At 42.0% G+C, this 115,343-nt stretch carries 79 protein-coding genes (2 of these 79 running past the window's edge); 38 read left to right on the forward strand and 41 right to left on the reverse strand.

The window, feature by feature from the left end:
- The 4 genes from ACO6S0_RS14545 to ACO6S0_RS14560 all read left to right on the forward strand — a co-directional run.
- Positions 1-177 carry the final stretch of a hypothetical protein gene (locus ACO6S0_RS14545; RefSeq protein WP_422349050.1) on the forward strand. Its footprint begins 1,092 nt before the window's first position, so the window shows 177 of its 1,269 coding nt (coding positions 1,093-1,269); its start codon lies beyond the left edge, outside the window; the stop codon is at positions 175-177.
- Positions 165-497: a hypothetical protein gene (locus ACO6S0_RS14550; RefSeq protein ID WP_422349051.1), complete on the forward strand. Its 333-nt coding sequence runs from the start codon at positions 165-167 to the stop codon at positions 495-497. Before ACO6S0_RS14545 ends, ACO6S0_RS14550 begins: the two co-directional genes overlap by 13 nt.
- Before the next feature lie 112 nt (positions 498-609).
- A complete protein-coding gene (locus tag ACO6S0_RS14555) occupies positions 610-960 on the forward strand; it encodes a hypothetical protein (protein WP_422349052.1) in 351 nt (116 codons plus the stop codon).
- 2 nt (positions 961-962) lie between these two features.
- Positions 963-2,102: a type II secretion system F family protein gene (locus ACO6S0_RS14560; RefSeq protein WP_422349053.1), complete on the forward strand. Its 1,140-nt coding sequence runs from the start codon at positions 963-965 to the stop codon at positions 2,100-2,102.
- A 683-nt stretch (positions 2,103-2,785) separates the two neighbouring features.
- On the opposite strand, the gene ACO6S0_RS14565 is transcribed toward ACO6S0_RS14560, so the two are convergent.
- Complete coding sequence (locus ACO6S0_RS14565; RefSeq protein ID WP_422349054.1) at positions 2,786-3,247, reverse strand: Lrp/AsnC family transcriptional regulator; 462 nt, start codon at positions 3,245-3,247, stop codon at positions 2,786-2,788.
- Between the two features lie 165 nt (positions 3,248-3,412).
- Between ACO6S0_RS14565 and ACO6S0_RS14570 the strand changes: the two genes are divergently transcribed.
- The 3 genes from ACO6S0_RS14570 to ACO6S0_RS14580 all read left to right on the forward strand — a co-directional run bounded on the left by ACO6S0_RS14570 (position 3,413) and on the right by ACO6S0_RS14580 (position 7,546).
- On the forward strand, positions 3,413-4,372 hold the full coding sequence (locus ACO6S0_RS14570; RefSeq protein WP_422349055.1) for an NAD-dependent epimerase/dehydratase family protein: 960 nt from the start codon (positions 3,413-3,415) through the stop codon (positions 4,370-4,372).
- A 9-nt stretch (positions 4,373-4,381) separates the two neighbouring features.
- On the forward strand, positions 4,382-5,578 hold the full coding sequence (gene kbl / locus ACO6S0_RS14575; RefSeq protein ID WP_422349056.1) for a glycine C-acetyltransferase: 1,197 nt from the start codon (positions 4,382-4,384) through the stop codon (positions 5,576-5,578).
- Positions 5,579-5,683: 105 nt separating this feature from the next.
- The gene (locus ACO6S0_RS14580; RefSeq protein ID WP_422349057.1) at positions 5,684-7,546 is read left to right on the forward strand and encodes a helix-turn-helix domain-containing protein; all 1,863 of its coding nucleotides are present in this window, start codon (positions 5,684-5,686) and stop codon (positions 7,544-7,546) included.
- A gap of 20 nt (positions 7,547-7,566) precedes the next feature.
- On the opposite strand, the gene ACO6S0_RS14585 is transcribed toward ACO6S0_RS14580, so the two are convergent.
- The 9 genes from ACO6S0_RS14585 to ACO6S0_RS14625 all read right to left on the reverse strand — a co-directional run bounded on the left by ACO6S0_RS14585 (position 7,567) and on the right by ACO6S0_RS14625 (position 30,160).
- Positions 7,567-9,918 carry a GH92 family glycosyl hydrolase gene (locus ACO6S0_RS14585; protein WP_422351835.1) on the reverse strand — a complete coding sequence of 784 codons (2,352 nt, stop codon included), beginning with the start codon at positions 9,916-9,918 and terminating at the stop codon, positions 7,567-7,569.
- A 319-nt stretch (positions 9,919-10,237) separates the two neighbouring features.
- Positions 10,238-13,579: a VCBS repeat-containing protein gene (locus tag ACO6S0_RS14590; protein WP_422349058.1), complete on the reverse strand. Its 3,342-nt coding sequence runs from the start codon at positions 13,577-13,579 to the stop codon at positions 10,238-10,240.
- 140 nt (positions 13,580-13,719) lie between these two features.
- Positions 13,720-15,477, reverse strand: coding sequence for a RagB/SusD family nutrient uptake outer membrane protein (locus ACO6S0_RS14595; RefSeq protein ID WP_422349059.1), 1,758 nt, complete (start codon positions 15,475-15,477; stop codon positions 13,720-13,722).
- 27 nt (positions 15,478-15,504) lie between these two features.
- Entirely contained in the window at positions 15,505-18,720 is a 3,216-nt protein-coding gene (locus ACO6S0_RS14600; RefSeq protein WP_422349060.1) for a SusC/RagA family TonB-linked outer membrane protein, read from the reverse strand.
- 718 nt (positions 18,721-19,438) lie between these two features.
- Positions 19,439-20,755 carry a DUF3472 domain-containing protein gene (locus ACO6S0_RS14605; RefSeq protein WP_422349061.1) on the reverse strand — a complete coding sequence of 439 codons (1,317 nt, stop codon included), beginning with the start codon at positions 20,753-20,755 and terminating at the stop codon, positions 19,439-19,441.
- Positions 20,756-20,774: 19 nt separating this feature from the next.
- On the reverse strand, positions 20,775-24,020 hold the full coding sequence (locus tag ACO6S0_RS14610; protein ID WP_422349062.1) for a VCBS repeat-containing protein: 3,246 nt from the start codon (positions 24,018-24,020) through the stop codon (positions 20,775-20,777).
- A gap of 117 nt (positions 24,021-24,137) precedes the next feature.
- Complete coding sequence (locus ACO6S0_RS14615) at positions 24,138-25,799, reverse strand: RagB/SusD family nutrient uptake outer membrane protein (RefSeq protein ID WP_422349063.1); 1,662 nt, start codon at positions 25,797-25,799, stop codon at positions 24,138-24,140.
- 18 nt (positions 25,800-25,817) lie between these two features.
- Positions 25,818-28,766: a SusC/RagA family TonB-linked outer membrane protein gene (locus ACO6S0_RS14620; protein ID WP_422349064.1), complete on the reverse strand. Its 2,949-nt coding sequence runs from the start codon at positions 28,764-28,766 to the stop codon at positions 25,818-25,820.
- A gap of 29 nt (positions 28,767-28,795) precedes the next feature.
- Positions 28,796-30,160 (reverse strand): Gfo/Idh/MocA family protein, encoded by a 1,365-nt coding sequence (locus tag ACO6S0_RS14625; protein WP_422349065.1) that lies wholly within the window; start codon positions 30,158-30,160, stop codon positions 28,796-28,798.
- Between the two features lie 466 nt (positions 30,161-30,626).
- Between ACO6S0_RS14625 and ACO6S0_RS14630 the strand changes: the two genes are divergently transcribed.
- The gene (locus ACO6S0_RS14630) at positions 30,627-34,700 is read left to right on the forward strand and encodes an ATP-binding protein (protein ID WP_422349066.1); all 4,074 of its coding nucleotides are present in this window, start codon (positions 30,627-30,629) and stop codon (positions 34,698-34,700) included.
- A gap of 262 nt (positions 34,701-34,962) precedes the next feature.
- On the opposite strand, the gene ACO6S0_RS14635 is transcribed toward ACO6S0_RS14630, so the two are convergent.
- From ACO6S0_RS14635 to ACO6S0_RS14650, 4 genes are all read right to left on the reverse strand, one after another.
- Positions 34,963-39,039: a BspA family leucine-rich repeat surface protein gene (locus tag ACO6S0_RS14635; RefSeq protein WP_422349067.1), complete on the reverse strand. Its 4,077-nt coding sequence runs from the start codon at positions 39,037-39,039 to the stop codon at positions 34,963-34,965.
- Positions 39,040-39,570: 531 nt separating this feature from the next.
- Positions 39,571-42,714 (reverse strand): glycoside hydrolase family 2 TIM barrel-domain containing protein, encoded by a 3,144-nt coding sequence (locus ACO6S0_RS14640; protein WP_422349068.1) that lies wholly within the window; start codon positions 42,712-42,714, stop codon positions 39,571-39,573.
- An 8-nt stretch (positions 42,715-42,722) separates the two neighbouring features.
- The gene (locus ACO6S0_RS14645) at positions 42,723-45,752 is read right to left on the reverse strand and encodes an aminotransferase class III-fold pyridoxal phosphate-dependent enzyme (protein ID WP_422349069.1); all 3,030 of its coding nucleotides are present in this window, start codon (positions 45,750-45,752) and stop codon (positions 42,723-42,725) included.
- Between the two features lie 3 nt (positions 45,753-45,755).
- The gene (locus ACO6S0_RS14650; protein WP_422349070.1) at positions 45,756-47,783 is read right to left on the reverse strand and encodes an MGH1-like glycoside hydrolase domain-containing protein; all 2,028 of its coding nucleotides are present in this window, start codon (positions 47,781-47,783) and stop codon (positions 45,756-45,758) included.
- Positions 47,784-48,101: 318 nt separating this feature from the next.
- Between ACO6S0_RS14650 and ACO6S0_RS14655 the strand changes: the two genes are divergently transcribed.
- The 5 genes from ACO6S0_RS14655 to ACO6S0_RS14675 all read left to right on the forward strand — a co-directional run bounded on the left by ACO6S0_RS14655 (position 48,102) and on the right by ACO6S0_RS14675 (position 58,407).
- The gene (locus tag ACO6S0_RS14655) at positions 48,102-48,662 is read left to right on the forward strand and encodes an RNA polymerase sigma-70 factor (protein ID WP_422349071.1); all 561 of its coding nucleotides are present in this window, start codon (positions 48,102-48,104) and stop codon (positions 48,660-48,662) included.
- Positions 48,663-48,777: 115 nt separating this feature from the next.
- Complete coding sequence (locus tag ACO6S0_RS14660) at positions 48,778-49,905, forward strand: FecR family protein (protein ID WP_422349072.1); 1,128 nt, start codon at positions 48,778-48,780, stop codon at positions 49,903-49,905.
- Positions 49,906-50,086: 181 nt separating this feature from the next.
- Entirely contained in the window at positions 50,087-53,371 is a 3,285-nt protein-coding gene (locus ACO6S0_RS14665; RefSeq protein ID WP_422349073.1) for a SusC/RagA family TonB-linked outer membrane protein, read from the forward strand.
- Positions 53,372-53,390: 19 nt separating this feature from the next.
- Positions 53,391-54,923, forward strand: coding sequence for a RagB/SusD family nutrient uptake outer membrane protein (locus tag ACO6S0_RS14670; RefSeq protein WP_422349074.1), 1,533 nt, complete (start codon positions 53,391-53,393; stop codon positions 54,921-54,923).
- Between the two features lie 160 nt (positions 54,924-55,083).
- Entirely contained in the window at positions 55,084-58,407 is a 3,324-nt protein-coding gene (locus ACO6S0_RS14675; RefSeq protein ID WP_422349075.1) for a VCBS repeat-containing protein, read from the forward strand.
- Between the two features lie 3 nt (positions 58,408-58,410).
- Here the strand turns inward: ACO6S0_RS14675 and ACO6S0_RS14680 are convergent, their stop codons facing one another.
- The 9 genes from ACO6S0_RS14680 to ACO6S0_RS14720 form a co-directional block, all read right to left on the reverse strand.
- Positions 58,411-58,593: a CPXCG motif-containing cysteine-rich protein gene (locus ACO6S0_RS14680; protein ID WP_420400864.1), complete on the reverse strand. Its 183-nt coding sequence runs from the start codon at positions 58,591-58,593 to the stop codon at positions 58,411-58,413.
- Positions 58,594-58,642: 49 nt separating this feature from the next.
- Positions 58,643-59,569, reverse strand: coding sequence for a DUF5777 family beta-barrel protein (locus tag ACO6S0_RS14685; protein WP_422349076.1), 927 nt, complete (start codon positions 59,567-59,569; stop codon positions 58,643-58,645).
- Positions 59,559-60,104, reverse strand: a complete 546-nt coding sequence (locus ACO6S0_RS14690) for a YceI family protein (RefSeq protein ID WP_422349077.1) — start codon at positions 60,102-60,104, stop codon at positions 59,559-59,561. The genes ACO6S0_RS14685 and ACO6S0_RS14690 overlap by 11 nt, the downstream gene beginning before the upstream one ends.
- A gap of 1 nt (position 60,105) precedes the next feature.
- Positions 60,106-60,540 (reverse strand): OB-fold protein, encoded by a 435-nt coding sequence (locus ACO6S0_RS14695; RefSeq protein ID WP_422349078.1) that lies wholly within the window; start codon positions 60,538-60,540, stop codon positions 60,106-60,108.
- A gap of 81 nt (positions 60,541-60,621) precedes the next feature.
- Positions 60,622-60,903, reverse strand: a complete 282-nt coding sequence (locus ACO6S0_RS14700; RefSeq protein ID WP_422349079.1) for a hypothetical protein — start codon at positions 60,901-60,903, stop codon at positions 60,622-60,624.
- Between the two features lie 10 nt (positions 60,904-60,913).
- Positions 60,914-61,759 (reverse strand): DUF5777 family beta-barrel protein, encoded by an 846-nt coding sequence (locus ACO6S0_RS14705; protein WP_422349080.1) that lies wholly within the window; start codon positions 61,757-61,759, stop codon positions 60,914-60,916.
- Between the two features lie 12 nt (positions 61,760-61,771).
- A complete protein-coding gene (locus ACO6S0_RS14710) occupies positions 61,772-62,152 on the reverse strand; it encodes a hypothetical protein (RefSeq protein ID WP_422349081.1) in 381 nt (126 codons plus the stop codon).
- On the reverse strand, positions 62,152-62,700 hold the full coding sequence (locus ACO6S0_RS14715) for a YceI family protein (protein WP_422349082.1): 549 nt from the start codon (positions 62,698-62,700) through the stop codon (positions 62,152-62,154). Before ACO6S0_RS14715 ends, ACO6S0_RS14710 begins: the two co-directional genes overlap by 1 nt.
- An 18-nt stretch (positions 62,701-62,718) precedes the next feature.
- On the reverse strand, positions 62,719-63,075 hold the full coding sequence (locus ACO6S0_RS14720) for a hypothetical protein (protein WP_422349083.1): 357 nt from the start codon (positions 63,073-63,075) through the stop codon (positions 62,719-62,721).
- A 233-nt stretch (positions 63,076-63,308) separates the two neighbouring features.
- On the opposite strand from ACO6S0_RS14720, the gene ACO6S0_RS14725 reads away from it, so the two are divergent.
- Positions 63,309-64,415 (forward strand): LytR/AlgR family response regulator transcription factor, encoded by a 1,107-nt coding sequence (locus tag ACO6S0_RS14725; RefSeq protein WP_422349084.1) that lies wholly within the window; start codon positions 63,309-63,311, stop codon positions 64,413-64,415.
- Between the two features lie 53 nt (positions 64,416-64,468).
- Here ACO6S0_RS14725 and ACO6S0_RS14730 read toward each other — a convergent pair whose 3' ends face one another.
- From ACO6S0_RS14730 to ACO6S0_RS14750, 5 genes are all read right to left on the reverse strand, one after another.
- Positions 64,469-65,794 carry a TolC family protein gene (locus ACO6S0_RS14730; RefSeq protein ID WP_422349085.1) on the reverse strand — a complete coding sequence of 442 codons (1,326 nt, stop codon included), beginning with the start codon at positions 65,792-65,794 and terminating at the stop codon, positions 64,469-64,471.
- Positions 65,791-69,078, reverse strand: coding sequence for an efflux RND transporter permease subunit (locus ACO6S0_RS14735; RefSeq protein WP_422349086.1), 3,288 nt, complete (start codon positions 69,076-69,078; stop codon positions 65,791-65,793). The genes ACO6S0_RS14730 and ACO6S0_RS14735 overlap by 4 nt, the downstream gene beginning before the upstream one ends.
- The gene (locus ACO6S0_RS14740) at positions 69,075-70,211 is read right to left on the reverse strand and encodes an efflux RND transporter periplasmic adaptor subunit (RefSeq protein ID WP_422349087.1); all 1,137 of its coding nucleotides are present in this window, start codon (positions 70,209-70,211) and stop codon (positions 69,075-69,077) included. Before ACO6S0_RS14740 ends, ACO6S0_RS14735 begins: the two co-directional genes overlap by 4 nt.
- Positions 70,212-70,365: 154 nt before the next feature.
- Positions 70,366-71,250, reverse strand: coding sequence for a leucine-rich repeat domain-containing protein (locus ACO6S0_RS14745; RefSeq protein WP_422349088.1), 885 nt, complete (start codon positions 71,248-71,250; stop codon positions 70,366-70,368).
- Between the two features lie 237 nt (positions 71,251-71,487).
- Positions 71,488-73,398, reverse strand: a complete 1,911-nt coding sequence (locus ACO6S0_RS14750) for an ABC-F family ATP-binding cassette domain-containing protein (protein ID WP_422349089.1) — start codon at positions 73,396-73,398, stop codon at positions 71,488-71,490.
- 66 nt (positions 73,399-73,464) lie between these two features.
- On the opposite strand from ACO6S0_RS14750, the gene ACO6S0_RS14755 reads away from it, so the two are divergent.
- Positions 73,465-73,857, forward strand: coding sequence for a DUF983 domain-containing protein (locus tag ACO6S0_RS14755; protein ID WP_422349090.1), 393 nt, complete (start codon positions 73,465-73,467; stop codon positions 73,855-73,857).
- Between the two features lie 174 nt (positions 73,858-74,031).
- Here the strand turns inward: ACO6S0_RS14755 and ACO6S0_RS14760 are convergent, their stop codons facing one another.
- The gene (locus tag ACO6S0_RS14760; RefSeq protein ID WP_422349091.1) at positions 74,032-75,099 is read right to left on the reverse strand and encodes an NAD(P)/FAD-dependent oxidoreductase; all 1,068 of its coding nucleotides are present in this window, start codon (positions 75,097-75,099) and stop codon (positions 74,032-74,034) included.
- Positions 75,100-75,380: 281 nt separating this feature from the next.
- Between ACO6S0_RS14760 and ACO6S0_RS14765 the strand changes: the two genes are divergently transcribed.
- Both ACO6S0_RS14765 and ACO6S0_RS14770 read left to right on the forward strand, forming a co-directional pair.
- On the forward strand, positions 75,381-76,316 hold the full coding sequence (locus ACO6S0_RS14765) for an IPT/TIG domain-containing protein (protein WP_422349092.1): 936 nt from the start codon (positions 75,381-75,383) through the stop codon (positions 76,314-76,316).
- On the forward strand, positions 76,304-77,137 hold the full coding sequence (locus tag ACO6S0_RS14770; RefSeq protein ID WP_422349093.1) for a Kelch repeat-containing protein: 834 nt from the start codon (positions 76,304-76,306) through the stop codon (positions 77,135-77,137). The genes ACO6S0_RS14765 and ACO6S0_RS14770 overlap by 13 nt, the downstream gene beginning before the upstream one ends.
- 209 nt (positions 77,138-77,346) lie before the next feature.
- Here the strand turns inward: ACO6S0_RS14770 and gldN are convergent, their stop codons facing one another.
- From gldN to ACO6S0_RS14805, 7 genes are all read right to left on the reverse strand, one after another.
- The gene (gene gldN, locus ACO6S0_RS14775; protein WP_422349094.1) at positions 77,347-78,249 is read right to left on the reverse strand and encodes a gliding motility protein GldN; all 903 of its coding nucleotides are present in this window, start codon (positions 78,247-78,249) and stop codon (positions 77,347-77,349) included.
- 20 nt (positions 78,250-78,269) lie between these two features.
- Entirely contained in the window at positions 78,270-79,841 is a 1,572-nt protein-coding gene (gene gldM, locus ACO6S0_RS14780; protein WP_422349095.1) for a gliding motility protein GldM, read from the reverse strand.
- 66 nt (positions 79,842-79,907) lie between these two features.
- Complete coding sequence (gene gldL, locus ACO6S0_RS14785) at positions 79,908-80,558, reverse strand: gliding motility protein GldL (RefSeq protein WP_420400883.1); 651 nt, start codon at positions 80,556-80,558, stop codon at positions 79,908-79,910.
- Between the two features lie 71 nt (positions 80,559-80,629).
- Entirely contained in the window at positions 80,630-82,021 is a 1,392-nt protein-coding gene (gene gldK / locus ACO6S0_RS14790) for a gliding motility lipoprotein GldK (protein ID WP_420400884.1), read from the reverse strand.
- A gap of 120 nt (positions 82,022-82,141) precedes the next feature.
- On the reverse strand, positions 82,142-83,299 hold the full coding sequence (locus ACO6S0_RS14795) for a formimidoylglutamase (protein WP_420400885.1): 1,158 nt from the start codon (positions 83,297-83,299) through the stop codon (positions 82,142-82,144).
- Positions 83,300-85,783 carry a type I DNA topoisomerase gene (gene topA / locus ACO6S0_RS14800; protein WP_422349096.1) on the reverse strand — a complete coding sequence of 828 codons (2,484 nt, stop codon included), beginning with the start codon at positions 85,781-85,783 and terminating at the stop codon, positions 83,300-83,302. It abuts the gene before it with no gap.
- 120 nt (positions 85,784-85,903) lie between these two features.
- Positions 85,904-87,157: an LVIVD repeat-containing protein gene (locus tag ACO6S0_RS14805; RefSeq protein WP_422349097.1), complete on the reverse strand. Its 1,254-nt coding sequence runs from the start codon at positions 87,155-87,157 to the stop codon at positions 85,904-85,906.
- 115 nt (positions 87,158-87,272) lie between these two features.
- On the opposite strand from ACO6S0_RS14805, the gene ACO6S0_RS14810 reads away from it, so the two are divergent.
- From ACO6S0_RS14810 to ACO6S0_RS14870, 13 genes are all read left to right on the forward strand, one after another.
- Entirely contained in the window at positions 87,273-88,292 is a 1,020-nt protein-coding gene (locus ACO6S0_RS14810) for a formylglycine-generating enzyme family protein (RefSeq protein WP_422349098.1), read from the forward strand.
- A 4-nt stretch (positions 88,293-88,296) separates the two neighbouring features.
- A complete protein-coding gene (locus ACO6S0_RS14815; RefSeq protein WP_422349099.1) occupies positions 88,297-89,628 on the forward strand; it encodes a Gfo/Idh/MocA family protein in 1,332 nt (443 codons plus the stop codon).
- A gap of 18 nt (positions 89,629-89,646) precedes the next feature.
- Complete coding sequence (locus ACO6S0_RS14820; protein ID WP_422349100.1) at positions 89,647-90,561, forward strand: hydroxypyruvate isomerase family protein; 915 nt, start codon at positions 89,647-89,649, stop codon at positions 90,559-90,561.
- A gap of 84 nt (positions 90,562-90,645) precedes the next feature.
- Positions 90,646-92,109: a tRNA (N6-isopentenyl adenosine(37)-C2)-methylthiotransferase MiaB gene (gene miaB / locus ACO6S0_RS14825; protein WP_422349101.1), complete on the forward strand. Its 1,464-nt coding sequence runs from the start codon at positions 90,646-90,648 to the stop codon at positions 92,107-92,109.
- Positions 92,110-92,175: 66 nt separating this feature from the next.
- A complete protein-coding gene (locus tag ACO6S0_RS14830) occupies positions 92,176-93,447 on the forward strand; it encodes a sigma-54 interaction domain-containing protein (protein ID WP_422349102.1) in 1,272 nt (423 codons plus the stop codon).
- A gap of 47 nt (positions 93,448-93,494) precedes the next feature.
- Positions 93,495-94,013 (forward strand): LptE family protein, encoded by a 519-nt coding sequence (locus tag ACO6S0_RS14835; protein ID WP_422349103.1) that lies wholly within the window; start codon positions 93,495-93,497, stop codon positions 94,011-94,013.
- Positions 94,014-94,017: 4 nt separating this feature from the next.
- Entirely contained in the window at positions 94,018-94,902 is an 885-nt protein-coding gene (locus tag ACO6S0_RS14840) for a hypothetical protein (protein WP_422349104.1), read from the forward strand.
- Between the two features lie 9 nt (positions 94,903-94,911).
- Positions 94,912-95,280, forward strand: a complete 369-nt coding sequence (gene secG, locus ACO6S0_RS14845) for a preprotein translocase subunit SecG (protein ID WP_420400895.1) — start codon at positions 94,912-94,914, stop codon at positions 95,278-95,280.
- 146 nt (positions 95,281-95,426) lie between these two features.
- Positions 95,427-95,705 carry a co-chaperone GroES gene (locus tag ACO6S0_RS14850; protein ID WP_138837935.1) on the forward strand — a complete coding sequence of 93 codons (279 nt, stop codon included), beginning with the start codon at positions 95,427-95,429 and terminating at the stop codon, positions 95,703-95,705.
- A gap of 111 nt (positions 95,706-95,816) precedes the next feature.
- The gene (gene groL / locus ACO6S0_RS14855) at positions 95,817-97,451 is read left to right on the forward strand and encodes a chaperonin GroEL (RefSeq protein WP_422349105.1); all 1,635 of its coding nucleotides are present in this window, start codon (positions 95,817-95,819) and stop codon (positions 97,449-97,451) included.
- A 159-nt stretch (positions 97,452-97,610) separates the two neighbouring features.
- A complete protein-coding gene (locus ACO6S0_RS14860) occupies positions 97,611-98,822 on the forward strand; it encodes a glycoside hydrolase family 18 protein (protein WP_422349106.1) in 1,212 nt (403 codons plus the stop codon).
- A gap of 16 nt (positions 98,823-98,838) precedes the next feature.
- Positions 98,839-101,067 carry a DUF4838 domain-containing protein gene (locus ACO6S0_RS14865; protein WP_422349107.1) on the forward strand — a complete coding sequence of 743 codons (2,229 nt, stop codon included), beginning with the start codon at positions 98,839-98,841 and terminating at the stop codon, positions 101,065-101,067.
- 9 nt (positions 101,068-101,076) lie between these two features.
- Positions 101,077-102,564 carry an alpha-L-fucosidase gene (locus ACO6S0_RS14870; protein ID WP_422349108.1) on the forward strand — a complete coding sequence of 496 codons (1,488 nt, stop codon included), beginning with the start codon at positions 101,077-101,079 and terminating at the stop codon, positions 102,562-102,564.
- A gap of 61 nt (positions 102,565-102,625) precedes the next feature.
- On the opposite strand, the gene ACO6S0_RS14875 is transcribed toward ACO6S0_RS14870, so the two are convergent.
- The 4 genes from ACO6S0_RS14875 to ACO6S0_RS14890 all read right to left on the reverse strand — a co-directional run bounded on the left by ACO6S0_RS14875 (position 102,626) and on the right by ACO6S0_RS14890 (position 106,459).
- On the reverse strand, positions 102,626-103,336 hold the full coding sequence (locus ACO6S0_RS14875; RefSeq protein ID WP_422349109.1) for a heavy-metal-associated domain-containing protein: 711 nt from the start codon (positions 103,334-103,336) through the stop codon (positions 102,626-102,628).
- Complete coding sequence (locus ACO6S0_RS14880) at positions 103,337-103,702, reverse strand: heavy-metal-associated domain-containing protein (RefSeq protein WP_422349110.1); 366 nt, start codon at positions 103,700-103,702, stop codon at positions 103,337-103,339.
- A gap of 19 nt (positions 103,703-103,721) precedes the next feature.
- Positions 103,722-105,956 (reverse strand): TonB-dependent receptor, encoded by a 2,235-nt coding sequence (locus tag ACO6S0_RS14885; RefSeq protein ID WP_422349111.1) that lies wholly within the window; start codon positions 105,954-105,956, stop codon positions 103,722-103,724.
- 86 nt (positions 105,957-106,042) lie between these two features.
- Positions 106,043-106,459, reverse strand: coding sequence for an HYC_CC_PP family protein (locus tag ACO6S0_RS14890; protein ID WP_422349112.1), 417 nt, complete (start codon positions 106,457-106,459; stop codon positions 106,043-106,045).
- Between the two features lie 136 nt (positions 106,460-106,595).
- On the opposite strand from ACO6S0_RS14890, the gene ACO6S0_RS14895 reads away from it, so the two are divergent.
- The 7 genes from ACO6S0_RS14895 to rodA all read left to right on the forward strand — a co-directional run bounded on the left by ACO6S0_RS14895 (position 106,596) and on the right by rodA (position 114,325).
- The gene (locus ACO6S0_RS14895; RefSeq protein WP_422349113.1) at positions 106,596-107,048 is read left to right on the forward strand and encodes a GAF domain-containing protein; all 453 of its coding nucleotides are present in this window, start codon (positions 106,596-106,598) and stop codon (positions 107,046-107,048) included.
- A gap of 92 nt (positions 107,049-107,140) precedes the next feature.
- Positions 107,141-108,667, forward strand: a complete 1,527-nt coding sequence (gene purH / locus ACO6S0_RS14900; protein WP_422349114.1) for a bifunctional phosphoribosylaminoimidazolecarboxamide formyltransferase/IMP cyclohydrolase — start codon at positions 107,141-107,143, stop codon at positions 108,665-108,667.
- Positions 108,668-108,722: 55 nt separating this feature from the next.
- The gene (locus ACO6S0_RS14905; RefSeq protein ID WP_422349115.1) at positions 108,723-109,751 is read left to right on the forward strand and encodes a rod shape-determining protein; all 1,029 of its coding nucleotides are present in this window, start codon (positions 108,723-108,725) and stop codon (positions 109,749-109,751) included.
- A 59-nt stretch (positions 109,752-109,810) separates the two neighbouring features.
- A complete protein-coding gene (gene mreC, locus ACO6S0_RS14910) occupies positions 109,811-110,629 on the forward strand; it encodes a rod shape-determining protein MreC (protein ID WP_422349116.1) in 819 nt (272 codons plus the stop codon).
- A complete protein-coding gene (locus tag ACO6S0_RS14915) occupies positions 110,622-111,128 on the forward strand; it encodes a rod shape-determining protein MreD (RefSeq protein ID WP_420400909.1) in 507 nt (168 codons plus the stop codon). Before mreC ends, ACO6S0_RS14915 begins: the two co-directional genes overlap by 8 nt.
- A 52-nt stretch (positions 111,129-111,180) precedes the next feature.
- Complete coding sequence (locus tag ACO6S0_RS14920) at positions 111,181-113,049, forward strand: peptidoglycan D,D-transpeptidase FtsI family protein (RefSeq protein WP_422349117.1); 1,869 nt, start codon at positions 111,181-111,183, stop codon at positions 113,047-113,049.
- A complete protein-coding gene (gene rodA, locus ACO6S0_RS14925; RefSeq protein ID WP_422349118.1) occupies positions 113,039-114,325 on the forward strand; it encodes a rod shape-determining protein RodA in 1,287 nt (428 codons plus the stop codon). The genes ACO6S0_RS14920 and rodA overlap by 11 nt, the downstream gene beginning before the upstream one ends.
- Here rodA and ACO6S0_RS14930 read toward each other — a convergent pair.
- Entirely contained in the window at positions 114,322-115,122 is an 801-nt protein-coding gene (locus ACO6S0_RS14930; RefSeq protein ID WP_422349119.1) for a DNA/RNA non-specific endonuclease, read from the reverse strand. The two genes, rodA and ACO6S0_RS14930, sit on opposite strands and share 4 nt — an antisense overlap.
- Before the next feature lie 88 nt (positions 115,123-115,210).
- Here ACO6S0_RS14930 and ACO6S0_RS14935 point away from each other — a divergent pair, with 88 nt between their 5' ends.
- Positions 115,211-115,343, forward strand: the start of a protein-coding gene (locus ACO6S0_RS14935; RefSeq protein ID WP_422349120.1) for a hypothetical protein. The gene runs 386 nt beyond the window's last position; the window shows 133 of its 519 coding nt (coding positions 1-133); its start codon is at positions 115,211-115,213; the stop codon falls past the right edge of the window.

The raw sequence follows: 115,343 nt of genomic DNA on the forward strand, positions 1-115,343 counted from the left end.
AAGGGAAGTGTGCTTGGGAGTGTGGCAACCCAAGGATTTATTGCATTGGAAAATGGGAGTGCCTATCAAAATCATTTGTTCAATGGCACCATAGATTTTAGTGCCCTACCCCAGGAATTTGCAGGATTACCCTACCAAAACGAACAACCCAACAATATTGTAAAATGGCTGTATTAAAAAAGTTAAGGGCATCCACCCTCATGGAAACCTTGATGGCCACCATTTTGATTGTGGTAATCTTCATGTTGTCCAGTATGCTCCTGAATTCACTCTTGACCAACACCAATAAACATAATGATGATATGGTGAGGCAAGAGTTGTTGCTTTTACAGTACCAATATAAAAATGGGGTGTTGCACTTGCCGTATTATTCGGATTTGGAGCTTTGGGAAATAGAAGTGGTTAAAGAAGAAAGCAACGCCATGTCAGGGGTTTTGTTTGTCGCTCTTCATCCTGAAACCCAAAAAGAAATTTCTTATCGGATAACAGATGAATAGTGGAAATTACAAAATAAAAGCCTTTACACTAAATGAAATGTTAGTGGTCCTCCTACTTACGAGTATCTTAATTGGCTTGGGGTTTTCAGTTTTGCGTCTTGTACAACAACAAATGCATGGCATCAGTGGAATCTATGAGAAAAACACCGAGGCCAATCTGTTGAGGCAAAGTTTGTGGGTGGATTTTAATCGACATGACGGTGTTTGGTACGATGCGCAAAGGGATGAACTAGTATTTGCCCATGAAATGAAAAGAACCATTTATCAATGGCACGAAAATTTTGTGGTCAAGAAAAGGGATACCTTCTTTCTAAAGATTTATGAAACGCAGTACTATTTCAATGGATTACCAATACAATCCAGTGAGGTGGATGCCCTGGATTTCTCAGTAGGGAACGAGGGCAATAAACAAAGAATTGTGGTTTATAAAACCAATGCGGCCACCACTTATCTAAATCAATAGTTATGGGATTTAAGCTGGACCAAACCATGAATGCCAAAGCTCCAAAAACGTCCAAATCGGATGGGTTGGAGCAATTGCTGAAAAAGGAGATTTCCTTTTTCGGTTCCCTTTTCAATTCCAAAAAAAAGGAATCTTTCTACAGTGAATTGGCTGTGCTGCTCAAAGCTGGAATCCATTTGAGGGAGGCCCTTGACCTGATCAAGGAGAATCAAAAGAAAGAGAAATTGCACCATTTTTATTCCGAGATGTTGCACGAATTAGATGCTGGACACAGTTTTTCCGAGATTCTGAGGTCTAGAAAGGAGTTCACGGAGTATGAGCATTATTCCATTAAAATTGGGGAAGAAAGTGGTAACCTCGCCAAGATTGCCCAAGAACTGGGAGGCTATTTTGCACAAAAAAATGAACAGCGCAGAAACCTTTTGAACGCACTGACCTATCCTATAATCATATTGGCAACGGCCATTCTGGTCGTGGTATTTATGCTCCGAATGGTGGTTCCCATGTTCGAGGATATTTTTAAGCAAAATGGGGTGGAACTGCCAACTATCACCGTATGGATCATTTCTGCATCCAACTTTATCAAAGACTATGGTTTGCTCTTGATTTTTGCCGTTTTGGGTTTTCTTATTTTCAGAAAACCGCTGCTGAAAAACCCCAAAATTAAAAGAAGAAGGGATTTTCTATTACTCAAGATCCCTTTTGTTGGGGAATTTATCAAAATGGTTTACATGTCCCAGTTTGCCCAAACCACGGCTTTATTGACCTCCTCCAAGGTACCCATGTTGAACAGCATTCAAATGGTGAAGAAAATGATCACCTTTACCCCTTTACAGGAAGCGTTGGGCAGTATGGAAAAGAAAATCATGAAAGGCATTAGCCTACATGAGAGCATCAGGGGCAACAAGCTCTTTGATAACCGAATGGCTTCCTTGGTCAAGGTGGCCGAAGAGACCAATCAGACCGAATATATCTTTGATAAATTGAGCCAGCAATATGCCAGGGAGGTTCAACAAAAGTCCAAAATGCTGTCCACGATCATGGAGCCGTTGATCATTGTGGTCATTGGATTTTTTGTGGGGGTTATTTTGGTTTCAATGTATTTACCTATGTTCAGGTTGAGCAGTGTTCTGGGAGGATAAATTTTCATTATTTTTATCATTATTAACCGTACACGATACCGTACACGTTTTTGGACAAAATTGTCGGAAAAAGACAGGGGTTTGAACCCCATTGGTGAGCTCATAACCCGAAGGTCACAGGTTCGAGTCCTGTTCCCGCTACTAGGCCCAAAGGCAACAAAAACAGCGGATTGTGTACCAGCGATCCGTTTTTTTATGGCCTCACTTCCGCTATTTTTGAAAACAGGCGCTACATTACTGCAACCAGCTATAATAGAGACCCTTAACTACAAAGAACACGTCTTAAGCCCTTCCTCCTATTCCAGATTTAAGAACAGAACCCAACAATTTGCACAATGGGCCCACAACAATACAAAGGCGGATTTAAGTTCGTTGTTCCAATTCTTCGAGAATAGCGGGCATATACCCCATAATTTTGTAAAGGGCATCTTGAAAAGAACGACCCCATTTGGGCCTGACGTTCGAGAAAAGGTTATGCCTTTCTATCAATATATTTGAAATAAAATTGAACTGGAAAGTAACCTTAGACAACCTCCTCTTGGTTTTTAAATTTGGGCTTTTTAAGAGCTTTAAAGAAAAAGAGGTTTTTACGAATATTTGAGTTTGGTAAAATGAACCAGATTTTCTACCCAAGAACACTTCCATTTACCATATGTATCGATAAAGATGCCATAGAAAATATTTTAAAAATAATATTGGGTAGTACTTGTAATCTCTTTAAGTACAAAATAACTTTCCAATACACCAATATTATGGATCTTGGAAAGTTTAGCCCGCACAAATTCATGGTAATGGTCAAGACTGGCAACATTAATCTTTAGAAAAAAGTCAACCTTTCCCGCCATGTGGTAGCATTCCTGGATTTCCTTTAATTTTTTTATTTGCGAATCAAACTTGTCAATGAAACCTTCATCATGATACCGAAGGGATACCATGCAAATAGCGGTAATCGGTATCCCTAGATGTTTCTTGTCTAAAAGAGCGACATACTTTCTTATATATCCTTTTTTTTCAAGTTGCCGTATCCTTTCATAGACCGGCGAGGGGGTAAGATTCAACGAGTTTGCTATTTCCCTGGTCGTTTTCTTAGAATCCTCTTGCAAAATCCTGAGAATTTTAAGGTCCACATCATCAATTTTTTCCATTGCCAGATAATATTACTTCAAACTGTAAAATTTAGCATCTTAAAAAGCTAATATACCCTTAATATAGAATAAATACAGATTAAAATACTTAGTTTTTGAATATTTAAAGATAAAAATATCTAGTTATAAGCCATATATCTACTTTTGAGCTTTATAAACCACGCTATGCGAGCAGAAAAAGTACTCATTACGGGCTCTGGAGGACAACTAGGGACTGCCTTACGAAAAGCTCTTATAAATTTATATGGAAGAGAAGCCGTAATCGCAACCGATTTGGTTCCACGTACCGATGAAATTGGACATATCCAATTATTGGATGCCACCAACGAAAGTAAGTTGGGAAAAATGGTCGGGGAACATGCTATAACCCAAATCTATCATTTGGCCGCTATTTTATCTGCAAATGGCGAGACATACCCCATACAAACATGGGACATTAACCTAAAAAGTTGGTTGAATGTATTGGAAGTAGCTAGAAAATACCTTGTGAAAAAGGTGTTTTTCCCTAGCTCTATTGCCGTTTTTGGTGAAAGTGCCAATAAAGTTGAGACAGCCCAGACCGAGTATCTGGACCCTCTCACGGTATATGGAATTAGCAAATCGGCCGGGGAGCAGTGGGGCAACTACTATTTTTCAAAATATGGTGTAGATGTGCGTTCGTTACGCTATCCCGGGGTTATTGGACATGAATCCCTTCCAGGTGGAGGAACCACAGACTATGCAGTGGAAATTTATCACCGGGCCATTCGCAACGAGCGGTTTACCTGCTATCTTTGTGAAGATACCGCCCTCCCCATGATCTTTATGGCAGATGCGGTAAGGGCCACCCTGGAGCTCATGACAGCCCCAAAAGAAAAGATTAGAACCAGAACTTCATACAATATCAATGGATTGAGTTTTTCTCCCAAAGAAATAGTAGCGTCAATCCGAAAATGGTATCCCGATTTTCAGGTTGACTACCAACCCGATTTCAGACAGCAAATAGCCGAGAACTGGCCCTTATCAATAAATGACAACCAAGCCCAAAAAGACTGGAAATGGAGTCCTCATTACCAACTCGACGACATCTCCAATGAAATGATCACCGAACTATTAAAAAAACAGAAGCTGCCCAAAAAAGTTTAAAACATCACCATGTACGCTGATATAAAAAATGATTTAATCGAAGAGCTAGATCAATTAAAAAAAGATGGTCTTTTTAAGGAAGAGCGAATAATTGTTTCTCAGCAAGGCTCTGAAATTGCAACCACAAACGGAAAAACTACACTTAATTTTTGTGCGAACAATTATTTGGGACTTTCGTCCGATATCGAAATAATCAAGGCCGGAACCGAAACAATGAAAAGTCATGGTTTTGGACTTTCATCGGTTAGGTTTATTTGTGGAACCCAGGACATCCATAAAGAACTGGAGAAAAAAACAGCGGAGTTTGTGGGTGCGGAAGACTGCATACTATATGCGGCAGCCTTTGATGCCAATGGAGGCGTGTTTGAGCCTTTATTGACAAAAGACGATGCCGTTATCTCGGATGAACTGAACCATGCCAGTATCATTGACGGAATTCGTCTATGCAAAGCAGAACGGTATAGATATAAGAACAACGATATGGGCTCGCTTGAAGAAAAGCTCCAGGAAGCATCAGACTCAGGAGCCAGACGCAAGCTAATAGTTACTGACGGGGTCTTTTCCATGGACGGGACCATCGCTAAATTAGATGAGATTTGCAATCTGGCAGACGTTTACGGGGCTCTTGTTATGGTGGATGACTGTCATGCTACAGGTTTTATTGGCAAAACTGGCCGTGGGACAGCGGAATATAGAAATGTAATGGGCAGGGTTGACATCATTACTGGCACCTACGGGAAAGCCTTGGGAGGTGCTTCCGGCGGGTTTACTGCGGCCAGGAAAGAAATAGTGGCCATTCTACGCCAAAAATCCAGACCTTATCTTTTTTCAAATACCTTGGCTCCGGCAATTGTGGGGTCGTCCATTGCGGTTTTGGATAAATTGGAAAAAGAAGTGACCCTAGTCAAAAAAATCCAGGACAACACCTTATACTTTAGAGAAGCCCTTACTAATGCCGGTTTTGACATTGTACCAGGCACACATCCGATTGTACCTATTATGCTGTACGATGCTAAATTGGCGGTTGCATTTGCTGAAAAACTATTGCAAAGGGGTATTTACGTAGTGGCGTTTTTCTATCCCGTTGTACCTAAGGATAAGGCAAGAATCAGGATCCAAATATCCGCTTCGCATACCAAAGAGCAAATGGATGAGGCTATCGAAACATTCATCAAAACCGGAAGGGAAATCAGGATATTGGACTAAGATGTGGTATATAAGGCGAATCTTCCCGTGATAACAATTCAGGTGCAATATGTTAGTAGTTCAAGCAAAGAAATACTTTAACTTTAAGGAAATCCTTAAATCATTTTGACAAAAAGAATTGAGACATTATTACTACTGGCCTCCATCCTGCTTTTAAACCAAGGATATGCACAACAAACCTACAAGGATTCCATAAACGTCTATTTTGACCAGATAAAAAACCTTGTAAATGAAAAGGACAAATTCCAAGAAAATTTTCTTGATCCCGAATTTTTACTGGAAAAAAAAGATAGGGTAAGTGGAAGTGAAAAAGTAGACACTTGGCTCCAACTCTACTCTGCTTATGTATATAGGTCCTCAGATACCGCGAGGATTTACAATCTAAAAGCCAAGAAACTTTCAAAGGAAATTGGGTATAAGAAGGGAGAACTATGCGCCATTTTCAATGAGGCGTATCTTTTGTTTGTAGGGGGGGAATTTGACAAGTCAATGGATTTGGCTCAAGGTATCTCAAAAAAAGTAAGTTCAAAAAAATATCCTGAAACGTATGCCGATACCCATACATTAATTTCATACATACATACTGAAAAGGGAGAATTTGACATGGCCCTTGAAACCGGACTTAAATTGCTGGATTCAGCTGAAAAAACTGCTGACGAGTACATGATGATGCGTGCGTACTCCGCACTTTCCCACTACTATTTACGCATTGAAAATTATTCGAAGGCCCTAAACTATTGTTTAAAAGGTCTTCACTTTGTAATTAAACTTAGAAAAGTACAGTACATATTCCCAAAAATTGATGAAATCGCCCGTATGAGTGCAAAGCTGGATGACAAACCAGGGGCCTTGGACGCATATGAATTCTACGTAAATCTTGAAAAAAGAATGTCTCCGCCCGGAAACTATATCCAAAGTATTGTTTACATGAACATGGCCGATATTTTCATATCAAATGAAAAATACGAAAGAGCCCAAAACTATCTGACCCAGGCACTAAAAATGAATTATGACAATAAATTTAGGTTCAGAATACCAAGGGCCTTGATTTTACAGGCGGAATTGGATTTAAAAACCAACGATACTTCAAGTGCAATTCGCAATTATGAGAAAAGCATAGAGGCGGCCAAAGACATAGATGCTTTTGATGTTGTCAAGACCAGCAGTGGGATATTGGCCAAACTCTATGAAAGTACCAATCAACCCTCTATGGCATACGAATACGGCACTTTGAACAGGATTATAAGAGATTCGTTATTCAACAACGAAAAGGAACAAAAGATAGTAATTCTGGAAACTCAGCGAGAAGTCAAGGAGATTACTCAAATAAAGAGAATCCTAGAGCTGGAAAATGCAGCCCAGAAATCCAGATATAACACCATTGTGATTATTCTAGGCTTAGTGGCCATTAGTGGTTTTCTGGCCATTTTTGGCTACTTAAAAGTAAAGGCCAAGAATAAATTGCTGTACAAAAGAACCATGGAATTGGCGGAGATCCAAGTGGTCATGGACGAGAAATTGAAAAAATTGGAAGCTGCCCAAAGTCAGACCAATGCTACTGATAGCGACGAGGATGATGCAAAGTTAAAGAGCATAAGCACCTTGGACGACGATGTTAAGAACATTATTCTCCGAAGGCTTGAGAAATTGGAAATGAAAAAGTTCTTTATTGATCAAAACTGTAGCTTAAGGCAGGTGGCACAGCAGCTAAAGACCAATCCAAAATATCTATCCCAGGTGGTCAACCAAGAGAAAAAAATGAGTTTTACCAATTATATCAATGAGCTTAGAATAAATCATTTATTGTCCAGGTTATTGCAGGACGAGGATTTCAGAAACAGCAAATTAAGCTATATAGCGGTTTCCATAGGGTACAACAATCTAAATACGTTTAATGCCGCCTTTAAGAAAAAACAGGGGATTTTACCCTCCTATTTCATAAAAGAACTTATCCAAGAACAAGGCTAACCCGTTTTTTAAGGGGCTCGCTACAATTTTCCCCATGCGTGATTGGGCACTTTTCCTAAATGAAAAATTAAGACCCCTCCGTTGCTTATATCACTATGCTTCAATACAGAAGTGTTCAATTCCTCACCGTTTAGTTCCACTTTCTGGATATAGACATTCTCTTTCGCTTGATTTCTTGTTTGAACTGAAAATGTTTTTCCATTTTCCAGCCTTAGAGTGGCTTCTTTCACCATTGGACTTCCAATAGCATATTCATCAGACCCTGGTAGTACGGGATAAAAACCTAATGCACTAAAAATGTACCAAGCAGACATTTGACCCGCATCATCATTCCCACAAAGACCATCTTCCTTATTACTATACATGGTATCCATGATCATTCTTACCCTTTGCTGCGTTTTCCAGGGGCTGTCCGTCCAATTGTACAGATAAGGAATATGATGTCCAGGTTCGTTTCCGTGGACATAATTGCCTATAATACCATCCCTGGTGATATCTTCATTTTGTTCTATGTACTTATCCTCTATTTCCGTGGTAAAGATCTTGTCCAAATAATTGGGAAACTCTTTTTTACCGCCCATCATGGAAATCATTTGGTCAATGTCGTGAGGAACATAAAGACCATAGTTCCATGCGTTACCTTCAATAAACCCCTGCCCATGGGTATCTATGGGATCAAATTCTTTACGCCATGTTCCATTGGAAAGCTTAGGTCGCATATAGTTAATCTCTGGGTCGAATACGTTCTTATAGTTTTGGGAACGCTCCATATAATATACATAAGCGTCTTGGTTACCTGCTTTTTTAGCAATTTGGGCTATACTCCAGTCATCATAGGCAAATTCCAAGGTTTTTGAAACCGAAGAGGAACTTTTATCTTCTGGTACGTACCCTACGGCCATATAACTGTCAATCCCATCAAAATAGCCTACGGTCGATGTGTTTTTTGAAGCTTCATAGGCACGTGACACATCAATATCCGTGGTGCCCTTGGCAATGGCATCTGCAATAACGGAAACTGAATGGTACCCAATCATGCACCAATTTTCGTTGGCATAATGACTCCAGATAGGCAGCATTTTGTGTACACTCTCATCGTGATGTGCCAACATAGACTTAATCATATCGTTATTGCGACTTGGCTGAATAATATTAAAGAGTGGATGTAAAGCCCTATAGGTATCCCATAAAGAAAAAATGGTATAGTTGGTAAATCCGTCGGACTCATGAATGTTTTGATCAAGACCTCGATATTTACCATCCACATCCTCATAGACAATAGGACCAAGCATGGTATGATACAATGCTGTATAAAATGTCTTCTTTTCTTCTGGTGTTTGGGTTTCCACGGCTATTTTGGAAAGTTCTTCATTCCATTTTTTCTGAGTTTCCTTTTTGGTCTTTTCAAAGTCCCAATGTGGAATTTCGGCTTCCATATTTTTTAAAGCTCCAGCTGTACTTACCGAAGAAAGAGCCATTTTAACCTTTATCCTTTCGTTGTCATCGGTCTTGAAATTAAAATAGGCCCGAATGTTTTTACCAGCCATTTCGGGAAAGTTTTCTTCTTCGTTGAACCTGCCATAAAAACCACGATAGTTTTGGGAGTCATATTTTTTATGACCATAGGAATGGAAGGGCTTTGAGAATTGCATGGCAAAGAATACCTTTCGGGTTCTTGCCCAGCCATTGGTCTGTCGATATCCTGTAATTAAGGAGTCGTTCTCTACCCGAAGAAACGTCCATACATTTTTATCCTTGTGGTGGTAAATGTTCGATATTAAATCGAGAATAATATGGGAATTATCAGATTTTGGAAATGTATATTGATGAAACCCAACCCTATCACTCGCGGTCAGTTCGGCCTTTATCTTATAGCTGTCCAGAAGTACCCTGTAGTATCCTGGTGTAGCTTCTTCGTTGGTGTGGGAAAATTTGGAATGGTACCCGCTGTTTGGGATTTCCGAGTTTCCAGGTTCAAGTTTTAATTCACCTATAGTGGGGATGACCAAAAGATCACCCAAATCTGAATGTCCCGTTCCGCTGAAATGGGTATGGCTAAAACCAAAAATAGTGGAGTCCCCATATTGGTATCCAGAACAATACTCATAGGTTTTTCCATTGTATGATCCCGATTTAGTATAGGGCTGGTTGTTGGTTTCAGGGCTTAATTGAACCATCCCAAAAGGGGTTGAAGGTCCTGGGTAGGTATGCCCCATATTTTTGGTACCTACCATGGGGTTTACATACTTAATCAGGTCTTCTACCTCATTGATCGCAACGGACTCCTCATCTATGACTTGTTTCTTACAAGCTATATTGGATATCAGTAGGATCAACAAGAAACTTAATACGGAAATTCTGGTAAACAACATATATTTTTGGTTCTGTAAATCAAGATGTATCAACAAATTCAACCGAATCGGGTTTATAAGAAAAGCAGCACCTAGTTAAAGACACTGCCCCTCTATAATCAACTAATTGAAGTAAAATTGGATTACGCAACAATCCTACCTCAGAACTTAAAACTAACTCTAACTTAACTTGCTTTTATACTATAATTTAAAATGATAAAATCACTGGATTTAACTCGAAACTAAGATATGTGAATCACGCTGAAGCGGCGAATCAAAACGGCCTCCAATGGTCAAAATTCATGAATTTTGACCATTGGGATCATCATTAAGGATTCATTCAGTTCATGGTACAGGAATAAACCAAAACCTTACCTCTATTTTGAGTAACTATGAAGAGTGAACCACGTTGCCCATGCTTAACCCGTACCATTGATTTTGCATCTCCAGGAACCAAAAATCCGCTTTTGGACGGATGCATTGCCGAAAAATTGGCCTCCCCATCATTTCTTAACAACAACCCATTGAAAGCATCATAGCGTCCAATAAAGGTTTCGTTGCCATAATCATTGCCTATCAGGAGAACGTCCATGTCTCCATCACTGTCAAAATCAGTGACCTGCAGATCATTTATCGGTGCCAACTGGGCCTGTGACGGAAGAAGATGGATCTTGAAGGTACCGTCACCCAAATTTTCAATATAACTGGATTCATCAAAATTCCCCTTTAATATCATCGCCCCCTTTAACTCAGCTGGGGTGAGCAGTGTTTCCTCAGTAGACCGGGCAAACTCCTTGAAATAATTGTATTTGGAACGGAACATGGTATTCTGCTGTATAATATCTCCCCAAAAATGAGCAGGAACGGATTGGTACTCCCCATGTTCATCTTTTAAATATGTAAAGGTAACGGGGTCTATGCTCCCATTTTCATCAAAATCCTTGGCTTTTATGGTTACAGGTCTTTCAAAAGTTGGGGTATAAAAATTGTTTTGTCCCATATTCCCAGCGATAAAATCCATATCCCCATCTCCGTCAAAATCTTCGGAGACAATACTTCTCCACCACCCATAATAGCTATCCAAACCATTATCTGTCAACTTTCTTAAACTAGAACCTTGGTTTGAAAAAATTGTGATAGGCATTAACTCACCCGTCAATATCAAGTCCGCTTTGCCGTCACCATCAACATCTTGCCAAAGGGCATCGGTCACCATCCCCAACTCCCTTAAGCCGTCGGCCCATTCTTCTGTGACATCTCTCAATGTTCCTCCTTCATTTTTAAGAAGGAAACTTTTTTCAGGATATGGGTATTTTCCAGTTGGTGTTCCTCCACCAACAAAAAGATCCACAAAACCATCACCGTCAAAATCATTGGCAGCTACAACTGCACCGCTGGCGTTCACAGTGGGCATTTCCTTAACTGCCCTGAGAAAATTTGCATTGCCATCGTTCAAGTAAAGCCTGTCATTGTGCAAAGGATGTCCTTGTTCAAATTCATAGCTTCCCGAAACCAAATAAAGGTCAAGGTCTCCGTCATTATCCAAATCGAACAGGGCCATATCTTCTTCTTCGAAAAGCATTTCTTCTTTATTGGTGAACATAGGTTTTTCAGTAAACCTTCCGTCCATTCCCTGCAAGAATATTGACGGAGAAAATTTTGAAGAACTGCCAATTATAAAGTCCTCCAAACCATCTCCATTAAGATCGCCAACTACAAGTGCCGGACCATTTTGAGATAATTTATGGGGCAATGTTCGTTGAACATTAAAATCGACAATATCCGCCTCATTGTGCTGATAATCGATTCCTAGTTGCTTTGATATTTCCGTAAATTGCTTACCTCCATTCTTTTCCAATACCAAGGGAAAAGTTAAGCTGTTAACAGGAGTTGGTTTTGCGTTTAAATGGTCGAACGTGATGGATTGGTTGGCCACTACATTGGTCAGTTTTTCATATTTGCCCCCTGGCCAGGCAATCTCCACCGATTGTATGGAATCTTTGCTTCCCAGTCCAAAATGTACCTTTGGGTCAACTGAGGACATATAGCCCCTAGTAAGGTTTTGTTCATGAATTTGAAAAGTTTTATTGTTCAAACGAAGAACAATTTTAGCTCCGATACCCATAGGATTCTCCTTAGGGCCCTGCAGGTTGATGTTCAGGAAATTGTGCCCGAAGTCACTGGCATTATTTTCAAACAAAAAAGCTCTGTCATTGATATTATTGACAACATAGTCCAAATCGCCATCATTATCCAAATCGGCCAAAACAGCACCATTTGAAAATGATGGAATATTCAATCCCCAGGATTCACCAACATCCTCAAAAGTGGAGTCCCCTGTGTTCTTGTACGCATAGTTGGAAACTTTCACCACTGGAATGGAGTCCAAAATTTTAAAAGGATTTAGGTATTGGTGCACTGTGAGGTTAAAATCAGCAAAATCCTTGTCGGTAATATCCCTTGGGAACCCATTGGTAATCAATAAGTCCTTTAAGCCGTCATTGTCAATATCGGCAAACAGCGGGGACCAACTCCAATCAGTTTTGAAGATTCCGGCCATGAGCCCAATTTCGCTGAAAGGTATGCCCGGGCCATTACCTTTATGCAACATATTTCGCATGTATTGGTACTGATAGTCGTAACGTTCGTTCAGGACATACGTAATGTAATTGTTGCCGCCAACAGTGGTCTTCATTCGGTAGTTGGTCTCACCCAACATATCCAAAGTGATTATATCCATAAAACCATCATTGTTATAATCGGCCACATCCGAACCCATGGAAAATTGACTCTGATGTTTTATATAGTCTTCAATCTTATTTGAAAACGTTCCATCCATGTTGTTGATGTAGAGAATATCGTTTGTGAGGTAATCATTGCTGATATGAATATCTGGCCATCCATCATAATTTATATCTGTTATGGCTATGCCCAGTCCAAAACCCTCATAGACAATTCCGGCCGATATGGTCACATCGGTAAAAGTCCCATCCCCGTTGTTATGGTACAGTCGATCGTTGCTTGCCGCAGAGCCATCGTTGATTTTAGGTCGGTAATTTGTAGGTAGGGTATGCTCTTGCTCATTGTTCAGAACATAAAGATCTAAATACCCATCCTTATCGTAATCAAAAAAGGAAGCTCCCATACTATTGCCAACCTCGGCAATACCAAATTCTTTTGCCATTTCCTCAAATTGAGGCACTCCATTTTGATCAAGGCCCTGATTGACAAACAGCATGTTTGCCCTCTTACTTTCCGCTTTGTGCATTGCGGCACAAACATAGATATCCAACCATCCATCGGCGTTGACATCCACTATAGCTGTACCAGTGCTCCATTTTTCCTGTGCTGTTATACCGGCTTCCATGGAGACATCATTGAACTTTAAATTCCCATTGTTAAGGTAAAGTTTGTTGTCAACTTGATTTCCCGAAAAAAACAAATCTGGCAGTCCGTCATTATTAAAATCACCAACAGCAACTCCACCGCCATTAAAAATGTACTCATCATTAAGGATATTGGAACTATCGGTCTCCACTATTCGATTGTTGAATGCTATTCCTGACCTATTGGCGGAAATTTTGGTCAACAACTTTTTGTTTTTGGTTCCGCAGGCGCTAAAAGCCAGGAACACAACAGAAACATAAATGAAATTTCGAATACACCTTGAGATAGTTGTCATAAGTTGAGATTAATTATTACTGATCTATTCTGAAATGAAATATTTACAATAAGCCTAGTTAAGGAGCCAAATTCAAAAAAGCCCCAAGATCCTTCTGGACCTTGTGACTTTTTATTCATTTACCGATAGACATATCCCGCTTAATAGGCAGGGTCTTGGGTCAAAGTTGCCTCCCCATCTTTTATGGATCGGTCTATTGCCTGTATTGGAATTGGGAAATATTCATGTTTTCCTTTGGTAAAGCTTTTTCCTTGCAAATACGTCCTATGCTGTGATTCACTAGCAATATATGCGTTCAGCACTTCTGCCGCTACGCCCCAACGCACAAGATCCCAGTAGCGATGTCCTTCCATGGCAAACTCCAAACGAGTCTCAAAACGAACCGCCTTACGCGCGGTGGCTTGATCTGTCCATGGATCTGTATATTCAGAGATTTCGTAATTGGCAGCTGCTTCTCCATCCACTATGGTGAAATCGTTACGGTCAGTTCCCTGTATGGCCCTAGGGACAAAACTATCAGGATTGGCCGCTCTGGCCCTTATAAGGTTGACCAATTCCCGCGCTCTTTCCAAATCGCCCAGTTCCACCTCAGCCTCCGCCAACCAAAGGATAATCATATCCAAGCGCATGTAGCGATAATTGTTAGCCGTTAGGTTACCCCAACCTCCAATACCAAAACCTTCCATCTCAGCGACATGCTTTTTGGAAAACCAAGGTCCGGCATATGAAAGATCACGAATAAAATCGGTTTGGTAAATCTTAAAATCCTTGTACAATATACCTGGACGGCCCACTGTATGATCTAATCGCGGATCCAATGGATCGGTATACGTAGACAATGTAGTGGTTTCATCTACCGTTTCCGGTACATCCACATCGTCAAAGTTATCCAATAGTGGCAATCCGTTTTCGGTCTTGTATGCATTTACCAAGTTCTGGGACACCTGATAAAATCCACAGCATCCCCATGGATCAGTATATGGATGCGCAAGCCCCATTCCCCTTGCCGAAGCCTGATCGGCCGCACTGCTCACGGCATATTGAATTTCAAATATAGACTCCGCATTGTTACGGGTGGCCACCAAAAAATTGTCAGCAAAATTGGGCACCAACGAAAAACCGCCGTTATTAAGTATGTCATCCAATATTACTTTGGCCTCTTGCAGTTTTGCGGTATTTGCGGAACCATCTTCATTCCATCCTTGGTACATTTTTGCTTTTGCCAAAAATGCTTTGGCTGCCCAACGTGTAGGTCTACCCACTTGACTTTGGGTCTCTGGCAAAACGGCTATTGCCGCTTCAAAGTCCGCTTCAATCAAAGGCCATATTTCGCGATTGTTCAGTACTTTAGTACTTTCAATATCGTTTACGTCATAAACTTCATCATCAATGTACGGAGGGTTCCGCCACATCTTCCGTGCTTCCATATGGAACAATCCTCTAAGAAATGTTGCCTCTGCTATAATTTGAGCTCTCTTTTCGTCTGGTATTTCCTCAACTGAATTTGCAGCGTCAATAACATCATTGGTCCGGGCCACACCCTTGAACAAAGATCTCCAACGATTGGTAATATGACCATTAAATGGTTGGTAATCATAAGTTTCAATAAAGGTTTGCTCTGGCTGATCACCAGCATCCGTTCCCTTTAGCGCGTCATCAGAAGCCAAATTGAATGCCCAATTCTCAACAGTAACGTTCCAATCCGGTGTACCATCAACACCAGAACCATCAATCATTGCGTATGCACCCAACAGAAGGCCATCCACTCCATCTGGGGTTTGCAAGCTTGGCTGGCCAAACTGACCCAAGGGCTCTCTGGTATTGAATTCTTCACTGCAGGCACTGAGCAGAACAATTAACCCTGTTATTGTGGTTAAGAATATTTTTACCTTTTTCATTATAAATCAATTGTTTAATTATCCAAATTATTTTAAAGTCACGTTCAACCCTAATGTGAACGTACGCATCACAGGTAGATATCCATTATCAAAACCTAAGCTTATATCGTTTTCAGTATCCACTTGAATTTCCGGATTCGTACCTGAGTATTTTGTGAAAGTAGCCAGATTCTGTCCTTGCACATAAATTTGGGCAGACGAAAACACTCCTCCTTTTTTAAGTAAGCTATCTGGAAAGCTGTACGTCAACTGCACATTCTTTAATCTGAAGTAGCTTCCATTTTCAATGAAATAAGAGGAGGGCTGGCTACTAATCTGGTCATTGGCGTCCATAATAGGAACTGTGGCATTTGGATTGGCCGCCACCCACTCACTTACAGGGGCAGTTGGGTTCCTAGGTTGCCATGCGTCATACAAAGCCCTTCTTGATCGGTTACCTTGGAACGTATTGAAATCTGCAAAATATCGCACATAATTGTATATGTCATTTCCGTAAGAACCGTTACCAAAAATATTGAGTGATAGATTTTTATAGCTCAAATCCAAATTGATACCATAAGTAAAATCGGGATGTGGATTACCAATAATGGTACGGTCATCAGCATTAATGACTCCATCTCCGTTAATGTCAGCGACCTTTAGCTTTCCCGGAGCGTTATACGTTCCGTACTCTGGCCAGGCATCCGCTTCTGCTTGGGATTGAAAGATACCAACTGTTTTGAATCCAAAAAAGGATGACAAAGGTGATCCAGCTTCTGTTAAAGTCAAGGAAGGAACTCTGGATACCCTACCCAAGACTCTTGTATCTGGACTATCATCCAACTTATCTACGTTGTTTGTGTAACGCGAAAGATTGCCGCTAATGCTATATCCGAAATCTCCTTTTTTATCGCTCCATGTAAGTCCAATATCAAAACCTTTATTGGTAATCTGGCCAATATTGGTGAATGGCGCCAGAGCATCTCCCGCACCAAAACTTGGCGGTAACCTAAAAAGCATGTCCGTTGTTACCCTGTCATAAACATCCAATTCAAATCGAAGTCTATGATCAAACATCACGGCGTCCAAACCAACGTTATTTGTTGTTGTGGTTTCCCATTTTGCATCTGGGTTTCCGAAGCCGGCGGCATCAAAACCAATGCTTGGTGCGCTAGGAGAACCGTCAATAGGATAGCCAGCATTAAAAATATTGGAGCGGTATGTTGTAAATCCGTTGTAATCCCCAATTTGTTGGTTCCCCGTCTGTCCCCAACCATAACGCAGTTTCAGATCGTTTATAAAGCCCATTTTTTCCATGAACTTCTCATCGGAAACCCTCCATCCCACACTGAATGCAGGGAAGATCGCACTTCTAGATGCACTCAAAAATCTTGAGGAAGAATCATTACGTAAAATGAACTGGGCCAAGTATTTACCATCATAGTCATAGTTGATTTTTCCAAACTGGGACCACAATGTAAAGTCAGAATCCAATAAAACGCCACCATAGTTACTAGCGGTGGTGGCATCACCAAGGCTTAAGTAACTCAATATTTCATTGGTCTGAAAGGCGAATCGGTTTCTACTTGCTCCAAAAACTTCGCCAAAATTTTGGATAGATTCCACAGCAACAAATGCATTGAAGTTATGCACATCGTTGAAAGTTTTGCTATAGTTCAGTTGATTTAACCATGTCCACTGGTACTCGTATTCCTCCCTGGCCGTTGAACCGTTTATGAAGTTACCTTCTACATATTCCGGTTGTGGTCTATTTAGGTCACGTTCCCGCTGCACCCTGGCATCAACACCAAAACTGGTCCTCAATTCAAAATTCTTGTGAAATTTATATCCGGCAAGTACATTGCCCAGAACTCTAAGTCGATACCTTCTATCATCCTTGTTTCTTTCAAGGAAGGCGTAAGGATTGAAGTTGTTCCCCAAATTTTGTCCCCTACTACCCGCATAGTTACCAGCAATATCACGGATTGGCAACAATGGGTGATGTTTATAGGAACCAGAAACGGCATTTTGCTCCCCATCATTCTCATAGCCCCCTTTTTTATTATCAAATGAAACCGTAAAATTTTCGCCTATGGTCAAGCGATCATTTAATGCTTTAAATTCGGTATTCGCCCTAATGGAAACCCTGTTGTAGCTATCGAATTTTACAATGTTCTTTTGTTCAAAATAACCTAGACTAAAGGCATATCGAGCATGTTCAGTGGCTCCAGAAGCTGATATCTGATGGTTTAAAATTGGAGCGGATCGTGTAATCTCTTTCCACCAATTGGTATCGGCAGATCTTGTAATGGCATAGATATTACCAGGTTCCAGTGCATATAGGTTAGGATCCACTCCTGAATCCCCTTCATTTGCACCACTTGGAAAAACATAATCTGGTATGGTTACCTCACCATTTGGCCCAAAAGTATATTGACCATGGCTAGGAGTTTTACCCGCATATAAATCGGCTAGATAAAGGTATTGTCCCAGCTCCTTTGCGTTCAATGCATCTACGCTTTCCGCTGCAGATTGAATTCCATAATATGTACTATAGTTTATTGTTGGTTTTCCGAGTTTCCCTTTTTTCGTGGTGATAATTATGACACCATTTCCAGCCCTAGACCCATAAATGGAAGCAGCAGAGGCGTCTTTAAGGATTTGAATGGTTTCAATGTCATTAGGGTTGATATTGGATTGGGATTTGGAAGGCACACCATCAATAACATATAAAGGATCGTTGTTTCCAATAGTACCGAAACCACGGATTCTTACGGTTGCTTCCCCTCCAGGAGTGGCATCAGTAACAATGCCCACGCCAGCTGCCCTTCCTTGCAACTGTTGAGAGAATGTAGTGGCCGGTATCGCTTGAAGGTCTTTTGCATCTACAGTTGAAACCGCCCCTGTTAAATCCTTTTTAACCTGCGTACCATAACCTGTCACAACTACCTCGTCCAAAGCATTGGCATCCTCCTTAAGAGTAATATCAATTGTGTTGGAATTGGTTACGACTACGGACACTGTCGCCATTCCTACATAAGAGAATGTTAGTGTCTCTCCTTCGGACACAGATATCGTGTAGAGTCCATCAAAATCTGTCTGGGTACCGTTCGTGGTCCCCTGCACAATCACATTGACTCCAGGAAGAGGTGTGCCCTGGTCATCATTCACAGAACCGGAAACGGTTTTGTTTTGCGCCAAAGTCATGTTCATTACAAGCATGAACCCTAGCAATAAAAAATTCTTGCATAAAGAATACTTCATAATCTAAATAGTTTGTTGATTGTTAATTAATCTTAAAAATTGTGGAATTTTCGGGTGCAATCCCTTTCGGAGTCGTAATATTGTACAAGTGGTAAAGCCCCATCAGAACCAATGATTCATGGTTGATTAGACAAGAAGTATTAATGATAGTTTTTTTGATATTGTCCTGTACAATATTGAATTCCGAGCCTAGAAAATGCCACCACATTTCTCTAGGCTTTTTTGGTTTTTTTCTTCATTAAAGGTTGTTTATTGTTAGATAATTAGTTTGAAATTGTCATTCCTCAAGTGCGACTTAAAAAACCAAGTCTTTGAATGACACAATTTTATGACCGACAAGTTATTTATTGATGTGAATGACCCGTATTGCAATAGTTAAAAAAGCTCTAAAATTCATGAATTTTGGAACTTTTCACCTCAAAGCACTGTGTTTTGGTCAATTCCAAGGCAAATACATTTTGGTTCTCCATGGTTTTCGGAACCTTATGTAATCAATGTTAGCTATTAGATTGTAAGGGAAAGTATTTTATAATCGTCCTTTCCCATATTCAAACCTCGGAAATAGGCGCAACCTATTTTTTGGCATTTAGAGAGTAACCATAAAAAATAAGACCTCTGATTTTACCCAGAGGCCTTCTCACTAAAACTAACTCAAACAATATTAATCAACTAAACTTAAACTACTTAGTACTTTATTCGGTTTGAAAGCCTTGATAATTCAGGGCTTTTCCAGTTTTGAAAAATCAATGTTTGGAGCAATATTTGACTTGGTTCTGATAAATTCTGCACCGATCTGTGTGCTTTCATTAAAAAATCCGCAATTCATCAAGAAAAATGTTTCTCCTTCAGCACCTCCTGTATAATCCGCCCTGTGACCTTGTGATGCTGTTGCATCCGCAGTAAAGGTACCTTTGTCCATTTCGGTCCAAACGCCATCTGTGGTATATGCCCATTGATTACCGAACTTTACTTTACGAGAGACGTTGCCAGTGCTCGGCACAAAGTTTTCTAAGAAAGAATGAAGTCGCTCTAAATGTGTAGATGTTTGAGGCCTTCTTAAACTTGCTATCAATTGCCATTGCCCTATTTCGGGCGCATAAAAATAGGCGGTATAATCTGTTGAATTATTGACCGAGGGCTCTCCTTTCAATAAAAACTTATAAGTGGTTCCGGCTTTCCAATTGAAAATCTTGAAGCTTTGCTTTCCTGAACCTTCGTTTCCAAAATCCTGAACCGTGACATCACTACCATTTCCAAGGTTCAATACTTTGTAATCTTCCGGTATCTGATTGGGATCATCGGTATTGAATGCGCTCCATATTGAAAAAAGGATTCGGCGTTCAGACGCTGAGTTCACTTGCATGCCAAAGTAACCCTGCGCATGGCCATTGGCCATAAAAAAGGATCCTATTGCATCTTCCCCCTCAGGAACCGTTACTTCATTATAATACCACTGAACATCTTTTCCCTCAGGTTCTTTATAGCTCATATGTACCGATGGCCCCCTTCTTCCAAAATAAGAGTTTTCAGTTGGTACAAAAGTCACGGAACCTACAGCGGGGCCACCAATCAAAATGTCATTGATGTCCCCAATATAGGTTCCCATTTTTTCCAACCCTTGAACTTCGATATAATGATATCCTGAGGATGATATGTTGAACTTTCCTATTTCCACAATTTCATACTCCTTATTTGAAATTTCCACTTCTTTGGAATCATTTCCCACCGTCACCTTTATTTTGGAGGTGCCCTCGGGAGATTTAATTCTAAACCCTACATGCAATTCTCCTGATGAACTGGTTTTGAAATAGGTCCTGAGTACGTCGGTGAGACTGGTCCAATTGTGTATTCCCCCATCACTTACTACTGTCTCATCTTGCTGGGTACTATTTACGACCCAGCTATTTGCACCAGCAGGTATTGTTACCCTGAGATCAAGTTTATCTACAACTTCTTCTTTGGGGTCATCCACATCAGAGCCACATGCAAAAATTGCTATTGCTAGAAATATAAAAGGTATAAGATTGGTCTTCACTGTTCTTTTAAAGCTATTGTTATCTTTCTATTTTATATAATTGATGCCTACCGTTGTTATTGGCAACGAGTACCGCCTTACTTTGGCCTTGTTCCAATAAAACAATGTTCTTAACATCCCCATTGGCATAAAAACCTGTTTCCAGGTTTGCTTGATATTCAAAAGCATTGTCTTTAATTCCTTTTAAAAAAACTCCTGTGCCGGCATCGGCCCTTGTGGTCTCAACTTCAGAGGCATAGTTGTTTCCTGCCAGCAATAGATCTTTTACTGAATCATTATCAAAGTCATAAAAAATTATACTGTTAATGGGACTAAACTGTGCTTCAACAGTGAAAGGGACAAACTTGAAATGACCGTTGTTGTTCAAAAAATATCCTGACCTAAATTCAATTGCTTGTAAGTGTATGGCCGTACTTATTTCCTCACCAAATATTTCTTTTAAATCACTACTGGCAAATTCTTGATAGGTCTTTATCTTTTCCTTCAAAAAGGGCATTTGCTGTGACGTACAGTTTTTGCCCCTCACCGGAACCAATCTTTCTTGATAATGCTTTGCCAAAACAATATCTTCTATGCCGTTGTCATCAAAATCATTTGTATAAACATGAAATGGTTTTTCTGGAGATGCATGAAACTTGTAGTTGAGCCCTAAGTTTCCTGCAATGATGTCCAGATCGTTATCGTTGTCAATATCCTCCAAGACTAGCTTGTTCCACCATCCGGTTTGTTCTGAAAGGTGTTGGTATTTCTCTTTTTTAGATAGTGTTCCTTGTTCATTGACAAAAACCTCTATGCCCATCCACTCACCTGAAACAATAAGGTCTTGATCCCCATCACTATCAATATCTCCCCAAACGGCAGTGGTCAACATTCCTATTTCATTGATTTTGGGAGCAAGTTCCATGGTGGCATCTATGAAATTGCCCTTGTTGTTAACTAGCAGGGTACTACTGGGGGCGTAAGGGTATTTGCCGGGAATTACCCGACTACCTACAAATAAGTCCTCATCCCCGTCCTGGTCATAATCTGAGGCGATTACAATGCCCGCCGCCGTATTTAATTTTGGAAGCTTTGCCGATGCTCTTTTAAAATTGTTGGATCCATTGTTGATGTAAAGTCTGTCTTGTAATAAATCGGAACCTTCCTCAAACTCATAACTTCCACTTGCAACGTACAAGTCTTGGTCTCCATCTCCGTCTGCATCAAAGAAACATGCTGAGATATCTTCAAACTTTTTGTCCGCCATAAAATCATGAATAACAAGGGATTCATATTTTCCTTCGCTATTGGATATCAAGATTTTAGGGATATTATCATGAGCGGCACCAATAAAAATATCGTCGAACCCATCATTGTTCAGGTCTGTCTTGGCCGTTGCGGGCCCCAATTGGGAAAGTTTATGCGGTAAAAGTAGCTGAACATTAAAGTCGTTGAATTCGTTTTCGGAATGACTATGGTCAAAAGAAGCTTCTACAAACAGCAGCTCCTCATTCGTGTCGTTTCTGTCTTCTACAATCCTGCTATCGGCATAATCCAAATGTAACCATTGATTGGCCTTGACATTACTTATTTTTTGCTCTTTACCATCCAGCCAGATTACCTTCATGGAATCTATTTCGGTATTCTTACCCAATCCGAAGTGCAGTTTGTTTGAAGTGGAGGAGAGGTATCCTCTTGAATTGACAAGCTGTTTGGTGACAAGATTCTTTTTGCAATACAGTATTACCTTTGCTCCTACCCCAAACGGGTTTTTATCCGGTCCTTTAAAAGTTACTTGCAGATAGGAGCCTTTGTTCTGCTCTCTACTGTTATTTTTTAGAATGGTGGCATTCTCATCTAAATTGTTGGTGACAATTTCTAGATCACCATCATTGTCCAAGTCCACATATACGGCTCCATTGGAAAAGGTACTTTTCAAGTCGGCCCATTCATCGGTATTGTTGCTGAAGGTCAGATTTCCTTGGTTCTTGTATAGATAATTGGTCAATTTTTGTTGAGGCAGTTTCTGGGTAAAATTGTAAAAATCCTCTTCTTTGAGTTTGTTTCTGTTTTCGTTGATGTATTTGTTTATTTCATTATTGACATCCCTATCCACCACATCACGATAAATTCCGTTGGTGACATACAGATCGTCATATCCATCAAGATCAAAGTCTGCAAAAAGTGCAGACCAGCTCCAATCCGTTTTGGCTACTCCTGACAATTGTGCTATCTCACTAAAGTTCCCCTTGCCATTGTTCAACTGTAGTACGTTATGCATGTATTGGTAGTGGTGATCGTTGGCCACCATATTGTAAAACCTGTCAACGGACATCATCGACATGGTTGTTTTTGATCTTACATAATCCTCGGGGCTCATATCCAATACCAACATATCCTGTAATCCATCGTTGTTGATGTCCGCAATGTCAGCACCCATGCTGTAGTAGGATATGTGCTTGAAAAGCTCATTTCTTTTATCGGTAAACGTACCGTCGCCATTATTGATATAAGCGAAATCGGGCATTATAAAATCGTTGCTCACGTAAACATCCAGCAGCCCATCATTGTTAAGGTCGCCTACCTGGGCGTTAAGACCGAATCCGACCTCGGGTAAAATTCCAGCTTCTTTGGAAACATCCTTAAAATGGCCCTTTCCATTGTTCTGGTAAAGCTTGTCACTGCTTTTAAACGTTTCGGTCTCTTGGCTCTCCTGAACTCTTTTTAAATCCAGCACCTTTCCAGTATGTCCAATTCCAGATGGTGCGTTTGCAATATATACATCCAAATCCCCATCATTGTCATAGTCAAAAAAAGTTGAAGCGATGGATCGATTTGTTTCCGCCAAGCCAAATTCCTTCGCTTTTTCCGTAAAAGTGAGGTCACCGTTATTAATGTAGAGCATATTGGCCAATTTTTCATCACCATTGTACCATCCTGCCCTATTGATATAGATATCCAAAAAGCCATCATTGTTTACATCAGCCACGGATACACCGGTATCAAAACCAGGTCTTTTTACAATACCGGCCTTTAAAGTGATATCTTCAAACTTAAAGTCGCCCTTATTAAGAAAGAGTTTATTATGATAGATGTTGGAGGTAAAGAAAAGATCTTGTAGGCCATCGTTATTGAAGTCCGCCGCGGCCACACCTCCCCCTATATAAATATAGAGGTACTTGTAATAATGTAACCTTTCAGATTCCAATATCTTGTTTTCGAAGGTCACGCCCGAAATTTCGGCAGGCACTTCTGAAAATAGTTTATGCTGCGGTATATCGTTCACAGATTTGGAACACGACAGTACCAAAGAATAAACCACTAAATAATATGATAGTTTTTTTATCGACATCTGTTAAAATCCATTGGAGATGGTTTTACCCATCCCCAATGGCATTCATTGTTATTGTGGGTTTTGCTCCAAAGATGGCTGCAAAATAATTTGTTGCTCCGGTATGAATTCAACCACTCTTGGATGCGAGGGTGGAATTTCAAAAAACGGATTTGAATTGTTCAAATGCGTTCCTGGATACCTCCTGTTCATGGTCTGTTCATTTCTGTAGACGTCATACCTTCTATGGCCTTCAAAGGCAAGCTCCAACCTTCGCTCATCCAATACTACATCAAGAACGGTCTTGCCGGCAGGAAGGTTTGCCAAGGTATACTCTGGCACACCGGCCCTTTGTCTCAAGACATTGATGTTGTCCAATGCTGCTTGATCCGCGCCACCTTTTGCCAGAGATTCGGCCTTGTTCAGATACATTTCAGCCAATCTAGAAACTGTTGGTGACCACATGTGCAGATCATCTTCTTGTAAAGAAGCTTTAAGTATGAAAAACTTTGGATGACCATTTCTTTTTTCCATATCAAAGTCGAAAATCACATCTTGGCGTCCATTTGGGCCATTGAAAAAGTAAACCGTTTTGCCATCTACTACCTCCGATTGTAGAGTATAGTTGTTTCCATCATAATCAAAGGTAATTGTGCCGCCTGAATCCGTAGTCTGCGCAAACTGATAGACATAGCTTTCATCTACCCAATATACGGCGGGTATCCTATCGCCATTATCATCAGTCAAGTACTGCGGATCAATAAAAGATCTTCTTGCATCTCCATCATTCTGATCAATCAAATCTAAATATGACCTGGAAGCATACATTTCTCCCCAACCTGTGCCTTCAATCGAGGCATAAAATGAACCAATGGTAAACCAATCATCCCATTGTCCCAATAAGTCTGAAGCACTGCTCAAAGTCACCGCAAAAATTGCCTCACTGTTTTGGTCAGGTGTCAATCTGTTCATTTGCGAGAACTCGGAGGTGGGCAATAGTGAATAAACACCAGAGTTTATGACTTTGTCGGCAAACTCTTGAGCTTTGGAATTGTCTCCCATGTACAAATAAACTCTTGACAAAAGAGCTTGCGCCGCCTCTTTTGAGGCAAAAGAGGCTCCCTTGTTTTCTGTCATCAGGGATTCAGCTTTAAGAAGGTCACTGATTACTTGGTCGTAGACTTCCTGTACCGTATGTCTATCAGGCCTATCCTCTGTATCTGAGGTAAGCTTCAAAGGTATAGAAGGATTTGAGCCGCCTTGGTTGAAAGGTCTTCCGAAAACATTTCCCATTTGGAAAAATACCAAGCCCCTTAGATAATAGTTCTCTCCCAATAATTGGTCGCCTTCGGTGGACTCACCTTCCTCAATTTTCTCGATCATCAGGTTTGTTCCCACAACAATTTTATAGGAATTTCTCCAAAACCTATCTACCCTAGAGTTTGTGGCAATGGACTGATAGTTGTATAAAAAGAACAAATGGTCTGTAGTACCTCCACTCAAAGTAATGTTATCTCCAGCATATTCGGAAATTCTATGTAAGTCATCAACCCATCCATCATAACCCACATCTCCCTTTAATAAGGCATAATTTCCTATGGTGGCCGTCTCTATAGAACCGGGATCACTAAAAAGGTCATCTACGGCGATTTGGTCATAAGGATTTCGCTCAATATCACACGAGTGAAAAGTCAATGCCGTAATTGCTAAAATTGTATATATGATTCTTTTCATTATGTTGCAATTTAGTTTTTAGAATGTAACATTTAAGCCCAAAACATATCTTCTAGGTACTGGATAAGTAAGACTTACACTACCTGATAAACCTGGGTTCGCATCATCGGGATTACCACGAACAACAGGATCTACCCCCGTAAAATCAGTTATCGTAAATAGATTGTCTCCCGCTAGATAAATACTTGCGTTTCCTATGCCCAATTTGTTGACAATTTTCTGTGGTAAACTGTATGATAATGTAACATTGTTCAATCTTAAATAACTTCCGTCCTCCAAATATCTTGAGGAGCGTTTGTTGGAATTGTTGTTACCTCCTTCTATGGCCTGTGGGTGGGTGGCAACATCGCCTGGTGCTTCCCATCTAGACCAGCCATCGGCCAAAACCATTTGGTTGAAGGTGGAGTAAAACCCATCTGAATCGAACAGTTCCCTTGATGAGTTATAAAGTGTGCCTCCTTTTGAGAAACTGAAGTTGGAAGTCAACGACAGGTTTTTATACCTAAAGCTCGTATTGAATCCTCCTATATAATCAGGTGACGATGTCCCCAATGGCTGTAGAGTTGCCACGTTCCAATCGTTGGTTTCAGATTTCTCACCGGAATCTGGGTCTACCACCTCCCAAAGTGGCTGTCCATTATCGGGATCAACACCCAACCATTTTCTGATGTACCATGTGTTGGCATCTTCGCCAATCTTAAAGATTTTTCCACCAACCGGAATCTCTTCTTGTTCATCAAAAAGTTCAGTTATTTCGTTTCGGTTGATTCCAATGTTGAACCCAACATTTAGGCCAAAATCTGGTTTTGATATGATGTCGGCGGATATAGCTGCCTCAAAGCCTTTGTTCGTCAATCCTCCAACATTTTCCCAAAATCCTTGGAATCCAGTAAGATCAGGCAAACTAACAAAGTACAATAGGTCTGAAGTATCCTTATTGTAATATTCAAGTGTTAGGCTTATAGCATTCAAAACTCGAGTGTCCAAAGCAAAATTGGCCTCATAAGATTTTTCCCATCGCAGGTCAGGATTTCCAAACTGATTTAAAATAGCGCCGGGAGTTCCTATGTATTGTGTGTTCACTCTATACGTTCCTTGGTACGGATAAAGAGAAGATGGTCTGTTCCCTACTGAGCCATAACTGGCTCTAAGCTTTAACTCGTTAAAAAAATCGCTGGTAAAAAAATCCTCTTTATGGATATTCCAGCCCAGACCCAAAGAAAAGAAATTACCATATTGATTATCCAGTCCAAAATTGGATGCACCGTCCCTCCTGATGGACCCTTTGGCAAAGTATTTGCCCTGGTAGTCATAATCTGCGGCGAGGAAATAGGACTGTAATGCATAGTCATTCTTAAACCCACTCACTTCACCTGATTCACTTGCAGCATTCAATATTTCGCCACCTGCTATAATCCCGTTTCCAGATGCTCCGAAATCTTCATACTCATAGTCATTGTATTCATATCCGGCCAAAACGTTTACGGTATGGTCATCGTTGAAAACATTGTTGTACTTCAACATTTGGGTAGTGAGCCTTGTACGCCTATTGGCTGTAAAATTACGGATGCTGCCTCCGTTGGCCAGACCGGAATTGGATCGGGGGTCAGTATAAGTTTGGGATTTTGATCTAAATAAAGTGAAATTGTTGGTTGAATGAAACGATAGATTAGGAACTATCTGGTATTCAAAGTCAAAATTTCCACTTAGGTTAAAAACATTTCTGGTTGAATAGTTCCACTGTTGATCAAAGAAATAGTTTCGCTGATCTCTTCCCAACCAGTCTTGGGAGTCTTGTGCGTTTACAGGGCTTCCTTCACTATCAAATGGAACATCCCAAGGCAAGTTCAAGTAAAGTTCGTACAACGGTGCCTCCGCAATCCTATCCCTATTGTCAAAACTAAAGGACAATTTGGGCTTGATGGTCAACTTTTCTGAAATCTTATAATCCAAATTGGTTCGGAAAGTATACCTATCCAAGTCATTGCCTTTAACCGTACCTTCTTCGCTGTAGTAACCCATGTTCAAGAACAGGTTCAGGGATTCTGTTGCAGAAGTAAAGGAAACGTTTGCATCCCTTACCAAGGCATCCTTTGTGCCCCCTTCAATCCAATCAGTATCTCGCTCCAAAAGTTCAGATCCAAACCAAGGCTGGGAATTAGCAAATTGCGTATGATAATCAAACAATTGTTGCGAATTCATTACCTCAAATTTGCCGCTGTTGAATTGGTTAACCGCCAATTTGGTACTTACCTGTACCTGCGGTTTAGAACCAATTTTAGCCCGCTTTGTGGTGACGACGATTACTCCGTTTGCTCCCCTTGACCCATACAATGCGGTTGCTGAGGCATCTTTTAAAACCGATATATTGGAAACATCATTAGGATTCAATACGGGAACACCGTGCTGAATAACTCCATCAATAACCCATAATGGGGTGATACTACCATTCAATGAAGCTACCCCTCGAATTAATATGTTGGGTGTTGATCCTGGAGATCCGCTAGAAGCGGCTACCTGAACCCCTGCGGCCTTACCTTGTAACATAGATGATACTTCGGGTGTGGTGAGATCAGTTAGTTCCTCCGCATCCACACTCACCAAGGAAGAAGTAACGGTCTCTTTCTTTTGCGTTCCATAGGCGACCACGACCACTTCATCCAATTGGCTAACATCTTCTTGTAGTATAATGTTCAGATCTGTTTGGGTTCCAACTGGAACCTCTAATGTCACGTATCCGATAGATGAAACAACCAGAATATCTTGGTCAGAAACATTGCTAATAGAAAATCTTCCATCAAAATCCGTAACAGTTCCATTTGTGGTGTTTTTTACAACAATGTTTGCCCCTACAACCGGAGTTTCCGAATTATCGGTAACAACACCAGATATTGATTTCCCTTGAGCCCACGCAATAATGGAAAAGAAATATAAAGGGATTAATAAAATAAATGTTCGTTTTCTCATAAAGTAATTAGTTATTTAGTTAGTAATTGTTAAAACTTGTCCTTCATCCAATTGTAAGGTTTGCGTTTGATCCACATACCCCTGGTGAAATCTGGAAAATCTTGAGGTTCACCATTGTTTTCAATTGAAAGTTCTGAAAGTGGGGTAACGGCACTCCAGGCTGCAGCATCATAGGCATCCATTGGTGGAGCAATATTCTGTTTTGCAGATTCCACAAAGGCATTCATTACAAAAAAATCCATTCCGCCATGGCCAGATCCAGCCGCATATTCTCCATGTTTTTTCCAGAGCGGATGGTCATACTTTTCTAGCCAAGAATCCATTTCTTCCCAACCATGGCCTTTACTCACACCTTCAACAAAAATTCTCTTGGTATGGTAATCAAATTCAGTTATACCTTGTGATCCTTGTACTTGAAATCCCAAGGAATATGGCCTTGGCGAATTGACATCGTGTGTTACTATTATAGACTCTCCATTCGCTGTTTCGATCGTTGAAGTGATAACATCCCCTTGTTTCCATTTTAATTTGGCATTGGGATGATTTGCTCCTCCATTCTCTACTATATATTTATGTAAACCGACAGCTTTGGAAGCATGTGAGGTAAGGGACAGAAATCGATTGCCATAATTTATATCCGCCATTATCGCCATTGGGCCCAAACCATGTGTAGGATATACATCTGCATTTCTCAACAAGGAATGTTGTGTCCTCCATTTGGATTCAGATATTCCCTTATCTCCAAACTCAACACCTTTACCATAAGCAGATTTGCCGTCATTTAACTTAACAAACCTGAGATCATGTTTGTATCCACAGGTAAAGTGCAACAACTCACCAAAGACATTTTGCTTTACCATGTTCAGGACAGCCAAAACATCCCTCCTGTAGCAAACATTCTCCAAAATCATCAGGTGACTGCCCGTCTCCTCATGGGTATTCACCAAATCCCAACATTCCTCAAGTGTGTTTGCCGCCGAAACCTCCAGCCCCGTATATTTTCCAGCCCTCATGGCCGCCACTGCCATTCTGGTGTGCCATAGCCAGGGTGTGGAAATAATCACGGCATCTACCTCCTCCAAGTCAAGTAAGTTCCTATAGTCATTACTGTCTTTATCAAAAACTCTGGGTTTTTTAAACCCTGCATTTTGAATATGCTCCAACGCTATTCCAATACGCTCAGGATCTATATCACAAATGGCCCTTATCTCCACATCTTTTCGCTGAAGCGCATTATTGAGGTGGTTGGTACCCCTAAGCCCAACTCCAATAAAGCCCAGCCCCAGTTTGTTGTCTGAATTTTTTCTTTCCGTGGCGAAAGTGATGTTCGGCATCATTGAAATTCCGGCTGATGCCATGGCCGTAGTTTTGACAAAACTTCTTCTAGAACTCATCCAATTTGATTTAGGTTCCAAATTTGGAGGTTTCGCATCACAAAGTTCCTACACTTTTCAACCAAAAAAGAGGGACAAATCTTTCTCTAAGCCCTAACTGTCAAATATTTGCACCTTTGTGACAAATTTATCATAGCAACCATTGGAAAGCGGGCGAATCAAAGGCTATATCTATTGGCCTCCCTCAATGAAACCTATACCATGCCCTAGTACATCCTTAACAATCAAGACTATAGAAGGTGTTTGCAGCATTAATCTTTCTTTTCTCGAGAAAGCCCCAGACAGAATGATAAGACCAAGGGATTGGTTCAGCATAAGTTTCTGCCATACACAAGGGATCACAATTCTGACTAAATATTCCACCTTTTTAATTGAAATACACCATTGCCTTTGCCGTGGAAATAACAAAATTTGCTATTTATTAGATATCTTGTCCTGACAAATGAAATCTAGTTTTTCACTATCGTTGAAAAGAAAATGTGGTATTCTTCTCTTTGCCATTCTACTAGGGGGAGGAACAGAAGTTATTGGGCAAGATGGAGGAAGCTTCAAATCACTGGTGCCTACACACAATAACAAACCATTATTTGTGACCAGCATAGCCCAAGATTCCCTTGGCAATATATGGATGTCATCTTCATTAGGAGTTCTGATTTACAATGGCTATAGCTATTCCGTGATCAAAAGAAAGAGCATTTTCCCCCAGATGGGCCAAGATGATAGAATTAGAAGTATTTCAAGTGATGAATCCAAAAACATTTGGATCACTACCTCAGGCGGTCTTTTATCCAAATACAATGCCGGCCTTGGTCAGTTTGAGGGTTTTAAGCCTAAACTTGGGGAATCTGTTTGGGAGGTTAAACCCAATGGAAAGCAGGTTTGGATAGCAACCAAAAATGGGACGCTCTACAAATACCACAACAAAGTACTTGATAGCATCACCACAATTCCTAACATCAATATGGCCGACAATATGGTCAATGACTTGGAGTTCGATAAAAATGACAATGTCTATGTAGGGACCACAAAAGGAAAAATCCATAAGTATTCAATCCAATCTGGAAGACAAACGGAAATCATTGGCCCCTTTACAGATTATCCAGGAGGGATCGTGCTGGAAGTGGACAGAAAAAATAGATTATGGATTGGAACAGAGGCCAATGGACTGCATGTATACGATATTGCCAAACAACGGATCATATCAGAAAGTTTTTTTACGGGGGACATCAACGATATCACCTCATCCCTCTTCCTCAATTTATTTTTGGACAGTAATGACAATATTTGGGGCGGAACAGATGGTAGTGGGCTTTATAAGGTTGATTCCGAAACCGGAGTGGTGAGAGTTTTCAAAAAGAGGTACTTTACGGCCTCATCCATTGAAAGTAATACCATATTGGACATTAATGAGGACGACCATAAAAATATTTGGGCAGTTACCAAATACGGCACCCTCAACGTACTTCCCATTGCCAACGACAAGATAAGATATCACCCGGGTTCTGAAAACAATATTCCAATGCGGGTATTGTGCATGTTAAAAACCAGCGACGAAACACTTTGGATAGGCACTGATGGAATGGGGCTCACCAAAATAGCTGCTGATGGAACAAAGGAACAGTTCTTCAATGGCCCCAATAATAGTTTTTACGTACACTCCATTGTTGCAGACGAAAAATCCAACCTTTGGCTGGGCACCTACAGGAACGGGCTATGGCACCATGATCTTACCTCAAGCACCTTTAAGCGTGTAGAGGTAGAAAACAGCAAGGGACAGACTGCAAGCGATATTAGAGTATTGTATAGAGATTCCAAAAAGCGATTATGGGTAGGTTCAAATGTATCACTCAATATTTATACTTCGGACCACAGACTTTTGGCATCTTTTGGGAACAATGAAAACGGCCTATCAGGAACGATTGTGGAAAGTATACTTGAAGATAAAAATGGCGTGGTATGGTTAGGGCAATCTGGAGGAGGTCTATTTAAATTTCAAGAGAACAAGGAAAAGCTGAGTCTCTCCTCTTTTAAAAATTTCAAGACAGGCCCAGACGATATTATTCCAAGGGTATTCTCTCTTTCCAACCTTTCAGATTCGACCCTTTTAATGATAAATGAAAAACGGGAATTACTGGCTTTCAATACAGAAACCGAAAAGTATTGCAACTTTGAACATTTTGGCACCATCAAAGACTTAAGTTTTAGCGCCGTTACCAGCGTTGACCAAGACAACATCTGGGCAAGTACCTACAACTCCATCTTACATCTAGACCTTAAGGGACAGACAACGGAGATGTACTATTCATCAGACGGATTGCCTGATGGGAGCTTTATGACCAGCAGTGTGCACAATGGAAAAGACGGTCAACTGTACTTTGGCAGCACAACAGGGGTCACCTATTTCTATCCGCATGAACTTATCAAAAAACCTTCCAACCCAAAGTTGGTGGTTTATGACATCCAAGTGTTGAACAAGCCTGCCAAAGATCTCTTACCAAATCAAATCAAGTCCGAGGTCTTTAATCTCAGTAATTTGAAACTTGACTACAACCAATCTTCTTTTTCTGTTCGATTTTCTGCAATCGATAACATCTTGAATCCCAACTATTTTTACACCTATAAATTGGTAGGTTTTGACAGTGAATGGAAAAAGACCTATACAGAAGGATTGGCCACATACACTAATGTACCTCCGGGAAAATACACACTGGAGATACGTGTTCATGAAATGAATGATTTGTCCAAGAACTTTGGAAAAACCATTGCCATTTCAATTGCCCAACCTTTTTGGAACAAACCATTGGCCCATGTAATCTACATTACCCTTTTTGTGCTGCTAGCCTTTGGCTGTGTTAAATGGTACCGACTTCGAAAAAAATTGTTGATTCATAGAATCATACGGGCCAAGGAGCAAGATTTGCACAACACCAAGATGGATTTTTTCACTAAAATGTCACACGAGATCCAAACTCCAATAACACTTATCCTTGGGCCTATAGAAGATATGCTAAAACGGGCGGAGCTCAATGGCAACATGCTTTTAAAAGAAAGGTTAAATATAATTTCCAACAATGCCAAAAGGCTAAGCAGAATTGCACGCGAGCTAACTCTTTTAAGGAACAAGGAGACCAATAAATTAAGTTTGCTAGTTAGTAAAAACAATTTGCATTCCGACATCAACCACATCTGCATGTCGTTCAAGGAAATTGCCCGGAATAAGCAAATTGATTTTTCCATTAGTTGCCCAAAAAATCTAAACAACGCTTGGTATGACAAAGAGAAAATAGAACATATTCTCTACAACCTATTATCCAATGCATTTAAGTATACTCCTACGGAGGGAAATGTGCAACTTTCCGTATCCCCAATCAGCAAAAAAAGCTATATAAAGATTTCCGTCTCCGATTCAGGGCAGGGAATTCAGAAAAATGAACTCGACAAAATCTTTAAGCTCTTTTACAGATCGGATTCCAATAAAAAAGCACGTGGAACTGGAATAGGGTTGGCACTTACCAAAGAACTGGTCACCTTACACAGAGGAAAAATCAAGGTGAATAGTGTTGCCAATGAGGGTACCACCTTTACGGTAAAAATCCCAATCCTGGAAGAGTTCTATGTCGACCAGGAAAAAATGGCACTGGAAGATGAAGGCATTGCGCCGAAATTTCAAAAACAACCTCAGCAGCCAAAAAATGGGCCAGTAAACCACAAGGAGAAGAGTATTTTAATTGTGGAAGACAATTTTGAGCTCCAACAGTTTTTAAAGAACCTACTATCGACCCAGTATAACATATTATTGGCGGACAATGGGGAAGAGGGGTTTTACCTTGCAAAAAACAATATTCCAGATCTAATCATCAGTGATATTATGATGCCGCGGATGGATGGAATCCAAATGTGCAGTGAACTCAATAAAAATAACCTGACAAAGCATATCCCCATAGTTTTGTTGACAGCCAAGAATTCCACAAAGGCAAAAATAGAAGGACTCAAAACCGGGGCTGTAGAATTCATCAACAAACCGTTCAACACCAATGAACTAATTCTAAAGGTCAACAACCTTCTATTGTCCAAAGAACATATTATCTCAAAATATCGGAAAGAACTCATTAATCGACCCCAGGTTGCTGAAAATAGGTCGCAGGACGAAATCTTTTTGGCAAGTTTCGTAGATAAAATCAACCATAACATGGACGACCCAGATTTTAAAATTCAACAGTTGGCGGAGTCCCTAAACATGAGCTATTCAAGTTTGTATAGAAAATGTTTGAACATAACTGGATTGACAGTTATTGATTTTATCAGGAGAATACGACTAAATAAAGCAGCCATTCTTTTAACCAAGTTTGGATATCCCATTTCGGAGGTAGCTCATTTGGTAGGTTTTAATGATCCAAAGTATTTTTCCAAGAGTTTTAAAAACCAATTTGGAAAAACACCAAAAGAATTCAAGAAAGCCTCAGATTTGGCGGATGACTTGGAGTCCTATCTTTCAGAGCATAAAATAAACAATATTAGTCTTGAAAGAACTACATACTAGACGGTTCATTCTGTAAAACCGTACACTTTTTTGGATAAAATTGACGGAAAAAGACCGGGTTTTGGATCCCGTTGGGGAGCTCATAACCCGAAGGTCACAGGTTCGAGTCCTGTTCCCGCTACTAGAAAAGTCATGATCTATTGAAGGTTGTAACTTTTTTTATGGGCTAGAAACGGACAGGAGAAGCGTACAGATTTCTCCAAAAGAAAAGTCCTTCAATCTATCTATGATCGAAGGACTTCTACCTTAAGTTGGTATTGGATTAATTTCCAATGACCATTTGCTTACGAAATTGCTTCCCCTTGGTATCTTCCATTAGAATAAAGTAAGTACCAGTTGGTAGTTCATTCACATCCATTGAATAATTCACTTTCGCTTTTTGATCCGCTACCCTATGAACTTTAACTAGGCGACCTGTCATATCAAACACCTTAATGTCTATTAGTTCAACAGCCTCATCAAAAGTGGTGGTTACCTGGGTTGTTGCCGGATTCGGATATAATTTAATCTCAAAAGGACTTCTACTTTTAAGGGTAATACTTTCCGTATTATCACCAATCCGCGCAGTTAAATTTGTTGAAAAACCAGATACTGCTATATTATCGATAAAGTAATTTTCAGGGGAACCACTGACTTTTGACTCAACAATAATCTGAATGGTATTGCCCGAAAGATTTTCTGCTGTGAAGGCTTGTGGGTCTATATCGTCTGAAACCGAACCAAACATTACTGGTGAACCACCATCCAATACATAATAGGCCCGAAGATAGTCCGCCCGCTCTTTCTTCTGGTCCGAATCGTCAACGTCCATGGAAATTGATACTGCACCACTTATTGAAATCACTTCAGAAGTCCAGGTGCCTGGGCCAGAACTCGAACCATTTGTGCGGAACCTGCCATTTAAGACTTCGAATACCCCATTATCGCGTGTGGAGTTCCAAGCCGTTAAGCCATTGTCCACCGTTGCACCATTTACAAGGTCCTCGAAATCCTCTAGCCATATGGTTCCGCCTGAAGGAATGGTGCTATAAGTGGCGGTAATCTCGGCATTAGCGGAGGGCATTGTCAAAGTAGTAGTTGCACTGTTGATATCAGAGACAGCCTCAACGTCCCCGGTCCATGCCTCGAACTGCTGGCCCGAAGGAGCAGCATCCGCCACAATGTTGACTACCTCACCTGCTTCATAGTTACCATCACCACTTCCATTGTTGACAGTTAGCATATAGGGAGTAGCGCCTGCAGATGCTTTTCTTACCGCAATATTGTCGATATAATAATTTTCTGGGTTGCCACTGACCTCAGATTCTATAATAATCTGCAGGGTATTGCCCGCAAGATTGTCTGCGGTGAAGGTCTGTGGATCTATGTCGTCAGAAACAAACCCAAACTCCACAGGGGTCCCACCGTCCAAAATGTAGAGGGCTCGTACGTAATCTGCTCGCTCTTTCTTTTGATCAGAATCGTCGACATCCAATGAGACCGACACAATGCCACTAATCGATATAATCTCAGAAGTCCAGGTACCTGGGCCTGAACCTGCATTGTTGATCCGAAACCTTCCATCCCAAGCCTCAAACACTCCTCCATCACGTACAGCGCTCCAGGCTGTGGAACCATTGTCCACGGTTGTGCCACGGGCAAGGTCATTGAAATCCTCAATCCATAGGGGTGCACCTACTACCATTACTTGTGCATCACAGCTAGCGGTATTCCCATTTTCATGAGTCACTGTTAGGGTAACCGTATTGGGACCAATATTCTCATAGGTAAAACTGGAAGTGTTAACAGATACACTCTCAATACCGCAATAAGTAGTGGATCCATTGTCAATATCGGCAGCCGTTATCGTGGCAATCCCTTCATCATTAAGAACTACAGTAATGTCACGGCAAAGCGCAATTGGGAATTCCGTTTCTGCGCTACCACCATCATTGATAATCCATCCATAGGTATCTATGATACTTTGGCGGGCTTCTTTTGCTTCACAATACTGGTTTTGGGGAGCGTCCAATTGAACACCATTTTGTAAAGAAGGCAATTGGCTCCAGCCTATTAGAATTTGGTCATAATTGTCATCCTTGAGACCAGACCTAAAAAACATATTGATCATCTGAGTTACGCTTTCAACATTCCAACTTCCTAAATTTTGGTTAAAGGAGGTTGCATTACCAAACATAAGAAGCATTCTGCTACAATTTCGTACATCCCAGTTACCAATATTTTGATTAAAGGAGGTTGCATAAAAAAACATAAGAGACATATCCGTAACCTTAGTGACATCCCAACTGCTTAAATCTTGATTAAATGCAAATGCATCTTCGAACATACTGCCCATATTGGTTACGTTAGATACGTTCCAATTCCCAATTGGCTGATTAAATGAGCTTGCTTCACCAAACATTGCAGCCATGCTGCTGCAATTCCCTACATTCCAATCACTAATATTTTGATTAAAATGGTGATTTCTAAAAAACATGCTCGTCATATTGGTAACGCTACTTACATCCCAATTACCAATGGGTTGGTTGAAAGAACTATTGGAAAATGCTCCGTCCATTCTTGTTACATTTTCAACATTCCAAGTATTAAAAGAAGGGTTTCCAATCAAAGTAAAACATCCATTAAACATCGATCCAAGATGGGATGTTTGGGAAAGATCTGGAGCGTCAATAGCCAAAACATCCAATTTTATACAATTTATAAAAGCTTGTTCCATTGATTTCCATTCAAGGTCACCCCATTGATTTACCTCAATTATTTTTTCTTTATCCGTAGAAGTTTGAAAAAATATTCTAGGAAACTGCCCTGTGATTGAAACCGTATAGATACCAGGCACGGCATATGTATGTGTAATATTACCTGTGACATTGGTGTCTGAAGTGCCATCGCCCCAATCCACCGTATAATTATAGGTCTCGGCCGCAAAAGTCGGTATAGTAATTTGGTTGTCATCGGACATTCCAACATTGTCCGTTTTCCATGTGGTAACAAAGGGTCTTTGACAATCAGTTGCTTTACCACCATCATTTATAGTCCAGCCATAGGTGTCAATTATATTTTGACGAGCCTCCTCGGCCAAGCAATATTGTTTGCTTGGAGCATCTAGCACCACATTCCTTTGCATATTTGGGAGCGTTGACCAGTCAAGCAAAGTCTTGTCATAATTTTCATTGGCAAGCGAGGAGTTCTCTAACATCCTGGTCATTTTTGCGACCTTACCTACATCCCAATCGCCCAGGCTCTGATTGAACTCAAGTGTAAAAACAAACATAAACTCCATGTTTTCCACATTTGAAACATCCCATGAGCTTATATCTTGATTGAATTTTCTAGAGTTCCCAAACATAAAACCCATGTCTTTCACACTGGAAACGTCCCAATCTGAAATATCTTGATTAAAAACACCATTCTGGAACATTGCTCTCATAGACTCAACCTTTGATGTATTCCAATTACTGATATCTTGGTCGAAAGCCATGTTACCGCTGAACATAAAGGCCATATTTGTTACGTTTGAAACATTCCACCCACCTATATCTTGGTTAAAAGCAGATGATTCAAACATTTGATACATACTAGTAACCCCACTAACATCCCAATTAGAGAGATCAAAATTGAACTTGGAAGTGCCGCTAAGAAAACCATCCATCTCAGTAATATTACCAATATTCCAACGGCTGATATCTTGATTGAACTTTGATGCCCCTGAAAACATGTTAATTACAGTTCTAGCGCTGCTCAAATCCCAATCGGATACATTGGCATTAAATTCAGAACATTCAGAAAATGTCTGAGTGAAATCTTCTATAGTGCTGACATCCCAGATATTAAAGGTATCATTACCCACTAAAGAACTACAGTTGGAAAATGTTGAAAATAGTGATGTAACATTTGAAAGGTCTGGAGCATCATTGGCAAACACGTCCAGGTTTGAACAACCCGCAAATGCGGCTAACATGGTTTGCCATTCAATATCTCCCCATTGGTTTATTTCAACAAGTTTGGCAGCATCACTATTTGCCTCATTACCAGGGTAACTATTAAATATCATGCCAGGAAAAGTACCTGAAATGGAAACAGTGTATGTGTCAGGAGCATCGTAAGTATGGGATATGTTTCCCGTTACGTTAGTATCCACATCGCCATCTCCCCAATCAATAGCATAGTCATATAGAAAGCCAGGTCTTGTAGGTATAGATATCGTATTATCGTCGGAAACACCAAGGTTATCCGTTTTCCAAGTGGTGATAAAGGGTCGTGGAGTCCCACCTGTTTGCGCAGTTATTGTATTACCTGCTACTAGTATAAAAAATAAAGAGAGTAAAGTAATTTTTTTCAATTGTTAAATAATTTCAGGGGTTAATGATTAGGAAAATATCGGTTTAGGCAAAAACCAAGCAATCCAAGTTGGTTTTGGATAACTAGACCTTTGGAATTAGTACATGTGACTGAAACTCTTTTGCAAGATGTTTTTGGTGCAAAAGGGGTGAAAAAATTCTTATGCATAGACCAAAAAAAGTCTATGAAAAAAGAAACGATCTGGGACGGTTTCATTTTTGTTAACTGGTCGCTTATTCGTAATTGATGACCTAGCTAAGCAAACAAGTTTAAGGTAGTTAAGATTGGGAATCTTGCGATGAAAATAAACAATGCATCACAACAACCAACCTATCCATTTTTAAATTGGGTGAAGTGCTAATTAATTTCGTTCAACTACGAGGATGACCAAATTGAGTGGAAAATTTGAAAATCACCTACATAAATTGTAGTAGGGTCTTACAATTCAACGATCAAGAAATCAAACCCTTTCCGCTATATTGGAAAAGCCAAGTAAATGCTCGTTTTTTTATTGCCAAAAACGTAATGGAAACTACTCCATTTGTTTTGTTGTAAGTGTTATGGAATAGGATCTAGCCAAAGGCTTGATTAAATAAGGATCCTGGACCATTCTACCCCACGAATTCTCACCCCCTACGCCCATCTGAAGTAAATCGATGTTCCATTGAACGGTGTTGCCCAATTTGATCTCGGCACCATGTTTTTTGGTTACCGGTACCAAGCCCGAAGCCGATTCAGCCCCGTCTTCATCAGCGTTAAAATCCAATTCCCGCATCCCAAAGGGCCACGTACTGGCATTAAGCAAGGCATCTCCCTGTACCTTTACCGAAAGCTTGTCAGAGGAAACCGTCATCCAGCGAACATCCGTTTTGTTTCCGGTTTCCTGCGGCCGAGGGTAGCGATGAAACTGATCGGCAATCTTTCCAGCATAAACCCCTGCTTTAACTCCAGTTTTTCTATCCCAATAACTCTCCTCGGGGCCGTTCCCATACCAGGAAACTTCATCAAACTCTTGGGGAAGGGTAAGGTATATCCCCAGTCTGGGAATATTGGGAAGCTCTCCTTTCTTTGGCTCAAAGCTATAGCTGATTTTCAAAACCCCATCCTGGTGAAGCAAGTATTCCATTTCCACTTTGGCCTCTTCATTGGGTAACGCATAACCTACTTTGAACCCGACCTCCCCACTTTTTTCAAGCTTTGGTTGACTCATCAGTTTTGAGCTGTTGTTATACGTGGCGTCTTGCCATATTCTGGCCCACTTGTCCATCCCATTGCCCAAATCGTTATCTGTAGGCGGGCGCCAAAAGTTGGGTTTTATTGGCTGTTGGGTTATGATTTGACCTTGATATTTCCAAGACAATAATTCTCCTGTTTTTTCATCAATATTAAGCTGGGCAATGTCATTTTCCAAGCTGAAAACCCCATCGGTCAAATCAATACTAATTGTATCTCCCATGGGTTGTTTTTCCATTTTAAAACTTCCCTTTTGCAAGATAAATTGACCCCAAGCGATTTCATAGCCTTGCGGAATCATTGCTGTTCCTTCTTTTTGGAACATCCCTATTTCCAAAATATATTCCTTGCCAGCTTCAAAGTTTTGGGGAATTATCCCAACTCTTAATTTTTCAGACTGCTGAGGCTTTATATCCAAAGAAATCTCCTCTTGTACCTCCGCTACCACACCATCAACCAATAGCTTGGCTTTAAATTGCATTTGGGAAAAATCCGTAAAGAAATTCTTGTTGACCACTTCAACAATTCTGTTCCCCAAATAGTTAAAAGCTGCGGGTTGGTATACCTTTTTTACCTCGGTTAGGTGCGGGTGCGGATTTCTATAGGGATCAACCAACCCATTATTTAAAAAATTACCATCTGTGGGCAAGTCGGCATGGTAATCGTGCCCATAAGCCAAATACGGATTTCCTTCCTCATCCTTGTACTCCAGACTTTGATCGACCCAATCCCAGATATACCCTCCCTGAAGGTTGGGATATTTTTCAATGATGTCCCAATAATCCTGAAGGTTTCCAACCGAATTTCCCATGGCATGGGCATATTCAATCATGATGGAAGGTTTGTCCGAATTGGATTCACCATGCGCTATTAGATATTCGGGTTTGGGATACATGGGGCAATATAAATCGGTGTAATCTTCCTTTCCGGCAGGTTCATATTGCACAATGCTATTGTCATCCTCCTCCTTGAGCCATTGGTAAGTAATTCTAAAAATTTCTCCCTCCCCAGCCTCATTCCCTAAAGACCATGAATATATACTGGGATGATTTCTATCCCTATAGTACATGCGCTGGGTGCGGGACATATGTGCAGGAAGCCATTCCATTTCATTCCCAATCTGTGTTTTTTCGTCAATGGCCAAAGGATGGCTCTCAATATTGGCTTCGTCCACCACATAAAGGCCGTATTGGTCGCAGAGATCAAGCCAATAGGGGTCATTGGGATAATGCGAACTTCTGACCGCATTGATGTTGTTCTGTTTCATCAGCTTTATGTCCAACTCCATAGACTCCCTTGAAACCACATGCCCCGTAAACGGATCTGTTTCATGGCGATCTACCCCTTTGATATAAATGGGCCTACCATTGATCAAAACTTGGCTGTTTTTAATCTCCACCCGTTTAAAACCAACATATCCCCTAATGTATTGGTTGTTTTCTGGGTTGATGGAATCTTCCAGTGCAATTTTCAATCTATATAAATTGGGGTTCTCAGCGGACCAATGTTTGACATTTTCAAGTAGATCATTGACATGAATCGATTCAACGGCCTTGGGAGCTAGGTTTATTTTAGAGGTTTTTGAGAAGACCAATTTTTCATTATCCAAAAGTTCTACCGTAATCTTACCTACAACTTGTTCATTTGATTCGTTATCCACATAAACGGTCTCTTCATAAATTCCGTCCGAATACTGATCATCCAAGTTGGTATAGGAATAATGATCAGAGATATACACTTTAGGGCGGGTGTAGAGGTAAACCCCACGTTCAATACCGCTCATCCGAAGCATATCCTGGCTCTCCAAATAGCTGGCATCGCTCCACCGAAACATTTGCAATGCTATCAGGTTTTTTCCTGCAGTAAGGTATGGGGTGATATTAAATTCCGCTGGAGTTTTGCTTCCCTCGGAATATCCCACGTAACTGCCATTGATATACACATACATGGCAGATTTTGCTCCCTCAAAATGAAGGATTACCTGCTCCTTTAAAAAATCTTCAGTCAACTCAATTTCTTTGCGGTAGGTCCCCACAGGATTGTAATCTGTCGGGACATTGGGCCAATGCGTATCAAATGGATATCGCTCATCCAAATAAATGGGAAAATCATACCCTTCCACCTCCCAATTGGCCGGGACAGGGATAGTACCCCAATCACCGTCATTGTATTCCCTGTTTTGAAATGTTATAGGGCGCTCTTTGGGGTCTTTTACAAAATGGAACTCCCATTCGCCATTCAGGCTTAGAAACCTTTTGGAGTTCTCCTTTGAATCGATGTCAAAAGATTCCAGGGCAAAGAACGTAGCTCTCGGCGACAATTTGTTTTCTTCAAAAATATGATGGTTGAAGTGATACGTTTGCTCGGGTACTTCTGGAAGTTGTGGCCTTGAGCACCCAAGTAGGCAAACCAAGGTTATACATCCTATAGAAACTCGTTTCATCTTGTTTGTCATTTAAGTTGCATGAAATCCTCAGCCAGAATTTTGCCCAAATGCAGCACCAATTCTTCAGCATTTTCCATGGAAAAAACCATAGGAGGTTTAATTTTTAGAACGTTGTTGTCCGGGCCATCCGTACTCATGAGAATACCATGGTCTTTCATTCTGTTGGCCAAATAATCCGCTTTATCACCCAAGGGATTCAAGGCTTCGTCAACAAGTTCAATTCCAAGAAAAAGCCCTTGCCCCCTTACATCTCCAATAACAGGATAATCCTGAGCCAATTCTTGCAGCTTTTGTTTAAGGAATTCTCCCACCTCAAAGGCATTCTCCTGAAGTTTTTCGCGCTTTACCGTTCGTAACACCTCGGTTCCAATGGCGCAGGAAACGGGGTTGCCACCAAAGGTGTTGAAGTATTCCATCCCATTGGCAAATTTTTCAGCCACCTCTTGTGTGCAGGCAACCGCCGCCAAGGGATGCCCGTTGCCCAAAGGCTTTCCAATAGTAACAATGTCCGGCACCACATTATGCAGTTGAAAACCCCAAAAGGTCTTTCCAACACGTCCGCAACCCACCTGAACCTCATCCGCAATGCACAAGCCTCCAGCTTTTCGAACATGTTCGTAAGCCCTCGCCAAAAATCCCTCTGGCAGCTCTATTTGACCTCCACAACTGATAATCGACTCCAAAATCAATGCCCCAACGCCTCTTCCTTTGGAGGTTATCCGTTCAATGAGGGGAAGTATCTCATCCGCATATTTTTCACCCGAGTCCTCACCTCTATATTTTCCGCGAAATGCGTCAGGCAATGGGAAGATATGGGTATGTTCTGGTGCTCCAGAACCCCCTTTTCCGTCAAATTTATAAGAGCTGATGTCCACACACATATTGGAATTACCGTGGTATCCAACTTCTGAAGCTATAATATCCCTTTGCCCTGTAGCCGCCTTTACCATGCGAATAGCCAATTCGTTGGCCTCACTTCCCGAATTCACAAAATGCAATACCGAAAGTTCCGGGGGCAAGGTTTCTAGTAGCTCCTCTGCCAAGGTGTTGATATTTTCATGTAAATAGCGGGAATTGGTATTGAGCAAAGCCATTTGTTTCTGCCCAGCCTTGACCACGGCATAGTTCTCATGCCCCACATGAGCCACATTGTTTACAGTATCCAAATACTTTCTCCCGTTTTGATCCATTAAATACTGTCCCGCCCCACGAACCATTTTGATAGGCACCTTATATTGTAGACTCAAACTTTTTCCCAAGTGTTTTTTCCGATAGTCCACCAATGCATTATTGGTCTTGGTTTGGGAAGGTTGCAGTTTTGCATTCTTGAACAAAAGATTAGGGTCTGGGCAAAGACCCTTCCAAACATCCAACTGGTTGTAATAAGCCACTCCAGGGAAGTCATTTTCATAGCCCAGTAAGGACAGCATTAACTGAAAATGGAGATGTGGAGCCCAATTCCCATTTTCTGGATAATTGCCCAAAAGACCAATACAATCTCCTTTTTTTAGCGTGTCCCCTACCTTGTTCTTAGTGGCACTGGCCACGGTCATATGCCCGTATAACGTATAGAACTCTAAGTTGTTTAGTTGGTGCTTTAATATAACCAACCCTCCATATTCCTTGTCTCCAGCGTCATTTACAGCTGTAACTACCTCCCCATCAAACAGGTTATGGACAGGAGTGTTGGCAGGCAGCCAAAAATCCACTCCTAGATGCACGGTTCGGCTCTCACGACCACTATTTCCCATTTTGTCATAAGAGGACGTTCCGTACAAAGCCCGTGGCTCCAAATAACCTCCAGCAATTATCTTATTGGGGTGCTCTTTTTGGAGTTGCCCCAATCTAAACTGCAGAAAATCCAAGTCATTGAATTCTTCCTGATGTCCTACCCACTCGCTGGAGACACTTAAGTCGATGGGAAGCACGTCATCGGCATCAACAGTGGGAAACAACTCCCTTAAAGAAAACTGAAGCCCCTTAGCCCACTGCCCAAACTCATTTTCTTTGGGATGGGAAGTAAATCCACATGCTTTTCTGAATGAGAAGTAAGCGAAGTCAGGATGAATCTGGCACCACTTTTTAAGCACTTCCCATGCAGGTTTTTCACTGACCAGCAAATACGTATTATCCGGTTCCTTGATTTTGTTTAGTGCAGATTTGGTAACGGAAATCACCAAGCGCATGGCAATGGCATGGTACAAATGTTCCAATTCCTCCTCCAAAAGAGGGAAAGATTTATGGTAACCTGCGGCTATGGGTAATGCAGCCTCAAGCGGGTCATTATGATGCATGATGGCATAGGCACTTGCTACGGCCAAATCATTAATGGTTTGGGTGTAAATAGCATCACCATAATCTATAAATGCCCTTACCTGTGGCTCCGCCAATTCCTCGGTTACAATAATGTTGTTGTCGTTCGCGTCGTTGTGCACAACGGACTTCCGCAGTTTGGAATAGGAATCTTGGTTATTTTGGAAGGCATCAATAAAGTGCGAAAGAATCTCTTTTTCGTCATCTTCAAACAGGTTCAAATGGTCCTTTGTCCAAAGCGCTTGGGCCACGTCCCATTCAAATTCCCTATGCGCCATAGGATGGTCAAAGCCTTGCAGGGCGTGTGTCAATCGACCGCATTGCTCTCCCAAACTAAATCGGAGGCTATCGAGTTGTGGGTTTACACCACTCCACAATCGACCAGGAATCCATGTCAGCAATCTTACTTTTCTAAGGTTACCCGAGGAATCCCTGTACTCAGAAACTTCATTTCCATGTACATCTTTGACGACCAAGGGCGAAACAAGATTACTTTCTTGCGCTGCAACGTATTGCAGTAATTTTTGCTGGTACTCCAAGTACCCAACGTCCTCGCCAACTCTTGAAACCTTAAGGATATAACCATCACCATCCGGCACCTTGACCCTAAAGTTGAAATCAATTTCCCCAGGTAACGGGAAGACCTCTCCTTGAACATTAAACAAGCTTAGGGCCAGCTTTCCTGCCTCTTCCGTTGATATCTTCAACTTCTCGTATTCCATGTATTATTCGTGGTTTGTCAGTAGCAAAATTATGTGGGCTGCACTCCAACTGAAATTTTTGGCGTAAAGTCCCTTTCCCGTTAAGGGATGATAATTCTCGTAAATAGGTTCACCCTTTTCCATAAGTCCCTCAGCCCCCTGTAAAAGTTTTTCGGTAACCTCATCGGCCTCTCTGGTAAACCCGTAGTTTCTTAACCCCTTAATTCCAAAATAGGCCTGATCCAACCAATTTGGACCTCGCCAATAGCCATTTAGGGGATTGAACAAGGGATGGTCCGCAGCCATGGTCTGAAATGGAACTTTCACATAAAACTTTTTTGGGTCCAACATCTGGTTCTTTACTGCTTCTGCCTGCTGGCTGGTGGCCACTTTTGCCCAGAGGGGAATCCATCCCTCGCTTCCGGCTCCCTTTACAAATTGATCCCCACTTAGATTGGTGTCGTAGAACCACCCATCATCCTCATCATAGAATTGCATTTGAATGCGTTGTTTCAAATGTTCCGCTTCCATCCTCCAATGTCGGGCTTCATCCTTCAAATTTAATACCTGCGCCAAGCTTCCCAAATATATTTTTTCAGCATATAAGTAGGCATTGAGGTCAACACTTTCTTGATCTAAGGAATATGCCCCTTCTGAATTTTTTAAAATCTTGGAATGATCAAAGCGAATGGCATTGTCCATCCCACTTTCCCATTTGGCCGCAATCAGGGTCCCATCAGTGGAACCATACTCACATAGACCATCTTGATCATGATCCCGGTCCTTGTACCACCATTCATGGTATTTTTTTAGTTTCGGATACATTTCCTTGACAAAACTGGTGTCTGAATCCATTTGTGTGATCTTGGCTACAGCCCATGTCGCCAGGGGAGGTTTAGTATCTCGAAAGTTGTGGGGTTCTATGGAAGTGTCACGGTAAACGCAATCCACAATGAAGCCATTCTCCAATTGAAAATCGAACATGGCCCTAATTTGGTCTTTGGCCAATTCTAGGGCATACAAGGATAATCCAGCTGCGTGCTTCCATGAATCCCAAGACCAAAATCCGTGAAACCACTCATAGTGATAACTTGGAAACAATCCTTGGTGCTTTAATTCACCTGCCGCAATTCTCCAATTATTCTGTAAGGTCAATTGGGCTTTGGCAAGAACCACTGCATACGCACTATCTTTAAATTTAACAGCAGCTTTTGATTGAACTGCAGCCAACTCCTGATCTTTTTCCATTTGGCGTGCATGTAACAGGGTATCAAAGTCCATTTTATGAATCGCATCTTTTTCGGTATCCCAAGCATACTCTGGAAAAATAAAGGATTGTGACACCAAAAATTCTCTTGATGAATTGGGAGGAATGGTTATGGCAGATTTTCTAGCCTTGTACGAGAGACTATCTTCCAAAAGAATGCCATCGACTCCATCCAAAAATTGCAAATACCCTACAGCATCGCTCTTTTTGGAATTAAGCTGAATGGTGTTGTTCCTGCTGGATAGTTGCATGCCCAATTTAAAGACCACCCCTGAATATTCAAGGTTTAGGGCAATGGCCTTATCCATCCTATTGGTTATTGTGGTGCGTTGCAAGGCGGTATGCCCAGACATAAAAACAAGTTCCTGTTTCACTCCCAAGCTTGAATTTTCAAAAATTTGCTCCAAATGGCTGGAAAAGCTGTGTTGGGAAATCAGGGACGATTTCCAATCCATTGCAACCTGGTCGTTATCATCCCAAATTAGTTTTAGTTGAACGAGGTTGGGGCTTAACCAAACTCCATTTTCCTGGGTCATTAAGAAAGGGCCACTAAAACTTCCACCCTTCCCATCCTTGGGCAAACCATATCCAAACCAAGCCCCTTGGTCCGAAAAAACAAGCTTGTCCCTATCCCGTGGGTGTTTGGGTGCCCCGGTATAATCCAAGGTGTTTACAAAATTGGAAATATGAGTTGCCTGGTTAGTGGAACTGTTTATAGGCCCCTCTTCTTTGCAGCCATAAAGCAGGGCAATCAATACAAAAAATGAAAAGATGAATTTGTCCATAAGCTCAGTGCCATAAGTGTGCTTTCCTATGGTCTTTAATTAAAGGATTTATACCTCTTTCAAGCTATACGAACGACATTGTAAATCACAACAAAAGGAAAAGAATGTTGCTATTTTGGACGGATGCAATGTACAAAAAAAACCATTTTAACATCTGTTGGGAGGTAAAATTTTCGTTAATTCATAATTTTAATCCCAGCTGGTTTCATCTTGGGCATCCATTGTAAGATAATACCCCAGAGCGATTTGGAATAGCTGGACAATTTATGCCAAACCGGTATAGAAACGTGTTTTATTAGGTCTTTTAGCACAACCAACTTGGACTCTAATTCAATTATACAGGAAATACGGAACCAAAACCAATTTGTCTACAAAAAGTTCTTTGAAGACACTTATGCGGAATTGGTCCATTACGCCAATAGCTATCTTTTTGATCAAGGTTGGAGTGAAGATATTGTACAAGAGGTTTTTATCCATTTATGGGAAAAGTCCAATTCCCTCGAAATCAAAAGTTCTTTAAAAGGGTATCTATATGCCATGGTAAGGAACCGTTGTCTCAACTTTTTGAAATCTATAAAAATCACAGACGATGCCAATGTTTTGGACATGCAATCCATGCTTAGTGACGAATACAATTTAGATGTTTTTTCTAGTGAGGATTTAAAAGTCATCCATCACCAACTTCTAAAGATTGTGGAGGGTTTGCCCACCAAAATGCAGCAAATTGTGAAGATGCGTTTTATTGAAAATTACAAGTACGTGGATATTGCCGAAGAATTGGGGATTTCCGTAAATACCGTAAAAACCCAACTTAAAAGAGCCAAGTTGAAAATTACCCAGCAAATGGCTCTTATTCTTTCACTTTTAGCATTACAATAAGACCAACATCATTGCGGTTTTCGCTTTTATCGAACCCTCTTTTTAAATTTTTGTTATTTTTTTGTCACCCATTTTGCCAATTTGATTGTCTATGTAATAGAAAGTCAAATTAAAAATGGAATTTAAGTTAATTCTAAAGAAACTAAATAGCACGCTCACCCAAGAGGAAGAACAGATTTTTAAAGCTTGGATTTCCGAATCCAACACCCATAAATCTTACTTCGAAAAAGTTCGCGAAAGCTATTCAAAATCACCAAATATTGTTGATATACAGAAAGGGTGGGAACAGATTAATTCGAAAATCCGCCCCCGCAAAAGTCTCTCCATAGTATGGAAATACACAGCGGCAGCTGTTTTATTGGCATTGCTAAGCCTACCTTTTTTGCTCACAAACCAAGATCCTATAGCCGAACCTACGACCAATATCGTCAATGAGGTAATTGAAATTGGTACCGATAAGGCCACACTTACCTTGGAAGATGGCACCAAAGTACCCCTTGAAAAAGGCAAAGCATTCAGTACCCAGGCCCTTACCAGTAACGGTCAAGAACTCGTTTACACCAATAAAGCTGAGACTTCATCAAAAACTATAGTATATAACACCTTGACCATTCCAAGGGGTGGTCAGTTCTTTATTACGTTATCCGACAATACTAAAGTTTGGCTCAATTCAGATTCTGAATTGCGGTATCCAGTCAGTTTTTCCCCAGATCAGCCAAGAAAGGTTGAATTGGTTTATGGCGAGGCCTATTTTGAGGTTTCTCCAAGCACCCACCATAATGGAACGCATTTTCTGGTGGCCAGCCAAGAACAAGAAGTGGATGTTTTGGGTACAGAATTTAATATTAAGGCTTTCAAAGAGGATTCTTTTATAGAAACCACCTTGGTCCATGGGAAAGTGGCCGTAAGGAATGGCGAAAATATAAGTAACCTAAGCCCAGGCTACCAATCTAGACTAGAGAAAGGTACCAATCAAATAAGCATATCACAGGCAGATGTTTACAATACCATTTCATGGAAAAATGGACTTTTCAGCTTTAAGAACATGGCCTTAAAAGATATTATGACCGTGTTATCAAGATGGTATGATGTAGATGTGGACATAATTAACCAAGGGGTTGAAGACGTCACTTTTAATGGTGTTTTTAACCGAAATCAAGATTTGGAAAACATTCTTTCAATTATAGAAAATACGAACGAAGCAAAATTTACAACTAAAGGAAAAACTATTATGGTAGAATAAAAAAGGGATGGAGCTTAGACTTGGACAATTTAAACGTCCATCCCTGTGTGTCGATCAATTAATTAAATATTAACTAACTAACGAATTCAAATTTATGAAAACAAAATTTGTTGGTCTACCTATTTTTTATAGGAAGACCCTTTTACTCGTAATTATGAGGACCTTTATTTTTCTATTTTGTATGGCGACTTTTGGTTTTACAACCAAAATAGGCTTCTCACAAAATAAAAAGATAGTTGTCAACACAAGCCAAGAGCTCACTGTAGAGCAGGTTTTTGACCTCATTAGACAACAAACAGACTACTCTTTTATCTATCGATCGGATTTATTTGCAAATGCACCCAAGGTTATGGTCAAAAAAGGGGAGACCCGCATTAATGACCTCCTTAAAAAAACTTTGTCCTTTGCAGATTTTGAGTATGAACTGTCTCCGGAAGGATCTATTCTTCTTATTAAATCAGAAAAACCAGCGACTCGGAAAAAGAAAAAATACCAACAGGAAATAACAGGGACGGTAACGGATAAAAATGGAACTCCCTTGCCTGGAGCCTCCGTACTAATTAAGGAAAACACCACTGTTGGTACCCAAACCGACTTTGATGGGAATTACTCCATCATGGTACCAGGGTTTGAGTCCACTTTGGTATTTAGATACTTGGGCTTCGTGACCAAAGAGGTGGTTGTTGGCAATCAGACCACCATAAATGTTACTTTGGAAGAGGATGCACAAGGTCTGGAAGAAGTTATTTTGGTAGGTTTCGGAACGCAAAGAAAAGCGGAAGTCACCGCTGCCATTTCTTCTGTTGACATTGAGGAAATCCAAAAAATCCCAACTGCAGATGTCGCTACCTCCCTACAAGGTCAGGTGGCTGGTTTGAACGTGGCTATTGCTACTGGTGCGCCTGGAAGTGAGCCCATCATCCGAATTAGGGGATTGGGGACCATTGGTAACAACAATCCGTTGGTGGTGATCGACGGTATTCCCGGAGACCTTTCGTACATCAACCCATCGGACATCGAGGACATCAGTATACTTAGGGATGCCTCCGCTGCCACCATCTATGGTTCCAGGGCATCCAATGGGGTGGTCATCGTAACCACCAAAAGAGGAAGAACAGGAGACCCAAAGGTCACTATAAGTTCCTATGCCAGCACCCAATGGTTTAGCAATGGGGTAGATGTCGCGAATAGATCACAACATGACCAAATAAAGCTTGAAGCCTTCAACAATGCTGGAGAAACACCTGCGCCCTACTTGACCAGTGGAGCCCAGTACGCTGATTCGGATTGGGTTGGTGCCTATATCGACAACGCTTTTGAACAAAAACACGATATCGGTATTACAGGGGGAACGGAAAACATGAAATACAGTTTTTCAGCAGGATACTTCGAGAACACCGGAACGGTTGTCAATACGGATTTCAACCGTTTGAGCACCCGATTGAATTTGGATTTCACTTTGTTGGAAGGTAGACTTAAAATAGCGCCTGGGGTAAGCTATACCAGAGAGAATACGGGTGGAATTTTTGAGCCAACCTCTGAAGGAAATGCCAGTTTCTCGCCTTTCTTGCAGATATATCAAACCCTGCCACATAAGTCCATTTTTGATGCCAATTCATTAAACGGTTTTGCTACACCTCCATCTGAGTTGGGGTCAGGAAACCCGGTTGGGGAAACCGAATTGAATGATAGAAATGACGAAGATGACTATCTGCAATTCAATGTTGCTGCAACTCTCAAACTATTTGACGGACTGGAATACCGCTTCCAGTATGGTGCCAACATTGAAAATACCCATTTTGCCAACTTTTTGCCCACCTATAATTTTGGGCCTCAAGCCGTAAATGAGAATCCCTTTCTATCCGAAAACCGCACAAGAACCAATGAATGGACACTGAACAACACCCTGAACTATCGCAAATCATTTGATAAGCATGATGTTGAAGTGTTACTTGGTATCTCAAGGGAAAAAAGTGAATTTAGATCAGCTGGGGGATCCAACAACGAATTGGCTTCCGATCAGTTGAGGGGACTAAGTGCCGGTATAGGTGATGAATCTTCCTTTGGTTTTAACTCCACCAGTACTTTACAATCCTATTTTGGCCGTTTAAGCTATGACTTTGACGACAAATACTATGTCCAAGGAAGTGTTAGAAGGGATGGTTCTTCACGCTTTGCTTCGACCAACAAGTATGGTACCTTCTATTCCGTTTCCTTGGGATGGGCAGTTCATAATGAGGAATTCTTTGATTCTGAGCTAATAAGCCAACTAAAACCACGATTTAGCTACGGAACCCTAGGAAACCAGCTTATTGGAGATCATTTGTTTCTAGCACGGATTGGTTCAGGAGGACAACAACTGAATTATCCTTTCGGTGCTGGGCAAAGCCAGCCTGTGGTTGTGGGAGCCATCGCAACATCTTTTCCTACACCAGACATTCAATGGGAAGAGACAGCTACCACCAACATTGGTGTAGATCTTGGTCTTTTGCAAAATCGAATTAAATTCTCCTTTGACTACTTTACCTCTGAAACCACAGACATGTTGGTTAACGTTCCCATTCCTGCAACTTCAGGGATTACCTCTTTTCCATTGACGAATGGGGGTAACTTGGAAAACAAGGGTTGGGAATTTTCAGCTTCATATAATAACGGATCGGATAGCGATTTCAGTTATAACGTAAGTGCCAATATCAGCGGTTCTTCCAATGAAGTAACCAAATTGGGTATTGCCGATGAGGCTTTTACAGATGGATTTATCGAGTTCAACAATTTCCCAACCACCCGTACCGAGGTAGGTGGAGAAATTGGTAGGTTCTACCTGTTTGAAGCCGATGGAATTTTTCAGACCCAGGCGGAAGTTGATGCCCACGGGGTACAGCCCAATGCCGCTCCTGGTGATCTTCGCTTTGTGGATACCAATGGAGATGGCGTACTTGACGATGATGACAAACAATTCATGGGCAGTGGCCTTCCAGATTTCGAGTACGGCATCAACTTTAGCGCCAATTACAAGAATTTCGACATCAGTCTATTCTTCCAGGGTACCCACGGGAACAACATTTACAATGGGGTTAGAATGTGGCTGTACAGAACGGACAGACAAAATATGTCTGCTGACTTGTTGAATGCTTGGTCTCCCTCAAATACGGGAAGCAACATTCCAAGAAACATCTTTGGGGATCCCAACAACAACATTAGACCATCTAGTTATTTCTTGGAGGATGGATCGTACTTCAGGTTAAGAAATCTGCAAGTGGGATATACCTTCCCGGAAAAGGCCATGGGCAACCTTCCTATTGACAATCTTCGATTGTATGTTACCGCGACCAATTTGTTTACCATTACAGATTATTCCGGTTTTGATCCTGCCCTAGGTAATGGAGGAACCTTTAATAGAGGTGTTGACAGAGGTTTCTATCCTTTGTCCAAGTCACTTATCCTAGGTTTGAATCTTACACTTTAATAAAAAAATTGAAAACATAATGATCAAGATCATGAAAGAGAGCAAGTTAATTCTAGTTGCAGTATTGGCCCTAATGGGGATGTATTCCTGCAGCGACGATTTTATAGAAGTTGAAAACAGGGAGGTTCTTACCGAATCCAGTTTTTGGCAAACAGAAGACCATGCGCTTCAAGCCCTAACTGCCACCTATGCTGCTTTGCATAGTTCCAGCGGAAGTAAATGGGCCTTTTTTGAGGAAATATACACAGCCATGGCCTATAAAGCTGATGACATGGTGAACAACACCGCTGAGACCTACAGTAGATCCTTGGCCAGCTTCACCAACACCACAGAGGAGAGTGGACCTTTCAATATTTGGCGAAGTGCCTATGCCGGAATTGGACGGGCCAACCAAATTTTACAACAGGTTCCCAACATGGAAGCCCTTTCCCAAGAGAGCAAGGACGTTATCATGGGAGAAGCCAAATTCTTAAGGGCGTATTACTATTTTTGGTTGGTGACCGGTTTTGAAAATGTCCCCTTGGTAACCACCTATGAAGTAGACCCTGATAACCTTTTCCCTGGCCAAGCAACACCAGCCGAGATATGGACTCAAATAGAAACAGACCTTTCCGAAGCCGAGTCTGCCATGTTGGTGGAACATTCTGGGGAATGGTTGGGAAGAGCCACCCAAGGAGCCGCAAAAGCCCTTTTGGGAAAAGCGTACCTGTTCCAAGAAAAATGGTCGCAGGCCGAGGCCAAACTTGCCGAGGTAGTGGCCATGGATTATGCCCTGTTGGAGAATTACGCCGACAATTTTAACGGAAGTGCCGAGAATGGCAGTGAAAGTGTTTTTGAGATTCAGTTCACCGGTGATAGGGCCAATGGTAACGATGAGCGCCAAGTTTTCAATTTTGAAGTTTCTCCATACGCCTTTGGGGGCTGGGAACTTTTTTATCCCTCCCAATGGTTGGTGGATGAAATGAGAACAGATGTTGACGCTATTGGAGATCCCAGTGATCGTGTTTATGCCAGTATCTTCTTTGATGACCCGGGCTCACAAATGTACAGCCGTGATTCGGATACGGAAGTGGCTTATAGCGATGTAGCCGGAGAATTGAACCACCCAAAATACTTCAAGAAGTATTCCTTCAATGAAGACACCAATTTCTACAATGGAACCAATATTACCATTATTCGGTTCGCCGATGTACTGTTGATGTATGCAGAAGCCCTCAACGAAAATGGAAAAACTGCCGAAGCCATAGTTGAAGTCAACAAAGTGAGGGAAAGAGGTGGTGCAGTGCCTTTGGCAGGCCTGTCCCAAAGCGAACTAAGGACCCAAATTCGCCATCATGAGCGGCCAGTGGAGTTGTCCATGGAATTTGGGATTCGCTGGTTCGATTTGTACCGTTGGCAACGTGGTAGTACGGCCACTGAGTCCATTAAAACGACCCTTGAAAACCACGGTAAGCCATTTGCCGAGAACTTTCAGGACAAACATATACTGTACCCCATTCCACTTCAGGAAATCAACATTAATGAAAACCTTGATCAAAACCCTGGATGGTAAACCGATTAAGTTTAGTTTGAGTTAGTTTCGTGTTTAAGTAGCGTAACTTGCCACCTAGGGACAGTGAACGGTCCTTAGGTGGTTTTTTATAAAAACCCATCAACTAAAACCGTGATTAAAATAGAATTCTAAGACAGCTCACCTACAAAGCAGGAGTATTTTGAACCATAACAAATACATCACATCCTATGCAATAATCCTATTAAGCCTGATAGGTTTATCTTCCTGCACTAAATCCAATGAAAAGCTCAACGAAGCTGCACCTCCCTTGTTCACGGAAATATCTTCATCCCAATCTGGGATAGGTTTCGTCAATGAAATTCCAGAAAACAGTGCCATGAACAGTATGGTCTACGAATACTTCTACAATGGAGGGGGCGTTGCCATCGGGGATGTGGATAACGATGGACTACCTGACATTTACTTTACCTCCAACCTCAAGGACAACAAATTATACAAAAACAAGGGCAATTTTAAGTTCGAAGATATTACAGCCAAGGCTAAAGTTAAAGGAAGTTTTGGCTGGACAACCGGAGTAACTATGGCCGATATCAATGCGGATGGTTGGCTGGACATCTATGTCTGCAAATCAGGAAAAGGAAAAGCAGAAAACAGGGCAAATCTTCTGTACATCAACAATAAAAATGGCACATTCTCGGAAATGGCCGCTGCCTACGGCTTGGACTTCTCCGGTTATAGCACCCAAGCTTCATTCTTTGATTATGATAGGGATGGAGATCTGGATTTGTTTCTACTTAATCATAATGTAACGCCCATAAATACCAATACGCCAGAAGTTTTTAAAAATGAGGATAACGACTTGGTAGGCGATCGCTTATATCGAAATGACGGTGGAAAGTTCATCAATAGTTCCAAGCAAGCAGGAATCATTGGCAATTCCCTAGGATTTGGTCTTGGAGTTTCCATTGGAGATCTGAACAACGACGGCTGGCCGGATATATATGTGGGCAATGATTATATAGAACAGGATTACCTCTATTATAACAATGGGGATGGCACTTTTACCGAAGGTATCAAAACCTCCATGGGGCATACCTCCAACTTTTCTATGGGAACGGACATTGCCGATATCAACAATGACGGGTTACCAGAGGTTATTTCCCTGGACATGGTTGCAGAGGACAACTACGGAATTAAGACCAGTATGAGTGGTATGAATCCCAAAGCTTTCAACTATGCGGTGGAAAAGGGGTTTCACTATCAATACATGTACAATGCCCTGCATTTGAACAATGGCAATGGACACTTTAGTGAGATTGCCCAAATAGCCAAAGTTTCCAATACGGATTGGAGCTGGGCTCCCCTACTTGCCGATTTTGACAATGATGGTCAAAAAGATTTGTTCGTTACCAACGGGCTCAAACGCGATTTCAGGAATAACGACTTTAAAAAGTATAAACTGGAACGGCTGGAACAGGCCCAAAACCGTAAGGAAAAAATGCCGAAGGTCATTGAGGAGTTGGTTCAAAAAACACCTCAGCGCAAAACAACCAACTATCTTTTTAAAAGTAACGGAGATTTAACTTTCACCAACAAAACAACAGACTGGGGCATACAAACTCCAACCTTTTCCAATGGTGCAGCCTATGGGGATTTGGATAATGATGGGGATTTGGACTTGGTCATCAACAATATAGATGAGGCGGCCACCCTGCTTCAAAACAATAGCAGCCAGAACTATATTCAGTTTGAATTTAAAGGGCCTTTGCAAAACCCATTTGGGGTTGGTGCAATCGTAACCATAGAAACAAAAGACGGAAAACAATTTGCCGCCAATTATCCTACCCGCGGATACCAATCGGCAGTTCAGCCCTTAGTGCACTTTGGTTTGTCAGAGGCAACCCAAGTAAAAAAAATGGTTGTCATCTGGCCGGATGGCAAAACCCAAACCTTCAAAAATTTAGGATCAAATCAACGGATGCTCTTAGATTATCATAAAGCCCTTGATGGGCAACAAGAAAAAAACCATGTCACTGATTTACTTTTTCAAGATATTACCCAGATAGCCGAAATAGAGCATCGACATACGGAAAACCCATATGACGATTTTGCCTTGGAAAGCCTGTTGCCACACAAAATGTCCCAAGAAGGGCCAGCTCTGGTTGTGGGAGACATCAACCAAGATGGTCTGGACGACTTCTATGTTGGGGGCGCCAAAGGACACCCTGGAGTACTTTATGTTCAGAAAGAGAATGGCAAATTCCGAAGACAAAATCAAGCTGTTTTTTCTGATGATAAAATCCATGAAGAGGTGGATACCGTCTTTTTTGATGTGGACATGGATGGCGATCTTGATCTTTATGTGGCCAGTGGTGGTAACGAAGAAAAAGCAGGTTCCAACTATTATTTGGACAGAATTTATGTCAATGAGAATGGACTTTTTACCAAGATTTTAAACCCTTTTGACCAGTCCATTTCCTCAAGTAGTTCGGTGGTTAGGCCTTATGATTATGACAAGGATGGGGATTTGGATTTGTTCGTTGGAGGCAGACAAGAACCCGGAAAATATCCCTTATCCGGGACCAGTACTTTATGGAGAAATGATACTGAAAATGGGCGCATTAAATTCACTTCAATGCACAGAGAACTCCCAAATGACTTGGGAATGGTCACTGACGCTGCTTGGGCCGATATTGATGGGGATGGTTATTCGGATTTGATTGTTGTTGGGGAATGGATGTCCATCAAAATCTTCAAAAATCATAAAGGCTCATTTTTGAACATATCCGACCAAATAGGCTTGGAAGATCTTACAGGTTGGTGGTTTAGTTTGGAAGTCGGGGATTTTGATGCCGACGGAGATATGGATTTTGTAGCAGGTAATCTTGGATTAAACAGTAAATATCAAGCTTCGTCCGAGGAACCATTCGAAATTTATGCCAAGGATTTTGATCAAACAGGATCCATGGACATTGTTTTGGGGTATCATCAAGAAGGAAAGCAGTTTCCATTACGAGGACGTGAGTGCAGTTCCAACCAAATGCCTTTCATCAAGAAAAAATTCCCTACCTATCATGATTTTGCATCTGCCAGTCTGGAAGATGTCTATGGTAAAGAAAATCTGGCTACCGCGGTGCAATTCCAATCCAAAACTTTTGCCTCAACCTATTTTGAAAACCAGGGAGATGGCAGTTTTTCACCAAAACCTTTACCAAATTTGGCCCAACAAACTGCCGTACGGGAAATCATTGCTGACGACTTTACCGGGGATGGGCTGGAAGACTTGCTTCTTTTGGGAAATTTGTACGGATTTGAAGTGGAAACTCCTAGACAGGATGCTGGATACGGCCTATTGATGGAAGGAAACGGGAGCGGAAGTTTTAAACCTCAAATGCCATACAGCAACGGATTGTACGTCACAGGGGATGTGAGCCGTGCATCCATATTAAGACTTGCCAACAATAAAAAGGGGCTTTTGGTGGCCAAAAACAATGATTATTTGCAACTAGTTGAAATACAATAGTTCTTACTGCCCCAACAATCTGACCTGAAATTGCGTCAATTCCCCATTTTCAAACCCTACTTGGCTTTCTATAGGATTACAGCATACTTCACAATCTTCCACATAGGTTTGTTGACGGACAGAGGTATCCAAAAGAAAGGAAATTTCTTCCCAACAATAAGGACATTGAAAGAAATGTTCCAACATGGTCTTGTTGTTTTTAGTCTTTGCAGGCTGTTATAAGATATTCAGTATGCTATGGGGTTTTATTTTCCTGTTTCAGTCCTTTAAGCTGCCGTTTAAAATGAATGATGTAGGTGAAATTAAACCCAAAATTAAGGTTGGGGTTCTTAAAATTGAAATTGTTTCGGGTTTCGGCAATAAAGGAGCTTTCCACCATACTAGGGGCATTGGTCAACATAAATTGAAGCATCACATCGCCCAATTCCCAATTTACCCCAATTCCAAATGGGCCATAGGTGTCTATGCTTTCCACCGGATTGAAAACTCTATAGTATTCGCTCACCAATGAAACATGCGGCCCCAATTTATACCTACCCCCAAAACCAAGAGCCAGGTGATTTTGCCTTTCATCTTGTGTATAAACAGCACTCCTGTGGATAAATGTTGGGGCAATTTGCAAGGAGAAATCGGAATTGATCTTTTTTGCAATGAGCAGTTGGGTGGTAAACGACAATCTATTGGAAAAATCGTCCTCTACATTGGGATTACTTATGGCATGACTGTTATAGCTTGCGTTTTGAAAAACAGTGAGTCCAATAGGTGATCCCTGGCCATCTGCCTGCTGTCTTATGAGCCTGTATTTCACGAACGCATCAAAAAGACCATCCCATGTTGATCCTCCCAAGCCCGTGGTAAATCTATCGCTGATTCCATATTCCAAGGCAATGCGCGCATTCAATTTGTCCGCCCCAAAACTCTGGGATCGTAGCGTAGGAGTATTCCAAAATCGGGTAGCCGCAAACACCTCCAAAATTCCTTTTTTGCGGGTTTCAACAGAATGTCCGTAGGTAATCCGGGTGGATTTAAAGGTAGCCAGGACAAATTGGGGCACCGTATCAGTATGCTCTTTTTCCAAAATATCCAGCAGCTCATTTTGTGCCATAATTTGATTTACAAAGAGGCCAAAAACCAATAGTGTCCAAAAAACTCTAGTTTTCATAGGGCAAACATTCAAAATTAAAATCCACTGAAATGGTCTTTGCAATATTCCCAGCCAAAAGTGGCGGAATCTTTATTTCATAATCCCTCACCAGGGTTTCAAAGGTCCCTGAAAGGACAAAGGTCTCGTTGTTGCGTGTTATTTTGGTCTTTATCTGAAGTTCTTTGGTAACCCCATGCATATTGAACCTACCTTCCACCATTCTGGTTTGTTCACCTTCAAGAGTGGGGTCAAAATCCATAATGGTACCTATAAATGTGGCCTTGGGATAAATATCGGATTCCACATAACTTTCGTTGAAATGTTCCCGCATCAAGGCCTTTTCAAAAACAAAGGCGTTCATAAGCATGCTCACGGCTATTTCCCCAGTGGTTAAGTCAACTATACTCAGCACTTGATTATTCTCCGCTTTTATGTGCTCCACGGAAGTGTAGGAGAAAAATGATACATGACCCTGTCTTGCCATGGATTTGGTAGCCCCTTGTCCAAAACCATTAAAGGCGATCAATGCAAAAAGAGGTAGAAGTTTACCCATTCTATTCATGACTTACTACACAATTCAAAAATATGGCATCTTTTAAAATGCCTTTGAAAACACCTTTGATGACCAAAGTGTCTGTTGGCTCAAATTTGCTGATAAGATGTTCCTGACCTTCCATCATATCACAAATAATGGATGGATGCTCCTTTCCCTCAACATGCAAGATAACGGTAAGTCGGTTATTCTTTTCATTAATCTCCTTGATTGCACCTGTTATTTCAATAACCTTCTCAGCGGACAATAGGCCAGCAGCGTCCTTTTTTTCCAGCAAATCCACAAGATCATTGGCACTGATGTATAGCTCGGGCTCTGCATTGGCCATATCTATAGTTTTTGTCGACATAATGTACCAAACCATGCATATGCCCAAAATCAAAAGACCAACTGCCATCCACAGGGTCAAACGGTTTTTCCTAGTCAAACTTCGCATCTTACCTTCAATAGAAACCCAGGGCCTTACTTAAAACCCTGGGTCCAAAACTACTAAAACTAATTTCCCTTTTCAAAGTAGTTATGCCGCACTGGAACCAACCTTGGTACATTGACACAAAGGCGGCACATAATTTTCTTTCTTTATTTTATCCCCTAAAGGCGGGTGTCCTATTTCCATTAATTTGTTGAGGGCCAAAGCCAGCTCATTGGCACTTCCAAAATGAAACCAAATCAAGGAATCCATTGGATTGGTGTACACATTGTGTATCCCCTCTATTCCTATTAGCTGTTCCTTAATAACACTTGCACATTCATCGCAAAAAGCATGTGCCACCGGAATTTTTGCCAAACTTTTTTTCATGCTGTTTGTCTTAAAACACCCTGGATAAATTGAACCCAAAGAAGATGTCTCCATCACCCCAATCCCCTGTAGCCTGACCCAAAAAATAATTGGTGTTCATAGGCTGGGCATTGGTAAAATGCAACTGAAACACGTGTCCTCCTGTTTCTAGGTCAAAACCAATGGACAACGCATTCTTGAATGGGGAATTATCCGCTCGGTTCAAATGCCAACCATAGTCCATATTTAGGCTCCATCTTTTGGTCAGCTTATATCTTCCCCCTAAACCCAATGCAAATTGCGAGTTGTCCTGCTCCTCCAAGCTGACCAGATTGTCATGGAAAAATGTGGGAGTCAATTGCAAGGAAACATCATTGCTCAACTTTCTCGAAATCAAAGCAGACACTGCATAGCCCACTCGATGTTTAAATTCAAGACCTGGCAAACTAGCCTCATCCAAAGCGGTGTTTATCAAAGCTGAATTGAACAAAACCAGTGTTACAGGAGATGCACCTTCCTTTTGACGCAACAATCGCAACTTAAGAGAGCTTTCGTAGGTTTTTTGGAAGGAACTTCTTGAGATGCCCAGATTGATTCCGTCCATAATCCCATAAATAAGGTTCAATCGGGTAACGGCCTGATCCAATCCAAAAAAATCATCAATTCCTGTTTTTATGGTTCCAAAACGGTGTGAAACCACAAAATAGAGCTCTTTTTGGGAGACCATTTTGGTAGATTCAAAATTTACAATTTTCAAGCCCTTAAAAGCAGCTGATTCATAGGCCGCCGCATCATCAATTTCAACATCCTCCAACAGATCCTGTTGGCTAAAAATAATTGAGGGCACAAGGGCCAAAAACACTATAAGTTTTTTCATGATTTAGTATCTCTAATTGGTAATTGTTGCTTGGTCTATTTTTACTATTTCCAAAAGATCATCGTACCCAATACATCTTCCTTTAATGGTCAAATAATCTTCTACTTGGATTGCGGAATGCGGGGTGTCCAACAAATTGATCTGCACCTTGTGGTCCAGAAATATGGATTGTTGGTCAATTTCCGTCACCTTTCCTGTAGTTATAATGGCCTGATCAATGAATTGGGCTCCGCTTTCCTCGGAAAAATGTTCAAATAAGCTCTGTGCAGTTAGTTGATGGACGGCTTCCTCCTTCAAAATGTTCCTGGACTCTGGATAAAGGGTCTTGTACCCAACAATTGCCAGGGCCACTATCGCTATGGCGATTAACATCAAAACGTATTTCCTAGCCATTACTTCCTTTTCAGTTTAAAATCGAATTTGACCTGTACCTCCTTGGCAATTTGGTTTCTGACAATCCTTGGAATTTCAATATCAAAGTCAGCAGGGGAAACGGTGAAGTTGCCCAAGAGGGATAGCACATCATTGACCAATTGTGCATTGACCACAGTTCGGATTTCCTTTACTTTTCCATGAAAGTCAAGGGTACCTTCAAGCTGCACCTCTCCCCCTGAGGATGGCAAGTCGCCCAAATCAAAATTTTTCAAGGCTCCCCTGAAAATGGCCTTTGGAAATTGACCCGATTCGGCATAGCTTTCATTGAAATGTTCCTGCATTAGGGAATTTTTAAACTCAAATGCCCTAACCAATGCCAGAGATGCCAATTCGTTGGTTTTGGCATCAAAAACCGCAGTGGCCGTACTGTTGATTGCTTTAACTTCCTCAAAAAGTTCCTCGGAAGCTTCAAATATTACGACCCCATTTCTATCTATAAATTTGTCTTGGGCAATGCCCTGAAAATTCCAAAAACAGAGTAGGAAGACAAATGAAATCTTAGCCATGCGCTGGACCATTTTCCACTAGTTTTCCAAGGTTCCGTCCTCGATCCACTGCTCAAACAAATCTATCGTCGATTGTGGTAGTCTTCCTGCAGGTGGCATTGATCTAGCTTCAGAGGTTTGTCTGCTTATTGCAGTTAAAATACCTCCTGCCCTGCTCTGGACTTCGGTAAAGTTGGTCAAGGAAAAGGGTGCTCCATTTTGAGTAGGTGAGGAATGGCATCCCAAACAGTTTCCACCAATCAAGGCACTTATGTTTCCATCATAAGTGACCAAATCTTCATTGGGTGGGGTTAGATCTTCTTCACTGTCGCTTGAGCAGCTTGCGAATACGACCAAAACTGCCAGTGAGCATAGATACATTAGTTTCTTTTTCATGATTGTGATTGTTTTTGAGTTTAATAATGTCATTTGATTTACACTACCAAAACAACAGTACCTCAAGCAATTATGAAGGGTAAACCTTTGCGAAAGGGAAAACTGGGCCTTGACAGGGAATTTTTGGCCTTAAAAGGAATTCCTAACCATGTTGCCGAAAAAGTAAACCCTGAATGCTTTTACAAAGGGGGTATAAAATCATTATATTGGATAAAAAATTTGTTGGAAACCCTATGAGAAAGGATAGGTTATACTTTTTAACGTTTATTTCCATCACGGTCATCTATGCCATAATTGCGAGCATTGCCCTGCACTATTTGACCAAATCCGGAACCCTTACCCTGCTTGAAACTTATCTGGAATTCAGTAAAAACGAGGCCAAATCCTTTGCCACTTTGGTAGGTCAAAAGACACAAATGGGGATTGCCAAGGACTCCATTGTCCAGAGCGTGCAGCAAAGTTTGGAAGAAACCGATACGGATATTGGGTATTTGAGTATTCTGGATTGGTCCGGAAAAATCATTTGCCATCCAGACATCAAGATTGTTGGGCAACAAGCCGGTGGATCTAAATCCTTTGTTTCTTCCGTCGCTGATGAATTGACCGTGGAAAGTTTTTATGGTCAACTCAGCCAACGCTTAAAAGAGAACCGCGATTCTGCAAACCCAGCCTTGGTCAAAGAATCCGAGGTCATCCATTTATATCCCGTAGGTGGCTCTGACTGGATTGTGGCCGCACACATTGGCATTGATAATATCTCCCAAAGATTGCAGGAAATGAGAAATCGGTTTTATACCATCTTTCTACTCATGGGACTCTTTGTGGTCCTGTCCTATGTGGTAGTGGTTCGCCTTATTGGGAGCAACTATGAAAAACAGTTGGAGGCCAAAAACAAGCAGCTGGAAGATGAAGTAATCAACCTTTCCAAACTTAATAGGGCTGTTGGGGATTACCAACAACGTGTATCCGTAAAAAGTAAGGGAGATAAGGAAGACACCACCATTAAACGAAGGATTCTTACCTACATTCGTAATGAACTGTTGCCTGTGGCTACCGAGGAGATTGCCCATATCTATACCGAAAACTCCATTACCTATGTGGTTTGTTTTGATGGGAAACGGTCCACTACCAATTCCAGTCTGGATGAGCTGTTTTCACAACTGGACAGTGCTCATTTTTTTAGGGCCAACAGACAATTTATCATTGCCATTTCCAGTATTGACAAAATTGTAAAATATGGGAAAAACCAATTAAAGATTTTGGTTGTTCCCAAATCTGAGGCAGGCATTCTAATAAGCAAGAACAAAGCGGCAGAATTTAAGCAATGGTTAAATCTCTAACCCTTGTAGAACTCTCCCTAATCGGAAGTTAAGATGCGGTTGTAGTTTATTAATCAGAAATCGACATTGAGCAATTGCCCGCTGATCTGTAACATCTGCAGTTCTGCCAATTTTGCACTGTATTTGGCCTGACTTTGGGCCAATTCTGCATTTAAAAGGTTCAATTGTGCCTGTCTGAATTCGATGGAGGTTACCTGCCCCAACTTGTAGCGTTCATCCGTTCGATTAAAATTATCTTGATTGGTCTGTAAATTCTTTTCCTGGACCTCCAAAACATAAAGCGCGTTGGTGTAGCTGTCCCAAGCATTGCGAATATCGCGTTCCACTTCCAAAGCTATCTGTTTTTGCAACAACTCTTGGGTCTCGTAGTTGATTTTGGTATTCTTAATGTTGGTGATACTTCTCCCCCCGTCAAACAAATTCCAAGTAAGGTTGATACCTCCAGTAACCCCTGTAGCCGTGTTTTGCACAACAAAGGCCAAAGGACTGTTGTTGTTGGATTCGTTCCACCCATAAGTCCCCGTAAGGCCTATGGTGGGCAAATATGCACTTTTGGCAGATTTAAAGTTGTAATTGTTGATATTCAACTGCTTTTCTGCAATCTGTAGCCTAATGTTATTGTCTTTAGCCTCATTATGCATGTTTTCCATTTCCAGACCAGAAACAAAATTCACCGTAGTGTCCGCCGCAAAGGTGGTGGCCAGTTCCCTATTTAAAATAAGATTCAGGTCGCGCATGGTGTTACGCAACTGTTGTCTGGAATTCAATAGGTTGATGCTATCGGTATTGATATCCACTTCGGCATTTAATACATCCAAGCCTGTATTCTGACCATATTCAAATTGGTATTCTGCCCTAGTAAGTCTATCCTTTGAAATTTCCAAGGCACTTTCCAGGTTTTGCGTGTTCTCGGTTAATCGAGCTACCTCATAATAGACGGTGAACAACTGCAAAATGGTAGTTTCTATGGTCTGCTGTACTTCCAGTTCGGATTGTTGGGAGCGCTCCTTGAAACTTTTATAGTTATAATGACGGCCCAAGCCATCAAAAAGCGTGTAATTTACGTTTACCGAGGCATTATATCTCCTGGTTTCCACACCATCTGCCGTACGTGTGTCCCCATTGGCCAAGGTACCCTCTGTGTTTTGCCTGTCTATGGTTCCTCCCCCATTGGCGGTCACCGTGGGCAAATATCCAGAATTTAAAATGTTGGCATTGTTATCATCAATTCTTTGGGTATTTCTTGCCACTTGGATTCCCAAATTGTTTTGTAGTGCCAAGTCAATTGCTTCCTCTTTGGACAACAAGGGTTCTTGTGCCTGGGCCCAATTTGCGAATACGAAAATAAATAAGGGTAAGGTATAAAATATGCGTTTCATTCTGTAGTGCCTTCTAAAACTTTAGGAGCTTCTTCCTTCTCTATGTGGGTAGAACTTCCATTCTGACTGTATAGTCCCTCGTGCATCATATGTTCTTCCTCGTTGCGTTCCCTAATAGATCGTTCCACTTCTTCCCTGGTTGCCTTTTCACCCGTCCACATCTGTTTCACAAATACCTTGACATAATTGCCAAAAGAAAGAAAAATGGGCAGCATCAAAAGGGTAAGAACCGTGGCAAATCCAATACCATAGGCAATGGAAAGGGCCATGGGTTTTAAGAATTGGGCCTGACGACTCTTTTCCAAAAGAAGGGGTGCCAAACCTGCTATGGTGGTGATAGAGGTCAAGAAGATAGCCCGGAACCTAGATCGACCAGCTTGATAGATGGCCTCATCAAACTTTAGGCCATCCCGTAAATTATTGTTGAACTTTCCAATAAGCACCAATCCATCATTGACCATAATCCCAATCAGCGCAATGATTCCCAAAAGCGACAAGATATTGATGGGAAAGTTATGAATCCAATGGCCCCAAGCAACAGCCGTTAAACTGAAAGGAACCATTAATATCAACAATAAAGGTTGACTAAAACTCCTAAAGGTAAAGGCTATGGTCACAAAAATGAGAAAAAGCACGGTAAGACCTACAAAGCGCAAAGAGTTGCTAAACTTATTGGCTTCCCTATTCTGACCCTCATAAGAAGGTGTGATGGAAGGGTATCTGGACAGGATATCGGGCATAATTTCGTTTCGAATCCAAGCCATGGCATCTGTTCCCGTATAGACTTTGTCATTGGTCAAGTCCGAAGAAATTTGGATTTCCCTTTGTCCGTCCAAATGGTTGATGGCCACATCACCCCGCTCAATGGAGTAGGATGCTATTTCCTTAAGCGGAATCCGCTCACCTGAGGGAGCCATAATGCGCATGTCATCCAAATCTGTGATAGAGGAACGGTTGCTGCGATCGTAACGAACCCAAACCCGAATCTCATCTTGCCCTCGCTGAAAACGCTGCGCCTGGGAACCGAAAAATCCGGCCCTTACCTGATTCATGACACTCCTCAAGTCCAATCCCAATAGATAGGCATTTTCCTTGAGTTCAATTCGAATTTCCTTTATCCCTGCTGGATCATTATCCGCCACATCCTTTAACAGGGCATTGTTTACCATGGCGGTCTTTAACTCTTGTTTGGCCGCCTTGAGTTCAGCAATATTATTACCCAAAAGCGAAACGGAAACTGGATCCCCGCCAAAATTGCCCCCAGAGCCATAAATCAAACTTTCTACCCCAATCACGGGGCCAACCAATTCCCTTAACCTTCCTGCCACCATTGGAGAAACGATCTCATCCGGGCGTTCTTCCCCTGGCAATAGATTAATAATCAAAGTAGCGGTGGAAGAACCTGGGCCAAGAGTCTTCAGCATGTTTTCAAACAGCACCTTATCCGTTCCCTGCAAATATTCCTTCGTTAATTGTTGGTTGACAATTTCTGCCTTTTCCTGGATCATGCTAATGATGGAATCCGTTACCTTTTCATTGGTCCCATTGGGCATTTGAAGCTCCACGGCAACCCTATCACTGGCTATTTGTGGAAAGAAAGATCTACGAATAATTCCCCCTCCAATGGATCCAAAAGTCAAAGCCAATGCCATAAAGAAAAAGGAAAAGGTCAAAAACTTATATCGCAAAGCAAACCGCAGGGTGGGGCTATACCATTTGTCACGCATCCAAGCCATGCCCTGATCACCCAGTTTATTGATAACCCGCAGCTTGGCAAAAATTCGACCTATGCTGGACTTTGGATCCTGGCTCTTGGGCCGTAATGCTTTGGAATGGGCCAAGTGCGCAGGCAGAATAATCAGAGCTTCCACCAAAGACACTACCAAGGTAAGGATCACGATTACGGATACTTCACTAAAGAAATCCCCAATTCTTCCATCCAAAAACAGGAAAATGGAAAAGGCCAGGATAGTGGTTATGATGGCCGATAAAATAGGAGGAATCACCTCCATGGTTCCATCAATCGCCGCCTTTATGGGGCTCTTTCCTTTTTCGTAATGCTGATAAATGTTTTCAGCAATCACGATACCGTCATCCACCAAAATCCCGATTACAATAATCATCCCAAACAGGGAAAGTACATTGATGGTCACATTGAGCATGGGTGCAAAAACAAACATCCCCAAGAAGGCAATGGGAAGGCCAAAGGCCACCCAAAAGGCCAATCTTGTATTTAGGAATAGCGACAAAAAGAGGAGCACCAGAATCATCCCAATCACGGCATTTTCCGTTAGGAGGTCGGTACGTTGAGTCAAGGTTTTGGATTGATCGCTGATCACTTCCAACTGGGCATTGGTGTATTTTTTGTTGAAATCAGCTATATACTCCTTCACATTCTCGGCAGAGCCGATCAAATCCTCCGTATTGGTACTGGTCACGGTAACATTAACCGACAGTTCATCATTGAGGAAGGACGCATTTGGAGTCTCTGAGAAGCGATCTCTAATGATGGCCACATCCTTTAACCGAATGGCTCTACCTGAAGCATCTGCCCTAACCACCACATTGGAAAGTTCATCGCCGTAGTAGGAACGATTGTTGGCCCTGATCAGATATTCCTCCGCATCGGTTTTGATATTCCCTCCGGTAACCAGAATATTGGCACTTGAAACTGCCTGTGCCACCTCGGTAAAGGATAAATTATAGGCCAGTAAGCTATTTTCATTGACCGCAATTTCAATTTCTTCCTGGGGATATCCTGAAATTTCAATTTGGGAAATACCATCAATGGCCCGAAGATCATTTTCTATCTGTCTTCCAATTTGTTTTAAGGTGGCCAGAGGAATGTCATTTCCGCTTACCGCAAAACTAATGGTGGGCCGTACCGCCTCAAGCTTGGAAACCACCAATGGTTCCATCCCGGTAGGGAAAGTGGGTACTCTATCCACGGCATTTTTCACCTCGAGAAGCATAAAATCAATATCCCTCCCCTTTTCAATCTCAACATTGATGCTTCCGCTGTTTTCCCTTGAGGTGGAGGTTACCCGTTCCACTCCTTGAAGTCCCTTAAGATTGTCCTCAATTTTTAACACAATACCTTCTTCCACTTCCAATGGGGAAGCCCCAGGATAGGTGATATTGATCAATACATTCTGGGATTCTACCAAGGGGAAAAAGGAAGATTTTAGGGAAAACGCCCCTACAATCCCAAAAATGAAAAAGGCAATGATGATCACATTGACCGCAACATGGTACTTTATAAAATAGGATATGACCTTTTTCACGATTTAGCCCTTTTGGATTTAGCAGCATCGAATACTTTAACTACCATGCCGGTGTAAGCTCCGGAAACTGCCTTGGAAACAATAACTTCATCATTGGGAACCTCTTTGAGCACCACCTTTTTATCCGTAAAGTAAACGGGTTTTACGTCGATGACATCCAAGATGGAATCACGAACCACAAAAATCTGGTTGTTTTCCAACAGCAAGGAACGATCCACTTCAATGGCGTTGGGTTCCTCCTTGGCCTCTAGGTTGGCTTCCAAATATTGCCCTTCCTTAAGCTTATCCCCACTGACCTCTATATAGACGGTAATGGTTTGGGAGTTTTGATCCACCCGGCCGTTCACCCGGGTCACTTCCCCTGTAAATTTTTCCGTTTTCTCCAGATTGAAAAGTTCCACTTCCTTGCCCACGGTCAAATAATCACCGTAAGTTTTGCTTACAGAAACTTCCAACTCGTACACACCCGTATTGATGAATTCTCCCAGCTTTTGCCCTACCCGGATCAAGGTTCCCTCAGTGACCAAAGCGTCCGTTAACACACCCTTAAAGGGTGCTGATATGGTATACTTGGACAAGCGTTGTTCCAAGTTCTTTACGTTATAATAGTTAGATATTACCCCACGGCCAGAGATGAAGAATTTTTCCTTTTCACTGGTCATTTCGGGTAATTTGGGTGTGGTTCTATCCAAATCAAAGCCATTGAGATAGGACTGCCATTTAGGATATATGGTAGGATAATCCAACCTTAAATCCGGCATAATGGAAGTAAGTAGATTGTATAGGTTGCTTTTGGCCGACTGTACTGATGCGTAGTATTCGTTGGCATCTATTCGGATTAAAGTCTGGCCTGCGCCGTACTCTTGCCCAGTGCGGAACAATTTGCTCCCTGACCTAAAAACTCCCTGAACTTCTGAAAAAAGTTCTACGCGTCTTTTGGCCCTTAAGTTTCCATTGGCTGGAACGATAATAGGAACTGTGACATTTTTGACCGTGTCCACAAAAACCGTTTTAACCACCCTTTGTGGTTGAGGGCGTTTATCCTTCTTGCTTCCTGCAATCATTTTAGCGAAGAAAATGGACAGAAAAATAATGAGGCCACCTGCAATGACCGAGAAAATGAGCTTGCGCATGTGTTGGTACCGATTAGTCTTTGCAAAACTATTGGCTAATGCATACTTGCTTGGTTAAATATTTCATAAATGTGTACTGTTCTTTGTAAAAAGGACACAAAAAAAGGGGATACACGCCTGTATCCCCAAACCAAACAAACTAAAGTATAACTAACTACTCATTATCGTCAACATCTTCAAATTTTGTATCAGCCATTCGTGTGCGTTGCAGCTGTATTTCGTTGAACTTGGGATTCAAGCTTTTTTCATCGGTATCAAATACCAAAAATTGTCTTGTGTCCATCTCTTGCAGCCCCTTGTAGGAATTAAACCTATTGTTCTGCAACTGTAATATTTTTAAGCTCGCCAACTGTCCAAATTCTGAAGGTATTTCTCCTCCCAATTGATTGTTGGCCAGCACTAATTCCTTTAATTCACCTAGATTTCCCATTTCTTCCGGAATGGTTCCCTCCAAACTGTTTTCGAAAAGGCCCAAGGCTTCCAGTTTTGTAAGATTTCCAATAGTGTTTGGGATAATGCCCTTCAAATTGTTGCTGGACAAGTTCAGCTCCCGTAGATTTTTGAGTTCCCCAAAGGTTGGTGGAATGGAACCACTCAAAAAATTGTTGAACATGGAAAATACCTCCAACTCCTGAAGTTGCCCAATCCCTGTGGGCAGGGCTCCTTTTATCCTATTCATTTCCAGTCGCAATACCTTTAAACTTTTCAACTTTACAATGTCCTTGGGTAAAACCCCGGTAATGCTGTTGAATGCCAAATTGAGGTGGGTAAGATATTTAAGTCTTCCTATACTTTCTGGAAGAATTCCATCCAGATTGTTCATGAAAAGGTTAATTCCCACTACATGATTATCCTTAACCTTTACGCCTTTCCATTGGGCAACCGGTTCGTCAAGATTCCAGGTAACTTTCCAGTCCGTTCCCTTGGTGCTGTGGTAAAGATCCAACAAAACAGCCTTTTCTTTGGCAGAGATCTCCCCATTGGCCCATCCAATTGTGGAAGCCATTACCAAAAAGCAAAAAACGGTTAGTCTTATCATGAGTTACAATTCAGTTTATAAGAATTTACCTACAAATTACGCATTGAGACAGCAACTCTACAAATTAAATAGGTGTAACCTGGGAAAAATGTTGTAAACAGGGTAAAAAATGTGGTGTAGAACACTCTATTCTCTTGAAATTAGAATGAATCAGATAGGAGTGTCCGAAAACCCTGCTTGTCAGCTCGAGCCCACCTTTGTCGGCAGACAGGCAGGCTCGAAGTGACAATCACAATTTTAATTCAAGGATTCCAGCTCATGGGAAAGACTTTCCCAGTCTTGCATTAAGGTCTCCAATTCTTTCTTTTTGCCTTGATAGCCATCAAAAAAGTCAGGCTTGGCAATGGTTGCATCGTAATCCATGAGCAGGTCGTGATCAATTTCGGCAATTTCCTTTTCCAATTGCGAAATCTTCTTTTCCACCCCACTCAATTTGTTTTTAAGTGATTTTAGCTTCTTTTGGGCTTGATAATCATTCTCCTTTGGTTTTTCAATTTTGACTGGGGTCTTTTGCTCTCCCTTTTCAATTTTTCGAAAATCCTCGGCCTTTCGTTGCTCCAAATAAAAGTCAATATCCCCCAAATATTCCTTGATTCGGCCTTCCTTGAATTCGTACACCCTATCGGTCAAGCCCTGAAGAAAATCCCTGTCGTGGGAAACCAGTACCAAGGTACCCTCAAAGTTTTGCAAGGCTTGTTTCAGTACATTCTTGGATTTAATATCCAAGTGGTTGGTAGGTTCGTCCATGACCAACACATTGAAAGGCTGAAGCAGCATTTTGGCCAGTGCCAAACGATTTCTTTCCCCTCCGGAAAGCACTTTTACATATTTTTCCACCTCGTCCCCTCTAAAGAGAAAGGAGCCTAAAATATCCCGTACTTTGCTTCGGTTGCTCTCATTGGCTTCATCAATCATGGTGTCCAAAATGGTCTTGTTACCATCCAGATATTCTGCCTGGTTTTGGGCAAAATATCCGATTTGGACGTTATGCCCTATCCTAATGCTTCCTCCGTGGTCCAGTTCCCCCACCATGATTTTCGCCAAGGTGGTCTTTCCTTGTCCATTCTGACCTACAAAGGCGGTTTTGCTGCCTCGCTCCACCAAAAGATCTATTCCTGTTAATACATGATTGTCGCCATAGCTTTTGGACAGATTTTCCAATTCTGCCACCACTTTTCCTGGGGTGACGGAAACCGGAAATCTCACGTTCATGACACTATTGTCCTCCTCATCCACTTCAATACGTTCCAGCTTGTCCAACTTTTTGATCAGCGATTGCGCCATGGAGGCCTTGGTAGCCTTCGCACGAAACTTTTCGATGAGTTTTTCGGTCTGTTGGATTTGCTTTTCCTGATTTTTCTGGGCATTTAACTGCTGCTCTTTCATCTCCTTTCTAAGCTCCAGAAACTTGGTGTAGGGTTTGTTGTAATCGTAGATTCGCCCCAGTGAAATCTCAATGGTTCTATTGGTCACATTATCCAAGAACATCTTGTCATGGGAAACGATGACCACAGCACCACCATAATTTTTTAAAAACTGCTCCAACCAGATAATGGATTCGATATCCAAATGGTTGGTAGGCTCATCCAAAAGCAGCACATCATTGTTTTGAAGCAGGAGTTTGGCCAGCTCAATCCGCATGCGCCATCCACCGGAAAAGGTATCAGTGATCTTGTTGAAATCCTCCCGTTTAAAGCCCAGTCCGATCAGCACCTTTTCGGTATCTCCTTGATAGTTATATCCCCCCAGGATTTCATAGCGATGGGTCACATCGGTCAAATCCACCATCAATTGGTTATAGCCTTCACTTTCATAATCGGTACGCTCCGCCAGTTCTTGGTTGATTTTTTCCAACTGGAGTTCCAGCGCTTTGATTTCGGTAAAAGCCTGATAGGATTCTTCCAAAACGGTTCGTCCCTGTTCAAAATCGATGTCCTGCTTTAAAAAACCAATCTTGATATCCTTTTCGGTGGCAATGGTTCCCGTATCAGGAGCCATTTCCTTGGAAAGCAACTTGAGCAAAGTAGACTTGCCAGCCCCATTTTTCCCGATAAGTCCAACACGGTCTCCCCCGTTCAACCGAAAGGCGATTTCCTCAAAAAGATATTCGCCCCCAAAGGCGACCGAAAGATTGTGAATATTAAGCATTTTATGTGACCTGAATTACATAACAAAAGAGGGTTAATCCGTACTTTTGCATCAAAATCGCTGCAAATGTTAAAAAAAGGAAACAAACTCTACAGCATTTTAACAGGAAGTTGCCCCAAATGCCACGAAGAGAGTATGTATGAAAGCACGAATCCTTATGCCATTTCCCAACTGTTCAAGATGCATGAACGTTGTTCGCACTGTGGCACCAAATACAAAATTGAACCCTCATTTTTCTATGGCTCCATGTATGTGAGTTATGCTGTGGGCATTGCCTTTGGTACCGCTGCCTTTGTCATTGCTTTTTTGATTTTGGGAGCCTCCTTGGTCAACACTTTTATAGCAATAGTTTTGACCCTGATCGTGTTTTTACCTGTAATCATAAGATTATCCCGAAATATCTGGATCAATTTCTTTTTTAAATACGAACCGGAAGTCAAGGGTCACATTGGTCAGTAACAAGTTGATTCTACCTTACCCTTATTAATTGGCCATTTTGTGTTCTGCCAATAGGTTAACACGAACCTGCCTTGCTGGCAGGCAGGTTGTGCTAATTTCCACAGATACATTTCTCCGCTATCTTGGCAAGGGGAAAGTAGATTGACACTTTGTGTCAAATTGGAGGGAGTGGTTTTAAATAAAATTTTCTTTGGTGTGGTACCTTTTGGTGAATCTCTCAATATTGATTTCTGAATCCAGATTGGCTCCTTTTTCAATATGGTTGAAGAGTTGCCCAGCAGCATATGGAGCAATCATTACCCCTCGGGAACCAAACCCATTTAATACATAAAGGTTTTTATGTTCCGGATGTTGACCAACCAAAGGTCGCCTATCCACAACCGTGGGTCTAATTCCCGCAACATGATCCACAATTTCAAAATCGCACTTGAGGAACGTTTTTAGTTTTTCCAAGAGTTCCGATTTGGCCTCTTCGGTTGGAGCATTGGTCTTGTCCTTCCATTTGTAGGTAGCTCCAACCCGGTACAAATCATTCCCCATTGGAATGGTAAACACTCCAGATTTGATCACATTTTCCTCCTTGTAATCCGGTGTTTTGATGGTCAAAAGCTCTCCTTTGGTTCCATTTAGCGGTAAATACTGGAAAAACGGGTTGTTTTTAAGCCCGTAGCCCTCGCAAAAGACAATTTGTTTGGCCTTGATGGTTTTATAGGAAACATGGTCTGAGGAGGCATTAAAATGGGCAAAGTCGAAAGTTGAAAGTTGGAGAACACCATTTTTATTTAAATATTCGGTATAGGTTGCCAGCAGGGCAGCGGTATCAATGCGACCTGTGTACAGCACTTCGCCAAAGCCGTATGGAGCATCCAACGAAGGATTTTTATTTTGTTGAATGGTTGTGAACATAAAATTTTCCAGACCCGGTTTGTCCACCGCTTCAAACCAAAGGTTCTGCTCTTCAATGGATGCGAACTTGCGTAGTAACCGCTGTCTATAATCCAATTTTACTCCCAGTTTTTGCTCCAAAGCGGTATAAAAAGGCATGGCCAGGTCCAGTTGTTCCTTGGCCTTCCAGGCCAGCGTAAAACGCTTTAGAATAACCGGGTTGTACATGCCCCCGGCCACTAAGGAGGATTGTTGTGAGTTATCTGAAATAACATAGTATGTCTTCCCTGCTTTTTCAAGGGTTTCACAAAAAGAGATTCCGGCAAGCCCTAAGCCAACAATTAAATAGTCATACATAGTACAAAAGTACGTATCCCGAGTAGATGCTGAATATAGTGCATTGGTCTATTTAAGGTTTGACTCAAATTACACTAATTGTTACGAATGTTTAGTCAATGGATGAAGGATTTTGGTACTTGGTGCTTGGTGCTTGGTGCTTGTGAAATTAAAAACTGAACATCGGTAATTGGTAATTGTTCATTGAAAAAACCCATCCGTCAATTGAAAGCGGGCATTGGTCAATTCCTGGGCCATAACACATCCATTGTTCCTTTTATTGGCTTTCTAAAATCTTTATTATGATGAAAAAGTCAATTTTTACTTATGCTTCATGCATCTTGGCCGCGGTACTTTTTGTGTATTGTGGCAAGGACGACCCAAAAAAACTGGATACTCCAGATGCCAATCCGCCTTCTATTTCAAGTTTTAACCCCACAAAGGGGAACGTTGGAATCGACGTCACCATTGATGGCAGCAATTTTGGTGCAACAGCGGCCGAGAACATTGTAAAATTCAATGGTACGAAAGCCACGGTTACTGATGCATCGACCACACAATTAACGGTTACCGTCCCCGCCGGGGCTACGGATGGAAAGATAAGTGTGGAGGTGGATGGACAGGAAACTAAAAGCACAGGGACATTTACGGTAACAACTGAATCCGAAGATGAACTTTCCATTACGGGATTTGACCCGCAACAAGGAATTGTGGGCACCATGGTTACCATTGATGGTACGGGCTTCAGCCCTAACAAGGTTGATAACACTGTAGAATTCAATGGAGTGATTTGTACGGTAAGCAGTGCCACTGCCGAACAATTACAGGTGATTGTGCCATCTGGAGCCACCGATGGCAAAATCAGTGTAGAGGTCGGTAATGAAACAGTACAAAGCTTAGGGAATTTCGTAGTACCATTACCCATCATTACCAGTTTTACTCCCGAGCAGGGAATAGCAGGAACCGAAGTGATCATTGTAGGAACAAACTTTAGCCCCACCATTGCTCACAATGTTGTTCAATTCAATGGTACCCCGGCTACAATTACCGACGCCCAAACAACTCAGTTGACGGTTGATATTCCCGAAGGCGCAACCACTGGTAAAATAACTGTAAATGTTGGAGGACAGGAAGTGGAAAGTACGGATGATTTCACCATTGGACCATGGAAAAACCTAGAATCCCGTGGTGGATGGCAAACAAAGATCCGGTCCAAAGCGGCAATATGGCAATTTTAAAGGATGTAGATGACCATAATCAGATTTATTTTGGATTCGGTCTTTACGGAACCACCTACTCTGACGGAGTTTATGTTTATGATCCTGATGAAGGTACGTGGTCTGGTGGCGTTACCTGTCCTGGTTCCCCCAGATTTAGAGCAGCCTCTTTTGTAAAGAACAATAAGTGGTATATTATCACAGGTACTTATCAAGGCAATGATGTCGATGATACTTGGTATTTTGATCCAGCCACGGCTGCATGGGATGGTATGGCATCCAATTGGGGTAGTGGACTGACTTCTTTTGTAAATCAGGATGTTGGCTATGTCTACGGCATTAAAACCTTGGGAGATGATGGTAAATTAAAGTCATTTGACGGCAATACCTGGACAGATTTGGCAGGATTCAAAGAATATGGCGATGGTAATCTTGACGCGGTAGGGTTTAGTATTGGCACACAAGGCTATGTTGTCACAGGAAAAGGGGCCTTGTATTCAGATAGCATGTTCAGGTATAGCATTGCCAATGATTCATGGACAGAATTAGGAAGTATATTGCCCTTCATTTCAAGAACAAAAGCCATCGGCTTCAATGTGGGGAATAAGGGTTATGTGGGTCTTGGCAGAGGCCAAGATTCATCCTACCTAAATGATATTTGGGAATATGATGCAAGTTCCAATAGCTGGACACAAAAAACCAGTTTTCCGGGAGGAGGAAGACAAGGATCTGCCGTGGTAGTATTGGACGAACATGTCTATATTTTTGGTGGCGTTGGACCTGGAACAGATGATGAACTTCGAACGTTTTGGAGATATACTCCTTCACTGGATTTAGAGTAATATCATTGAATGTAAAATTCTTATTCAAAACTGCTCCTTCGGCTTCACTCAGAATGGCAGTTTGAGGTGACAAACCAAGAAAAAACGCCGCACTTTCGTGCGGCGTTTTGCTGTATAGAATTGGAAATTTATTTTGGGCTTCCCGAATAAATTCGGGATTAATTCGTCTAGCAACCTTTTTCGCTCTTAGCTTAAAGGTTGAGACTCATTTAATACGCCCACATATCCTGTTCCCTATCGCGGATGACCTCCTTGATTCGTTTGGCCTCCAACAACTGGAACAGTGCATTATCAAATACGTAATCGTCTATTTCACGATCCCCATGGACATTGTCCTCCTTATAGATAACCCCGTTGAATCGGCGTGCGTTCAACAGCATATCAAAGGAAATGGGTCGCGCAGAGTTACGCTGGTTATAGACCTTGGCATCATGCAGAACTTGACGGGCGGCAGGATACCATATCCAGAAAAGTTCTACTTTGTTTTCGCCTGGATCTACAGACTCGTCATCAATAAAGTTTACGTCCGGAGCTACAGGGGCAATTCCCAATAGTCTGTACTTCAACTCACCTTGACGCTTGTCAAAATACCACATTCCCTTTATGCGATACTCTTCAATATCGGCTGCGCTCAAATCCCTTTGGTTGATAAACTCCGCAGAAATCTGCTCTCCAGCATTCAATTGCTCGTATCCAAGGTCGGTGGTATCCACCTTTCTTAACGTAGCGCTTAAGTCTCCTAAAGTTCGTTTTTCAGTGAAATACGAATCGGTGTACACCTCGGTCAGTTTTCCATTTCTGATGTTCTTCATCAAAACATGGTACAAAGACCTTCTGTCCGCTCCAATACCTATGGTATCGGTTGGGTAGTACAATGGAAAGTTAACACGCTCGTCCAGGTCAATGGTCTCCCATACGGTCTTGGACCAAAGGATGTCCCTATCATCTACATATCCGTAGGCTAGGGGGGCGTCATTGTCCTGTTCTTTTTGGGCCTCGGTCTTTACACCTATATCCTGTGGTAACTTGGCATTCAAGATGTTTGCCTGACCCAGCATGGATACGGGAGCAAAAGCCAACGCTCCAATAATTAATGCATTTTTCCAATTCATGATTATACTTCTATACTTAATTAATTTGTAAGCTCAACTACAACAGGAGATACCTTCTTCAACTTGTATGTTCTGTTGTTGGTGATATAAGCTTTGATATCGAATATCTGAACGGCATCACCACGCTTGGCTCTTTTTAGAGCAGACTTGGCTCTTCCATCCAATTTGTTACCGTTTACGTTAATGGTTGGCTGACCTGGCACCTTGAACTTAAATCCGCTAACGGCTAGGTTCAAGTCAAAATCAAAGTCTTCCAACATAGCGCCAACTGTAGAAATCTCAAGGTTTCTTCTTGGCATTTTAACGCTACCGGCCTCACCACGAACGGTACCACCTGGTCTTGGGATATCCTTGATCCTAAATTCAGATCTTGTGGAAATCGCCTGACCATCAGGCAAAGTACCAGAAGCAGTAATAGTTACTGTTCTACCTGTACCTGGATTCATGATATAGTTGCTACCACTTCTTCTGCTCAAACCAGTTGCTCTAGCATTAACCTTGTTATCTGGAATACCAGGAATGGAGATGGTCATAGGGTTGGCCACACCACGGTAAACAACATTCATTTTATCGGCAGAGATAACTGCAGCATTAGGCTTAGTGATCGTAGCAAAGGTATTGTTCACCTCAACTGGAATCTCTTCACCATCCTGCATAAAGAACATAGTTCCAGAAACAGTATGGTCACCCGCAGCACCAGCACTGATCAATAGTTTGATACCACCTTCTTCCAATACATAATCCTTATCAGCAACAAGATTTCTACCATCCAACTTCAACTCAGCCCTAACTGGCTTGGAAGAGTTGTCAGTCTTACTGATGATAATCTTACCATCGTACTTCTCACCTGTGTAAAAAGCAGTTTTGGAAGCGGACAAGGACGTAGCGAAATTCTTCAAGGAAACGGCTTCTGTCAAGTTACCTTCCAAAAGTCCTTTCAATACTTCTTGCTCTGTGGACTTAATGTCAGCCTGCAACTGCGTGATCTTGGTCAAGGAAGCTACCAATGGGTATCCTTCAAAGTGGTAGTTCATCCAATCCACTTTAACCTGATCCCTGATTCTAGTTACTTTCCCATCCTTATCACCAGTTTCAAATCTAGTTTCTACAGCTCCTTTAATCTCAGACATATTCTCTGGAAGTGCTGCGGAAATTTTTTCTCTGTAATCCTCCAGTTTAGACAGGAACTCTTGGCCTTCCGGCTTAAGATTGTCTCCTTTAAAAAAGAGATTGTCTAAATAGTCTGATTTATCCATAACAACGTAGTTGTTTGGATCTTCTTGGTCGGCCAACATACCCTTTTTCAACTCACCCAAATAAGCATAGTACTCATTAGAAAGTTGCTGGATAACTTTGGCTTTCTCAACCATAGGTCCGTACTTGATGTTATCTTCACGAGCCTTTGTTTCTAGACTTGCAAAGAATTCCGCGTTGTTCTTAGAAACAGCTTCATTGGAAGCCTTCAATTTGGTATTCATCAAACCGAATGCAGCGAGGACCTCCTTGCTCATATTTAATGCCAACATCGCGATGAAGATCAAGTACATAAGGTTGATCATCTTCTGACGTGGTGTCTGTTTTCCTGATGCCATGTTTTTTATCTAATTAGAATTATTAATTAATTTGATCTGGGGTTTGGTATATCAATTAAACCCTAATTAGTTTTTGCTCATGGCAGAAAGCATACCTCCATAAACTCCATTCAAGGAAGAAAGGTTGGTGGCCAAAGATTCCATTTGCTCTTTAAGAGCTCCGGCATTCTGTACTACTTCCTCATTAATGGAAGCTTGACGGCTAGCGCTTTCCAATTGTACTTTGTACAAGCTGTTCAAAGACTCCATTTGAGCGGCAGCATGTGACAACTCTTCAGAGTACTTCTTAGTGTGTTGGATAGCATCTGTTGTAGGAGCAATGTTTTTGGCAGCTCCCTCAAAATTCTTGATACTTTCACCCAAGCTGTTGAACAACTCAGAATCGATATTGGCTTCTTTCAATAGATCATCCAATTTTCTGGAAAGTAGACCCTCAGCTTCTTTAGCTTGCTTAGCGTCATTCTTGTTTCCTTTGGACTGACCATTGGCCAATTCTGGATACACCAAAGACCAATCGTATTCATCGTCTACTGGTTCAAATGCAGAGATAGCAAAGATCAATGCTTCAGTGATCAATCCTACTGCAAGAAGCAATCCACCGGTCAGTGGTCCGAACTCCCAGTGAAGGATTTTAAATAGTGCACCAATAATTACTACCGATGCCCCAAGGCCGTAGGCCATGTTAAACAGCTTTTTTGTTGATTTTGACTGTGCCATAATTCTAGTTTTAATTAAGTTATATAAATAAGTATTTGGTTACTGGTTTATATAATGCTCTCTTTCTTAATTTATCTAGCAGAAGGTAACCCGTTTCTTCTACCGTTGGTGGAATCTTCCTCGCCCATATAATCCTGAACGGTTCTGAATCCGATATAGCTACGTGCGGAATCTTGGTATTCGTAATCCCGTGTACTTACTTGCAAGAAATAAGCAACGTCTTTCCAAGACCCTCCACGGATCACTTTTCTTTGGTTCTGCCCCGATCCAATATTTGGATTCATGGTGGACAGGTATTCATAGGCTCCTTGGTCAAAGCTGGAGCTTGTCCACTCCGCTACGTTACCAGCCATGTTGTAAAGATTGTAATCGTTTGGCTCATAAGACTTTGCCTCCACGGTGTATAGGGCAGCATCTGCTGCGTAGTCCCCACGTTGTGGTTTAAAGTTGGCCATAAAACAACCTGTGTCGCTGATCACATATGGACCACCCCAAGGGTAGGTTCCTCCCTCAATTCCTCCACGGGCAGCGTACTCCCATTCGGCTTCTGTAGGCAACCTAAACTGGTTTACAAATTGTTTGCCCCTTGCCTTTTGATCATCGTTCTTGAACTTGGTTCTCCAGTTACAGAACGCCTTGGCCTGCATCCAGTTTACCCCAACAACGGGGTAATCGCTGTATGCATCGTGCCAAAAGTAATCATTGTGCATGGGTTCGTTATAGGAATACTCAAAATCCTTGATCCATACCGTAGTGTCCGGATAAATTTCAAGTTCCTCGTGTTTAATAAAGTCTTTTCTTCTTCCTTTTTTAGCTCTGGCGGCGGCCTCAATGTCCATCCAACTGTATTTGTACTTCAATTGGGTAACATCTATGGAACGCAATCCATTGTAACTTTCCTCTTCAGGTAAGTAAATGGAATCCATCACTTCGGCGTAGTACTCATCTGGGTATTCAGAGGTATCCCAAACCAAGTCTACATCCTTGTTCAAGGCCCTACCTTCATAACCGGTCTCTCCAAGACCAGCATAATTGTCGAGCATATATTTTTCGTAAACTGAAATTCTGGAAGTGTCAGTGTCCTTGAAGGCATATTCCCCTATCCCTTCATCTTCTGGGCCAATTCCCAACTCATCGGCCAAGATGGCCAATTTGGTTCTGGTAATGGAATCCTTCACCCACTCCACAAACTGTCGATACTCACTATTGGTAATTTCCGTATCGTCCATATAAAAGGAACGAACGGTCACCGTTCTAGTAGGAGCATTCAATACTTTAGCCTGATCTTCCTCAGCCTTACCCATTACGTAGGAGCCACGGGGAATTAGTTCCATCCCATAGGGTTTCTCTGGATACCATTTTTTTCCTTGGGCTCCAACGAGTTCACCTTTTGACTTTGAATTTGAACCGCAACTAGCGAGTAAAAAAGCAAGTGCTATAGATGAAAAGAATAGCTTTCTCATACTTTAGGTTAAATTTTCGATTTAGTTTTTTAAACTGTGCTACACAAATTTCTTATTCTCAAAACTGATTTTTGAATAAATTATTGTGTAAAAACAGTTAATGCTCAAAATTTAATTTGTTCAGTTAAAGCCCTTTCTGTAAGCTTTGAACCACCTTTCGGGAATCTTCTGGTTGCAAGCATCCAAATAGTCCTCCTCGGTGCATGGTAATAACGCCGCCGAATTTGTTTTAGTATGTTCGGGTAAAATTGATGGGACCTCAACCCACCAGCGTTCTGTAATATGGCTTTTATAGAAGATCAGTTCCTCAGTATCCGTTGGTACAGTGAACTTGGTAAAGTCCTCACTCTTGGAACTTGGAAACTCCGTTATCCTAAAACTGATGCCTTCAATAAAGTACCAGATAATTTGCGCAATCATTTGGAAAGCCTGAAGCGAGTTCTCGCCCTCATAAATTCCAAACAGGGAGACCTTATCGCTTATGCCCGCATATCGTGCTATGGCACAAATCTCCCTTCCTGTAAATCCATTGGGGGAAAAGTTTTTGTACAAGCCCATTTCGCTGGCGCGAATGGCCCTTAGATCCAAACTAACAATATGGGAACTTCTTAAAATGGGTTCTGCCAAAGAAATGTTGGCCGCAATATCTCCCAAACGATAGGCATCAAAGAAAAGTCGTTCCATCAAATCAATTTCTTCCTGGGCGTTGAAATAACTTTGGTAGCCAATATTGGAAAAATTGAAAAGATTGTTGGGTTTGTCTGTTATGATTCGGGTCATGTAGGAGTGGGAAGAAATCAGCTCTTCTTCCTCTCCAAAATCAAACCGGCTATCAATGGACACCAAGTTGACCATGTCCCTGATTTTATCAAATGCCCTATAGGTTGGAAATGTGATATCCTGGGTGGCCCCTATAATAATAGGTATAATATTCTCCTCCAAAAGACCGGCCACTACCTCTTTTACCACAAAATAGGTGTCCTCTACGGTGTCCCCTTCCTCAATATCACCAATGTCCAAAATGGTGGAATTCCAGTTCCCTGTCATAAGACGATACAGCTGGATTCGGATTTCGTCCACATCCAAGCGTTCGGGTTTTTTCTCGAAAGCATTTCGGGATTCATTTACTGCGAAGATGGCCACCGTTGCATTGGCAAACACCGGCAGACCTTTCTTCTCTGTGTGCTTATGGATGTTTTTTCCCAGAGCCTGGGGTGGAAGTAATTCTGAATAGGCCAGTACCTTATCACTGACCGGAACCAAAAAATCGAATGCCATTTACTTTTTTGCTTTCGCCTTTGTTTTCTTTTTAGGTGTTTTCTTTTCCAAAAGGGCCTGTGCCTCTTCCAAGGAAATCTTGGTAGCATCCACATCCTTGGACAACTCCACCTTGATTCTACCTTTAATAATATTATGTCGTCCCCATCGGGCCTTTTCAATACGGATTTTCTCGGCGGGCCATTCCTGGACCAATTTCTCGGCCTCCTTGACTTTTTTGGCCTTGATAAGCTCTCCTATATCCGCCTGGGTCAAATTATCAAAATCGTATTTTTTGTTGACGTTGATGAACATTCCGTTCCATTTGATGAAAGGACCAAAACGTCCAACACCTTTAGTAACTTCCAGATCTTCATAATGGGCGATGGGGGCATCTGCCTTTTGCTTGGCCTTGATCAACTCAATGGCACGATCCATATCCACATCAAAAGCACTTTCTCCCTTATCCAGGGAAATGAACTTTTTACCAAAACGAACGTAAGGACCAAATCGGCCCACATTGGCCTCCACTTCTTCTCCTTCATACTGACCCAATTTTCTTGGGAGTTGAAAAAGCTCCATAGCCTCTTCAAAAGTAATGGTGGAAATGGACTGTTCCGGTAACAAACTGGCAAACAAGGGTTTTTCTTCCTCTTCCACAGTACCTATTTGAACCATGGGGCCAAAACGTCCCAATCTTGCAGCCACTTGTCTTCCCGATTTTGGATCGGTACCCAAAACCCGTTCCCCACTGGCACGTTCCGCGTTTTCCTCAACATGAAGCACTTTGGGGTGAAAGTCCTTGTAGAATTCCTGCATCATTTTTTGCCAATCTTCTTCCCCATCGGCAATTTCATCAAAGTTCTCCTCCACCTTGGCGGTAAAATTGTAATCCAGTATGGTGGTAAAATGACTCACCAAGAAATCGTTCACGATCATTCCAATATCTGTGGGCACCAATTTGCCTTTATCGGAACCTATCATCTCGGAAAGCGATTTCTCAGCTATGTTTCCAGCTTCCAATAACAACTGGGTATATTTTCTTTCCGTGCCTTCCACGGTTCCCTTCTCTACATACCCTCTGTTTTGAATGGTGGAAATAGTAGGTGCATAGGTAGAGGGTCTACCAATACCTAGTTCTTCCAGTTTTTTCACCAAAGATGCTTCGGTATATCTATAGGGTGGTCGTGTGAAACGTTGGGTGGCTGTGATAAAATTATTTTGGAGTGCTTCTCCCACGCTCATGGCAGGTAGCATCCCTTCTTGTTCCTCAACACTATCCTCCTCATCAATCCCTTCCAGATATACTTTAAGGAATCCATCAAACTTGACCACCTCCCCATTGGCAGCGAATTCCTCGCCGTGGGTATTGGCCTTAATCTTTACATTGGTGCGTTCCAATTGGGCATCGCTCATCTGGGAAGCCAAGGTCCGTTTCCAGATCAATTCGTATAATTTGGCTTGATCTCTTTCCAAGGATGGGTTTTGCCTGGACATATCTGTAGGTCGAATGGCTTCGTGAGCCTCTTGTGCGCCTTTGGATTTACCTGTATAGTTCCTCACCTTGCTGTAGGACTCCCCATAATTTTGAACAATGGCGTCCTTGGCAGCATTCAGCGCTTCATTGGAAAGGTTGACACTGTCCGTCCTCATGTAGGTAATCAAACCTGCTTCATATAAACGCTGCGCCACCTGCATGGTACGGCTTACTGAAAAGTAAAGCTTACGCGAGGCTTCCTGTTGCAAGGTTGAAGTTGTAAATGGAGGTGCCGGAGACTTTTTGGCCGGTTTTTTGTCCAAACTGGCCACGGAAAAATCCGCACCCCTATTTTGTTGCAAAAAGCTTTCCGCTGCTTCCTTGGTGGGAAAGGTTTTACCCAATTTGGCGGCAAAATTATTTCCGTTGGAAGTTTTGAATTCGGCACGGATTCTATACGAAGCCTCTGGAGTGAACCCTTCGATTTCCCGTTCCCGTTCCACAATCAATCGTACAGCAACAGACTGCACCCTACCTGCGGACAATCCCGGTTTGATTTTTTTCCAGAGCACTGGAGAGAGTTCGTACCCCACCAGTCTGTCCAAGACCCTTCGGGCTTGCTGGGCGTTCACCAAATTATAGTTGATTTCCCTTGGGTTTTCTATGGCCTTTTGGATGGCCGATTTGGTAATGGAGTTGAAAACGATTCGTTTGGTCCGGCTTTTATCCAATTTTAGAGCCTCGGCCAAATGCCATGAAATGGCCTCCCCTTCCCGGTCCTCATCACTGGCCAACCAAATGGTATCTGCTTTCTGAGCCAAATCCTTCAGTTTTTTCACCAAGGTTTTCTTTTCCTTGTCAACTGTGTATTTGGGTTTAAATCCATTGTCTACATCAACACCAAGTTCCTTGGAAGGTAGGTCTACAATATGACCAAAACTGGATTCTACCTGAAAGTCCTTTCCTAGAAAACGCTCAATGGTCTTAGCCTTCGCAGGTGACTCAACTATAACTAAATTCTTAGGCATGCAACGGGGTTTAGAGGTAACAAAAGTATATGAATTTTTCGATTTTGACTTTTTGACAAAATAAAGCGCAAAAAAATATCCCGCTTAAAACGGGATATTACAGAAGCTTATTGTATTGGATTACTTCAAGTCAATTTGGCTCATAAGCCTGATGTCGTCATCCAGATATTCATATTGATACAACACCTCATCGCCCACCATGATTAAATGGCTTTCCAACGGAATAACATCAAACGTAACAATATCTTTAAAATGATTTAACTGTTCCAACGCCATCACATCGGTCTTGTCATAGACCTTGAGTCCGGAACTTCCATCGCACACAAATAACTTTTCATCCCGTATTCCTAAACCATAAGGCTCATCCATGGGATAATCCACGGTCAACTCGGGATTTTCAATATCAGATATATCCACAATAAAGAGTCCACTTTCCAAAGCCCCACAGTTGTTTCCTCCTCTCAAGGTCACATAGGCATAATCCCCATCCACCACAACAGGATCACAAGCAGTGCCATGTTGAAACTCAGATACAAAAGTTGGGGTAGCAGGGGAGGTAATATCATAAATGTACATCCCTCTCATACTTCCCAAAAACAAATGGTTGCCCCTATTGAAAATGGTTTCAATATCGAATCCGGCATAAACATCTTCCAAGTCTACAGGATTATCCAAATCGGAAATGTTGAATACATTAATATTATGGCTGTCCACGGCGTAGAGGTAATCTTCCACAATTTTAAACCTTGCCAACGACCCTCCCTGTCCGGCGCCTCCAGCATCGGAAGCTTCAGCCACAGCGATATCACCAAAAAATATCACATCTGTATTTCTTTGCTCCTCCACTTCAGCAATCAGTCTTCGTTCCGTAGTAGTTTCCCAACCTATCAATACTTCGGTTTCCCAATCAAAACCCTCATTTTCCACAATATCGGCTTCAAAGGGCCAAAAAACATTATTATGTAGTACGTTCTCCAGTCGGTTAACTTGTGCTATATTATTGATATCAGAGATATCCAATACAACAAGATCGGTCAAACTATCGGCATATAGGAAATCACCCTTAACGGAAATATCCACATTTCCGGGAATTTTGATAAAGGCAATTTTTCTTGGCTGTAGCGGATTGGAATTGTCAATGACGTGCACCCCTTGGTATTTGTCATTGATAAAAATGTAATCTTGATAGGTGTAAACTTTCCCCGATTCATTAATGGGGGTTGGAGCAATAATGTCAACAGTGGTTAGTTCTGTCTTGCTGATCACAAGAGGCCTGGCAACCAAGTATTCTGCATAATCGCTATCATCATTGGACTCACAGGATACAAAGCTTATGGCTACCAAGGATAAAACCAGTAGAATTTTCTTTTTCATTTTTTGTTTAAGTTTATTGGATTGTATAGCATTTGTTAGATAAGAAGTCTGGAACAACGTTGCGTGGATTTTCACAAAAAAGTTTAAATATATCCCATATAAAACCATACTTTTATTGAGAATACTGCAAACTGAGAACACTTTTTTTATTAACCTATTGAGAACACTTTTTTTATCCACCTTATTCCTTATTGGAATAAGCAGCACGGCACAAAAACCGTTTAAGGCCTACAATCAAAACATTTCAGGAACCGACGTCCAAGTTAAAATGATTCCCATTCAGGGCGGCACATTTACCATGGGCAGTCCACCCAGCGAAAAGGGAAGAACCAGCGATGAAGGGCCCACCCATTCTGTTGAAGTTGCGTCTTTCTGGATGGCCGAATACGAAATCACTTGGGATTTGTACAACCTCTACGTGCACAGGTCCATTGACAACCAAAGGGATTCCAAAAAACTGGCGAATGAAGCTTCCATTGAAGTTGACGCTGTTTCCGGAGCCACTGTTCCTTATATTGTTATGGATTTTGGCATGGGGGTCGAAGGGCATCCCGCAGTAAGCATGACCCAGCTGGCCGCCTCCAGATTTTGTGAATGGCTTACCGCCATGACCGGTAACTTTTACAGACTTCCCACCGAAGCCGAATGGGAATACGCCTGTAGAGCAGGCACCAAAAGTGCTTACTCTTTCGGGAACAGTGCTTCCAACCTGGACGACTATGCCTGGTCCAAAGAAAACAGTAATGGAAAAACACATCAAGTAGGTCAAAAAAAACCCAATGCTTGGGGACTGTACGATATGCACGGAAACGTAGCAGAATGGACCTTGGACAAATATGATGCGGAAACCTATTCCAAGCGGAGAAACAAGACCAGCGTGAACCCGTTTGTAAAACCGGACAAAACCTACCCGAGAACATTAAAGGGAGGCTCTTGGGCAGATACTGCGGACCGATTAAGAAGCGCATCCCGAAAAGTTTCCCAAAAGAAATGGAAAATAAGAGACCCTCAAATCCCAAAAAGTAAATGGTGGCATACCGATGCCCCCTTTATCGGATTTAGAATTGTTAGGCCCTATAAAACTCCTAGTGCCGAAGAACAAAAAGTATATTGGAAGGAAAAACATACAAACTAAAACCATGTCGCAAAATCGCAAAAACAACGTAGCAGAAAAATTGAACAGACGATCGTTCGTCAAGACCACCGGACTCGCAACCGGTGCTTTAATGACCAGCACTATTCCCATGAATGCCATGGGCTATGTAGCAGGAAACCAAAAATTGAAACTGGCCCTGGTTGGGTGTGGGGGACGTGGCACCGGTGCCGCGGTTCAGGCCCTAACGGCCGACCCCGATGTAGAATTGGTAGCCATGGCCGATGCTTTTCAAGACCGTCTTGAAAACAGCCTGACCGCCATCACGGAACATTTTGATGGGGAACGCAAAATCAATGTAAAAGATAAGAATCGTTTTGTGGGCTTTGATGCCTATTCCAAAGCCATAGATATGGCGGATGTAGTCATTTTGACTACCCCTCCAGGATTTCGCCCCCTGCATTTTGAATATGCCATTGCGCAAGACAAACATGTATTTATGGAAAAACCCGTGGCAACGGATCCAGCTGGGGTTAGACGCGTATTGAAAAGTGCCAAAATTGCCAAGGAGAAAAAACTGAACGTGGTTGTTGGTCTGCAACGCCATTATGAGAAAAAATACCACAGGCTTTATGAGCAAGTGCAAAATGGCGCCATTGGACAAATTGTATCGGGCCAAGTGTACTGGAACAGTCGTGGGGTTTGGGTAAGACCAAGAACCCCTGAGCAGACCGAGATGGAATATCAGATGCGCAATTGGTATTACTTCAATTGGCTATGTGGCGACCATATATTGGAGCAGCATATCCATAACATTGATGTGGCCAACTGGTTTATTGGAGAATATCCGGCCTCGGCCCAAGGTATGGGGGGCAGGCAAACCAGAAATGGCAAGGACCATGGCGAAATTTATGATCACCACTTCGTGGAATTCACTTATCCGAGCGGAGCTGTAATCTCTAGTCAGTGTAGGCATCAAAAAGGATGTTTTTCAAGAGTGGACGAGGTATTCCAAGGTTCCAAAGGAGGAATCGTGACTGGTAGCGGAGTGATTTCGGACTTGGGAGGAAATACCATATTGAATACCAAAACAGAGGGCGACCCGAATCCCTATCAAGTAGAACATAACAAGCTCTTTGCCTCTATCCGCAACAAGGAAGTAATTGCGGATGCGGAGAATGGTGCCAAATCCACATTGACCGCCATCATGGGTAGAATGGCCACCTACTCTGGTCAGACCATTACTTGGGAACAGGCCTTGAATTCGGATTTGAGTTTGGTTCCCGAAAATCCAACTTGGGATTCCAATCCACCCACTGTACCAGATGCTGAAGGAAGATATCCAATTCCCATGCCCGGGGTAACCAAATTTGTTTAATCCCTAACAGCATCAATTATGAAAAGAAGAACTTTTATAAACAGCACGGCAATGGCCGGTGCTGCGCTAGGGGTTTCCCCAAATTTATTTGGAGGAGAAGCCAAGCCCATGGCGCATACGTTCAATTTAAAATATGCCCCGCATTTGGGCATGTTTAAAAACAAAGCTGGCGATGACCCTATTGACCAACTCAACTTTATGGCAGACCAAGGCTTTAAAGCCTACGAGGACAATGGCATGAAAAAGAGAACGGTTGCCCTGCAGGAGAAAATGGCCAGTACCATGGCCAATAGAGGGATGGACATGGGCGTTTTTGTGGCCCATGAGATTTACTGGAAAGAACCCAATTTGGCCAGTGGCGACAAAAATCTTCTGGAAGAATTTCTATCCCACATCAAAGAATCCGTTGAAGTGGCCAAACGTGTAAACGCCAAATGGATGACCGTTGTTCCCGGCCATGTAGACCTCAGACAAAATATGGGATACCAAACCGCCCATGTGGTGGAATCCTTAAAAAGGGCATCTGATATTTTGGAGCCGCATGGACTTGTTATGGTTTTGGAGCCTTTGAACTTCAGAAACCATCCAGGTCTCTTTTTGTCTGAAAGTCCTCAAGCCTATGAAATTTGTAAAGCGGTTGATTCTCCTTCGTGCAAAATTTTGTTCGATATCTACCACCAACAGATTCAGGAGGGCAATTTGATCCCCAACATTGAAGCTTGTTGGGATGAAATTGGATACTTTCAAATTGGGGACAACCCAGGTCGAAAGGAGCCCACTACAGGGGAAATCAACTATAAAAACGTTTTCAAGTTTATTTACGACAAAGGCTATAAGGACATTTTGGGCATGGAGCACGGTAACTCCATTGAAGGCTCCAAAGGGGAGCAGGCCGTCATAGATGCTTATAAGGCTTCGGACGATTTTCTTTAAAATTTGGTTAATCCCTTCATAATTCAACTGCCAAATTGTCACTAATTTGGATTATGCATTATCTTTGCATCCCATTATAGCGAAATGATTAGGAACGAAGAATTAGAGAAGGTTATAGACGAAAGTCAACAAGGAAGTCCCCTTGCTTTGGAACGTGATGAAAAGAACGACCGAAAGCTTTACATTGAAAGTTACGGTTGTCAAATGAATTTCTCGGACAGCGAGATCGTAGCCTCCATTTTGGCCAAGGAAGGATTCAATACCACCCAGGATTTGGCGGAGGCCGATTTGGTTTTGGTCAACACCTGTTCCATTAGGGAAAAAGCCGAGCAGACCGTCCGCAAAAGATTGGAAAAATTCAATGCGGTCAAAAAAACCAATCCAGGAATGAAGGTTGGGGTTTTGGGCTGTATGGCTGAGCGTTTGAAAAGCAAATTTCTGGAAGAGGAAAAGATTGTGGACATGGTGGTAGGCCCCGATGCGTACAAAGACCTCCCCAACCTAATCCAAGAGATTGACGAGGGAAGAAATGCGGTGAACGTTATTCTTTCCAAAGATGAAACTTATGGTGATGTTGCTCCTGTTCGACTGAACTCCAATGGTGTAACGGCCTATGTGTCCATTACCCGTGGATGTGACAACATGTGCACCTTTTGTGTGGTTCCATTCACACGTGGACGCGAGCGCAGTAGAGATCCCCAATCCATTTTGGAAGAGGTGAATGATTTGTGGGAAAGAGGCTTTAAGGAAATTACCCTGTTGGGCCAAAATGTGGACAGCTACCTATGGTATGGTGGCGGTTTAAAAAAGGACTTTGAAAAGGCCTCGGAAATGCAAAAGGCCACTTCGGTGAACTTTGCAAAGCTGTTGGAGATGGTCGCCATTGCACAGCCTAAAATGCGGATTCGTTTCTCTACCTCCAATCCACAGGATATGACCTTGGATGTGATTGAGGCCATGTCCAAACATGAGAATATTTGCAAGTACATCCACCTTCCCGTGCAAAGTGGGAGCAATAGGGTTTTGAAGGCCATGAACCGCTTGCATACCCGCGAAGAATATTTTGAGCTGATAGATAACATTAGAAAAATCATTCCGGATTGCGCCATTAGCCAGGACATGATAGCTGGTTTCCCCACGGAAACCGAGGAAGATCATCGAGATACTTTGAGTCTCATGGAATATGTGAAGTACGACTTCGGTTTTATGTTTGCCTATTCCGAGCGACCTGGCACCTTGGCTGCCCGTAAATTGGAGGATGATATTCCAGAGGACACCAAAAAAAGAAGGCTTAGGGAGATTATTGATCTTCAACAAAAACATGGGCTTTACAGAACCCAACAACATGTGGGCAAGGTAGAGGAGGTTTTGGTGGAAGGGTCTTCAAAAAAATCGGATGCGCATTGGATGGGGAGAAACTCCCAAAATACCGTGGTTGTTTTTCCGAAGGAAAATTACCAAGTGGGCGACTTTGTCAATGTCAAAATCAACGAATGCACCTCTGCGACCTTAATAGGGGAAGCACAAGGTTTAAGTAAAAATAATTAAGATTTAAGAGCCAGGAACCAAGACAGGTCTTGTTTCTTGCTTCTTGAATCCAGACTCTAAAAAAATATGGAATCAATTCAATCCATAAAACAACGCTTTGAACTCATCGGTAATGATGTAAAGCTGAATAGGGCCTTGGAAAAAGCCATACAAGTTGCCCCTACGGACATTTCGGTCTTGGTGACCGGGGAAAGTGGTGTGGGTAAGGAGGCCATTCCAAAAATTATTCATTCCCTGTCGCATCGGAAGCATGCCAAGTATATTGCCGTAAACTGCGGGGCCATCCCCGAAGGAACGATTGATAGTGAACTTTTTGGACATGAAAAAGGCGCTTTTACAGGAGCCACCCAAACCCGTAGTGGGTATTTTGAAGTAGCCAATGGAGGAACCATTTTCCTCGATGAAGTTGGGGAATTGCCTTTGACCACCCAGGTTAGATTGCTTCGGGTATTGGAAAATGGAGAGTTCCTAAAAGTGGGATCCTCCCAAGTCCAGAAAACGGATGTGCGTATTGTGGCCGCAACCAATATCAATATGTTTGAGGCCATTAAAAAAGAAAAGTTTCGGGAAGACCTCTATTATAGATTGAGCACCGTGGAAATCAATATCCCTCCGCTTCGCGAACGCAGAGACGATATTCATTTGTTGTTCCGAAAATTCGCCTCCGACTTTGGCCAGAAATATAAAATGCCCACCATAAGGCTGGAGGAACCTGCCATTCAATTATTGTTGAAATATCGCTGGCCCGGAAACATTAGACAGTTGCGAAACATTGCGGAGCAGGTTTCAGTATTGGAGGAAAATCGAACCATTTCAGCTGCCACGCTGCATACGTATTTGCCCAACTCCAGTAATACCAACCTTCCTGCCGTAATTGAACAGCAAAAGAAGGAAAGTGATTTCAGTAATGAAAGGGAGATCTTGTACCAAGTGTTGTTTGATATGAAAGGGGATCTCAACGACCTCAAAAAGCTCACTTTAGAATTGTTGAAAAACAACGACTCTGAAAAAGTACAGGAGGAAAATGAAACCTTGATCCGCAAGATTTACGGAAACAAGGAAGAGGAAGTTCCACAGGAAGAAACCAATGTAACAGAAGTTTTACAGCTACCTGAACCTTTTGTTGAAACCACAAGCACCGTATCACAACAACAGGAGGACCGCTATCATTTTGCCGAGGAAATTGAAGAGGAAGAAACCCTATCTTTACAGGAAAAGGAAATTGAGCTGATCAAAAAATCCTTGGAACGAAACCGTGGTAAGCGAAAGGCAGCCGCCTCGGAGCTAGGTATTTCAGAACGGACCTTGTATAGGAAAATCAAGCAGTACGATCTGTAATTTTTGATTAAATCGATTATTGAAGTGTTGGATTATTGGATAAATCAATGGTAAAAAAAGGAATTAAATTAGGACTACTTGTCCTGTTTTTCAGCCTACAAGGTTGTGGAATTTATAATTTTTCTGGTGCTGATATAGGAACTGCGGAGAGCTTCCAGGTGAACTTTTTTCAGAATTATGCCGACCAAAATCCTGGCTCAACCATTGAACCCGGATTGGATAGAGAGTTTACCAATGCCCTACAGGAAATGATCAACAATCTAACCAGTCTTTCGCTGACAGGTAGTAATGGGGATTTGCTCTACGAAGGGGAAATTGTGGAATACAGGGTAACCCCAATGACCGCAACTGCCGATCAATTGACGGCCCAGAACCGATTGACCATGAGCGTTAATGTGCGGTTTTTTAACAAAACCAAGGACGATGCTGATTTTGAACGTCGCTTTTCCTTCTTTTTTGATTTTGATGCTGCGGCTTCCTTGCCATCAGTGCAATCTGCCGCCCATGAGGAAATTTTTGAACGAATCACCCAGGATATTTTTAATGCCTCTTTAGGGAATTGGTAAACAAATGAACGTATCGGATTTTATAGAAGTTCTTCAAAAATCGGACACCATCCTGTCTCCCAAACAAACGCGGGAACTGGAAGGTATCATTGAAGAGTATCCGTACTTTCAAGCTGCCAGGGCCTTACACCTAAAAGGACTAAAAAATCTGGACAGTTATAAATACAACAATGCCCTAAAGGTCACTGCCGCCCATACGGCGGATCGCGATGTTCTTTTTGATTTTATCACATCCCAGGAGTTTGTCCAAAACAATATAGCAGATACCATTGCCGGTAGAGCGCCCAAGTTGGAAGACAAAAAAGCAGTATCCGAGGAGATTGAACCGAATCCCGAAGCGGAAAATCTATTGGGCGAGTCCAAGGAAGCACTTCCCCAAAATATTCAGGACGCGGAACAAATTTTGAGTCCGGCCTTGTTTAAATCCAAACCCGACAGCACTGAATCGGAACCAAATACCGAAGAAACTTCCGAAGAAAACGCTGAATTGGAATTGGGAAAACCCCTGCCCTTCACCAAAAAGGAGCGCCACTCCTTTACCGAATGGTTGCAACTTACCTCCAGTTCAGTGGATGAGGCTAACCAGGAATCTGATTCAAAAAGACTGGACAAAAGACAAAAGTTTGATTTGTTGGACAAGTTTATTGAGAATAAACCCAAGATTGTTCCCAATGAAGATTCCGGTGCCAAGGTCAACATAAAAGAGTCCACCAAGATGGACAAAACTGAGCTGATGACCCAAACATTGGCCAAGGTGTATTTGGAGCAAAAAAAGTACAAAAAAGCCATTCAGGCGTACAAAATATTGAGTTTGAAATATCCGGAAAAAAGTGGTTTCTTTGCAGACCAAATTCGGGCGGTGAAGAAGCTGCAGAAAGAAAAAGATTAAGATAAAACCATGAGTACGTTTACTATATTTTTGATTTTGATCATTGTTGTATGCCTTTTGTTGGTATTGGTGATCATGGTACAGAACCCTAAAGGAGGCGGATTGTCTTCCTCTTTTGGCGGTGGTGGAAGCCAAATTGTTGGGGGAGTCAAAAAAACTGGGGACTTTCTGGATAAAAGCACTTGGACCTTAGCAGGGTTGTTGATCGTTTTGATTCTAATTTCCAATGTTTCCCTTAAGGGAAATTTCAGTCAGGCCGATTCTAAATTGTTGCAAGGGGACGATATTGAAAATACAGTACCCGAGACGGTTCCAGAAACAGTTCCTGAGCAAGTTCCAGCTACGGATAACACTAATCCAGCGGACACCATCAACTAAAAAAGGTGACAGAACAAATACATAATGCCAGCTTGAAATGACAAGCTGGCATTTTTGTTTTCTATAATGTCAGTTTTCATCATAATGGCATAATTTCTGTCCAAACATTCGAGAATTTTTAAAACAAATACCTAAAGATTAATAATATGGCTAAAGTTAACATCCAACCATTAGCGGACAGGGTACTTATAGAACCTGTAGAGGCTGAGACCAAAACAGCTTCGGGAATCATCATCCCCGATACCGCCAAAGAAAAACCCCAAAAAGGAAACGTAGTTGCCGTTGGTCCTGGAACCAAGGACGAATCCATGACCGTTAAGGTTGGCGATACGGTTCTTTACGGAAAATATGCAGGCACCGAACTGAAATTGGACGGTTCTGACTACCTGATCATGCGCGAAAGTGACATTTTAGCAATTGTATAACAGCTAAAATTTCCAAAATCAAAATAACAAACTCCAAAATGCGACCTTCCTGAATTCATCATTTGGGATTTGGATTTTGGAACTTTAATTTTTCAACATAAAAATTATAAAATGGCAAAAGATATTAAGTTCGATATAGATGCACGCGACGGCCTAAAAAAAGGTGTGGATGCCTTGGCCAATGCTGTAAAAGTTACCTTGGGACCCAAAGGTAGAAACGTAATCATCAACAAATCCTTCGGCGCTCCCCAAGTCACTAAAGATGGGGTAACTGTAGCTAAGGAAATTGAATTGGAAAACGCCCTGGAGAACATGGGTGCCCAAATGGTAAAAGAAGTTGCTTCCAAAACCAACGATCTTGCCGGTGACGGAACAACCACTGCAACCGTTCTTGCACAAGCCATCGTAAAGGAAGGCCTTAAGAACGTTGCAGCCGGTGCCAATCCAATGGATTTGAAAAGAGGAATTGACAAGGCTGTGGAAGCCATTGTTGAAAATCTAGCCAAGCAGTCCAAAAAAGTAGGAGACTCCTCAGAAAAAATTAAGCAAGTTGCCGCCATCTCTGCCAATAACGACGGAGCCATAGGTGACCTTATCGCCCAAGCGTTTGAAAAAGTGGGTAAAGAAGGTGTGATCACTGTAGAGGAAGCCAAGGGTACAGATACCTATGTTGATGTTGTGGAAGGAATGCAATTTGATCGCGGATACCTTTCCCCTTACTTCGTTACCGACTCTGAAAAGATGATTGCCGATTTGGAGAATCCATACATCTTGTTGTTCGACAAGAAAATCTCTTCCATGAAGGATCTACTTCCTGTATTGGAGCCTGTAGCCCAATCCGGAAAGCCTCTTTTGATCATTGCTGAGGACGTTGATGGTGAAGCATTGGCTACTTTAGTCGTGAACAAATTGAGAGGTTCCTTAAAAATCGCTGCTGTTAAAGCACCTGGTTTTGGTGACCGAAGAAAGGCCATGTTGGAAGACATCGCCATCCTAACCAACGGTACCGTTATTTCTGAGGAAAGAGGGTTCTCTTTAGAAAATGCCTCTTTGGAGATGTTGGGTTCTTGTGAGCGAATCACTATAGACAAAGACAATACAACTATTGTGAATGGTTCTGGAGACACGGACAACATCAAAACCCGTGTGAATCAGATTAAATCACAAATTGAAACGACCACTTCCGATTATGACAAGGAAAAACTTCAAGAACGTTTGGCCAAATTGGCCGGTGGTGTTGCCGTACTTTATGTAGGTGCCGCTTCCGAGGTTGAAATGAAGGAGAAAAAAGATCGTGTGGATGATGCCTTGCACGCCACAAGAGCTGCCGTTGAAGAAGGAATCGTTGCTGGTGGAGGTGTTGCCTTGGTTAGAGCCAAGTCTGTACTTGCCAAAGTTGATTCTGTAAATGCCGATGAGGAAACTGGATTGCAAATTGTAGCGCGTGCTATTGAATCTCCATTGCGTACCATAGTTGAAAACGCTGGTGGCGAAGGTTCTGTTGTTGTTGCCAAAGTAATGGATGGTAAGGGTGACTTTGGTTACGATGCCAAGTCTGACCAATATGTGGAGATGATGAAAGCAGGTATCATCGATCCCAAAAAAGTAACCCGTATCGCATTGGAAAATGCAGCATCTGTTTCAGGAATGATCTTGACCACGGAATGTTCATTGACAGACATCAAGGAAGATGCCCCAGCTATGCCTCCAATGGGAGGTGGCGGCGGAATGCCAGGAATGATGTAATCATCTGAACACCAATTATATTACAAAAACCGTGTCAACATTAAGGCACGGTTTTTTTTGTCCCATTAGTGCCGTTGGTGCTTTCTGCAATGCCCTCGGTCTAAATCTTTCCTTTGTGATCATGGAATTGATTACATTTTGAGTGCAAAACCAACACTCATGAAAATCAAATGGTTTATTGGCACCATCTTTAATCTTACCATCGTCCTTGGTTTGATCAGTTCTTGCAACCATCAAAAAAAGGAAACACCAAAAGAACATCCCATTGTAGTAATGGGTTACTATGTTCCAGAGGCGGACTACCGACCAGACCAACTTCCGTTGGATCAACTCACCCACATCATATTCTCCTTTACCAATGTGATTGATGGTGAAATGAAGTTTAGAAATGAGGAGTCTGGCGAAAAACTCAAAGCCTTGGTAGCCCAACGTGAAAAACACCCCCACATTAAAATAATGATTGCCTGCGGCGGATGGGGTGCCGATGGTTTTTCGGACATGGCGCATACTCCTGAAAATCGGAAAAAGTTTGTGGAAAGCGCGGTTGCCTTTAATAAGGCTTACGAACTGGACGGACTGGATATGGATTGGGAATATCCCGCCATTCCTGCCGCTGGTACAGGAGCACGACCTGAAGACAAGCAAAATTTCACCCTGCTGATGAAAGAGCTTCGGGAGGGATTGAACACCCTGGAACGCAAACAAACCCTAACCTTTGCCTCTGCGGGTTGGCAACAATACTACAACAATGTGGAGTTACTGGAAGTAATGAAGCATGTGGATTATATGAATATCATGACCTATGATCAAGTCGGTGGAAGTTCCCCCTTTACCGGACATCATACACCGCTAGGACTCATAACCGAAGCGGATGTCAAAGAAACCTTTGCTTGGGAATACATGAATGAGCGAAGAGAGCAATTAAAGGAACGAGGCATTACCAGTCTTGACCCCAGATCAGCGGAGCGTATTGTTGACTATTGTTTACAGCAAGGCGTTAAAGCAGAACAGATCGTCATCGGGTCTGCGTTCTATGGCCGGGCTTGGAAAGGTGTTCCGCCTACCAACAACGGTTTGTACCAGTCCAACACAGGGGCGCATATTGGATGGAGCGCCTATAGACAGATCCGGAGTGAATTTGAACCTGACGCCCAGTACAAAAGATATTGGGACCCTATAGCCAAGGCACCCTACCTCTACAATGCCACGGATAGTATATTTATTAGCTATGACGATACCGTTTCCGTTCGCTTGAAGACAGAATATGCACTACAAAAGCAATTGGGAGGCATTATGTTTTGGCAATTGGGCAACGACACCAAAGATTCCAATAGCCTTCTGAAAGCCATGTACGAAGCATCCATAAAATAACCTCACAATAAATCCAATGCCAAAAAAACTACCTTTCATCATTCTTGGCCTGACCATTCTGTTATCGGCCTGTTCCAATAATAAAACTACTTTATCCAAAGAAGGCCAAACGGACTATGAAATTGTCTTTATGGACAATGCCTCCAAACAAGTTCATCTAGCCGCAGAAAAACTTGCGGAGCATCTCAAAACAATAAGTGGAGCAAACTTTGATGTTGTTGGAGAAAGTTCCCAAACCACAAAGAAGAAAATCTATGTGGGCAATATCAAGGAAGAATCCTTGGAACACCATCAAATCAAAATCCAGACTGAAGACGGGAATTTATACATCTATGGCGGTTCCGACGCTGCTACCCAAAACGCAGTCTATGAGTTTTTGGAAAAGTTCTTGGACTGTAAATGGTACGCTCCCGGAGTTGCAAAAATTCCGGAAATGAAGACCATTTCCCTAAATCCAATCGATTATTCCTATACTCCCGAAATTACCACACGAACTGTTCATTCAAGGTTATTTTACCAAAATCATGAATTCGCGGATCAACTCAAGGTAACCTACGAAGCGTTTCCAACCTATGTCCCCTCTGCACGGGTACATACGTTTCATAAGTTTATGCCAGAGGAGGTTTTTTACGAGGAGCACCCAGAATATTATGCCCTAAGGGGCGATAAAAGATTGCCTACCCAACTTTGCTTGACCAATAAAGAAGTTCTTCGGATTGTAAAAGACTCGGTGGCGGCTCTTTTTGAAAGACATCCCAATGCTGCCGTTTTATCTGTGAGCCAGGATGACAATCAGCAGTACTGCCAATGTCCCATTTGCAGTAAGGTAGACGAAGCTGAGGGAAGCCCTGCCGGTACCATGATTCGGTTTGTAAACGAGGTAGCCAAGGCTTTCCCGGAAAAGACCATATCTACCCTGGCCTATCAACATACCCGTAAACCTCCAAAATCAAAACCAGAGGAAAATGTGTTGATCACCTTATGTTCCATAGAATGTGATCGCAGTGGCCCCATTGCAGACAAATGTCAGGATTTTGCCAATGACCTTATCGGTTGGGGAAAATTGACCGACAACATCCGTATCTGGGATTATACCACCCAATTCACCAATTTTTTGGCACCCTTCCCGAACATCCGAACCTTGCAACCCAACATTCAGTTGTTTCGGGACAACAATGCCCAATGGGTATTTGAGCAACACAGCAATAATCCCAGTGAATTGTTCGAGCTTCGTTCGTATATGACCGCAAAACTACTCTGGAATCCAAATCTTGATTTCCAGTTCTTGCTCGAGGAGTTTACAGATGGATATTATGAAGAAGCAGCACCATTCGTACGAGAATATGTCAACAAGATTCATGATCAATTGCAAGAGGTTCCGGATTTTTTCCTTTTTCTATACGGAGATCCCTCAGAAGCATTTGGTTCTTATCTGAATCCTGAACTTTTAAAAGAATACGTGGCCCTTTTCGATGCCGCTGAGGAAGCGGTATCTCGAAAACCGGAAATTGTAAATCGGGTTAAGCTGGCCCGCATGGGGATTGATTATGCGGTTTTGGAAGCCAGTAGAAAAAACCTGACCTCGGATTTGAGCCTCACAGTTGCTGATGCCAATGGGGTGGAATCCATAAATCCAGCTGTTGCGTTATTGTTGGACAACTTTAGCAAGACCGCCAAGGCAAACGACATCACTCTGATGAACGAAATGGGTTTCACGGTAAACGAGTATGGAGCCAATTACCTGTCTGCCCTGGAAATGGCCAAGAAACCCAACAAGGCCAAAGGGAAAAAAGTGGTGACACTAACCCAACCCAAAAAATATGCTGGAGAAGATCCCATGGTGCTCACTGATGGTGCTTTGGGCGGTAGTAGTTTTTATGCCAATTGGCTAGGCTACGAAGGGAATAACATGGAAGTGGTGGTGGACTTGGGAAAAATCCAATCCGTTAGCAGCATTTCCATGGCTTTTTTACAGGTGACCAATCATGTGGTGTTTTTTCCATCCGAAGTACACTATTTGGGATCTATGGATAACGAAAACTTCGTTTCTCTTGGAATGCTGGCAAATCCAAAGCCGCTAAACAAGAAGAGCAAGGTCAACGACATACAATACTTTGACCTTGATTTTGACCCCACCAGCCTGAGATACATTAAAGTAATTGCCCCAAATACCCCAACTCCGTATTGGCACCATGCCGCTGGATTGCCCTCGTGGGTATTTGCCGATGAGATTATTATTGACTAAAACCATACTATGACAAAAAAAACCTTTACCATACAAGTATTGCTGCTGATGGCATGCATGTCCATTGGAACCCAACTACAAGCCCAAGCCGTTTATGAGGATGAGCGGTACGTTCCCGAAACAGACCCTTTGGTCTTGGACAAATTGGAAGCTTGGCAAGATTTAAAATTTGGTTTGCTTATGCACTGGGGCACCTATAGCCAATGGGGAATTGTGGAATCTTGGTCACTTTGTCCCGAAGAATACGGTTGGTGCGAACGCACAAAAGGCTCAAACCCCCAAGATTATTTCGCCTATAAAAAAGAATACGAGGACTTACGAAAGACCTTCAATCCGGTGGACTTTGACCCCAATAAATGGGCCAAAGCGGCCAAACACGCTGGGATGAAATATGTGGTTTTCACCACCAAGCATCATGACGGCTTTTCCATGTTCGATTCCAAATACACCGATTATAAGATAACGGCACCAGATGTCCCCTTCTCCAAAAACCCCAAGGCAAACATCACCAAAGAAATCTTTGATTCCTTTAGAAACGAAGGGCTATGGACCGGGGCATACTTTTCAAAGCCGGACTGGAATGTTCCGTCCTATTGGGATCCCTATTATCCACCAAGAGATCGGAATGTGAACTATGAACCCGAGGCGAACCCTCAAAAATGGCAGGAGTATGTGGATTTCACCCACAACCAAATTTTGGAGCTATTGACTGATTATGGCAAGGTAGATATCCTTTGGTTGGATGGCGGTTGGGTAGCCAAAACCCCAAAATCGGCCATAACAACTTGGTACGACCAACAGCTGACCAATAACGACAATGGTTATCTCAAACATCGGATTGTGAACCAAGACATAAAAATGGACGAATTAGTGGTCAAAGCCAGGGAAAAACAACCTGGATTGATTGTGGTTGACCGAGCTGTTCATGGAAAAAACCAGAATTATTTGACTCCAGAAAATAGAGTCCCCCACAAACCGCTACCCTATCCTTGGGAGTCATGCATCATAGCCGGTGGAGGATGGTCTTATAGCTTCAACGCAAAATATATGTCCGGCAGGGAAGCTGTACACCTCTTGGTAGATATTGTGGCGAAAGGAGGCAATCTGCTCTTAAACATTGCCCCAAGTCCAACAGGCACTTGGGATGAAGGTGCCTACAAGATGCTTAAGGAAATGGGAGATTGGATGGAAGTAAATAGCGAAGCCATTTACGGTACCCGTGCCCTAGATCCATACAAGTTTGACCAAATCTGCGTGACCTCCAAACCAGATGGCACCATTTATTTGATTTATTTGGTTGAGGAAGGACAAACGGATTTACCTCCCGAAATCAGTTTTCCACTTGGAAAGGTCCAAAAAAGATTAAGAGGCAAATTGATAGGAACGAACACTTCCTTAAAGACGAAAAAAATGGAGGACAACTTGGTAATCTCTATTCCTGAAAGTCTGAAACCAAATCTTTTAAACACCAAAGCTTTTGTAATCAAACTCAAATAAGTTAAAAAAAGGCCTCTTGATCAGATAGTATTACTATGCCGAAAAGAGGCCTTTACTTACTTTAAGCCAACAGCATCCAAAATGCCATAACCAACATGATGGCATTTTCAATAAAGGTGGCCTCGGTCATGGGAAGTTTTAATGCGGTTCCCAAGCACGCACATCGGATGCTCTTTTTGTCCAATAAGGTTTTGGTGACCCCAAAAGTTGTTACCCCAAGTAGCACAATTGTGGCGATTAGGGCAAATTGCAACTCCAATCGCATCAAAAATAGCAGTCCCAAACCTAGTTCAATAAAAGGGTAAAGCCATCCATAAAATGGCACTGCCCTTGCCAGGGGGTCGTACATGGCAAAGCTTTCCGGAAAACCCTTTAAATCCAAAAATTTGAAAAAGCTGAAAACAACGTAGAACAGTCCCATAAAGTCCAACATGGCTTCATTAGTGTTCCAATCTCTCACATGGAGCAAAATTGCTGCTCCAAAGAGGTAGGCAAAAATCAAGAATAAGGGTTGCAACTGGGCCCATTTCGATTTCTCTTCCTGCAAATCTATAGATTCAACAATATCCTTCTGTTCCGAAATACTGTATTTATCAGGAAGCGCAGTCCTTAAATCAGACAATTCAATATGCTGATTCATTGAAATTTGTGCTGAAGCAGAAGCAAGGTCTACCTCAACATGCTCCACACCCCTCACATTTGACAGTTTTTCCGTAACAGACGACACACAACCTCCACAGGTCATTCCTGTTATGGAATAGGTATGTTTCATTTAATGATTCTTGTGTTGGCCACTATCATCTGTATTGTCTTCTCGGTACTTGCAACACGGATGGATTTTATCATAGGCTTCTTGGGTTGCCTTCAATTCCTTGGTGTCATGACCTGCTTCCACCAAAGCCGTTTTAATCTTCATGGCGTCAGTCTTCCTCTCGTCCATGACCAAAGAAAGTTGGTGGGTGGGAATGTCCCAACTGGCAAACTTCACCCCTGGCACTTCAAGAGCTGCCTTTTCTATGCGCATTTTACACATTTCGCACTTCCCGTTGACGTCCAAGACCATTTTTTTGTTTTTGTCCTGAGCCATCCCTAAGGTGGAGATCAACAAGCAAACAACTATCAAAATTCTATTTTTCATCTTGTATTAATTTAGTTTATTATGATTTAAATCTAAAGCCCGCATATACCATCCGACCAAAGATTGGGGCATATACTATGGTCGTGTCAAAGTTCGTTCCAAAAGGGTCCTGTGACCCCAATACAGGGTTATCTTGCCTAAAATTAGTCAAATTCTCTCCCCCCAAATACACTTCAAATTTCTTGGAGAAGACTTTAGTAACCTGGGCATTCATTAAACTATAGCCCTCAGAAAAATCTCCCAATTGCAAATCAATCGGATTGGAAGATGTATTGGGGAGTCTTTGTTCACCAAGAGCATTGAAGGTATAATCAAAACGCCATTGGGAGCCATTCTCCGTTGGTTCTGTTGTATAGCCCAAATTGGTAAAAAAGCGATGTCTTGCCTGCAGGGGTTTTTGCAATCTTCCGTTTTGGTAATCTGTTTTTACATCATAGAATTTATAAGCAGTTCGTACTTCAAATCTAGGCAACAGTTCATGGTTTAACTCCACCTGAAAACTGTTGGCATAACTTTTTCCGTCCAAATTGGAAAAGGTAACTTCCCTAGGATTTTCCCAATCCACCACAATTTGATTGTCGAAATCTGTTCTGTAAAAATCTACGGAGAAATTACCCGGTCTTTCAAACAGGGTAAATCCCTGTAGAAAACTCACACCATAATTAACGGCCTTTTCAGGGTCAAATCCGTAAACTGGCCCTCCATTGCCCTGCAATTGGATAGTTCTTGAGGACGCGAACAGTTTCTGGTTCTCTGCAAAAATGTTGGCAGCCCTTCTTCCAATACCAAAAGAACCCCTCAGACTCCCTTTCTCCCAAGGTGTGTACCTTAGATGCAGGCGGGGAGTAACAAAATTGCCCAATCTGTTATGGGTATCTACCCGTAAACCAGCGGTAAAACTCAACTTTTCCAAATTGGTATAGGCGTATTCAAAAAACGCACCTGCGGAACGGTCCACGCGCTCAAAATTTTGAGTGTTAACCAGTTCATCATAGCCATCATAGGCAAATGTCAAACCAGCGGTGAACTTGTTCTTGGTATTACCAATAATGGAATTGAACAGCAAATTGGAATAAACACTGGTATGGTCAATATTGTAGACATTAAACCCGTAGTAGGAATCCTGTTGATGATTACTATATGAAGCTTGGAATCCGAAACTCTGATAGGGCAAATTGGGAAAAACATAGCCCAATTTCATTGATCCATCAAACCGTTTGGTGTCAATTTCACTGCCCCAGGCATTGGTTGTAAATCGATCAGTATCCGGATTAAAGTCCTCCTGGCCAATTTGTTTTTCATCATTAAGATATCGTACGTTCAAAAAGCTAACCCATCCCGTTTCCGGGTTTTGGTATTGCCATCGGTTCATGATGTTAATCTGATTGGCCAATGGATTGTCCAAAAAACCATCATCATTGTTATCTACCTCAATATCCCGTCTATTGCCATGAATATACAGTCCGGTACTCCATTTGTCTGATAATTTGGTATTCAAATGGGTGTTCAGTTCCAATCTCCCATTTAGATTGGCATAGCCATTGGCAAATATGGGGGTATCGGTAAGTGGTTTTTGCAACTCGGTATTGATCTGGCCCGAAATACTTTCGTACCCATTAACCACACTTCCTGCGCCTTTGGTAATCTGGATACTCTCTACCCAGGTCCCTGGCGTGAAGGTGAGTCCAAAAGCTTGCGAAGCCCCACGAACCATAGGGATATTCTCTTGGGTAATCAACAGATAGGGACTGGTCAATCCCAACATCTGTATTTGCTTTGTCCCCGTCAACGCATCGTTGAAATTGACATCGATGGCCGGATTGGTCTCAAAACTTTCAGACAGGTTGCAACATGCTGCTTTGAGCAGTTCTGCGCTATTTACCGTGACCACATTCTGAGGCGAAAAATAGGCTTTCTGAACAGCATCCCGTTCTTTCTCCACAACCACCTCATCCAATTGGTTGGACGGCCGCAACCAATGATGCACCATTTTGGGCGCATCAATGGTCAGCGTATCTGATTGAAAACCAATAAAACTTATGATTAATTTGTTGTAATCAGGGGAATAGGGAATGCTAAAAGTCCCATCTTCCTTGGTAATGGTTCCCAGGGGGGAGTCCATCCAGTACACATTGGCACCAGCTAGCCCAATATGCTTGTTTTCCGCATTGGCTTCCATGACCATCCCCTCAATTTTATCTTGAGCGGTCATGACTAGTGGTAGCCAAAGCATTATTTTAAATATGTGTTTCATTTGATATTTTAAACATTTGTAATTGAAATAAATCAACCTTCCCGACTCACATTTCTGAGACGGGTAACTGCAAATTGTTTAAAACATCAAATCAAGAAGACCTGATCCAAAAGATGTATATCCCTGGTTATTAAGGGCGGAGGATAACCCTGATGCGGCACACAATGTTCTTCAAGTGAAGCCGTGGGATTAAGAAAGGTATGGGTAAAAGCAAACAGAAAAACCTGCTGCTCCAACTCCAAGTCCGTCAAAGTCAATTTTAAATCATCTTGACCGGAAATGGTGAAAGACTCATCATCACAACAATGATTGTCCATGGTTTCATTGCCCATGGCAACCATGGCCTTTTCCATGTCACAATCGTCAGCTTCTGTAAATAGGGAAATGTCCATTACCCTACCCATGCAAAGATGCTTGTCCACAGTCCATGAGACCGTGGAAAGTAATACCAACATTGCCATGCAAACCGATGCTATTTGTTGAAAAAGCACTTTCACGAGCACAAAATTACCAAATATTTCAGTTCCTCTCTAAAACAGCCCCATACCTTAACTAAATTTTAGGGAGGTCCTAGTGTAATTTCCATGACGAAAATCGACCTAAATGTTCAGTTTAAAATACATTTGCAAAAACTAGAATATGCTTGCCGAATTAAAACCCAAAGTGGTCTCCATACTAGACCAATCAGAGAAAACCGTGGATGAGCGTCTTGCCTCAGTTTGTGATTTACTGCGGGATTCCATCCCCTATTACGACTGGGTTGGATTTTATTTTAGAAATGGGGATAGAGAGGAACTTAAATTGGGCCCTTATGCGGGAGAGCCTACGGATCATACCATAATCCCCTTTGGCAAAGGCATTTGTGGGCAAGTGGCCGTAAGCAACCAGAACTTTGTTGTTCCTGATGTGGCCGCACAAGACAATTATATTGCCTGCAGTATTACGGTAAAGGCTGAAATTGTTGTTCCGCTGTTTTTAAACGGGGAGAATATTGGCCAAATCGACATTGATTCCAACACCCCAGACCCTTTTTCAGAGGAAGACGAACGCTTTTTAGAATTTGTAAACGAAAAAGTATCACAAATTCTTTAAAACTAGTACCATTTTGTTGATAACACAGCTCACATTTTACTGACAAAAAAATTACTTTTGTGTGCTTAAGAAATTGATTTTTAAGACGCAAAATGACTACCACCAAAAAAGCTTCAGCCGCCCTTATTTCCGTATTTCACAAAGACGGATTGGAACCCATTGTTAGAAAACTTGACGAACTGGGAGTTACACTCTACTCCACAGGTGGAACCGAGAAATTTATCAAGGATTTAGGGATAAATGTGGTGCCGGTAGAAGAAGTCACGGACTATCCTTCCATTTTGGGCGGGCGGGTAAAAACCTTGCACCCCAAGGTATTTGGGGGCATACTGAATCGCCAGGATAACGACGGGGATGTGGCCCAAATGACCGAATATGATATTCCCCAGTTGGACATTGTTATTGTTGACTTATATCCGTTTGAAAAAACAGTGGCCAGTGGAGCTTCGGAACAAGATATTATTGAAAAAATTGACATTGGAGGTATTTCCCTCATCCGAGCAGCAGCTAAAAATTACAAAGATGTACTGTGTGTGTCTTCCATGGAGGACTACGAAGATTTCTTAAATGTGATTTCAGAGGGGAATGGCTACACATCGCTCGAAGACAGAAAGCGATTTGCAACAAAGGCCTTTGATGTTTCTTCTGGTTACGATAGCGCCATTTATTCCTACTTTGCTGAAGGCCAGGTTGAAGATGACACGAAAAGTCAAACTCAACATATCTTGCGATATGGCGAAAACCCACATCAAAGTGGAAGTTTTGTGGGAGATTTAGATGCGATATTCTCCAAACTACACGGAAAAGAACTCTCTTACAATAATCTTTTGGATGTGGATGCAGCGGTAAACCTAATGGAGGAGTTTAAAAACGACGCCCCCACCTTTGCCATCCTTAAACACAACAATGCCTGTGGCCTTGCCACCCGAAGCACCATTAAAGAAGCTTATGTGGATGCCCTTGCAGGAGATCCGGTTTCGGCCTTTGGTGGAATCTTGATTTCCAATGTGGAGATCGATGCCGCTACCGCTGAGGAAATACACAAGTTGTTCTGTGAGGTAGTCATTGCGCCAAGTTATTCCGAAGAAGCTTTGGACATCCTGAAAGGCAAGAAAAACAGAATCATCTTAATTCAAAATGAGGTAGACCTGCCAGAAAAGTTGGTTCGAACCTGCCTTAATGGGGTTTTGGTTCAGGATAAGGATTTTAAGACCGATACTGCTGACGGATTGGATCCTGTCACCACCCTACAGCCATCAACAGAAGAAATTGAAGACCTAATATTTGCTTCCAAGCTCTGCAAGCACACCAAAAGCAATACCATAGTTTTGGCCAAAAACAAGCAGCTTTGCGCTAGTGGAACCGGTCAGACCTCAAGGGTGGATGCCTTGAACCAAGCCATCCACAAGGCCAAGTCCTTCAACTTTGATTTGGAAGGTGCCGTAATGGCCAGCGATGCGTTCTTCCCTTTCCCGGATTGTGTGGAGATTGCCCATAAAGCAGGTATCAAAAGTATTATCCAACCTGGAGGTTCTATCAAAGATCAATTGAGCATAGATTATTGCAATGAAAATGGACTGGCCATGGTAATGACAGGCACTCGGCATTTTAAACATTAATTTTAGTACATTAGCCGATAAAATTTACCGTTAATCCGAAAAACCAACGTTTTCTATGGGATTTTTTGATTTCATGACCGAGGAAATCGCCATTGACCTCGGTACTGCAAACACCCTCATCATACATCTGGATAAAGTAGTCGTGGACAGCCCCTCCATTGTGGCCCGTGATCGGGTTTCCGGCAAGATTATTGCCGTGGGAAGGGAAGCCAACATGATGCAGGGTAAAACCCATGAGAACATCAAAACCATTAGGCCATTGAAGGATGGGGTAATCGCCGACTTTGATGCTTCCGAAAAGATGATCAATATGTTCATCAAAAACATTCCGGCACTAAAGAAAAAGTGGTTCCCTCCAGCTTTGCGAATGGTCATCTGCATTCCTTCCGGTATTACCGAAGTGGAAATGAGAGCTGTTCGGGAATCCGCCGAACGCGTAAATGGCAAGGAAGTGTATTTGATTCATGAACCTATGGCTGCGGCCATTGGTATTGGATTGGACATTATGCAGCCCAAAGGAAACATGATCGTTGACATAGGGGGCGGTACCACAGAAATTGCTGTCATTGCCTTGGGAGGTATCGTGTGTGATAAATCGGTTAAGATTGCCGGGGATGTATTCACCAATGATATTATCTATTACATGCGCACCCAACACAACCTGTATGTTGGGGAAAGCACTGCCGAGGCCATCAAAATTGAAATCGGTTCGGCAACTGAGGACCTAAAGTCCCCTCCGGATGACAAATCCATTCAAGGAAGAGACTTATTGACCGGGAAACCAAAACAAGTTCAAGTTTCCTACAGGGAAATTGCCAAGGCATTGGACAAGAGTATCCTTCGTGTGGAAGATGCTGTCATGGAAACTTTATCGCAAACACCGCCTGAGCTGGCCGCCGATATTTACAATACCGGAATTTACCTGGTTGGTGGTGGGTCTATGTTGAGAGGGCTGGACAGAAGATTATCCCAAAAAACCGACTTACCTGTTTATATTGCAGAGGATCCTTTAAGGGCGGTGGTACGAGGTACAGGTATTGCGCTTAAAAACCTAGAGCGCTACAAAAGTATATTGATCAAGTAGCCGGATCCCCAACGGCAAACCATTTGAAAGTTTGTGGACTTTCGTAACGATACAGTTGCATGCAGCGCATCATCAATTTTATTCTAAGTTACAGAAATGCGTTTCTTTATGGCTTCCTCATGGTCATTTCACTGGTACTGACCATCCGATCACATTCCTACCATCAATCCAGATTCTTTAACTCCTCCAAATGGGTCAGTGGTAATATCTATGGAACCGCTGCCAATATTTCGGCCTATTTCGCTCTACGGGAGGAAAATCAGCATTTGGTGGAAGAAAATGAGGAATTGCGACGATTGCTCTTCAACAATGCTGCCCTGACCAATCCCATTTTTCCTGATTCTATATCCACAAGCTATGAAGTAATCAGTGCCAACGTAATCAAGAATAGTTTTTCATCCCCACGCAATTATCTTACCATTGACAAAGGAAAAAATCATGGGACTGCAACGGATATGGGCGTGATAACAACCAAAGGTATTTTGGGCATTGTTGAAAATACATCCAATAAATTCTCCACGGTTCAAAGTGTGCTCAATACCAAGTCCAACATCAATGCTAAAATCAAAAACACCAATTATTTTGGTTCCCTTACTTGGGATGTGGGCGATTATAATGTGGTACAATTGGTAGATATTCCAAGATTGGTTCCCTTAGTGGTGGGCGATACCATTGTTACAGGGGCCATGTCCAGTATTTTCCCTGAAAATATCCCTATTGGTGTCATCAAAAAGTACGATCTGGACAAGTCCAAAAGTTTTTATCACATTGATGTGGAACTGTTCAACGACATGTCCAACATCAAAAATGTGTACCTGATTATCAACAAAAACAAGGAGGAAATACGGGAACTCGAAGCCAGAACACAGAATGAATAGTACCTTGTTTATTAACGGACTTCGTTTTGTCTTACTTGTGCTAACGCAAGTACTGATTTTCAACACTCTTAATTTTCTTGGGTTCATCAATCCCTTGGTCTATGTCATTTTCTTTTATTGGTATCCCATTAAAAGCAATAGGGCCATATTTATGCTCACCGCCTTTTTGCTGGGCTTCATGATTGATTTCTTCTCTGACACCCTTGCCTTGCATTCCATCGCATCGGTTACCGTAGCCTATGTTAGGCCTGTGATCATGCGATTCTGCTTTGGCGTAAACTATGAGTTTCAGAATTTCAGTTTCAGGAATACCACCAAAATTCAGCGATTGACATTTTTGGGGCTATTGGTGTTGATCCATCAAGTGGTCTTTTTCTCGTTTGAAATCATGAGTCTGTCCCATTTCCTTCTCATTTTGAAAAAGGTTTTTGCCACAGGTATTGTAACTTTGATAATATGTGCCCTCTTTAGTTCACTTTTCAGCCCGCAAAGCGAATAAAATTGTGGTTGTTCCGTTGAAATAAAAGATGCAAGGGCAAATTGGGTTTTAAATGAAAAAGCTACTCTTATCTTCCATCATTGTAATCATTGGATTTACCTTCATTGGTAGACTCTCCTATTTACAGCTGTTTCGCTTTTCCCCAGACCAAATTTTGGACGACCCGGCCATTAAAAAAATATACGATTATCCCGAACGGGGATATATCTACGACCGCAATGGGGAACTCATGGTAGGTAACCAGGCTGCCTATGATGTCATGGTAATCCCCAGAGAGGTAAAACCTTTGGACACCTTGGAATTTTGCAATCTCCTGGCTATAGACAAAGCCGAATTTGTCAAAAAAATGAAGAAGGCCAGAACCTATTCCCCTCGACTTCCTTCGGTTTTGGTTCCGCAATTGTCCAAAGAAGATTACGCACGCCTACAGGAAAAAATGAGGCACTTTGAAGGCTTCTATATCCAAAAACGTTCCCTCCGCTACTATACAACTTCAGGAGCTGCCAATGTTTTGGGTTATATCAGTGAGGTAAACGAATGGGATTTGGATCGAAACCCATACTACGTGGCCGGTGAACTAAAAGGCCAAACTGGTGTTGAAAAACAATACGAAGAATTATTGCGGGGCACAAGGGGGGTAAAATACATCCAAAAAGACCGATTTAATAGGGATATTGGCCCCTATAAAGGTGGAAAACTGGACACTTTACCCGAGCAGGGGAAGGAAATTAGAATCACCCTTGACAAAAAGCTACAGGAATACGGAGAACGATTGATGCATGGAAAACGCGGGGGAATTGTAGCCATAGAACCCAAAACCGGGGAGATTTTGGCCATGATTTCCGGACCCACTTATGACCCCTCCTTATTGGTAGGTAGGCAACGCTCCAAAAATTACAGTAAGCTCCATTACGATTCCATTTCCAAGCCGCTGTTTGATCGTTCCATTTCGTTTGAAAAGGAACCTGGTTCTCCGTTCAAAACATTAAATGCGTTGGTGGCGCTTCAAGAAGGTGTGATAGAACCCAGCACCAAGTTCCGATGTTATAATGGGTTTTATGTTGGAAACCAGAAAAAGGGATGCCATTGTGGAGGGGGAGTGCGAAATATGATATTGGGGATTCAGGAATCTTGCAATGCCTATTTTGCAGGAACGTTCCGAAAAATCTATGAAAAGTTCCCGACTACGGACGAGGGGATGGATGTTTGGGAAAAGCATATTGAAAGTTTTGGTCTGGGGAATTATCTGGGCACGGATCTTCCAACGGGTAGACCTGGCAGAATCCCAGGAAAGGACTTTTATGATAGATGGTATGGTGATGGTAGATGGGCTTCATCCACCATCATATCCAACAGTATTGGGCAAGGGGAAGTTGCGGCCACTCCTCTTCAATTGGCCAACATGACCGCAGCAATTTCCAATCGAGGGTATTATTACACGCCCCACATTCTAAAAAGTGTTGGTTCTTCAGGAGCTGTCGACCCAAAATACACCGAACCACATTATACCACCATAGACCGAAAACATTTTGATCCTGTTATCGAAGGCATGTCCAACGTTTACAAATACGGAACGGCCAAATGGATTCAGGTACCAGGAGTCAACATTGCAGGTAAGACCGGGACTGTGGAAAACTTTACCCGAATTAACGGCGAGAAGGTACAGCTTACGGACAATTCGGTGTTTGTGGCCTTTGCCCCCGTGGAAAACCCCAAAATTGCCCTGGCCGTATACATTGAAAATGGGTATTATGGAGCGAGATACGCTGGACACATTGCTTCATTATTGATTGAAAAATATCTCAAAGGGGAAATTACCCGCAAGGATTTGGAAAAACGCATGCTCGAAAAGACCTTGGAGCACGAGTATGCCAAACCTTTAAGTGGGGAACCGTTCAAGATAAACGAGTATGTTTGGTAGAAGGGGGCTGTTTGGCAGATTGGATTGGCTTACCGTTTTTCTCTACGCTCTTTTGGTTTTCATGGGTTGGGTCAATATTTACTCCACTACATTAAGTAATCCCGATCTTTCCATTTTCGATTTTTCCACCTTGTATGGCAAGCAACTGTTTTTTATGGGCCTCGCTGGCATGGGCATTGTATTCGTGCTATTTATAGAAACCAACTTTTTTGAACGCTTCGCCTCCATCTTCTACATTGCCTCCATTGTACTCTTGCTAGGTCTTTTTGTCTTTGGTAAAACCATAGCCGGCGCAACTTCTTGGTACGATTTGGGCTTTTTTAACCTGCAACCTTCAGAATTGGCCAAAATGACAACGGCCTTAGCCCTGGCGAAGTACCTGAGTGATATTCAGACCGACATCAAAAATAGAAGGCATCAACTATATGCCCTGGTAATCATTCTTTTACCAGCACTACTGATTTTGCCCCAGCCAGATCCGGGGAGTTCCCTAATTTACTTTTCGCTCTTTTTTGTGCTTTTCAGGGAAGGTTTTCCCCTTTACTATTTGGGAATCCTCTTAGTAATGGTCATTTTATTTGCCACCACCTTGATGTACGGAACTGTCTGGGTTTCCATTGGTTTGGTTATGCTGACCATCCTCATTTTTGGGTTCAAGAAAAAATCGACCAAAATTCCCATACTCCCTTTTATAGCCATCATGGCAGCTGCGGTTCTGTTCTCCTTTTCCGTTCGGTTTGTCTTTGACAATGTTTTTGAGCAAAGGCACCGTGATCGCTTTGCCCTTTGGCTGCGTTTGGAAAAGGATGAGCAAAAATTGGAGGAAATCCGAAAGACCATTGGCTACAATACGTACCAATCCGAAAAAGCCATTGAATCCGGTGGGTTCTTTGGAAAGGGTTTTTTGGAAGGCACCCGTACCAAGGGAGACTTTGTTCCCGAGCAACATACCGACTATATTTTTAGCTCTGTTGGCGAAGAATGGGGTTTTTTGGGGACCGCTTCGGTTATTCTCATATTTTCCATTTTCTTTTTACGGTTAATTTATATTGCGGAGCGGCAAAAAAGCGATTTTAGCCGGATGTACGGGTATGGAGTCATTTCCATTCTGCTGATTCATTATTTTATAAATATTGGGATGGTCATTGGGCTTTTGCCCACCATTGGTGTTCCACTACCCTTTTTCAGCTACGGAGGTTCCGGGCTTATCTTCTTTACGATGCTGTTGTTTATTTTCCTGAAATTGGATTCCAACCGATTAAAGGACGGTATTTAAAAATCCCAACCTGAAGCATTGATTTCCGCTTCCAGTTTGTCTTGCCATTCTTTGGGTTGATTCACGAAGAAATTTATCCCCGAACGTTTTTCCAGCTCATCTATGGAAACCAGAAATTGATTTAGAGGTTTTTGGCTTTCCCTATGCGGTATGAGGAAGGCGAGGAATTCATCCCCAGTCCCACTTTTTTTAATAATCACTTTGAAGAAAGCCTCTGGAACATCCACATCCTCTTCCCCGATTTCTTCCAGTCCATTTTCCAAAATCCCTCCTGTTATAACCACTAAATCTCCTCGTTTTTTACACCATTGTCTTACCTGTTGTTCCAAACGGTTCCACACGCCTGCATTAAAATCCCGATCCTGGGGGCTAATGTTGCTGGTATAAAAGGTTTCGTTGTACGCATATTCAGAAAACCTTCTGTCCCCAGCCGGACAAAGATGCCCACGGTCGTAACCAGAACCTCTATAATTTCTCCAATCCGCCGATTTGGTTTTCACTTTGGGGTCTTCAATAAAATAAGGTCTCTGACGGTCATCATGCGTAAGATGACTCCTATGTAAAGGATAGGCTACCCACTCTGCCTGTTCATGCGGCTCGCTATAGGAAAGCATAAAATAATCATGCTGTACTACGGCATCCGTAGTGGACTGGGGCAAAAAAAGCTTATCTATTAACGGACCATCATTGTCACTTTCTGGATTGGAATAGGTGGCTGGCGTATAAAAATTCTCAAACACCCAAAACCCCACCACACAGGTAATAAAAAGAAAGGTATAGATGGTTTTGTTTTTCATAAATTAATTTTTGAAAACGTATGGGCTGCTTCTAGTATTTCTATTTTTATATTCAACTGTTAATCCAAAGTTTGAATTTACCCCTTTCATGAATTCTACAGAATCCTTTTACAAATATTTCAAAGATTTTAAGATTATTATTATCGGCATTATGGTAATTGGGATATTTATTTTCTATTATCTACCCAATATAATTTCTCCCGAAAAAAGCTTCACCTATG

Source organism: Flagellimonas sp. (assembly GCF_965233845.1).
Lineage (GTDB): Bacteria > Bacteroidota > Bacteroidia > Flavobacteriales > Flavobacteriaceae > Flagellimonas.

Bases quoted from the DNA above. Each gene is read 5' to 3' on its own strand.
- ACO6S0_RS14670 (WP_422349074.1), top strand. From the start codon at position 53,391: ATGATCAAGATCATGAAAGAGAGCAAGTTAATTCTAGTTGCAGTATTG.
- ACO6S0_RS14705 (WP_422349080.1), bottom strand. From the start codon at position 61,759: ATGAAAAAACTTATAGTGTTTTTGGCCCTTGTGCCCTCAATTATTTTT.
- ACO6S0_RS14570 (WP_422349055.1), top strand. From the start codon at position 3,413: ATGCGAGCAGAAAAAGTACTCATTACGGGCTCTGGAGGACAACTAGGG.
- ACO6S0_RS14740 (WP_422349087.1), bottom strand. From the start codon at position 70,211: ATGCGCAAGCTCATTTTCTCGGTCATTGCAGGTGGCCTCATTATTTTT.
- ACO6S0_RS14665 (WP_422349073.1), top strand. From the start codon at position 50,087: ATGGCGACTTTTGGTTTTACAACCAAAATAGGCTTCTCACAAAATAAA.
- groL (WP_422349105.1), top strand. From the start codon at position 95,817: ATGGCAAAAGATATTAAGTTCGATATAGATGCACGCGACGGCCTAAAA.
- rodA (WP_422349118.1), top strand. From the start codon at position 113,039: ATGTTTGGTAGAAGGGGGCTGTTTGGCAGATTGGATTGGCTTACCGTT.
- ACO6S0_RS14745 (WP_422349088.1), bottom strand. From the start codon at position 71,250: ATGATAAGACTAACCGTTTTTTGCTTTTTGGTAATGGCTTCCACAATT.
- ACO6S0_RS14750 (WP_422349089.1), bottom strand. From the start codon at position 73,398: ATGCTTAATATTCACAATCTTTCGGTCGCCTTTGGGGGCGAATATCTT.
- purH (WP_422349114.1), top strand. From the start codon at position 107,141: ATGACTACCACCAAAAAAGCTTCAGCCGCCCTTATTTCCGTATTTCAC.
- ACO6S0_RS14640 (WP_422349068.1), bottom strand. From the start codon at position 42,714: ATGAAACGAGTTTCTATAGGATGTATAACCTTGGTTTGCCTACTTGGG.
- ACO6S0_RS14930 (WP_422349119.1), bottom strand. From the start codon at position 115,122: ATGAAAAACAAAACCATCTATACCTTTCTTTTTATTACCTGTGTGGTG.
- ACO6S0_RS14680 (WP_420400864.1), bottom strand. From the start codon at position 58,593: ATGTTGGAACATTTCTTTCAATGTCCTTATTGTTGGGAAGAAATTTCC.
- ACO6S0_RS14625 (WP_422349065.1), bottom strand. From the start codon at position 30,160: ATGAGTTCTAGAAGAAGTTTTGTCAAAACTACGGCCATGGCATCAGCC.
- ACO6S0_RS14585 (WP_422351835.1), bottom strand. From the start codon at position 9,918: ATGTTGTTTACCAGAATTTCCGTATTAAGTTTCTTGTTGATCCTACTG.
- ACO6S0_RS14905 (WP_422349115.1), top strand. From the start codon at position 108,723: ATGGGATTTTTTGATTTCATGACCGAGGAAATCGCCATTGACCTCGGT.
- ACO6S0_RS14830 (WP_422349102.1), top strand. From the start codon at position 92,176: ATGGAATCAATTCAATCCATAAAACAACGCTTTGAACTCATCGGTAAT.
- ACO6S0_RS14645 (WP_422349069.1), bottom strand. From the start codon at position 45,752: ATGGAATACGAGAAGTTGAAGATATCAACGGAAGAGGCAGGAAAGCTG.
- ACO6S0_RS14840 (WP_422349104.1), top strand. From the start codon at position 94,018: ATGAACGTATCGGATTTTATAGAAGTTCTTCAAAAATCGGACACCATC.
- gldN (WP_422349094.1), bottom strand. From the start codon at position 78,249: ATGAATTGGAAAAATGCATTAATTATTGGAGCGTTGGCTTTTGCTCCC.
- ACO6S0_RS14550 (WP_422349051.1), top strand. From the start codon at position 165: ATGGCTGTATTAAAAAAGTTAAGGGCATCCACCCTCATGGAAACCTTG.
- ACO6S0_RS14820 (WP_422349100.1), top strand. From the start codon at position 89,647: ATGAAAAGAAGAACTTTTATAAACAGCACGGCAATGGCCGGTGCTGCG.
- ACO6S0_RS14600 (WP_422349060.1), bottom strand. From the start codon at position 18,720: ATGAAGTATTCTTTATGCAAGAATTTTTTATTGCTAGGGTTCATGCTT.
- ACO6S0_RS14835 (WP_422349103.1), top strand. From the start codon at position 93,495: ATGGTAAAAAAAGGAATTAAATTAGGACTACTTGTCCTGTTTTTCAGC.
- topA (WP_422349096.1), bottom strand. From the start codon at position 85,783: ATGCCTAAGAATTTAGTTATAGTTGAGTCACCTGCGAAGGCTAAGACC.
- ACO6S0_RS14695 (WP_422349078.1), bottom strand. From the start codon at position 60,540: ATGCGAAGTTTGACTAGGAAAAACCGTTTGACCCTGTGGATGGCAGTT.
- ACO6S0_RS14725 (WP_422349084.1), top strand. From the start codon at position 63,309: ATGAGAAAGGATAGGTTATACTTTTTAACGTTTATTTCCATCACGGTC.
- ACO6S0_RS14615 (WP_422349063.1), bottom strand. From the start codon at position 25,799: ATGAAAAGAATCATATATACAATTTTAGCAATTACGGCATTGACTTTT.
- ACO6S0_RS14865 (WP_422349107.1), top strand. From the start codon at position 98,839: ATGCCAAAAAAACTACCTTTCATCATTCTTGGCCTGACCATTCTGTTA.
- ACO6S0_RS14850 (WP_138837935.1), top strand. From the start codon at position 95,427: ATGGCTAAAGTTAACATCCAACCATTAGCGGACAGGGTACTTATAGAA.
- gldM (WP_422349095.1), bottom strand. From the start codon at position 79,841: ATGGCATCAGGAAAACAGACACCACGTCAGAAGATGATCAACCTTATG.
- ACO6S0_RS14805 (WP_422349097.1), bottom strand. From the start codon at position 87,157: ATGAAAAAGAAAATTCTACTGGTTTTATCCTTGGTAGCCATAAGCTTT.
- gldK (WP_420400884.1), bottom strand. From the start codon at position 82,021: ATGAGAAAGCTATTCTTTTCATCTATAGCACTTGCTTTTTTACTCGCT.
- ACO6S0_RS14730 (WP_422349085.1), bottom strand. From the start codon at position 65,794: ATGAAACGCATATTTTATACCTTACCCTTATTTATTTTCGTATTCGCA.
- ACO6S0_RS14555 (WP_422349052.1), top strand. From the start codon at position 610: ATGCATGGCATCAGTGGAATCTATGAGAAAAACACCGAGGCCAATCTG.
- mreC (WP_422349116.1), top strand. From the start codon at position 109,811: ATGCAGCGCATCATCAATTTTATTCTAAGTTACAGAAATGCGTTTCTT.
- ACO6S0_RS14915 (WP_420400909.1), top strand. From the start codon at position 110,622: ATGAATAGTACCTTGTTTATTAACGGACTTCGTTTTGTCTTACTTGTG.
- ACO6S0_RS14875 (WP_422349109.1), bottom strand. From the start codon at position 103,336: ATGAAACATACCTATTCCATAACAGGAATGACCTGTGGAGGTTGTGTG.
- ACO6S0_RS14795 (WP_420400885.1), bottom strand. From the start codon at position 83,299: ATGGCATTCGATTTTTTGGTTCCGGTCAGTGATAAGGTACTGGCCTAT.
- ACO6S0_RS14595 (WP_422349059.1), bottom strand. From the start codon at position 15,477: ATGAAAAAGGTAAAAATATTCTTAACCACAATAACAGGGTTAATTGTT.
- ACO6S0_RS14565 (WP_422349054.1), bottom strand. From the start codon at position 3,247: ATGGAAAAAATTGATGATGTGGACCTTAAAATTCTCAGGATTTTGCAA.
- ACO6S0_RS14765 (WP_422349092.1), top strand. From the start codon at position 75,381: ATGATGAAAAAGTCAATTTTTACTTATGCTTCATGCATCTTGGCCGCG.
- ACO6S0_RS14560 (WP_422349053.1), top strand. From the start codon at position 963: ATGGGATTTAAGCTGGACCAAACCATGAATGCCAAAGCTCCAAAAACG.
- ACO6S0_RS14870 (WP_422349108.1), top strand. From the start codon at position 101,077: ATGACAAAAAAAACCTTTACCATACAAGTATTGCTGCTGATGGCATGC.
- ACO6S0_RS14590 (WP_422349058.1), bottom strand. From the start codon at position 13,579: ATGACAACTATCTCAAGGTGTATTCGAAATTTCATTTATGTTTCTGTT.
- ACO6S0_RS14690 (WP_422349077.1), bottom strand. From the start codon at position 60,104: ATGGGTAAACTTCTACCTCTTTTTGCATTGATCGCCTTTAATGGTTTT.
- miaB (WP_422349101.1), top strand. From the start codon at position 90,646: ATGATTAGGAACGAAGAATTAGAGAAGGTTATAGACGAAAGTCAACAA.
- ACO6S0_RS14700 (WP_422349079.1), bottom strand. From the start codon at position 60,903: ATGAAAAAAAGTTTGGCAAAAATTCCGGTGGCACATGCTTTTTGCGAT.
- ACO6S0_RS14885 (WP_422349111.1), bottom strand. From the start codon at position 105,956: ATGAAACACATATTTAAAATAATGCTTTGGCTACCACTAGTCATGACC.
- ACO6S0_RS14715 (WP_422349082.1), bottom strand. From the start codon at position 62,700: ATGGCTAAGATTTCATTTGTCTTCCTACTCTGTTTTTGGAATTTTCAG.
- ACO6S0_RS14720 (WP_422349083.1), bottom strand. From the start codon at position 63,075: ATGAAAAAGAAACTAATGTATCTATGCTCACTGGCAGTTTTGGTCGTA.
- ACO6S0_RS14685 (WP_422349076.1), bottom strand. From the start codon at position 59,569: ATGAAAACTAGAGTTTTTTGGACACTATTGGTTTTTGGCCTCTTTGTA.
- ACO6S0_RS14710 (WP_422349081.1), bottom strand. From the start codon at position 62,152: ATGGCTAGGAAATACGTTTTGATGTTAATCGCCATAGCGATAGTGGCC.
- ACO6S0_RS14650 (WP_422349070.1), bottom strand. From the start codon at position 47,783: ATGGACAAATTCATCTTTTCATTTTTTGTATTGATTGCCCTGCTTTAT.
- ACO6S0_RS14770 (WP_422349093.1), top strand. From the start codon at position 76,304: ATGGCAATTTTAAAGGATGTAGATGACCATAATCAGATTTATTTTGGA.
- gldL (WP_420400883.1), bottom strand. From the start codon at position 80,558: ATGGCACAGTCAAAATCAACAAAAAAGCTGTTTAACATGGCCTACGGC.
- ACO6S0_RS14620 (WP_422349064.1), bottom strand. From the start codon at position 28,766: ATGAGAAAACGAACATTTATTTTATTAATCCCTTTATATTTCTTTTCC.
- ACO6S0_RS14920 (WP_422349117.1), top strand. From the start codon at position 111,181: ATGAAAAAGCTACTCTTATCTTCCATCATTGTAATCATTGGATTTACC.
- kbl (WP_422349056.1), top strand. From the start codon at position 4,382: ATGTACGCTGATATAAAAAATGATTTAATCGAAGAGCTAGATCAATTA.
- ACO6S0_RS14860 (WP_422349106.1), top strand. From the start codon at position 97,611: ATGAAAATCAAATGGTTTATTGGCACCATCTTTAATCTTACCATCGTC.
- ACO6S0_RS14660 (WP_422349072.1), top strand. From the start codon at position 48,778: ATGGAATTTAAGTTAATTCTAAAGAAACTAAATAGCACGCTCACCCAA.
- ACO6S0_RS14815 (WP_422349099.1), top strand. From the start codon at position 88,297: ATGTCGCAAAATCGCAAAAACAACGTAGCAGAAAAATTGAACAGACGA.
- ACO6S0_RS14755 (WP_422349090.1), top strand. From the start codon at position 73,465: ATGTTAAAAAAAGGAAACAAACTCTACAGCATTTTAACAGGAAGTTGC.
- ACO6S0_RS14880 (WP_422349110.1), bottom strand. From the start codon at position 103,702: ATGAAAAATAGAATTTTGATAGTTGTTTGCTTGTTGATCTCCACCTTA.
- ACO6S0_RS14760 (WP_422349091.1), bottom strand. From the start codon at position 75,099: ATGTATGACTATTTAATTGTTGGCTTAGGGCTTGCCGGAATCTCTTTT.
- secG (WP_420400895.1), top strand. From the start codon at position 94,912: ATGAGTACGTTTACTATATTTTTGATTTTGATCATTGTTGTATGCCTT.
- ACO6S0_RS14895 (WP_422349113.1), top strand. From the start codon at position 106,596: ATGCTTGCCGAATTAAAACCCAAAGTGGTCTCCATACTAGACCAATCA.